Annotated in this window: 89 protein-coding genes and 2 pseudogenes (1 of these 91 cut by a window edge); 45 read left to right on the forward strand and 46 right to left on the reverse strand. The window is 55.9% G+C overall.

The window, feature by feature from the left end; translation table 11 throughout:
* The 10 genes from ABJI08_RS15880 to ABJI08_RS15925 all read right to left on the reverse strand — a co-directional run.
* On the reverse strand, window positions 1-914 hold the 5' portion of the coding sequence (locus tag ABJI08_RS15880; RefSeq protein WP_348402825.1) for a helix-turn-helix transcriptional regulator. Its footprint begins 4 nt before the window's first position; only the first 914 of its 918 coding nucleotides appear in the window; its start codon is at window positions 912-914; the stop codon falls past the left edge of the window.
* A gap of 96 nt (window positions 915-1010) precedes the next feature.
* Window positions 1011-1460 carry an acyl-CoA thioesterase gene (locus ABJI08_RS15885; RefSeq protein ID WP_348402826.1) on the reverse strand — a complete coding sequence of 150 codons (450 nt, stop codon included), beginning with the start codon at window positions 1458-1460 and terminating at the stop codon, window positions 1011-1013.
* A gap of 2 nt (window positions 1461-1462) precedes the next feature.
* Window positions 1463-2653 (reverse strand): benzoyl-CoA 2,3-epoxidase subunit BoxA, encoded by a 1191-nt coding sequence (boxA, locus tag ABJI08_RS15890; protein ID WP_348402827.1) that lies wholly within the window; start codon window positions 2651-2653, stop codon window positions 1463-1465.
* Window positions 2650-2823 (reverse strand): hypothetical protein, encoded by a 174-nt coding sequence (locus ABJI08_RS15895; protein ID WP_348402828.1) that lies wholly within the window; start codon window positions 2821-2823, stop codon window positions 2650-2652. The genes boxA and ABJI08_RS15895 overlap by 4 nt, the downstream gene beginning before the upstream one ends.
* An 85-nt stretch (window positions 2824-2908) precedes the next feature.
* Entirely contained in the window at window positions 2909-4360 is a 1452-nt protein-coding gene (gene boxB / locus ABJI08_RS15900) for a benzoyl-CoA 2,3-epoxidase subunit BoxB (protein ID WP_348402829.1), read from the reverse strand.
* A 60-nt stretch (window positions 4361-4420) separates the two neighbouring features.
* Window positions 4421-6082, reverse strand: a complete 1662-nt coding sequence (gene boxC, locus ABJI08_RS15905) for a 2,3-epoxybenzoyl-CoA dihydrolase (protein ID WP_348402830.1) — start codon at window positions 6080-6082, stop codon at window positions 4421-4423.
* A 176-nt stretch (window positions 6083-6258) separates the two neighbouring features.
* Window positions 6259-6681: a DUF309 domain-containing protein gene (locus ABJI08_RS15910; protein WP_348402831.1), complete on the reverse strand. Its 423-nt coding sequence runs from the start codon at window positions 6679-6681 to the stop codon at window positions 6259-6261.
* Window positions 6678-7484 (reverse strand): alpha/beta hydrolase, encoded by an 807-nt coding sequence (locus tag ABJI08_RS15915; protein WP_348402832.1) that lies wholly within the window; start codon window positions 7482-7484, stop codon window positions 6678-6680. The genes ABJI08_RS15910 and ABJI08_RS15915 overlap by 4 nt, the downstream gene beginning before the upstream one ends.
* Entirely contained in the window at window positions 7481-9034 is a 1554-nt protein-coding gene (locus ABJI08_RS15920; RefSeq protein ID WP_348402833.1) for a benzoate-CoA ligase family protein, read from the reverse strand. Before ABJI08_RS15920 ends, ABJI08_RS15915 begins: the two co-directional genes overlap by 4 nt.
* A 270-nt stretch (window positions 9035-9304) precedes the next feature.
* Window positions 9305-10348: a TRAP transporter substrate-binding protein gene (locus tag ABJI08_RS15925; protein WP_348402834.1), complete on the reverse strand. Its 1044-nt coding sequence runs from the start codon at window positions 10346-10348 to the stop codon at window positions 9305-9307.
* 426 nt (window positions 10349-10774) lie between these two features.
* Between ABJI08_RS15925 and ABJI08_RS15930 the strand changes: the two genes are divergently transcribed.
* The 3 genes from ABJI08_RS15930 to ABJI08_RS15940 are packed head-to-tail and all read left to right on the forward strand — an operon-like array spanning window position 10775 to window position 12998.
* Window positions 10775-11479: an ABC transporter permease gene (locus ABJI08_RS15930; protein WP_348402835.1), complete on the forward strand. Its 705-nt coding sequence runs from the start codon at window positions 10775-10777 to the stop codon at window positions 11477-11479.
* Window positions 11473-12192 (forward strand): ATP-binding cassette domain-containing protein, encoded by a 720-nt coding sequence (locus ABJI08_RS15935; RefSeq protein WP_348402836.1) that lies wholly within the window; start codon window positions 11473-11475, stop codon window positions 12190-12192. The genes ABJI08_RS15930 and ABJI08_RS15935 overlap by 7 nt, the downstream gene beginning before the upstream one ends.
* A complete protein-coding gene (locus ABJI08_RS15940; RefSeq protein WP_348402837.1) occupies window positions 12189-12998 on the forward strand; it encodes a substrate-binding domain-containing protein in 810 nt (269 codons plus the stop codon). The genes ABJI08_RS15935 and ABJI08_RS15940 overlap by 4 nt, the downstream gene beginning before the upstream one ends.
* Before the next feature lie 31 nt (window positions 12999-13029).
* On the opposite strand, the gene ABJI08_RS15945 is transcribed toward ABJI08_RS15940, so the two are convergent.
* From ABJI08_RS15945 to ABJI08_RS15965, 5 genes are all read right to left on the reverse strand, one after another.
* Complete coding sequence (locus tag ABJI08_RS15945; RefSeq protein WP_348402838.1) at window positions 13030-13770, reverse strand: sulfite exporter TauE/SafE family protein; 741 nt, start codon at window positions 13768-13770, stop codon at window positions 13030-13032.
* A 228-nt stretch (window positions 13771-13998) separates the two neighbouring features.
* The gene (locus ABJI08_RS15950; protein WP_348402839.1) at window positions 13999-14478 is read right to left on the reverse strand and encodes a DUF6505 family protein; all 480 of its coding nucleotides are present in this window, start codon (window positions 14476-14478) and stop codon (window positions 13999-14001) included.
* A 2-nt stretch (window positions 14479-14480) separates the two neighbouring features.
* Window positions 14481-15206 (reverse strand): DUF4444 domain-containing protein, encoded by a 726-nt coding sequence (locus ABJI08_RS15955; protein ID WP_348402840.1) that lies wholly within the window; start codon window positions 15204-15206, stop codon window positions 14481-14483.
* The gene (locus tag ABJI08_RS15960; RefSeq protein WP_348402841.1) at window positions 15203-16267 is read right to left on the reverse strand and encodes an Mrp/NBP35 family ATP-binding protein; all 1065 of its coding nucleotides are present in this window, start codon (window positions 16265-16267) and stop codon (window positions 15203-15205) included. Before ABJI08_RS15960 ends, ABJI08_RS15955 begins: the two co-directional genes overlap by 4 nt.
* The gene (locus ABJI08_RS15965) at window positions 16268-16468 is read right to left on the reverse strand and encodes a DUF6494 family protein (RefSeq protein WP_348402842.1); all 201 of its coding nucleotides are present in this window, start codon (window positions 16466-16468) and stop codon (window positions 16268-16270) included.
* 191 nt (window positions 16469-16659) lie between these two features.
* Between ABJI08_RS15965 and ABJI08_RS15970 the strand changes: the two genes are divergently transcribed.
* Complete coding sequence (locus ABJI08_RS15970) at window positions 16660-17331, forward strand: hypothetical protein (RefSeq protein WP_348402843.1); 672 nt, start codon at window positions 16660-16662, stop codon at window positions 17329-17331.
* On the opposite strand, the gene ABJI08_RS15975 is transcribed toward ABJI08_RS15970, so the two are convergent.
* Complete coding sequence (locus ABJI08_RS15975) at window positions 17325-19286, reverse strand: 4Fe-4S binding protein (protein WP_348402844.1); 1962 nt, start codon at window positions 19284-19286, stop codon at window positions 17325-17327. The two genes, ABJI08_RS15970 and ABJI08_RS15975, sit on opposite strands and share 7 nt — an antisense overlap.
* Before the next feature lie 330 nt (window positions 19287-19616).
* Here ABJI08_RS15975 and ABJI08_RS15980 point away from each other — a divergent pair, with 330 nt between their 5' ends.
* From ABJI08_RS15980 to ABJI08_RS16030, 11 genes are all read left to right on the forward strand, one after another.
* Window positions 19617-20174 (forward strand): DUF3305 domain-containing protein, encoded by a 558-nt coding sequence (locus tag ABJI08_RS15980; RefSeq protein WP_348402845.1) that lies wholly within the window; start codon window positions 19617-19619, stop codon window positions 20172-20174.
* Window positions 20171-20830: a DUF3306 domain-containing protein gene (locus ABJI08_RS15985; protein ID WP_348402846.1), complete on the forward strand. Its 660-nt coding sequence runs from the start codon at window positions 20171-20173 to the stop codon at window positions 20828-20830. The genes ABJI08_RS15980 and ABJI08_RS15985 overlap by 4 nt, the downstream gene beginning before the upstream one ends.
* A complete protein-coding gene (locus ABJI08_RS15990) occupies window positions 20827-21435 on the forward strand; it encodes a molecular chaperone TorD family protein (protein WP_348402847.1) in 609 nt (202 codons plus the stop codon). Before ABJI08_RS15985 ends, ABJI08_RS15990 begins: the two co-directional genes overlap by 4 nt.
* 49 nt (window positions 21436-21484) lie before the next feature.
* Window positions 21485-21679, forward strand: a complete 195-nt coding sequence (locus tag ABJI08_RS15995) for a twin-arginine translocation signal domain-containing protein (RefSeq protein WP_348402848.1) — start codon at window positions 21485-21487, stop codon at window positions 21677-21679.
* A gap of 108 nt (window positions 21680-21787) precedes the next feature.
* On the forward strand, window positions 21788-24682 hold the full coding sequence (locus ABJI08_RS16000) for a formate dehydrogenase subunit alpha (RefSeq protein ID WP_348402849.1): 2895 nt from the start codon (window positions 21788-21790) through the stop codon (window positions 24680-24682).
* 12 nt (window positions 24683-24694) lie between these two features.
* Complete coding sequence (gene fdh3B, locus ABJI08_RS16005; protein WP_348402850.1) at window positions 24695-25288, forward strand: formate dehydrogenase FDH3 subunit beta; 594 nt, start codon at window positions 24695-24697, stop codon at window positions 25286-25288.
* A 142-nt stretch (window positions 25289-25430) separates the two neighbouring features.
* Window positions 25431-26618, forward strand: coding sequence for a formate dehydrogenase subunit gamma (locus ABJI08_RS16010; RefSeq protein ID WP_348402851.1), 1188 nt, complete (start codon window positions 25431-25433; stop codon window positions 26616-26618).
* Complete coding sequence (locus tag ABJI08_RS16015) at window positions 26619-27917, forward strand: c-type cytochrome (protein ID WP_348402852.1); 1299 nt, start codon at window positions 26619-26621, stop codon at window positions 27915-27917.
* A gap of 1 nt (window position 27918) precedes the next feature.
* Window positions 27919-28044 (forward strand): hypothetical protein, encoded by a 126-nt coding sequence (locus ABJI08_RS16020; protein ID WP_348402853.1) that lies wholly within the window; start codon window positions 27919-27921, stop codon window positions 28042-28044.
* 4 nt (window positions 28045-28048) lie between these two features.
* On the forward strand, window positions 28049-29431 hold the full coding sequence (locus ABJI08_RS16025) for a sigma-54 dependent transcriptional regulator (RefSeq protein WP_348402854.1): 1383 nt from the start codon (window positions 28049-28051) through the stop codon (window positions 29429-29431).
* Complete coding sequence (locus ABJI08_RS16030) at window positions 29424-31430, forward strand: cache domain-containing protein (RefSeq protein ID WP_348402855.1); 2007 nt, start codon at window positions 29424-29426, stop codon at window positions 31428-31430. The genes ABJI08_RS16025 and ABJI08_RS16030 overlap by 8 nt, the downstream gene beginning before the upstream one ends.
* A gap of 92 nt (window positions 31431-31522) precedes the next feature.
* Here the strand turns inward: ABJI08_RS16030 and ABJI08_RS16035 are convergent, their stop codons facing one another.
* Window positions 31523-33172, reverse strand: coding sequence for a DUF1647 domain-containing protein (locus ABJI08_RS16035; RefSeq protein ID WP_348402856.1), 1650 nt, complete (start codon window positions 33170-33172; stop codon window positions 31523-31525).
* A gap of 109 nt (window positions 33173-33281) precedes the next feature.
* Here ABJI08_RS16035 and ABJI08_RS16040 point away from each other — a divergent pair, with 109 nt between their 5' ends.
* From ABJI08_RS16040 to ABJI08_RS16050, 3 genes are read left to right on the forward strand one after another with little or no spacing between them, the layout of a single operon-like run.
* Window positions 33282-34235: a hypothetical protein gene (locus ABJI08_RS16040; RefSeq protein WP_348402857.1), complete on the forward strand. Its 954-nt coding sequence runs from the start codon at window positions 33282-33284 to the stop codon at window positions 34233-34235.
* Between the two features lie 42 nt (window positions 34236-34277).
* The gene (locus ABJI08_RS16045; protein ID WP_348402858.1) at window positions 34278-36002 is read left to right on the forward strand and encodes a cyclic peptide export ABC transporter; all 1725 of its coding nucleotides are present in this window, start codon (window positions 34278-34280) and stop codon (window positions 36000-36002) included.
* A gap of 53 nt (window positions 36003-36055) precedes the next feature.
* Window positions 36056-36754 (forward strand): hypothetical protein, encoded by a 699-nt coding sequence (locus ABJI08_RS16050; RefSeq protein WP_348402859.1) that lies wholly within the window; start codon window positions 36056-36058, stop codon window positions 36752-36754.
* Here ABJI08_RS16050 and ABJI08_RS16055 read toward each other — a convergent pair.
* Window positions 36739-37347 carry a CDP-alcohol phosphatidyltransferase family protein gene (locus tag ABJI08_RS16055; protein WP_348402860.1) on the reverse strand — a complete coding sequence of 203 codons (609 nt, stop codon included), beginning with the start codon at window positions 37345-37347 and terminating at the stop codon, window positions 36739-36741. The two genes, ABJI08_RS16050 and ABJI08_RS16055, sit on opposite strands and share 16 nt — an antisense overlap.
* A gap of 15 nt (window positions 37348-37362) precedes the next feature.
* Window positions 37363-38910 carry an FGGY family carbohydrate kinase gene (locus tag ABJI08_RS16060; RefSeq protein WP_348402861.1) on the reverse strand — a complete coding sequence of 516 codons (1548 nt, stop codon included), beginning with the start codon at window positions 38908-38910 and terminating at the stop codon, window positions 37363-37365.
* 104 nt (window positions 38911-39014) lie between these two features.
* Here ABJI08_RS16060 and ABJI08_RS16065 point away from each other — a divergent pair, with 104 nt between their 5' ends.
* A complete protein-coding gene (locus tag ABJI08_RS16065) occupies window positions 39015-40001 on the forward strand; it encodes a hypothetical protein (RefSeq protein ID WP_348402862.1) in 987 nt (328 codons plus the stop codon).
* Here the strand turns inward: ABJI08_RS16065 and ABJI08_RS16070 are convergent.
* Both ABJI08_RS16070 and ABJI08_RS16075 read right to left on the reverse strand, forming a co-directional pair.
* Window positions 39998-41107 (reverse strand): glycosyltransferase family 4 protein, encoded by a 1110-nt coding sequence (locus ABJI08_RS16070; protein ID WP_348402863.1) that lies wholly within the window; start codon window positions 41105-41107, stop codon window positions 39998-40000. The two genes, ABJI08_RS16065 and ABJI08_RS16070, sit on opposite strands and share 4 nt — an antisense overlap.
* Complete coding sequence (locus ABJI08_RS16075; RefSeq protein ID WP_348402864.1) at window positions 41104-41763, reverse strand: CDP-alcohol phosphatidyltransferase family protein; 660 nt, start codon at window positions 41761-41763, stop codon at window positions 41104-41106. Before ABJI08_RS16075 ends, ABJI08_RS16070 begins: the two co-directional genes overlap by 4 nt.
* An 87-nt stretch (window positions 41764-41850) precedes the next feature.
* On the opposite strand from ABJI08_RS16075, the gene ABJI08_RS16080 reads away from it, so the two are divergent.
* Complete coding sequence (locus ABJI08_RS16080; RefSeq protein WP_348402865.1) at window positions 41851-42624, forward strand: phosphocholine cytidylyltransferase family protein; 774 nt, start codon at window positions 41851-41853, stop codon at window positions 42622-42624.
* Here ABJI08_RS16080 and ABJI08_RS16085 read toward each other — a convergent pair.
* The 8 genes from ABJI08_RS16085 to ABJI08_RS16120 all read right to left on the reverse strand — a co-directional run bounded on the left by ABJI08_RS16085 (window position 42607) and on the right by ABJI08_RS16120 (window position 50204).
* Entirely contained in the window at window positions 42607-43728 is a 1122-nt protein-coding gene (locus ABJI08_RS16085; protein WP_348402866.1) for an LptF/LptG family permease, read from the reverse strand. The genes ABJI08_RS16080 and ABJI08_RS16085 overlap by 18 nt on opposite strands.
* The gene (locus ABJI08_RS16090; RefSeq protein ID WP_348402867.1) at window positions 43725-44843 is read right to left on the reverse strand and encodes an LptF/LptG family permease; all 1119 of its coding nucleotides are present in this window, start codon (window positions 44841-44843) and stop codon (window positions 43725-43727) included. Before ABJI08_RS16090 ends, ABJI08_RS16085 begins: the two co-directional genes overlap by 4 nt.
* A 40-nt stretch (window positions 44844-44883) precedes the next feature.
* Window positions 44884-45765: a phosphatidate cytidylyltransferase gene (locus ABJI08_RS16095; RefSeq protein WP_348402868.1), complete on the reverse strand. Its 882-nt coding sequence runs from the start codon at window positions 45763-45765 to the stop codon at window positions 44884-44886.
* Window positions 45762-46556 carry an SDR family oxidoreductase gene (locus tag ABJI08_RS16100; protein ID WP_348402869.1) on the reverse strand — a complete coding sequence of 265 codons (795 nt, stop codon included), beginning with the start codon at window positions 46554-46556 and terminating at the stop codon, window positions 45762-45764. Before ABJI08_RS16100 ends, ABJI08_RS16095 begins: the two co-directional genes overlap by 4 nt.
* Window positions 46556-47674, reverse strand: a complete 1119-nt coding sequence (locus ABJI08_RS16105; RefSeq protein WP_348402870.1) for an inositol-3-phosphate synthase — start codon at window positions 47672-47674, stop codon at window positions 46556-46558. Before ABJI08_RS16105 ends, ABJI08_RS16100 begins: the two co-directional genes overlap by 1 nt.
* 2 nt (window positions 47675-47676) lie before the next feature.
* Entirely contained in the window at window positions 47677-48303 is a 627-nt protein-coding gene (locus ABJI08_RS16110; protein WP_348402871.1) for a DUF4833 domain-containing protein, read from the reverse strand.
* A 5-nt stretch (window positions 48304-48308) separates the two neighbouring features.
* Window positions 48309-49535 carry an aminotransferase class I/II-fold pyridoxal phosphate-dependent enzyme gene (locus tag ABJI08_RS16115; RefSeq protein WP_348402872.1) on the reverse strand — a complete coding sequence of 409 codons (1227 nt, stop codon included), beginning with the start codon at window positions 49533-49535 and terminating at the stop codon, window positions 48309-48311.
* 177 nt (window positions 49536-49712) lie between these two features.
* Window positions 49713-50204 (reverse strand): class I SAM-dependent methyltransferase, encoded by a 492-nt coding sequence (locus ABJI08_RS16120; protein WP_348402873.1) that lies wholly within the window; start codon window positions 50202-50204, stop codon window positions 49713-49715.
* A gap of 238 nt (window positions 50205-50442) precedes the next feature.
* On the opposite strand from ABJI08_RS16120, the gene ABJI08_RS16125 reads away from it, so the two are divergent.
* From ABJI08_RS16125 to ABJI08_RS16140, 4 genes are read left to right on the forward strand one after another with little or no spacing between them, the layout of a single operon-like run.
* Window positions 50443-52221, forward strand: a complete 1779-nt coding sequence (locus tag ABJI08_RS16125; protein ID WP_348402874.1) for an ABC transporter ATP-binding protein — start codon at window positions 50443-50445, stop codon at window positions 52219-52221.
* Window positions 52214-54106, forward strand: coding sequence for an ABC transporter substrate-binding protein (locus ABJI08_RS16130; protein ID WP_348402875.1), 1893 nt, complete (start codon window positions 52214-52216; stop codon window positions 54104-54106). Before ABJI08_RS16125 ends, ABJI08_RS16130 begins: the two co-directional genes overlap by 8 nt.
* A gap of 9 nt (window positions 54107-54115) precedes the next feature.
* Complete coding sequence (locus ABJI08_RS16135; protein ID WP_348402876.1) at window positions 54116-55144, forward strand: ABC transporter permease; 1029 nt, start codon at window positions 54116-54118, stop codon at window positions 55142-55144.
* Window positions 55141-56292 (forward strand): ABC transporter permease, encoded by a 1152-nt coding sequence (locus ABJI08_RS16140; RefSeq protein WP_348402877.1) that lies wholly within the window; start codon window positions 55141-55143, stop codon window positions 56290-56292. Before ABJI08_RS16135 ends, ABJI08_RS16140 begins: the two co-directional genes overlap by 4 nt.
* 238 nt (window positions 56293-56530) lie before the next feature.
* On the opposite strand, the gene ABJI08_RS16145 is transcribed toward ABJI08_RS16140, so the two are convergent.
* Complete coding sequence (locus tag ABJI08_RS16145; protein ID WP_348402878.1) at window positions 56531-56785, reverse strand: DDE-type integrase/transposase/recombinase; 255 nt, start codon at window positions 56783-56785, stop codon at window positions 56531-56533.
* 384 nt (window positions 56786-57169) lie between these two features.
* Here ABJI08_RS16145 and ABJI08_RS16150 point away from each other — a divergent pair, with 384 nt between their 5' ends.
* Window positions 57170-58006, forward strand: a complete 837-nt coding sequence (locus ABJI08_RS16150; protein ID WP_348402879.1) for a cyclase family protein — start codon at window positions 57170-57172, stop codon at window positions 58004-58006.
* Between the two features lie 224 nt (window positions 58007-58230).
* On the opposite strand, the pseudogene ABJI08_RS16155 reads toward ABJI08_RS16150, so the two are convergent.
* The 3 genes and pseudogenes from ABJI08_RS16155 to ABJI08_RS16165 form a co-directional block, all read right to left on the reverse strand.
* A pseudogene (locus ABJI08_RS16155) lies at window positions 58231-59651 on the reverse strand (IS3 family transposase).
* Between the two features lie 500 nt (window positions 59652-60151).
* A pseudogene (locus tag ABJI08_RS16160) lies at window positions 60152-60409 on the reverse strand (transposase); the annotation flags it as partial.
* Between the two features lie 179 nt (window positions 60410-60588).
* On the reverse strand, window positions 60589-62943 hold the full coding sequence (locus ABJI08_RS16165; protein WP_348402880.1) for a mechanosensitive ion channel family protein: 2355 nt from the start codon (window positions 62941-62943) through the stop codon (window positions 60589-60591).
* Window positions 62944-63172: 229 nt separating this feature from the next.
* On the opposite strand from ABJI08_RS16165, the gene ABJI08_RS16170 reads away from it, so the two are divergent.
* Genes ABJI08_RS16170 through ABJI08_RS16205 form a run of 8 tightly spaced genes read left to right on the forward strand, consistent with a single transcriptional unit; the run spans window position 63173 to window position 70960 of the window.
* Window positions 63173-64450 (forward strand): nucleotide sugar dehydrogenase, encoded by a 1278-nt coding sequence (locus ABJI08_RS16170; RefSeq protein WP_348402881.1) that lies wholly within the window; start codon window positions 63173-63175, stop codon window positions 64448-64450.
* Between the two features lie 42 nt (window positions 64451-64492).
* Window positions 64493-65698, forward strand: a complete 1206-nt coding sequence (locus ABJI08_RS16175; protein ID WP_348402913.1) for a glycosyltransferase — start codon at window positions 64493-64495, stop codon at window positions 65696-65698.
* Window positions 65695-66930, forward strand: coding sequence for a glycosyltransferase family 4 protein (locus ABJI08_RS16180; RefSeq protein ID WP_348402882.1), 1236 nt, complete (start codon window positions 65695-65697; stop codon window positions 66928-66930). Before ABJI08_RS16175 ends, ABJI08_RS16180 begins: the two co-directional genes overlap by 4 nt.
* A 5-nt stretch (window positions 66931-66935) precedes the next feature.
* Window positions 66936-68012: a glycosyltransferase family 4 protein gene (locus ABJI08_RS16185; protein WP_348402883.1), complete on the forward strand. Its 1077-nt coding sequence runs from the start codon at window positions 66936-66938 to the stop codon at window positions 68010-68012.
* A complete protein-coding gene (locus tag ABJI08_RS16190; protein ID WP_348402884.1) occupies window positions 68009-68596 on the forward strand; it encodes a histidine phosphatase family protein in 588 nt (195 codons plus the stop codon). The genes ABJI08_RS16185 and ABJI08_RS16190 overlap by 4 nt, the downstream gene beginning before the upstream one ends.
* On the forward strand, window positions 68593-69735 hold the full coding sequence (locus ABJI08_RS16195; protein WP_348402885.1) for a glycosyltransferase: 1143 nt from the start codon (window positions 68593-68595) through the stop codon (window positions 69733-69735). The genes ABJI08_RS16190 and ABJI08_RS16195 overlap by 4 nt, the downstream gene beginning before the upstream one ends.
* Window positions 69732-70487, forward strand: a complete 756-nt coding sequence (locus ABJI08_RS16200; RefSeq protein ID WP_348402886.1) for a polysaccharide deacetylase family protein — start codon at window positions 69732-69734, stop codon at window positions 70485-70487. Before ABJI08_RS16195 ends, ABJI08_RS16200 begins: the two co-directional genes overlap by 4 nt.
* A complete protein-coding gene (locus ABJI08_RS16205) occupies window positions 70484-70960 on the forward strand; it encodes a class I SAM-dependent methyltransferase (RefSeq protein ID WP_348402887.1) in 477 nt (158 codons plus the stop codon). The genes ABJI08_RS16200 and ABJI08_RS16205 overlap by 4 nt, the downstream gene beginning before the upstream one ends.
* Here ABJI08_RS16205 and ABJI08_RS16210 read toward each other — a convergent pair whose 3' ends face one another.
* Window positions 70961-72616, reverse strand: a complete 1656-nt coding sequence (locus ABJI08_RS16210) for a U32 family peptidase (protein WP_348402888.1) — start codon at window positions 72614-72616, stop codon at window positions 70961-70963.
* Between the two features lie 321 nt (window positions 72617-72937).
* Here ABJI08_RS16210 and ABJI08_RS16215 point away from each other — a divergent pair, with 321 nt between their 5' ends.
* Together ABJI08_RS16215 and ABJI08_RS16220 are read left to right on the forward strand one after the other, a co-directional pair.
* A complete protein-coding gene (locus ABJI08_RS16215; RefSeq protein WP_348402889.1) occupies window positions 72938-73777 on the forward strand; it encodes a peptidylprolyl isomerase in 840 nt (279 codons plus the stop codon).
* A 29-nt stretch (window positions 73778-73806) separates the two neighbouring features.
* Entirely contained in the window at window positions 73807-74790 is a 984-nt protein-coding gene (locus ABJI08_RS16220) for a HupE/UreJ family protein (protein WP_348402890.1), read from the forward strand.
* A gap of 20 nt (window positions 74791-74810) precedes the next feature.
* Here ABJI08_RS16220 and ABJI08_RS16225 read toward each other — a convergent pair whose 3' ends face one another.
* A complete protein-coding gene (locus tag ABJI08_RS16225; RefSeq protein WP_348402891.1) occupies window positions 74811-75614 on the reverse strand; it encodes a FadR/GntR family transcriptional regulator in 804 nt (267 codons plus the stop codon).
* Window positions 75615-76008: 394 nt separating this feature from the next.
* Between ABJI08_RS16225 and ABJI08_RS16230 the strand changes: the two genes are divergently transcribed.
* From ABJI08_RS16230 to dld, 3 genes are all read left to right on the forward strand, one after another.
* Complete coding sequence (locus ABJI08_RS16230; protein ID WP_348402892.1) at window positions 76009-77061, forward strand: TRAP transporter substrate-binding protein; 1053 nt, start codon at window positions 76009-76011, stop codon at window positions 77059-77061.
* A gap of 116 nt (window positions 77062-77177) precedes the next feature.
* Window positions 77178-79244, forward strand: a complete 2067-nt coding sequence (locus tag ABJI08_RS16235) for a TRAP transporter large permease subunit (RefSeq protein ID WP_348402893.1) — start codon at window positions 77178-77180, stop codon at window positions 79242-79244.
* An 11-nt stretch (window positions 79245-79255) separates the two neighbouring features.
* A complete protein-coding gene (dld, locus tag ABJI08_RS16240; RefSeq protein ID WP_348402894.1) occupies window positions 79256-80938 on the forward strand; it encodes a D-lactate dehydrogenase in 1683 nt (560 codons plus the stop codon).
* On the opposite strand, the gene ABJI08_RS16245 is transcribed toward dld, so the two are convergent.
* The 6 genes from ABJI08_RS16245 to ABJI08_RS16270 form a co-directional block, all read right to left on the reverse strand.
* Complete coding sequence (locus ABJI08_RS16245; RefSeq protein ID WP_348402895.1) at window positions 80916-81764, reverse strand: CPBP family intramembrane glutamic endopeptidase; 849 nt, start codon at window positions 81762-81764, stop codon at window positions 80916-80918. The genes dld and ABJI08_RS16245 overlap by 23 nt on opposite strands.
* 108 nt (window positions 81765-81872) lie before the next feature.
* Entirely contained in the window at window positions 81873-82502 is a 630-nt protein-coding gene (locus tag ABJI08_RS16250; RefSeq protein WP_348402896.1) for a TetR/AcrR family transcriptional regulator, read from the reverse strand.
* A gap of 132 nt (window positions 82503-82634) precedes the next feature.
* Window positions 82635-83786, reverse strand: coding sequence for a mannonate dehydratase (gene uxuA, locus ABJI08_RS16255; RefSeq protein ID WP_348402897.1), 1152 nt, complete (start codon window positions 83784-83786; stop codon window positions 82635-82637).
* A 29-nt stretch (window positions 83787-83815) separates the two neighbouring features.
* Window positions 83816-85126: a TRAP transporter large permease gene (locus tag ABJI08_RS16260; protein ID WP_348402898.1), complete on the reverse strand. Its 1311-nt coding sequence runs from the start codon at window positions 85124-85126 to the stop codon at window positions 83816-83818.
* On the reverse strand, window positions 85123-85557 hold the full coding sequence (locus ABJI08_RS16265; protein ID WP_348402899.1) for a TRAP transporter small permease subunit: 435 nt from the start codon (window positions 85555-85557) through the stop codon (window positions 85123-85125). Before ABJI08_RS16265 ends, ABJI08_RS16260 begins: the two co-directional genes overlap by 4 nt.
* A gap of 143 nt (window positions 85558-85700) precedes the next feature.
* On the reverse strand, window positions 85701-86705 hold the full coding sequence (locus ABJI08_RS16270) for a TRAP transporter substrate-binding protein (RefSeq protein ID WP_348402900.1): 1005 nt from the start codon (window positions 86703-86705) through the stop codon (window positions 85701-85703).
* Window positions 86706-87026: 321 nt separating this feature from the next.
* Here ABJI08_RS16270 and ABJI08_RS16275 point away from each other — a divergent pair, with 321 nt between their 5' ends.
* Complete coding sequence (locus ABJI08_RS16275; protein WP_348402901.1) at window positions 87027-87731, forward strand: GntR family transcriptional regulator; 705 nt, start codon at window positions 87027-87029, stop codon at window positions 87729-87731.
* Window positions 87732-87814: 83 nt separating this feature from the next.
* Here ABJI08_RS16275 and ABJI08_RS16280 read toward each other — a convergent pair whose 3' ends face one another.
* From ABJI08_RS16280 to ABJI08_RS16295, 4 genes are all read right to left on the reverse strand, one after another.
* Window positions 87815-88546, reverse strand: a complete 732-nt coding sequence (locus ABJI08_RS16280) for a metallophosphoesterase (protein ID WP_348402902.1) — start codon at window positions 88544-88546, stop codon at window positions 87815-87817.
* Window positions 88547-88637: 91 nt separating this feature from the next.
* On the reverse strand, window positions 88638-89165 hold the full coding sequence (locus ABJI08_RS16285; protein WP_348402903.1) for a hypothetical protein: 528 nt from the start codon (window positions 89163-89165) through the stop codon (window positions 88638-88640).
* Between the two features lie 439 nt (window positions 89166-89604).
* Window positions 89605-91200 carry a phosphoglycerate dehydrogenase gene (serA, locus tag ABJI08_RS16290; protein ID WP_348402904.1) on the reverse strand — a complete coding sequence of 532 codons (1596 nt, stop codon included), beginning with the start codon at window positions 91198-91200 and terminating at the stop codon, window positions 89605-89607.
* A 101-nt stretch (window positions 91201-91301) separates the two neighbouring features.
* A complete protein-coding gene (locus tag ABJI08_RS16295; RefSeq protein ID WP_348402905.1) occupies window positions 91302-92447 on the reverse strand; it encodes a phosphoserine transaminase in 1146 nt (381 codons plus the stop codon).
* Window positions 92448-92605: 158 nt separating this feature from the next.
* Here ABJI08_RS16295 and serB point away from each other — a divergent pair, with 158 nt between their 5' ends.
* The 4 genes from serB to ABJI08_RS16315 all read left to right on the forward strand — a co-directional run bounded on the left by serB (window position 92606) and on the right by ABJI08_RS16315 (window position 94633).
* A complete protein-coding gene (serB, locus tag ABJI08_RS16300) occupies window positions 92606-93481 on the forward strand; it encodes a phosphoserine phosphatase SerB (RefSeq protein WP_348402906.1) in 876 nt (291 codons plus the stop codon).
* Between the two features lie 69 nt (window positions 93482-93550).
* A complete protein-coding gene (locus ABJI08_RS16305; RefSeq protein ID WP_348402907.1) occupies window positions 93551-93871 on the forward strand; it encodes a metalloregulator ArsR/SmtB family transcription factor in 321 nt (106 codons plus the stop codon).
* On the forward strand, window positions 93868-94296 hold the full coding sequence (locus ABJI08_RS16310) for an SRPBCC domain-containing protein (RefSeq protein ID WP_348402908.1): 429 nt from the start codon (window positions 93868-93870) through the stop codon (window positions 94294-94296). The genes ABJI08_RS16305 and ABJI08_RS16310 overlap by 4 nt, the downstream gene beginning before the upstream one ends.
* A 22-nt stretch (window positions 94297-94318) precedes the next feature.
* Window positions 94319-94633 carry a hypothetical protein gene (locus ABJI08_RS16315; protein ID WP_348402909.1) on the forward strand — a complete coding sequence of 105 codons (315 nt, stop codon included), beginning with the start codon at window positions 94319-94321 and terminating at the stop codon, window positions 94631-94633.
* Window positions 94634-94772: 139 nt separating this feature from the next.
* Here ABJI08_RS16315 and ABJI08_RS16320 read toward each other — a convergent pair whose 3' ends face one another.
* Window positions 94773-95693: a LysR family transcriptional regulator gene (locus tag ABJI08_RS16320; protein ID WP_348402910.1), complete on the reverse strand. Its 921-nt coding sequence runs from the start codon at window positions 95691-95693 to the stop codon at window positions 94773-94775.
* A 152-nt stretch (window positions 95694-95845) separates the two neighbouring features.
* Between ABJI08_RS16320 and ABJI08_RS16325 the strand changes: the two genes are divergently transcribed.
* Both ABJI08_RS16325 and ABJI08_RS16330 read left to right on the forward strand, forming a co-directional pair.
* Window positions 95846-96904 carry a DUF4432 family protein gene (locus ABJI08_RS16325; protein WP_348402911.1) on the forward strand — a complete coding sequence of 353 codons (1059 nt, stop codon included), beginning with the start codon at window positions 95846-95848 and terminating at the stop codon, window positions 96902-96904.
* Between the two features lie 208 nt (window positions 96905-97112).
* On the forward strand, window positions 97113-97277 hold a 165-nt coding region (locus ABJI08_RS16330), incomplete at its 3' end, for a transposase (protein ID WP_348401938.1).

Raw genomic sequence — 97277 nt, forward strand, 5'->3', positions numbered from 1 at the left:
CTCAGAAACCCTTCGGCGTCAATCAGGCCGGTCAGATCGTGCAGCGATTGATCCTGCGTGCGTCCGGTTGTGTCCAGCGTGGTTTCGGCGCGGTCATAGATTGGCTCGCGGCTTGTCAGCAAGTCGCGCAGCTGCTGCATCGCTTCGGGATTGCCGGCCATGGGACGGTCATCGCCCTGTGCCTGCACCCGCGTCATGTGCTCTTCGGGGCTGGCCTTGACCCAGACGGTGTGAAAATTGCTGAGCAGAGCATTATATGTCATCGGTTCAGCCACAATGCCGCCCGCGACCGCCAGAATAACCGAGTCATGGGTGGCCACCACACGCTGCAAAGCCTGACTTTCCAGTTTGCGATACCCGTCCTGCCCATAAAGCGCCATGACCTCGGAGACCGGCATACCGCTGTGGTCTTCGATCTCGCGATTCAGCTCCAGAAATGGCATGTCCAACCGCGTGCCCGCCAGCTTACCCAACGTCGATTTCCCGGCGCCGCGCAGCCCCAAAAGACAAATGCGGTGCGCCTTTTGCAGCCCCGGCCCGGTTGGGTTGAGCAGGCTCATCACCGCTTGTTGCGTCTCGCGGTCTGATGTCTGAAACAAATTCGCCATCTTGACTGAGTCCGAGGTCCACGGGTCTTCTTCTCCCACGAACCATTCGATCCGGTGATCCAGCGCAATTGCCACGCGTTCCAGCAAGCCGATCGAGATATTGCCCGCACCGGATTCCAACTGCGCCAGATACCGGGGCGACACACCGGAACGTTCCGACAAAACACGGCGCGGAATGCCCTTGCGTTCGCGTGCCTTGCGGACCCGGTCGCCAACACGCACAATCAGCTGCTGAACAGCCCGATCAATCGAAGACGTTTGTTCGACCGGTTGGGTGTCGCCCCTGAAGTTGGTGATTTCCGCCATGGCGCCGCACTCATTGTGTATAATAGTGCAAAAATTAGCGCGATTTTACGGTCTGATCAATTGTTTAAGCGCAAACATTGACAAAATGCTGCAATATCATGCGCCAGACGGCGGGATCAGCGGTGTGACCATCGCCCGGATGTCGTCGGGCACGGCCTGTTTGCGGAATTCTGCAGCCACGATGAACACACATACAAACTCGCCAGAGAAACACAAGCCACCATCCTGGCGGCCCAGCACCCGAAACCGGATCGAGCTTTGGCCAAGCCGGATCGGGTCGACCTGACACATTAGCCTGTGGCGCGGCGTGATCGGGGCGTGGAAATCCAGTGACATATGCACAAAGGGTGTGCCAACATTGCGATCCAGTTCCATCTGAAACCAGCCATCCCCGCCCAAATGTTCCTCCCACCAGGCATTGATCGCATCCAATGCAAACCACGGAATGCGCGCGGTATAGGCGATTTTGGCCGGGTCACAATCGCCCCACGTCACGCGGACTTCATGTTCGAAATGCGGGACACCGCCGTCCTCAGCAGGGCTCATGTTCAATACGTCTCCACGTGATAACGCCCTTCGTCGCGCATGGAATCTCGCAAGGCCGCCCACGGCGTGCCGATGCTTTCCGCAATGTTGGTCAGGGTTTTTTCCACCCCTTCCTCCATACCGCGCAGCCCGCAAATATAGATGTGGGTTTTTGGATCGGACAGCAGGTCTGCAATCGCCTCTTGTTCGACCATCATCCGGTCCTGAACGTATTCTTTTGGCGCGCCGGGGATGCGGGAAAACACCATATGGGTGCGCAGCAAAGAGGCAGGCAATTTGTTCAGGGGGCCAAAATACGGCAGGGAATCCGGGGAACGCGCACCAAAGAACATCGTCATACCGCCGGATTTGTTCCCAACGGTCCGCTCGCGCCGCATGGTAAACGCGCGCATCGGGGCCGAGCCTGTTCCGGTACAGACCATCAAAAGCCGCGCCTGCGGGTCTTCGGGCAAGAGGAAGGTCGAGCCAAACGGGCCGGTCACCATCACCTCGTCACCGGGTTTCAGGTCGCAAATATAGTTAGAGGCAATCCCGCGGTCTTCGCGTTTCACGGTCAGCGACACATTGCCAAAGTTCTCACGCTCGCCGTCGCGTGGGCTGGACACTGAATAAAGCCGGGGCAGGTGGGCGTTCCCATCCGCGTCAGTGCCCGGTGGGATGATCCCGATAGTTTGCCCTTCGAGCACAGGAAAGGTCTGCCCCTGAAAGGTCAGGATGATGTGACGAATATCGGTTTCGCTGTCGGCGGCGGTCAGTCGGAAATTGCCCTGTACATTGGCCCTGGCCGGTTTGCCCAGCGTATACATGTTGATCGTCGGCCTGGCGGCACTTGCCGGTGCCCGCGCTTTGCCGCCTGCGCCCTTGTGCGCGTCTTCCAGCAATGCGGCAATGGCCGGGTCCAGCGCCTCGGCGTCGCCGTCTGTGGATGCCGCACCAATTTCCTGCTGCTCAGGCAGTTCTTCCCAACCATATTGATCGTCCAGCGCATAAGGCGTTTCAACAACACGCCATTCGTCAATCGACCCGGTCGGGCACACCGGAATGCAATCCATGCAAGAGTCGCAGGTGTCGGGGTCAACGACGACATTGTTGTCGTCATGCTGGATCGCGCCAATCGGACACGTCATTTCGCACGTGTAACACCGAATGCAAATTTCCGGGTCAATCAGGTGCTGCTTAAAGGGCTGGTTCATGTATCGCGCGTTTTGGACAAGATGGTGTCAGGCAAGGTGATCGCCTCGATCAACGCGTTGCACAAACCCCGACAATCCGTGCAGCCTATGCAAGGGCCTGTCAGACAGGCAATTTCGCGCGAAATCGAGCTGGTCTGGTGGGTTGGGGTTGTTGAACGAGTAATAGGCATCCGTCCTCTCCTGAGATTGGGGGGCTGGTGAAGGGTGCGATCCGGACAGCATAACGTACCCGGATCATACCGTGTTTGATCCTGATCACGCCATATGAAGTTTCACATACTCGAAATCGCCGGGTTTGTTGTCGATCCCTACCTTGGGCGGATTGATCCAGCTGGCGTATTTTCCAGGCTCGGTCACCGGTTTCATCAATGACTGAATGAAATCACCATCCGCATGTGTGGTGAGCCAATCCGGCAATCCCGCATCATATTCAGCACCGCTGACAATCTTGCCATCCGGGTTGAAATTGTGCCCGGAAAACACCCCGATTTTGCGGTTAAAGCTTTCGTGCGGCAGCTTCAGCTCAAACTCGATCCCTATCTTGGCGATGATCTTGTTCCAGCGCCCAACGCCGCCAGCCGCATCGCGGGTGTAATCGTCGCGCAGCCGCATATTGATTGCAGTCAGAGCAGGCACTTCTTTTTGCACCGCTTTGCCGTCTTCCATATCCCAGACCACATAGGTGTCCTGTGTCAGAAGGTGGTCGTCGTCGATCCGATTTTCCTGATACCGGCCTTTGATACCCGCGTTGAACGCGTTGGCAGCATTGGTCGACACTTCCTGCCCAAACAGGTCCAGACTGAGCGTGTAGTGCAGGTTCAGCTTTTTCTGGATTGTGGGCAGATCAATGACGCCCAGGTCGCGGATTTTGTTGGTGTCATACGGGTCAGTGATGCCGTTTTCTTTCATCACCTGACAGGTGCGCTCAATTGTGCGACCAACCCCGGTTTCGCCAACGAACATATGATGCGCTTCTTCGGTCAGCATAAAGCGGCAGGTGCGGCTGAGCGGGTCAAAGCCCGACTGCGCCAGCGATTCCAACTGCATCTTGCCGTCCCGGTCGGTGAAATAGGTGAACATAAAAAACGACAGCCAATCGGGCGTTTCTTCGTTGAACGCGCCCAACATGCGCGGTGCCTCCTCGGAGCCCGAAGACCGGCGCAGCATGTCGTCGGCCTCTTCCCGACCGTCACGGCCAAAATATTTCTGCAAAAGGTAAACCATCGCCCAAAGGTGGCGGCCCTCTTCAACGTTCACCTGAAACAAGTTGCGCATGTCGTAAAGTGATGGGGCGGTCAGACCGAGAAAGCGCTGTTGCTCGACAGAGCCTGGTTCCGTGTCGCCCTGGATCACGATCAGACGTTTCATCAGGTTGCGGTATTCGCCGGGAACCTCTTGCCATGCGGCTTGCCCTTTGTGCTCGCCACATGGGATGGTGCGCCCTTCCACTTCGGGTGCAAGCAAGACACCCCAGCGGTATTCGGGCATTTTCACATAATCAAATTTGGCCCAGCCTTTTGGGTCGACGCTGACAGCGGTGCGCAGATAGACCATCGATTGCTGAAACTGCTGTGGGATCAGGTCGTTCCACCAATTGATGTAACCCGGGTGCCATTTTTCAAGCGCTTTCAACACTTTTTTATCCGAAGACAAACCTACGTTGTTGGGGATTTGCGTATCGTAACTCACATTAATCAGATCAAGCATTCTATTCCTCCTGCGACCCCTCGTAGGTCGGACAATATTGTCCGACCTACCTTCAGGTCTTCACACACGTTCCATGTTGTATTTGCCGCGCACGCCCGTCCCATAGCGCTTCAGCGCACCTTCGGATCCCACCGCGTTGGGGCGGTTGAAAATCCAGTTTTGCCACGCGGTCAGGCGGCCAAAAATCCGGGTTTCCATCGTCTCTGGTCCGGCAAAGCGCAGGTTCGCCTCCATACCGGTCATGGCATCCGGGCTGAACGACGCCCGCTCCTCCATAAAGATGCGAATTTCGTCGTCCCAATCGATGTCATCGAGAATTTCTGTTACCAGCCCCAGCGCGTCGGCGTCTTCGGCTTCCAGCGCAGATCCAGTTTTTACCTTCGCGGCAGTCACGCTTTCAGGTTCGCCAAGAAACCGCGTTTCCAGCCGCGTCAGATCATTACCCATTGGCATGGGCCCAAAGTTCGCCGGGCTTAGCGTGATGGTGGCCAGTGGTCGATTGTCGCCCTCAAACTCATCTTCCATCATGTACGAACGATCCACGGAAAACAGCAGCTCGGCCAGGATGCCTGCGAAACAGGATCCGTGTTCGACCAGCGCAACCATAGAGCGCGAAGTGACATCTACCCGCTTCAAAATTCGCTTCCAATACTGCAGCACTTCGTTGGCCAGCCAGTGCCCCGCATTGTCCAGCAACAACGTTTCATGGGCCAGAAATGTCTCGGGGGCGCCTTGGGTTCGAAACACCAGCAGCCCCAGATCCATCTCGTTCAGGCGCAAATGCAGAATAGCGTCGTCCAGTTCGCGGGCCAATCGCAGCATATAGGCTTCGGCCCCTTGCGCGGTGAATGCATCCATATCCGCAGGCGCGTCCATATCTGGTCCGTGCAACGTAATCGTCGCACTGCGCGCCGCGCGATCCATGACCACTTCGACCAGTGAATAGGTTACAGACCCATTGTCACCAAAGTCCCGGTTCAGTGGGGGCAAGGCAATCCCCTGGGCGACATCAGCCTTGGGCGAAGCCGTCGCAAATTCCACCGCGCGCTCCGCGACAGTGGCGTCAAATGTCGCGTTCGAAATCACCTCGTCGACCAGCCGCCACTCTTTGGCGCGTTTGCCGCGTACGCCTTCTTCGATGGTACAGAATATGTCAGCCCTATCCCGGCGCACTTTGCGTTTGTCAGTCACTCGGGTCAGCCCGCCTGTGCCCGGCAGCACAGCCAAAAGCGGCACTTCGGGCAAGGCCACTGAGGACGCGCTGTCATCGGTCAGCATGATGTGGTTGCACGCCAGCGCCAGCTCGTATCCGCCGCCAGCACAGGCGCCTTTTACGGCTGCCATATATTTCTGACCTGAATCCGCTTCGGCAGCCTCAAACGTGTTGCGGGTTTCGTTGGTGAATTTGCAGAAATTGACCTTATGCCCATGCGCGGCCCCACCCAGCATGCGAATATTCGCCCCGGCGCAAAACACGCGGTCCTTGGCGGATTTCATCACCACAACCTTGACCTCGGGATGCTCAAACCGCATGCGCTGCACAACATCGGCCAGCTCGATATCCACACCAAGATCGTATGAGTTCAGCTTAAGCTGATAGCCGTCAAACAAGCCGCCATTTTCATCGACATCCATAATCAGGTTGGCCACGGGCCCATCATATTCCACCCGCCAGTGTCGATACTGTGAGGGGTCGGTCTGAAAGTCGATCAGCTTGGTCATCGCGCGTTTCCTTCATGCCATGCGTCACAGTGCACGATAATGCCAAGTGTTGAGTCGGTAAAGCTATTTAGTGCACAATAATGCGAGTGTTGGGGGTGTTTTGTAGTGAATTCGGGTGGAGAGGCGCAAATTATGAGTAAAAACTGCATTATAAAGCATAAAAATTATGCTCATCGCTACTGACTTCCAAAAACGCTGTTCCACAGCCTGCTGACGTCGGAACGCGATATTCCGAGAATCACGGCCTCCTCTTCAGTTCCCTCCACAAACAGCAATTCCCGCGCCATTTCTGCAAGTCGCGCCACAGCGTTTTCGCGTCCCATGCGACGCTTTAATCCGGCATTGGCCAGTTGGATCAATCCCTGCACCAATGCCCTCTCCCGTGATCCCGGCGGCAATCCCATCCAGATCGGCTCCAGCAACTCATGCGCTTCCCAGAAATATCCCTCTTGTATAAAGGCATGCGCCAGCCGCCACCGCTCAGATGCTTCGATATCGTCTAACGAAAAGCCAAACCGGTCAAACAGACCCGCGTCATGGCGGGCGGTTTCGCCCGGTACATAGACATGCGGCGGGCGCCAGTCGGGTGCGACCGTCATGCGGTTTCAATCCGGATCAACCGCGCGCAATAGTCTGTTATTGCCGCCAGTACGGCATCCGGATGATCCTGATGTGGCGCGTGCCGGCAATTGACCAGAACAACCACATCCACAGGGGCATAAGAACGTTCTTCAACTTCGCGGACCTGCGCCAGCGTGCCATACTGATCGTCGCGTCCCTGGATGACAAGTGTCGGAATGCGCAGGTAGTCGATCACCTCACCCACATGCCAATCGCGAAATTCCGGGTTCAACCAGGCCGCGTTCCAGCCGCAAAAGGCGACCTCGGGATTGGCGTGATATTTGCCCATCCGATCCCGTAAATTGGTGGTTTCCCAAGCCTGTCTGGCGCGCTCAATCTCTTGCAATCCCATAGGTTCGGTAAAGAAATGCGGTGCCATCAGAATCAGTCCGCGCACCCGGTAATCGGCGACCCGACCGGCATATTCCGCCGCAATCGTCGCGCCGTCGGAATGCCCCATCAGGATGACCGGACCGGGTCCAATGGCATCAAGAACGTCCGGCAGCACATCAACCGCCTCGGCCGTCATGTAATCCACAGGGCGGGGCAGGGTCGCGGCATCTGATTGCCCATATCCGGCCCGGGAATAGGCCAGCACAGGCAGCCCGGTTGCTGCGGCGATCCGGGTCGGAAAATCCCGCCACAACGCCACGCATCCCAGACCTTCGTGCAGCATGACAATCACCGGACCCTCACCCGGTTCTGGTCCCCAACAGGCCCATTCCAACGCAGCCCCGCCTGCCACCAAACGCCCGTTTCCGGCCGCCCAGTTCAGCGTCACTCTGCAGCACTCCGCAGCTTAAATCGTTGAATCTTGCCTGTTGCGGTCTTGGGCAAATCATCGACAACCGACACCCAGCGCGGATATTTCCACATGCCGATCTTGTCTTTGACGAAATCCTTCAGGCTTTGCGCGTCGGGCGTATCAACACCGTCTTTCAGCACCACAAACGCCGCCGGTTTGATCAGGTCCTCACTGTCGGCGCGCGCAACCACCGCTGCTTCGAGAATACCGGGGTATTCGATCAGTGTCTGTTCCACTTCAAACGGGCTGACCCAAATGCCCGAGACCTTGAACATGTCATCCGTGCGCCCGCAATAGACATACCGCCCGGACTCGTCCCGTTCATATTTGTCGCCTGTGCGGGTCCAATGGCCTTCGAATGTCGACATGCTTTTGTCGCGCCGGTTCCAATACCCCTCGGCGCTGGACGGGCCGCGCACCAACAGCTCGCCCACTTCACCTTCGCCGACATCTTCGTCATGCTCGTCCACCAGCCGCACTTCGTAGCCCGGCACCGCCAACCCGGACGTGCCATAGGCAATGTCGCCCGGACGATTGGACAAAAAGATGTGCAACATTTCGGTCGAGCCAACGCCGTCTACAATCTCGCATTGCCACAATTTTTCCCAGCGCTCTCCGATGTCACGCGGCAAGGCTTCTCCGGCGCTGGTGCAGACCCGAACCGAATGATCCGGGGGCGTGCCGCGCGATTCCTGCTCGGCGACAACAGCAGCGAACAAGGTTGGTACGCCGCAGAAAATTGTCGGCTTTTCCTGCGCCAGAATGTTCAGCACACCATCCGGCGTCGGACGCCCGCCCAGTATGACGGTGGTCGCGCCAACTGCCATCGGAAAAGACACGGCGTTGCCCAGCCCATAGGCAAAGAACATCTTGGCCACTGAAAACATCGTATCATCTTCGGTGACACCCAGCACCTGTGCGCCAAACGTGTCTGACGTGGCTTTGAGGCTGGAATGCACGTGCCGCACGCCCTTGGGCGCGCCTGTTGACCCTGAACTATACAGCCAGAACGCCAGTTCATCCGCATTGGCATGCACGGTTTCGATGGGGTCTGCCCCCTTGGTGAAGGCGTTATAGCTTTCCGTGCCGTCCGGCGCAGTTCCAATCACCAACACAGCGCGCAGAGTTGTGTTGTCCGCAATGGCGGGTTTCACCGTGTCCCAAAGTTGTTCAGACACCACCAAAACCGATGCGCGGCTGTCGTTGAGAATGGTTTCATACACAGGCGCGGCCAGCAACGTGTTCAAAGGCACCGGCACCGCACCCGCCTTCATCGCTCCCCAGAAAATCACCGGAAATTCGATCTGGTCGCGCACAATCATCGCGATGCGTTCTTCACGGCGCACCCCGTGTTTCAGCAACGCGCCACCAAACCGCGCCGCCTCTTCCGCCAGACGGCCATAGGTCAGACTGCGCTTTGCGCCATCTGCCTCGCGAAAGGCAACTTTGTCGGAGCGCCCTTCACTCAGATGACGGTCGACAAAATACAGAACCGCATTTTGATTGTCTGGTTGACTGTCTGGCATCGATGATCCTCCCGCGCGCATCGCCACCGCTTTGGGTGGCCTCTCACCGTGACAATGTCCTCCCAGACCCGGTGAGTCGTTCATGCTTAATAATGCATATTGTTTGGCGTCATGGCAGAAAAATTTTTGGAAAAGATGCAAAAAAGTGCAATATTCGACCTTTTGCAGGTCCTTCTCACCAAGGCAAGCCCGGATGCGATACCCAGCGCCACAACGCAAAAGGGCCGCAGCGTTGGCTGCGGCCCCTCGGGTCATGCAAGACGTGTGGTCTTACATGTTGTTCTTTTTATACTCTTCCATGAGCATTTTGGCTTCGTCGATCATCGCCTGACCATCAAGGCCACGCTTCTCCATGTCAGCGATCCAGGTGTCGTAGATGGGTTGCACAACAGTGCCCCATTCTGCGGCATCTACCTCGGAAACGGTGACGATGTTGTTGCCACGCTTCACAGCCAGCTCACGTGCCGGGCCGTCTGAATCTGACTGAGTGCCACCAGCAAAGACCGAAAACTCCAGACCGGAGTTCTTATCAACTGCGGCTTTCTGGTCGTCCGACAGGGCGTCGTAACGGGCTTTGTTCATCGCCAGCACAAAGGTCAGCGTATAAAGCGCGTTGCCTTCGAACTCGGTGTGATTGTCTACCAGCTCAGGCACTTTCAGCGCTGCGGTCACTTCCCATGGAATGGTGGTGCCGTCGATCACACCTTTGGACAGGCCTTCGGGAACTGCCGGAACCGGCATGCCAACAGGTGTCGCGCCGGTGAGTTTCAACAGTTCGTTCACCAAGCGCGAACCGCCGCGAATTTTCATGCCTTCCAGATCGGATGGCTTGGTCACGGCTTTGTTGGTGTGGAACATGCCCGGTCCGTGCACCCATGTGCCCAGAATGTGCACGTTCTTGAACTCGGTGTCCTTCATGTGGGCGTCGAACATTTTCCAATAGGCATAAGACGCCGCGCGGGCATCTTCGACCATAAAGGGCAGTTCGAACACTTCGGTCGATGGATAGCGACCGGGTGTATACCCGACAACCGTCCAGACAATGTCGGCAACGCCGTCAATCGCCTGATCCATCAGCTCTGGTGGTTTCCCGCCCAGCTGCATCGACGGATAACGCTCAACTTTGATTGAGCCGCCCGAGTCCTTCTCGACCGCGTCGGCCCAGACATCAAGGATCAGCTTAGGTACGTTGGCTTGTGGTGGCAGGAACTGATGCATACGCAGCGTCACGTCCTCCGCCATGGCCGCGCCTGCGGTCAGCGCTGCTGCAGCAACCCCACCGATAAGATTCAGAATAGTTCTGCGACTGGTCATGACTACCTCCCAAATGACCTTTGGCAATATAATGCCAATTTATTGCACAATGTGCATAATAATGCCAAGCTCAATTTCATTCTTTCTTGTCCTGGCACTACATTTCCCGTCCGCTCAGTCACCAAATCGCGGAACCTTGGTTCGCGCAAGTGGCAATACGCCTTTCTGATTGACTGACCCAAAAATCAATACTGCGCGCCCAAACGGACAAATTGACGATTGCCACATTGGGCGCAGAGACATTTTGGCCAGTTTCATCCGCCCCCGACAAAGGGGCACGCATTTTTCTGACATCCCCTTGTCAAACCAAAAAAATGTAACGATCAAGACTAAACGACCAAATAATTCGGCGCGCCGGATGGTCGAAAATCACGCGTTGGGCTGCAGGAATCGCAGTCCCTAATTTAGGACGGTCAGTCAAAGAGTATGAACGAAATTCTGGAAGGTCTGCGGCAAGCGGCCCACCTCATCGTCACTCTGGATCGGGATCTCATCGAGATTTCGTTGCGCTCGCTTCGCGTAACTCTAACGGCTGTCGCGGTTGCATCAGCCATCGGTCTGCCGCTGGGATGCTGGCTGGCTGTACGCCGGTTTCGCTATCGTCGCATTGTGATTGCCACAATGAACGCGCTGATGGGACTGCCGCCTGTGGTGGTGGGGCTGATTGTATATCTGCTGTTGTCGCGGTCCGGTCCGTTTGGGGTCTTTGGCCTTCTGTTCACACCCACGGCCATGATTATTGCACAGGTTATCATCCTGACGCCGCTGATTGCTTCGATCTCGCATCAGGCGATTCGAGAGCTTTGGGCGGAATATCATGATCTACTGATCTCTCTGAACACCACACGTCGTCAGCGCATCACCACTTTGCTCTGGGATGGGCGCCGCGCGCTGTTGACCGCTGCGCTGGCCGGATTTGGACGCGGCATTGGCGAGGTCGGCGCAATCATGATCGTCGGGGGCAATATCGACAACGCCACCCGCGTGCTGACCACAGCCATCGCTTTGGAAACCGGCAAGGGCAACTTTTCGCTCGCACTGGCGCTGGGCTTTGTGCTGATCGGTCTCGCCATTCTGGTCAATCTGATCATCCACAGCCTGTCCCGAACCGAGGTCAGCGACAGATGGTGAGCCCATGCATTCTTCCCCTTGAAGTGACCGACGCCATTGTCAGACGGCGTAGCAAAGTGTTGGTGGGGCCGGTCTCACTCAGCGTCGGGCCATCCGGTCTGACCGTGGTCATGGGCCCTAACGGGGCTGGCAAAAGCACACTGTTGCGCCTGTTGCACGGTATGGAACGCGTGTCGCGCGGGACCATGCATTGGCAGGTGCCCGAGGAAGAGGCCCGAAAGCGTCAGTCTTTTGTTTTTCAGACCCCGATTATGATGCGCCGGTCCGCGCTCGATAATGTGGCTTATCCGCTGATCATCCATGGCACGCCGCGCAAACAGGCGCGCGACACCGCCGCACAATGGCTTGACCGGGTGGGGCTGTCGGACTCTGCCGGTAAACTGGCCACGGTTCTGTCTGGTGGCGAACGCCAGAAACTGGCGCTGGCCCGGGCGCTGATCCGCGACCCGGAAATCCTGTTTCTGGACGAACCCTGTGCCAATCTTGATGGCCGGGCCACACGTGAATTCGAAGAACTGGTGCAGGCGGCCCATGAAAATGGGACCCGCATCGTGATGGCCACGCATGACATCGGTCAGGCCCGGCGCCTGGCCCGGGACGTGTGGTTCATCTATCGCGGTCAACTGCATGAGGCCGCCCCGGCGGATCAGTTCTTTTCCACCCCAACCACCCCCGAAGCGCGCGCCTTTATTCAGGGAGATATCGTAGAATGAACTGGAAGACCCTGCTTGCCGCTGCAGCGATGACGCTGACAGGACTGGCGGCCCAGGCCGACGACATGAAAGTGGCGGTGACCACATCGTTTCACAATTCCGGGCTGGCCGAGGTGCTGTTGCCCGAAATTCAAAAAGACCTTGGGCTTGAGGTCCAGCTCTTGGTTGTTGGCACCGGTCAGGCGATCCGCCTTGGCGAAGCGGGCGATGTCGACGCCATTCTGGTGCACTCCCAAAAGGCCGAGGACAAATTCATCGCCGGTGGCAATGGCACGCATCGGACCGAGATCATGTATAATGACTTTGTCTTGATCGGCCCGTCCGCCGATCCTGCGGGGATCACAGACGCAGATTCTGCGGCTGCGGCCCTGACCATGATTGCGTCCGCCAAGTCCCCCTTTGTCAGCCGCGGCGACGACAGTGGCACGCATAAGAAAGAGGCGTCTCTATGGGCAGCGGCGGGGATCGATGATGCTGCGCGTGATGTCGCTTGGTACAAGGCCGCTGGCGCCGGGATGGGCGCATCGTTAAACACGGCGTCAGGCATGAACGCCTATATCATGTCCGACCGGGCGAGCTGGCTGAAGTTCGGCAACAAGGGCGATCTGGCGCTGCTCTTTTCCGGTGATCCGGTGCTGTTCAACCAATATGCCTATTTGCCGGTGAACTCTGCCAAACACGGACATGTCAAAAATGACCTCGCCGCGCAGCTCGAAGCATGGCTAATCAGCGACCGCGCAAAAGACCTGATCAACGGCTACACGCTAAACGGCGAAGTGTTATTTACATTCAACGCCGCGCGCTAACTCAACAGGGCTTGCGTCAGCGCAAGCCCTGTCAGGAAAAGACCGCCTCATAAACCAGCTTGCATGACACCAACGCCAACGCGATCTCGATCAACGCAAAGAATATCTTCTCAGGCAGAACGCGTGACAACGTAGCACCGCTCCACGCGCCAAAAAGCGCCATCGGTGCCAGCCACAATGCCTGCCCGGTCGATTCCCAGGTAATCTGGCCAGCCAGAATATAGGGCGGCACTTTTAGCAGGTTCACGATGGTAAAGAATATCGTGGTTGTGCCCAGATACACCATCTTGTCGAGCTTTTGAGGCAGTACATAGTTCTGATACGGGGGGCCGCCCGCGTGCGAGATATAGCTCGTGATCCCGGTCAACGTTCCCCAGAAGATGCCGCGCGGTACATCCGCAGGACGGGCCGCAATTTCCTTTTTGGAGAACCGTTTCCGCATCGCATTGGCAAGATAGTAAAATCCAATGGCCGCAACCAAAAGTTTAACCGCTTCGACAGGCACATGTGAAACCGCCAGAAAGCCAATCAGAACCCCCGCGATTGCTCCTGGAATAAGTATCTTCAGGTTCCGCACGGATATCGCTTTGCGGAACAGGTAAATCGCATAGCAATCCGCGACAACATAGATGGGTAGTAGCAAACCCGCCGCCTTGGCCGGGTCCATGTACAGCGACATCAGCGGTACGGACAAAACCGCGATCATCGGAATGCCACCTTTGGACAATCCCATAAGATAGGCGGCCAACCCCGCAATAAACCAATACGTCATTTGATGTCTCCGCACTGCGCGTATTGGGGTGCTCTATACGGCGCACCGCAGGGCCGCAATACGCGAACGAGCAACGCCCGCGGTATTCATACCCGGAAACAGACAAACGGGACCGATGCAATACCGACGTATTGCCGACGGGCTGCCGAAGCCAAAAATCCCTTAAAATAGGGCCATTAATCAACGATTCGCCAAAACAGGCGCAACATCAGCGCCCGTTGCTCATCTCTAGCTATCTGGTGTGGCGTGTATGGCGAACTGTTCCAATTCGGCTTCTGCCGGCTTTATGGCTCGAAACTGTTCCCTGACACCGGCCTCGGACAACTCACGCGCGACGGTCAGCAAAGTATTGGGATCATGCTCAGCGCAAAGCTCGGCCATATGGCGCAGCTCTTCACGTGCCACGGGCAGGGCAGCCTCCACCGAAGGTGCGCCGTATATATTGACAAAATGCTGCGCCACAGCCTGTTCCAGTGCAGCCATCTCGCTGTCTTCTATGGCCGTGACCGCCACAAACGTGACCCGGCCAAACGTCTCCACCCCCAGCCAGCCATTGGCAAAGGCCTGACGTGCTTTTCCGGTCAGATCGGCATCGGACCAGTTTGAAAACTCAAACCCGCCGCTTATGGCCCATTCACCGGTCCGGGCCGGGTTGAAAAATACCCGCTGATCGCTCTCGTCAAAATGAATGGCGCGTGCCAGCAACATGACTACTCTCCCTTGTCCAACAGCCTGCTTAATGAAAGCAGGCGTGTCTCATTTTCGGTCCTCAGCAAGGCGCCGAACACTTCGTCCACACCAACGAAAAGGCCTGTTTCTTCAGTGCCTTGAATGGTCCACGACACGTCTTCTCCCATGTCTCTTCCCAAACCGCGCCATTCTTCGCTCAGCGGCTTCATCCCGTCTTCTTCCATCCGGTTCACCCAGACCAAAGTGTGTCGCACCCACGCGCTCAAAAGGTCCTCTGGCGCGACGTCAACACAGCCTTCTTCATACAGACATGTCTGCCCCGGCGCGCTGCCCGGTGCTTCGGGATCCGGTGGGATCAGGGGGATGTTCAGCCCGACGACAATCCAGTCAGGAACCGCCGCTTCATCAGTATCAGAGGCGGCGATTCTAAGCTGGCCGCAGGCCGCGCCGTTGACAAAAATACCGCCAGTCCAACCCAGATGCACAGCCACCTCAGGCGGTGCCAATGCCCCCAGTGCATTCTGAAATCCGATGCCGCAGGCGATCAACACCGGCATCGCCTCGCGCAGGGCAACTTCGGGGGCAAACACAATCGCCGCGCGCAACTGGTCGGCCGCCAGATTGTAAACCACCAACCCCGCATCACACCCCATGATCGCCTGCGTTTGCGCCTTTGCGAAAGGGTCGGCCATACCGCTTAGGGCAAGCCCTTCAAACAATGGTGGGAATTGCGGGGGGTTGGTCATGCAACCCCCTCTGTGACAAGCGTTTTCGCCAGCGCTCTGAACGCCTGCGCTTGTGCAGATGTCGGGTCTGACACCACAATCGGCGCACCACCGTCAGCGGCCACACGAATGTTCATCGACAAAGGGATTTCAGCCATCAACGGCACGCCAAGTTTCTCTGCCTCTGCTGCGACGCCGCCATGGCCAAACATATGCTCTTCGTGACCGCAGTTTGAACAGATATGGGTGCTCATGTTTTCGATCATGCCGATGATGGGCGTGCCCAATTTCTCAAACATATTGATACCCTTACGCGCATCCAGCAACGCAATGTCCTGAGGGGTCGAGACCACGATTGCCCCGTTCAGTTCGGCCTTTTGCGCCAGTGTCATCTGAACGTCGCCAGTGCCCGGCGGCAAATCAACGATCAGCACATCCAACGCGCCCCACTGCACCTGATTGAGCATTTGCTGCAAGGCGCCCATCAGCATTGGACCCCGCCAGACAACGGCCTCTTCCTCGCGCGTCATCAGGCCGATGGACATCATCGTAACACCGTGATTCCGCATCGGCAAAATCGTCTTACCATCCGGGCTTGACGGGCGACCGCTCACGCCAAGCATGCGTGGCTGAGACGGGCCATAAACATCTGCATCCAGCAAGCCCACGCGCCGACCTTCGGCGGCCAGCGCGGCGGCAAGGTTGGCCGAGATGGTTGATTTTCCAACACCACCTTTGCCCGACGCCACTGCAATTATCCGGTCAATACCCGGGATTTTTTGCGGCCCCTGAGGTTCGGCAGGACGCGACGCTTTAAGGTCCGGTGGGGCTTTGGGAGACGAATGCGCGGTCATCACAACGGACACGGATCTGACCCCGTCCAGCGCATTCAGACGATCCTCTGCATCGTCTTTGACGGGTTGCAGAACCTGCGCATGTGCCGGGTCGATTTCCATCACGAACCGGACTTCGCCATCGTCAATATTCAGCGCCCGCACCATACCGCTGGCCACCAGATCAGACCCCGAGACCGGATCGGTCAACCCTTTGAGAACCTCCAGAACCTGTTCACGCGTTGCCATTCAGGACCGCCCCGCGATCTTGCCGGTCACGACATGTTCAAAGTCCAGGCCATTAATGGTCAGAACCACCTTTGCGTCGAACTCCTTGCCCGCAGTTTCATCCGACCCGGCGCTGCGCATCGCGTCCTCGATTGCTTGCTGGGAAGTCACGCCAACCTGCTTCAGGAACTTACGCATTGTCATGTTAAAGTCTTCGCTCATTTGATTGCCCTTATGCGAATATTCGTCTCTGTTTCAGCCCAAAAAGGCCCCGGTTGACGCTGATCCAGAACCGGGCCTAGGTTTGTAGCATGCAAACCATTCGCCCATTTCATCGCCTCTGCGCGCCAGTTTTTTGTATCTTTGCCGTTGTTTTCCTGACAGTCGCGGAAAGCCGCGCGCAGGGCAAGACCATGACTTTGTCTGCTCCGGATGCCATGCAGGAAAACGGATTTCTCAAATTCGTCCTGCCGCGTTTTATGTTGAAACATGGCATACGCATTACCCCGGTTTCTGCGACAGAGACCGCTGACGCCGCCCTTGTTTCGCCCGGTGACAGACCGGCATTTTCTGATGGGCAAACCATCTATGGGCTGTCGGTGAAACCGGGCAATCCACATGCCGAAAAATTTGCGGACTGGCTGACGTCGGGCATCGGCTTGCGCACGATTCTGAGCTTCAAAGTTGACGGACAGGCCGTGTATTCGGAACCTGTCGCGGTCGAACAGATTGTCGTTGCGCCTGATCTGTCGGGGGATGCGATGCGTGGTATGGATGCATCTTTGCGGGCCTGTGGGCGATGCCACGTCGTGGGCGACATCAACCGCATGGCCGGGATCGGGTCGACGCCGTCTTTTGCCGTGCTGCGGTCGCTGGGCAACTGGCAGGAACGGTTTGAAAGCTTCTACGTGCTGAACCCGCATCCTGCCTTTACCGTCATTCCCGACGTTACCTTGCCATTTGATCAGGCCCGACCGCCCCCAATCAGCCCGGTCACAGTGACGCTGGACGAGTTGGAAGACATCGTGGCCTATGTCGCTGACATGGCGCCAGCCGATCTGGGAGCTCCGATCCTGCATCAGTGATCACGACGTTTGGACAGGTAGTCTTCGGTGGTGCGCACGGCGGGCTTGTCGGCCCCTGCAAACGGATTGTTTGTCTGGTGAAACTGCGCGTTTACGCGGCAATCGTCACACATGCGGATCATGCGTGCGGCGTCGGATGTGGCAAACATCGCGTGTTTGCCTTCCAACTTTTCAACGATGCGTTCGATGGTTGATTTGACCCCAAATGGCGTGCCGCATTCGACACAATCAAACGGCTCCTCCTCGTGCACAATCTGCTGGGTGAAAACGGTGTCAGATGTGTCGAACTGCGGACGCAACGAAATCGCATTCTCCGGGCAGACCTGCACACACAATCCGCATTGCAGACAGGCATCTTCCTGAAACCGCAACTGCGGCATGTCCGGGTTGTCGCCCAACGCACCGGACGGGCACAGCGATGCACAGGACAGGCACAGCGTACACGCATCCTTGTCGACCTGAACCGCGCCGTAAGGGGAGGATTCGGGCAATGGGACTGGCGCTTCAAGTTCAGGTTGCAGGGCCTTCACGGCCAACCGCGTCACCTGACGACGTGTGCCCAATGGCAGAATTGGCGTGATCTCAGCGACCGGAGCAATGGCGGCATACAGCTGGTCGCACAATGCCGCGGGCTCCCACGGTTCGATGATGCGCAAATTGGCGTCTTGTCCGCCCAGAGCCTGCGCCAGGGCCAGTTCGCTGCGCAGGGCGTCCGCCTCGGTGTTGGGAGAGATCAGAATGTCGACGGCGACAAACCCACACGCCAACGCCGCGAGCATTTCGGCATGGCCAAATCCAGACACACGCTCCAGATCCATTGGGATCACATCTGCTGGCAACCCTCGTTCAAATCGCGCGGCCAGGGAAATGATCTCGGCGCCATAATCCCGGTCGTGCACCAACAGCCGTGGCGCGGTGCCTGCCGCGTTGCGATATGCTTCGGCCAGTCCCGCGATGCGCTGGTACACAAACGCAACCGGCGGATCGTCATATGTAATTGCACCAGACGGGCACAATGCCGCGCAGGATCCACAGCCCGCACAGATCGATGGGTCGATATCCACGTGGTCGCCATCCGGTCGGATTGCAGAGGTTGGACAAATATCAAGACACTTGCTGCATCCGGTTTGTACGGCTCGGGAATGGGCGCAGATTGTTGGGTTCAGGTTCAGGTAAAGCGGTTTTTCGAATGTGCCGATCAGATGGGATGCATCCAGCACGGCCTTTTGCACCGCCTCTGGACGGTTTGGGTCGGCCCGCAGATAGCCTTCTCTTTTTTCCGGGGCTGGGAACAAAGGCGCGTCGCGGCGCAGGTCCAGAATAATGTCGCAAGACGTTTGCCCGCCGTCACGCGGTGCGCCAAAATTCAACGCACCCCGGCCACCGGGTTCAACCTGCTGCAACGCGTCGATGCGCACAACAAAATGGCCCAGCGCGCCCTGCGCTGATTTTAGCTGGCCAGCGATCACGTCAAACCCGCGTTCAAGTGGCATTTCAGCGCCTTGCTCCAACAGCACTGTGACCCCCAGATGTTCTTTGAGCTGTTGTGCAGCGGCCAATGCGACCTCGGCGGGACCAAGGATCAGACACAGCCCTTCTGAGGCAATTTCAAACGTTTTGGCGGGCGGTGCATCACGCAGTGCATCGGCCACCAGAGCGGCCATTTTGGCCCCTGCGTTGGCGGCGTCATCAGACCATCCCGCCCGGTCGCGCAGATCGACAAATTGCGGCTCCGGAATCTCCAGATCAGCCGCCAGCTCGGTGAAGAACTCACGCTCTTGCTGGCAGGCGATTATGGCGTCACCCTTGGCAATTGCCGCCGCCGCCTGAGAGTTGTCGTGGGTGCAAAGACCAGAATGGATTTTTGAGCAGGTCACGCCTTCCAGCGTTGCAATTGTGTCTGGATCAAGCGTCGCACTTTCCATACAATTGCATAAAATCAACGATTTAGACATGTAATTTCCCCACTCCTCGGGCGGCTGCCCATTTGGATGCACGGCCCAGAAATGCAGAATTTTCGCGCCGCGTAAACCCCTGCGGCCTACAGTGATTCGCTGATTCGGCGGGAGAAGATTCCAAGGGTTTCACTAAGGAAACCGGGATAGTGGACATTCTGTCCGGGACTGGATGAATGCCTGATTGTGATCTCCCAAATTGTCCAGTTTTTGCCTGAAATTTCCGCAAGGGTGCAAATTCCTTTGGCATTCCGTCGCATCGGACAGATCATCAATCCACGCGTCGTTAACTGAACTGCAACTGCGCCGTCGGGAGGAGAATTCGCTAATATGCGGCAAGCGCCGGTCTCATTGCCATTGGGCATCGTGATCCGACGAACCCCATCGGTCAGCCGTTGGGCGCGTTGGACGTGGAAGGCCGTCGGGGTTCTGCCCGGTGCTGCTCAGGCGGATTGGCAGGTGCTGCGACAGGAAGGTGACGCCGTCGAATATCATGCTGCGACGGTTCCGCTTGAGCTTTGGCATACCGACACCGAAGCGTATCTGAACGGGTTGTCAGCGCGGGCACCGTCAATCGGCGTTGTGATGCGCGAAACAGCCGATGCTGACACCGAACAGCCGTATGAAATTCTGCTCGCCACCGCGTCCCCTTACGAATTTCAGGATTACGCCGACAGCGGCGAAGAAATCGTTGAACTTGTTCCGATGCCCGAAGGTCTGATTGCGCTGATCCGCGATTTTGTCGAAAAGCATCACGAAGACGAGGTTTTTGTGAAGCGTCGTCGCGACAAAAAGCATGTTGATCTGGTCGAAGACGGCAAAGGCGATCCAAGGGTTTCGCAATTGTCCGACGTGTATCGTGCGCCGCGCACCGGGAGGGTCAATTGAGCCGTTCCCCGGATCACAAGGCGCCTGATTTCTGGGCGCGCCGAAAAGCAGGTGTCGCTGCCGAGGCCGTGGCCGAAGCGCGCGCCGTTGAACAGGCCGAGCAGGCGTCCGCACAGGCTGTGTTGGAAGAAAAGTCCGACGCGGAGATTTTGGCGGAACTGGATTTGCCGGACCCGGACACGCTGCAGGAAGGCGATGATTTCTCGGTCTTTCTGGCCAAAGCAGTGCCCGAACGCATCCGGCGGCGGGCGCTGCGCAAACTGTGGCTGTCCAATCCGATATTGGCGAATGTCGACGAGCTAGTCGATTATGGCGAAGACTTCACCGACAGCGCCATGGTGATCGAAGGCATGCAAACCACCTATCAAGTTGGAAAAGGCATGCTGAAACACGTCGAAGAGATGGCGCGGCAGGCCGAGCTGGAAGCTCAGGATGAGCTGGTTGCCAATGTGGATGACGACCCGGTTGAAGACCCTGAAACAGTTGTCGCGGACGCGACGCCTGACGATCTGTTGCCAGCGCCAACCGCCGCGCTTGCTCCGGAAGAACCATCCTTTGAACCTGAACCAGAGCCCGAGCAGGTGCCAGCCCCACGCCGGCGCATGCGGTTCGATTTTGCCGGTGATCCCGGCCAGACTGCAACGGAGACGTCATGACCGACGCTGCCCCTGAACTTCAGATCGCCGAAGAAGACGCGCTGCGCGCCGATCTCTATGACTTTTTGTCCGCGCTTTTGTCAGGCCCGCCCGACAAATCAATGCTGTCCCGTGCCGCTGGCCTGAGCGGTGATGACAGTGCGCTTGGCCAGGCTGTGGCGACCATGGCGCGCATCGCCCGGGCGACCAACGAAAAGGCTGTTGAACGTGAATTCAACGCGTTGTTCATCGGATTGTCGCGGGGTGAATTGATGCCCTATGCCAGCTACTATCTGACCGGGTTTCTGAACGAAAAACCACTGGCAGCGTTGCGCGGTGACATGGCAGCCCTGCGGATCACGCGCGCGCCCAACGTATATGAACCCGAAGACAATATCGCCAGCCTGTTAGAAATGATGGCGGGTATGATCCGGGGTCGCTTTGGCGACCCGGTGCCAGTGGCCCGGCAAAAAGACTTTTTCTTCAAACATATCGCACCGTGGGCCGAGCATTTCTTTTCGGACCTCGAAGTTGCGCAAAACTCGGTGCTTTACGCACCTGTCGGCACCGTCGGCAAAGCGTTTCTCGACATTGAAACACAAGCGTTCCGCATGGGGGCGGAGTGACGTTCCATCAAACTGCCGGACCCCGACCGGCCACAAAAAGGAGGAAGCAATGAGCAAAACAGCCGAAGACACCGGATCATCCCGGCGCGACTTTCTAAAGCTCGCCGCGACCGCAGCCCCGGCTGCAGCCGCCGTTGCCGTCATGGCACCGCAAAGCAGCGAGGCCCAACCGGCTGATCTGTCCAGCGACAAGATGCAGGACACCGCGCATACCCGCGCCTACTACGAAACCGCCCGGTTCTGACCGGTCGGTGATACCCGCCCCCGACCACCGGTTGCGTGACGCCCACCGGTCGGGTTTTCAAAATCTAACCCAGCCACCCCGTCAAAAAGGGGAGCAAGGGAGGGAACAATGCTTAGGAAAAAGACCAACGGGGTTGCGCGACGCCCCCAGCGGACAAGTATCCTGTCTGCGGCAGCTGAAAAAGCTGTCGACCGTCGGACATTCCTGCGTGGATCAGGGCTCGCTATTGGCGGCCTGGCTGCGATCGGGGCCACCGGCGGCACGGTGACACAAGCGCAGGCGCAAGATGCTGCCGGCGCTGCTGTGGACACCGTAAAATCTGTTTGTACACACTGCTCTGTCGGCTGCACGGTTGTGGCCGAAGTCAAGAATGGTGTCTGGGTCGGGCAAGAGCCCGGTTGGGACAGCCCGTTCAACCTTGGTGCCCATTGCGCCAAAGGTGCCTCGGTGCGCGAACATGCGCATGGTGAGCGCCGTCTCAAATACCCGATGAAAAAAGAGGGTGGAGAGTGGAAGCGTATCAGCTGGGAACAGGCGATCAACGAGATCGGCGACGGCATGATGAAGATCCGCGACGAGAGCGGACCTGACAGCGTTTATTGGCTGGGTTCAGCCAAACACAACAATGAACAAGCCTACTTGTTCCGCAAATTCGCCGCCTATTGGGGCACGAATAACGTGGACCATCAGGCCCGGATTTGTCACTCGACCACGGTTGCCGGTGTTGCCAATACATGGGGCTACGGCGCCATGACCAACAGCTACAACGACATCCACAATTCCAAGGCGATCTTTATCATTGGCGGCAACCCGGCCGAAGCGCACCCTGTGTCGCTTTTGCATGTCCTGCGCGCCAAAGAGATGAACAACGCGCCGTTGATCGTGTGTGACCCGCGCTTTACGCGCACCGCAGCACATGCCGACGAATATGTGCGGTTCCGTCCGGGCACGGACGTCGCGCTGGTCTGGGGTCTTTTGTACCACATCTTTGAAAACGGCTGGGAGGACAAAGAGTTCATCCGTACCCGTGTGTGGGGCATGGATCAGATCCGCGAAGAAGTGCGCAAATGGACCCCTGAAGAAGTGGAGCGCGTCACTGGCACGCCCGGTTCTCAACTGCGCCGCGTTGCGCGTACCCTGGTGAACAACCGTCCCGGTACCGTGATCTGGTGTATGGGTGGGACACAACATACCAATGGTAACAACAACACCCGCGCGTATTGCATCCTGCAACTGGCTCTGGGCAACATGGGTACCAGCGGTGGCGGCACCAACATCTTCCGTGGCCACGACAACGTACAAGGTGCAACCGACCTTGGCGTTCTCAGCCATACTTTGCCGGGCTATTACGGCCTGTCCAAAGGGGCGTGGGCTCACTGGGCACGTGTCTGGGAAGAGGACGGCGAATGGCTGAATGGTCAGTTTGCCAAAACCACAGGGGCTGACGGCAAAGAGAAGTCGCTTCAGAACCTCACCGGTATCCCGGTGTCGCGCTGGATCGATGGCGTGCTGGAAGACCCCGAGAACATGGACAACCCCGACACAGTGCGGGCCATGGTGCTTTGGGGGCATGCGCCCAACTCGCAGACTCGCGGCAAGGAAATGAAGACTGCGATGGAGAAGCTGGACATGCTGGTCGTGGTTGACCCGTATCCCACCGTCTCGGCTGTCATGCAGGACCGCACCGACGGGGTTTACCTGTTGCCCGCCTGTACGCAGTTCGAAACACGTGGCTCTGTCACGGCGTCGAACCGGTCGTTCCAGTGGCGTGACAAGATTGTGGCTCCGTTGTTTGAATCCAAGCCTGACCATGAAATCATGGGCATGTTCGCCAACAAATTCGGCTGGGCAGATCGTTTCTTCCGCAATATCGAGATGGAAGACGAGAACACACCGAATGTTGAAAGCGTAACCCGCGAGTTCAACAAGGGGCTTTGGACCATTGGCTATACCGGGCAGTCGCCCGAGCGTCTCAAGATGCACATGGCCAACCAGCACACCTTTGACCGCACAACGTTGCAGGCCATCGGGGGGCCCGCTGATGGAGACTATTACGGTCTTCCATGGCCATGTTGGGGCACCGCCGAGATGAACCATCCCGGCACACCCAACCTTTATGACATGTCCAAACGTGTCTCAGAAGGTGGCCTGACATTCCGCGCCCGTTTCGGCGTAGAGCGTGATGGCGATAACCTTCTGGCCGAAGGTGTTGCCAGCCTCGATTCTGAAATTCAGGACGGGTATCCCGAGTTCACCATGCAGATGCTGATGGACCTTGGGTGGGATGGCGACCTGACGGACGAGGAACGCGCGTCAATCGACGCGGTTGCGGGTCCCAAGACCAACTGGAAAACCGACCTGTCCGGCGGTATCCAGCGGGTGGCGATCAAGCACGAATGTGCGCCCTTTGGGAATGCCAAGGCGCGGGCCGTCGTGTGGACCTTCCCTGATCCGGTGCCTGTGCACCGCGAGCCGCTTTATACCCCGCGGCGCGATCTGGTCGCGGATTATCCCACCTACGAAGACCGCAAGTTCTATCGCTTGCCCACCATGTATGCTTCGATCCAAAAGCAGGATTTCAGCAAAGACTACCCGATGATTCTGACATCAGGCCGTCTGGTTGAATACGAAGGTGGCGGTGAAGAAACCCGGTCCAATCCCTGGCTGGCCGAGCTGCAACAGGACATGTTCGTCGAGATTAATCCGCGTGACGCGAATAATCTCGGGGTGCGTGACCGGGCGCAGGTCTGGGTCGAAGGGGCCGAAGGGGCCAAGGTCAAAGTGATGGCCATGGTGACAAACCGGGTCGGCGAAGGCGTTGCCTTTATGCCGTTCCACTTTGGCGGCCATTTCGAGGGCAAGGACCTGAGGGACAAATACCCTTCTGGTGCTGATCCCTATGTGCTGGGTGAAGCCAGTAACACGGCACAAACCTATGGCTATGACAGCGTGACCCAGATGCAGGAGACCAAGTGTACTCTCTGCAAAATCTGGGCAGCATAAGGAGAAAGAGAAATGGCACGAAGTAAGTTTCTCTGCGATGCCGAGCGCTGCATTGAGTGCAATGCCTGTGTCACGGCCTGTAAGAACGAGCACGAGGTGCCCTGGGGCATCAACCGGCGCCGCGTTGTAACAATCAACGACGGCAACCCGGGTGAGCGTTCGATCTCGGTGGCCTGTATGCATTGCTCAGATGCGCCTTGTATGGCCGTCTGTCCTGTGGACTGTTTTTACCAGACCGAAGAAGGTGTGGTTTTGCATTCCAAGGATCTGTGCATTGGCTGTGGCTATTGCTTCTATGCGTGCCCGTTTGGCGCGCCGCAATATCCGCAAGCTGGCAACTTTGGCTCACGTGGCAAAATGGACAAATGTACATTCTGCGCGGGCGGTCCCGAGGAAAACCACTCCACTGCTGAATTCGCCAAATACGGGCGCAACCGGATCGCAGAAGGCAAACTGCCGCTCTGCGCCGAGATGTGTTCTACCAAGGCGCTTTTGGCGGGTGACGGCGACGTGGTTTCGGCCATCTACCGCGAACGTGTGGTGGCCCGTGGCTTTGGCTCTGGTGCTTGGGGCTGGGGTACAGCCTACGAGCAAAAGGGCGGCTAAACCTGTCTGATGGACACCCCGGCGGCGGTCCAGATCGCCGCCGGACCCATTTTGCTTTTGCCGGACTCAGTGAATGGGTCCAGCCCGATGTCGCAACGCGGCGTCGGTTTAAATGAAATTCAATTGACAGATCGAGGACCCGATGCGCGCTCTTCTCTGGCTTGTTCTCTGTATGGCGCTGGCATTGCCGGTTGCCGCTCAGGAAGCACCCGACCGTGCCGCCACTGGCGGCGCTCAAACTCTCGAAGACATCATGGCCCGGCAACGCGGCGAGAAAGTGGAAGACACTTTTCGACGCGACGCCACAGGTCAGGGCAATGTCGAAGCCCTGATGGGCCAGCTCGGTACACGTGGTGTGGCATCGGATTCCGAAGTGTTCCGCGCCCTGCGTTATGGCAGTGCCGACACAACAACTTCGTCTCAGGGGCCAACTGCCGGACTGTTGATACAGGACAGCGGCATGACATGGATGGCATTTCGGGACGGCCCGCTGACCCAATACGGGTTTTACCTTTTGGGTGGCATGATTGTTGTCATTGCTCTGTTCTGGGGTTTGCGTGGCAAAATCCGCATTGACGGTGAAAAGACCGGGCGCAAAATCCTGCGATTTGACGGGATAGAACGCTTTGGACACTGGACACTTGGTATCTCGTTCATCCTGTTGGCGCTGACCGGTCTGTTCCTGATCGCGGGGCGCGCCTTCATTATTCCCTGGCTGGGGAAAGAGGCTTATGCCCCCATCGCGCTTGCCGGGAAATGGGTGCACAACAACGTGTCATGGGCCTTTATGATCGCGCTTGTGCTGATCTTTGTGCGCTGGGTCGCACATAACATTCCAAACATGACCGACCTGCGCTGGATGGCCAAAGCGGGCGGGTTGTTTTCCAAGGATGTGCACCCCCCGGCCCGAAAATTCAACGCGGGGCAAAAGATCATCTTCTGGTCGGTTATTGTGTTGGGTGTTTCAATTTCTTTGTCTGGGGTTTCATTGCTGTTCCCGTTCGAAGTTCCGGTATTTGCCAAGACCTTTGTTCTCGCCAATGCAACCGGTCTTCCCGAATTGATCATGGGCGCCCCGCTGCCCGAGATCCTGACCCCGTATCAGGAGATGCAGCTGGCACAGCTGTGGCATGGCATTGTCGCTTTCCTGTTTATCGGCATCGTGATTGCCCACATCTATCTGGGCAGTGTCGGCATGGAAGGTGCGTTCGACGCAATGGGATCGGGCGAAGTCGAAGAACAATGGGCCAAAGAGCACCATTCCATTTGGTATGAAGAAGAAATGGCCCGTGCCAAGGCTGCGCCTGATCAGGCCACACCTGCGGAATAAATGAAATTGGCCGGCGTCATCCTGAGCCTATGCCTGATGCCGCTTGCGGCGCTGGGCGGAGAGTTCTTTACGTTGTCCGGCCATGGCGGCCCGATCAAAGGTATCGCCGTGTCCCCGGATGGTGACCGCATTCTGACGGCCAGTTTTGACTATTCTCTGGGGTTATGGGACGGCCCTGCGCCCCGCTGGCTGGAAGGGCACGAAGCGGCCGCAAATTCAGTGGTTTTCGTCGATGACACCACGGCTGTATCGGCAGGGGATGATTTTGCCGTTCTGCGCTGGGATTTGGCGAACGGCACTGCAACGCGTCTGGGTCAACACAAGGGCAAGGTGATTTCGGTACGCCTGTCCCCAGACAAAGAAACAATTGCCACGGCAAGCTGGGATGGCAGCTTTGGGATCTGGCCGTTGAACGGTCAGGCACCGCGCATTGTGTCGGTTGGCGCCAACGTCAATGACATCGCCTTTACCGCAGATGGCCGATCCATTTTGACAGCATCGTCTGACGGAAAAATCCGCATTTGGAATGCTGCCACGGGTGCGCTTGAACAGCTGTTTCTGTCCAACGGATTTGGCATCAACACAATGGTGCTGGATCATGCGCAGGGCTGGTTGGCATTTGGGGCGGTGGATGGCGTGACCCGAATTGTCGACGCAGCCTCTGGTGACACGATCAAGGATGTCACACTGGACCGGCGTCCCATTCTGGCAATGACCCTGAGCCGCGATGGTCAATACCTCGCGATTGGCGACGGAGAGGGCTATATCATGCTGCTCGACACGTCTGACTGGTCGATCCATGCGGATTTCCGCGCCACCCATCGCGGCCCGATCTGGGCACTGGCGTTTTCGGCGGACGGGCAGAACATTCACGCAGGCGGGCTGGATGACGCGATGTTCTCATGGCCGCTGGCCGATCCGCGCGACGCGCCGAAAATGGTGCATACGGATCGTGCATTTCTGAATGGCAATGACAGCGCCAGCAATGGCGAGCGTCAGTTTCAGCGCAAATGTTCGATCTGCCATACCTTAACTTCGGACAGCGCGCGCCGTGCCGGTCCCACGCTCAAAGACCTGTTTGGGCGGCGCGCAGGCACCGTGTCGCACTACACCTACTCTCAAACTCTTCAGACAACTGACATTGTCTGGACCGCGAAAACCATTGATGCCCTTTTTGATCTTGGACCGGACGTGTATATTAAGGGGACAAAGATGCCAGTTCAGCGCATCGCCAGCCCCCAGGACCGTGCCGATTTGATCGAATATCTGCGTCATTTCAGCAAAACCAAGGAAAACTGACATGAAAGCCTTTATTCTGTCCTGCGTCGCTGTCGTTGCGATTGCCATTATTGCCTATTACGGGCTGAACGCTGCGGGGTTCTCGGCGCAGGACGTTGCCAGCGGCAATTCTGTACGGCTGGACTGACCACATGAACCAGGTGGAACGCAAGCTGGCGCAGACCAAGGGGCAATCTGAATTCGGGATCAGCCTGACCACGGCGTCGGTACTTGTTGTTGATGACGAACCGGGCATCCGCAATTTTATCGTCAAGATATTGCAACCTCTGGTCGGGCGGATTGAACAGGCCGCCAATACCGAGGTGGCTTCGAGGCTATTGGATGCCAACCATTTTGACATCGTCATTCTGGACAATGTCATGCCCGGCACGTCCGGGCTGGAATGGCTGACTGAACAACGCAAGCTGGGCTTTTTTGCCGATACAATTCTGATCACGGCTTTTGCAGACATGGACACCGCAATCGAAGCGATGCGTGCCGGGGCGGTGGACTTTGTATTGAAACCCTTCCGGTCGAACCAGATCATGAATGCCGTGGCCCGGTGCATGGATCGGGTTAATCTGCGCCGCGAAAACTATCTGCTGAAATACGAGCTGGCGTCTGGAAATGCTCAGGTCCGCGCCCGTCTGCTGGGGACATCTCCGATCATCGAAAACATCCGCGCCACGTTAGAGCGGGCGGCGCCTTTACCCACCCCGATCCTTTTGACCGGAGACACCGGCACAGGCAAAGAAGTCGCCGCGCGCGCGCTGCATGTGATGTCGGACAGGTCCGAGAAATCCTTTGTGCCAATTAACTGCGCTACGATCTCGGGGGATATGGTCGAACACGAGCTGTTTGGCCAGATCACTCAGGACCAGACCGGGCGCACCGTGCGCAAGGACGGCGTGTTTATGAATGCCAATGGCGGCACGCTTTACATGGATGAAATCGTCGAGCTGTCATTGCCTGTTCAGGCCGCATTTTTGCGGGTGATTGAACATTGCCGCGTACGTCCGGTGGGGTCATCTCGCGAAGTGCCGCTGGATTTGCGATTTATTTTTGCAACCAACGGAAACCTGAAAGAGGCGGTGAAACAGGGTCGTTTCCGTGAAGACCTTTATCATCGCATCAATGTGCTCAGCATCCAGATGCCGGTTCTAAAAGAGCGGATAGGCGACATCCGCGAACTGGCGCTGATGTTCATCCAGCAGATTTCCAAATCGTTGGGCGTGCCGCCTTTGACCCTTTCCGAAGGCGTTTTGATGAACATGTCGCGCTATGACTGGCCGGGGAACGTGCGCGAATTGCGCAACCTGATTGAACGGTCATTGATCATCGGGGAATGGCCATCGGAGTTTGCATCGGGCGAGGACAGCGAAGAAGTGGAAGCGACAGACAGCCTTGCCGCCGTTGAACAGCGCCATATCCTGAGCGTGCTGGATGCATGCGACGGCAATCGCGCCGAAGCGGCCCGCCGTCTGGGGGTATCGCGCAAGACGATCGACCGCAAATGCGCGATGTGGAATGGCTGAGGCCAGTATAAAACCCAAACCCCGGCGGACAGCGTCTGTCCGAATTCGGCTGCTGTCTATTGCGTTGTTGCCGACGCTGGTGGTGATGCCGTTGTTCTTTATGCTGACGGCCGTGAACTGGTCATCGCGGTTTGACAATCTCTTGATTGCCAAGGTGAACGGCGAACTGACCATCGCGCAACAATTCCTGTCGCGCCTTTTGGAAAACAGCGATCTTCAGGTGCGCGCCGTGGCTGACTCGGCGACTTTTGTGACCCGTGTTGCTGAAAATGATCCGGTTGCCATTCAGGCTATGCTGGACACCCGCAGGCAAGAGCTGGGGTTTGATTTCTTATACTACATGCGACACGGGCAGAGCTCTGTTTCCTCTCCGGCGTCTTACGCACCAAATGAAGCCACCAAGTGGCCGGTTGTGCAGCAGGCTATGGCGGGGGCCGGCTCGACCCAGATTGATATCTTTGAACGCGCCGACCTGATCGCCATTTCCGACGCGCTGGCAGATCAGGCGCGCATCCGCCTTGTCCCCACCCAGGCCGCCGTGCCGACGGATCGCACCGAAGAAACGCGCGGCATGATGGTGCACACCGCCACTCCGGTCTCGACGAACGGCGAAATGGGGGTACTGGTGGGCGGCGTTCTGCTGAACCGCAACCTTGAATTCATCGATACGATCAACGATCTGGTCTATCCCACGGCCAGCCTGACCGAAGGCAGTCAGGGCACGGCGACTCTGTTCCTCGAAGACGTGCGGATTTCGACCAATGTGCGCTTGTTTCAAAACGAACGCGCGCTGGGTACCCGCGTGTCTGCCGCGGTGCATCAGACGGTTCTGGAACAGGGCGAGGTTTGGCTGGATCGCGCATTTGTGGTCAATGACTGGTACATTTCGGCCTACGAACCCATTGTCGACAGCTTTGGAGACCGGGTGGGCATGCTGTATGTGGGTTTTCTGGATCAGCCGTTTCGCGATGCCAAAAGCTCGACAATTCTGACTTTTGCGATTGCCTTTGCGGTGATTGTTCTGATCTCGGTACCGATTTTCCTGCGCTGGGCCCGCCAGATTTTCAACCCGCTGGAACGTATGTTGCGCACCATCGTCAAGGTTGAAGAGGGCGATCTTGGCGCTCGTACAGGTGTCTATTATTCAGGTGATGAAATCGGGCGCGTCGCCGCGCAGATGGATGAGCTTCTGGATCAAATTCAAGAGCGTGACCGTGAACTGAACCGGCGCGTTGCCGAACGCACGCGCGACCTGAAAGAGGTGAACCAGCGGCTTGAGGCGACGTCCAAGCAACTGGTAGTCTCAGAAAAACTGGCCGCCGTGGGCGAAATCGCCGCCGGGATTGCCCACGAGGTTAACAATCCCATTCAGGTCATTCAGGGAAATCTGGACGTCATTCGGGCGGAACTGGGTGTAGAAGCTGATCGCGTGCGCACAGAACTACGCCTGATCGACGAACAGGTGCATTCGATATTCCTGATCGTGAATAAGCTTTTGCAATTCACACGCCCGGACGAATATGCCGACAGCATGGAACATCACCGCCCCGCCGACGTGATGACCGACACAATTCCGCTGGTGCAACACCTGCTGAACACCGCTCAGATAGACCTGACACTTGACCTGACCAGCGATGAGGCCATTGCGATCAACCGCACAGAGTTGCAACAAATCCTGATCAACCTCATCGTGAACGCCATCCATGCGATGCCGGATGGTGGTGCTCTCGATCTGTCTGTGCGCGCGCAGTTTCAGGACAATATCCCCGGCGTCGTGATCTGCGTTAAGGACTCTGGTACAGGCATGTCCCCTGACATTCTGGCGCGCATTTTTGACCCGTTTTATACAACAAAACAGGGCGAAGGCACTGGTTTGGGGTTGTCGATCACGCGCAAACTAGTTGAGCTATATTCCGGTACCATCCTTGCAGACAGCACACCGGGACAAGGCACGCGCTTTGTGATCTGGTTTCCTCAGGATCAAGGCGCCGACGTTTGATTGACTTCAGATGACCTAAAGCTGGCAGCACACACGCTTGACATCAATACGCTTACGTATGGGGGCTCGGCAGGCTTATCACCCAACGTGACTCAGTGCCGTGTGCGACGGTCCCAAACGATCCAGTCGTCAAGTCGGGACATGTGATGCACGCCCTCTGCATCCGTCATTATCAGATGCGGCGGCGTTTCAATGACCTCTTCGTCAAACTGATCCGGCGTCAGAGTCATACGCCGATATTCCATGCCCTGACCGTAGTAATCCCGGCTGGATTGCACACAACGGATCAATTGACCCTGCCATTCAAACACCCGTCCAGCATTGCGCCCGGTGCCATGTTCCGACGTGATCTCGCGCCCTTCGGCATTCACCGGATGCGCCTGCCAGTTACCATCAATCGGATCATCCGTATGGAAGACAGCCAGATAGCGGTGCGACCCTCCTGATTGCGGCGATTGCAGCGATGTGATCAGCCACCACCGCCCGGCATGTTCGAATATCACGCTGTCGGCGGCGTTCACGTCTTCCATTATGCTGCGATGCTTGCGCCAGCCGGACGGAAAGCTGGTGCATTCATATAAATCTACACACCCATTCACGCAGGTTTCCGGCAACATCCACAGCCGCCCGTCATGTCGGAACAAAAAGGGGAACGATGCGTGCACGCCGGGGTCCAGTACGGGCACCGCCTTGCGATCACCATCCAACGGCATCGCCACAATGGTGCCGCGCATGCTCAGATAGTGAAAATCTTCCAGAAACAGCCATCGCGCGCCGTTTTCTTCCCATAAAAACGGGTCGGCATAATAATGGCCAAGCGGGCAGGGGATCACCTCTTGCTCAGATTGCCCCACGCGTGACAGACGAACCTCAAAATATTCACCCAGCCACCGGCTTGGAAACCAGCGTTTGCCAAGCCATTTATCGGCGCGGATCAGAAATTGATCCACTTCTTTCCAGATCGCATAATAAGCCCGCGCAAACGGATCGGCCCATTCGGGGAAATCCGCGCGTAGCTTGTTACGGGTTGAAATGAACTTCGTCGGCCGACCGGCCGAGATGTCAATATCAAGCTCGGGTAGCTTGATTTGCCCTGTACTGCTCAATGGTTGCACCAACGCGTTCAGCACGGATTGGTCATTGCGATGACCTTCAAACGTATCGCCGGGGGGACGAATGATGTCTTCGTCTTCTGAAAGCCGGGCCCATTCCTCTATGATGTCGCGCAGCTCTGGCCGGGATGTGTCCACACCCACCAGCCCCGATGCCAGCTCTCTCGATCCCCAGATCCAGCGCGGCATGTTCAGCTTTTCCAACATACGGATGTCACAGCGCCCCAACAGGCTGGTTTGACCGCGCAACATGTAAAACCCATGTGTCCGCACCCAGTCAACCATCGGCGTCATATTGTCTTTGGGCAGGTTCGCGCTGTCCATCCAGAACACTAGCCCATCGTTATTTTGTACTACGTCCCACACTACCTGGGCCTTCCAGGCATAGGCGCCAAAGGACGGGACATAATGGGCGGGCAATTCGCTCAGGTCTAACGTTCTGAACTCGACCCAGTCGAAACGTTTCTCCAGCCGCGCGCGCTGTTGGCTGGTCATGCCAAGGTCATAAGCGATCCACCGCGCGCCCTGGTTCCAGCCATGGCGCTTAACCGCCTGAAACAGCTGATGCAGATTGCGTGCAAACACGGCATCTGCCCCTGTGACAAAAATCACGTCATTCGGCCTTTGCATCGCGCGGCACCCGGGTTAATTGCTCGTCAGCGCTTTTATACGGCGTGGGCCGAGATTGACCAGTTGCCAATCCGGCACTTGGCGACATTTGAACAGTCTTGGGGGCAAAGTGTTGATCTTTCTTGCGGCATTGCTGATCGCGCTGGTGGTGGCGCTTTGGCTGCATCACCTGTTTGAGGGCGAACGCCTGTTGTCGGATCTGCTGCGAGAACGCCGTCTGTCTCGTCTGTCGCTGGCCGAACTGGATCAGCGCTGGCAAGACGCGGACAAGTCCGACATCGTTGTGTCGCTGACCACAATCCCCAGCCGCATTGCGTTGATTGACACAGTACTCAAAGGGTATCTGGATCAGTCCCGCCCCCCGAAAAAAATCTTGCTGAACGTGCCTGACTTTTCGCTGCGCGAAGAGGTGGCTTATGACGTGCCTGCCCATCTGGAACAGCTTGACGCGGTTGAGATTGTTCGAGGTAAGGATTGGGGACCTGCGACCAAACTGATCCCTGCGCTTTTGGCGTCGGAGCCGGATCAGCTGATTGTTGTGGGCGATGACGACCGAATTTATCCGCATGATTTCTTGGCAACCTTTGAAACGACGGCGTCAGAGCATCCCGACGACGCTTTGACCATGGCTGGCTGGGTGGTTCCATCTGATCTGATGGACCGCCCGACAACGCTGCGCTCGAACCTGTTGCAGGAACCCCCGGCACCTTTACGCGGACACCGGCTCAAGAGCACACGCGAAGTTGATGTGTTGCTGGGCGTGTTTGGCTATGCTGTCCGCCCGCGGTTTTATGACCTGCAGGAACTGACCGATATTGACGACACACCACGCGCGGCGTTTCTGGCAGATGATGTGCGCAGCAGCGCCCTGTGTCAGGTCGCGCGCTTCGTGATCCCGTGCCGGGGGCTCAGCTTTTTGCCCAAGGCCGACACCGCCCATTACAAGCTGACGGCGCTGGCCAACCTCAACCGCGGCGATGGCTCTTTGGAAGATCGCAACAACACCAAGGCCATTCGCCATTATGCAAACCGCTGGCGCGTTGGCGGTTCGGCAAACAGGTGACTGGCGCATGGATTCCAAAACAGATAGTTTCGCCGCAACAGGATGTCTGAGGCCGACGTGAGCATAGAATTCAGGGAAATTCCCCCGCCAGAAGAAGCGGGCCTTAAGGCGCTGACACGTCGCAGATTAACTGTTTTGCGGTTCCTCACGGTGACTTCAGGCGTGGTGCGCGATCCAATTGTGATCGTTACGCTGGTGGCCAGCCTGTCGCGCACAGGTATGATTTTTGGGATCAATGAAACTGCCAAGGCGGCAGGGCAGGGGTTTGGCTGGTCGATCTGGCTATTGATCGTGTCCGCAATAGCGTTGGTAATTTCAAGCTATTACAAACGGTTGCGGGCTTTTTATCTGATCACCTCGAACATGGCCAAGCTGCGCGAACGCATGGCGCGCCGCCTTTTGCGGGCCAACGTGGATTTCTTGCTTTCCAGCAAACATGGGCAGGTTTATGCGTCCATGACGCATGAAGTGGCGGCCCTGTCCGGCGCGGTCCTCAATGTGATTGAAGCACTGGAAGCCTTTGTCGTTCTGGCTATCGCTGTGCCCTATCTGTTTTATGTCAGCTGGACGGCGGGGGTCGCTGCCGTAGTGACTGTGATCATCGGCATGCTGGGCTATATTCTCCTCGATCTTCCCGCACGCCGCCACAATCTGATCGCCTCCGAGCTTTTTGCGACCTATTGCGACCGGGTTGGTGACATGCTGTCGGGCTGGCGCGAATTGCGCCAACGCGGCACACGGCGTCAGGCGTTAGAACGCGAAACGCTTGATGTGATCGAGCAGAACATGGACCACCGGCTCAAGTCGGAAAAGCTTTACACCGGCAGCGCGGTTGTTGGGCAAACCGCTGTGATCCTGTTGTTGTGTTTCGTGGTGATCGCGATCCCGGTGCTGCAGGGCGGCGACACTACGACGATGTTTCAGGTTCTGACGATCGTGTTCCTGACCAACGGGCCGATCGAGTTGATGTTCAACATGATGCCGCGCCTGTCGCGGGCTGAAAACGCCTATTACAAGCTGCAACAGACCGAACAATCCTTGAGCACCGCACAATCGCGGTCGTTGATGGCCGACCATCCCGCGAATGAGAGCTTTGAAAGCATCGAATTAAAGGGCGTTGAAGCCCAAGTGCGCGAGCTGGAAAAACCAGACGCAGAAGTGTTTCATCTGGGTCCAATTGATCTGTCATTCCGGCCCGGCGAAACCGTGTTCATATGTGGTGGGAATGGATCTGGCAAAACCACGTTGCTGTCCTTGATCACGGGTTTACGTCACCCTGAAAAAGGTGAAATTCTGCTTGATGGCGATCCGCTGAACGAAGAAAGCACGTCCGGGTATCGAGAACTGTTTACCGGGGTATTCAGTGGTTTCCACCTGTTCGAGCGCGCCTATGGCATGAATGATGAAGAGCTTGCCGAATTGGAACGCCGTATCGCACAATTGGGCCTGTCTGAACGTGTGCAAATGCGCGAGGATCGGTTTTCATCTACGTCGTTGTCTGCAGGCCAAAGCCGCCGTCTTGCGTTGGCTGTTGCGCTGGCCGAGCAACGCCGGATAATTGTTCTGGATGAATTCGCCGCTGATCAGGACCCTGCGAACAGGGCGTTTTTCTATGATGTCCTTGTGCCAGAACTCTCTGCCTCGGGCGGTCTGGTGCTGGCTGTAACCCATGATGACCACCAGTTCCATAAATGCGATCGCCTGATCAAAATGGACTCTGGTCGCGTGATTTCGGATACGCGTCAAAATGGGCGGTCAGACGCGTGAATTCCGCGCCTGTCCCCTCTCGTTCGGCATCTGTCGCATTGTCGGTGTCCGTCGTGTGCACGCTCATTGTCGTGTCAGTTGTGAACTACCTGATCTACACCGCGCGCTGGGACTTTGCCTTGCTGCATCCGGCTTATGTGGCAAGCCAACCTCCCACAATCAGTCGCGCGATTTCGGACCCGATTGTCGGCGACCCATTTGCTGTATGGATGTTGATTTGTGCGCCAATTCTGTGGATCGGCGTCTTGTTAATGATAATGACGATGTGGCGCGGCCTGCGGCAAAATCACGGTTCAGGCGATGGCTTGAAAATGGTCAAAAACCTGTCGATACTGGTCATTTTTCTTCAGGCTTTGGCCTCTTCAGGCATGATTATCCTCAGCCAATATCGCTTTCCTGACCATGACGAAATGCACATGTTTGGCAGCTACCTGTTCTTCTTTTCACAGGCGTTTGTTGTTTTCTCAGGGGAATTGTTGTCGCGGGCATATGATCGTTTGCCCCCGAACTCACGTCTTATGCTTCCTGCTTTTTGCAAGCTACGCCGGATTGCCATACTCGGCCCCATCATTCTGTCCGCCGTGTATCTGGGGTTGTTTATCGGCAAGGATTTTGTCAGCGGTCCAATACGCTACGTGGTATTGCAAGCCTATGTTTCCATAGAGCTTTTGCTAATTTCGTCTTTTCTTTTTTATATTCTGGGATGGACGCCAGATTGCGTGCTGGCCGTCCGGCGCTATTTGCGCGCCTGATCCGTTTCGCGCAACAGCATTGTCGCCCGGCGCGCACGTTGCAGCGCGGTCACATGAGACAAGATCGCGAAACCAGCCAGCCCAGCGGTGATGACCCAGTGGCCCAACACACTTGCGATGATCAGCATGGCGCACAGATAGATGACACGCTCCAGTCGTTCAAAGAAATCGGGCCAGTCTTCGTTGCTGATCGGGATTTCAATGGCGGTTCGGGCCTTGGCATAGGACGTGATCACGCTGCCTGAAAAACAAGCCAGCGCAAGCGGCCACTGATCATGCACATGCGCGACGGTCGCCAGAACGGCCAGCTCCTGATACCGGTCAACCATGGCGTCAAAATACCCGCCTGCCATCGACCTCATGTCGCGTCGCCGTGCAACCGCACCGTCCAGCGCGTCAAAGGCAAATGCCACCGCCAGAGAGATCCCATAGATCAGCGGCGAACCGTGCAGCAGATACGCCCCTGAGGCCAGAAGGATCAGGACCAGGCCTGCAAATGTCACCTGATTGGGCGTCAATCCTGCTCGCACAAGCGGCGTCGACATCGCCTCCCAGATTGGATCGATTTTCGATTTCAGCAGCCCATCAATCATGCCGCTTCCTCCCTCTTAACGTTGGTAGCTTCGGATGATGTCCCGACGAATGCGGTCCAATCGTGCGGCCCTTGCTTGCATCACCTCTACCCGCCTTTGGTCCGGGGTGTACCGGGCCGTGTCGCGGCCTTTAAGCCGGGCGGCAGCTTCGGTGGCTGTTGCGGCCCAGCCCATCGCTGGCGCGGCCAGCGTGGCGGCGCCCAAAACGCCTGCATGCCGCGCCGCACAGACACGAATATCGCGGCTCAGCGTGTCGGCCAAAAGCTGTGCAAAACCCGGATTGGCCGCGGCACCACCCACCAGGGCCACCGGTCCGTCCGGTTGCACGCCCCTCTCCGACGATACCTTGTCAAACGCCCATTTCAGGTTCAGGGCGACGCCTTCCACCACCGCACGGCGCAACGTGCTCGTGTCGTGGTCAAGCGCCAGCCCATGAAATGTTCCCCTAAGGTCATGATCGTCGACCGGCACGCGTTCGCCAGTCAGCCAGGGCAGAAAGAACGGATCTTCCAGCCGCACACGGCCGATGTCGTCAAATCCTTGTCCGTCACCAATCACCTGCATGGCCCATTGCATGGCTGAACCGGCATTTTCCTGTGACGCGATCAGCAACGGGCGGTAATCCAGACAAGACGTGATCGTCGCATAGGCATGCGGAATGCTGACCCGGCGTCCCTTAAAGAACCCGGCGATCCACGCGCTGGTGGCAACGCTGATATGAAGCGCCCCGTCCTCGACCTCGCCTGTGCCCAGTGTCGCGGCAGTCACATCTGCCCCGCCGCCCAGAACCTGTACATCTGTCGACAGGCCCAATGCGTTTGCGGCGTCTTCAGTCAGGCCGCCAACCTTCTGATCGCCAGCCACTATCGGCGGCATACGATCAATCGGAATTCCCGCCAGCCTGGACAGCGTTTCAGACCATCCTTCACGACCACGCCGTGTGTTCATCACCCAGGAAAGGTTCGCGGATTCCGGGCAGGTGGTGAACTTGCCGGTCGCGCGATGCACCAGCCAATCCCGCACATCCAGAAACCATCGGGTCCGGTCAAACACATCCGGTTCGTTTTCCTTGACCCACAGAATTTTTGCAGTTGGGTCCATGCCATTTTGTGCCGGCGCTCCATTGGCCAGAGCCAGCCACAAAAGCCCTTTGTCGACCCTATATCCGCGCACGCTTGGAAACCCGCCCACCAACCGGTTGCCCACTTCGGCGGCGCGTTTGTCCATCCAGGTCAGACAGGGGCGCAGCGGCTTTCCGTCTTTGTCAGCACAGACAACGCCGCACACTTGTCCACAGAATACAATGGCACCTGCGCGCGTGCGCAAATCCGGCATGTCTTTGTGCAATGCCGCCAGCGCGCGTTCTAACGCGGCCCACCAATCGTTCGGGTCCTGTTCGGCACGGCCACCGGGCGACAAAGACAATGGGTAGGTTTCCGTCACCCGTGCCAAAAGCGTCAGCTGATCGTCAACCACACCGACTTTTACGCCAGAGGTGCCGAAATCCGCCGCTATGACCAGATCGCCTTTTGCCAATGCCCGTTCTCCAGTGTTTTTATGCATCGGCCCGTCCTGAACCGTCGAAATCGGTCTGGCATGGTTGAACCTGTCTTGGCAACCGCGCATATCCGCTTGCGTTGAACCTTCTCGCTGTCAAGGATATCCGCATGACCCAAACCCCAGCCAAACACGCCCCATCGCAGGAACTGCCCGCCAAAAGCATCGATGTGGTGATCATGTGGGTAGATGATCAGTTCGACGGATATCAGGACCTATTGGGCCAGTACGCCGAAGACGCGCATGACACCAATCCCAACCGAACCCGCGATAATCTGGAACTGCTGCGCTATTGCCTGCGTTCGCTGGATCAGAACATGCCCGAAATGCGGCATCTCTATCTGTTCACGCAACGTCCTCAATGCCCGGACTGGCTGAATGCGCAACATCCCGATCTACGGATTGTGCATCACGATCAGGTTGCCGATCCGGCGATTTTGCCCACGTTCAATTCGTTTTCGATCTTATCACATGTGCATATGCTGCCAGACCTTAGCGACCAGTATGTCTTTTTCGAAGACGACATGATGCTGGCCAAACCGGGTCTGATGCAGGCGCTGACGCGGGACGGTCGCCCATTATCGTTGTTCAAATCCAAGACCACCAAAAACGCCGACGCGCTTGACCCGGTCCAGGACGGACCGTGGAACCATGCCCTGGCCAATTCGAACCGCATTCTGAACGAAACTTACGGTGATGCGCCGCGCCAATATGCGATCCACGGCCCGCGTCTGTTTGATAGAAATCGCATGTCAGGTTTGGAAGATCGATTTGCCGACGCATTTACCAGCACCAGACGCACCCGGTTTCGCGATGGCTCAAATATTCCACTCGAATATTTCTATCCGCACGCCATGGTCGAGGAAGGCAATTCGCTCAAATGCACACAAGCCGAGGCGGATCAGGTCGAGGGGTATGTCTCTTTGGAAAACCTGTTGCCCTGGACGTGGTTTCAGCTGTGGCGCATGAAACGCCGCGGCCCGTACTGTTATACTCTGAATGACAGCTTCAATGACCAGCCCAACCCGCGCGTCGAACGTTTCGTTAAAAACTGGCTGAACCGTGAATTTCCAACCCCATCGCGGTTTGAGCGCTAGGTCAACGCCGAATGGTAAATTGCTTCGTACGCCGGGCCAACAGTGCGAATGTCAAATCTTTGAGCCTGACTTAGCGCCCAGGTCCGCATGCGGTCCAGTTTGGCCGGGTGTTCTGCCAACTCAATAATCTTGTCGGCCAGCGCCTCGGGCTGTCCCGGAGGCACCAACAGATCTTGACCCGCGCCGCTCAGAACTGTTGCATATCCCGAATTGGCTGCAGCCACCGGCACCGTACCAGCGGCCATGGCCTCGGCCAGAACAAGTCCAAAACTCTCTCCATGTAGCGCAGGCGCGATAAACAAATCGGCGGATGCCACCAGCGTGCGGGCCTCTTCATTGTCTGGGGACGAGCGAAACGTTATGCCGCCAGTGCCAGACTTGGCTGCTTGGTCGCGCAACGCACCTTCTTCTGATCCGTCGCCCGCGATGATCAACTGAGCCTCGGGGATTGCCTTGTGCGCTTTTGCCCACGCGTCCAACAACACGGACACGCCCTTGCGTTGTTCCAGACGCCCCATATAGACAACTTTCAGCACGTCCGAAGACTGCGAGGTCAATCCGGCTTTGCGCCACAGCGACAAATCCACGGCAGGTGGCAAAATCCGGGGCAATGGGCTTGCGCGCTGCGCTGCCCATTGATCGCGCACCCCCTGAGACGGGACCACGACCGAAGTTAGCCGCTTATTAAAATAGGTGGCGCTGCGTCTCAGCAGCATCGCAACCGGGTCAAAGCCCGAATTCTCTGGCAATGTGGCGTGAAACGTAGCCACCGAGGGGAGTTGCAACGCCCGCCACATTTGCCAGACCATCATGGGCGTCCACGGGGTGTGCAGATGCACAACCTCGGCACCCCAGTCACGCAGTTCTTCGACACAGGCCTTAACTTCGGGTCGTCGCGCACGGGTGAGCTCAAATTGTGTTCCGTGCACCGTAAGCGGGCGGCATCCGCCCAACGTCATCAATCCAGGTATGTCGGTATTGCCCGGCGGCGCCACAATCCGTACCTCATGTCCTTGTGCACACAGCCAAGCGCTCAGATCACGAATATTGCTTTGCACGCCGCCGGGGCGGCCCATTGAATACGGGGTGATATGAACAATCTTCATTCAATAACTCGGGTCAATGCATCAAAAACGTCGCCGATGCTGTAAATCAGAACCGCAATGACCGCCAGATGCATATAAGGCCCCGACAGGAACAGAAACGGGATCAATCCGCTTAGACCGTTCAGAAACCACATGGCCCATCCGGGCGTGCTTTGCGACGTTGGTACATTTTTCGGCGCGCGATCATTGCACACCCGCGCAAAAAGCCGCAGCCATCCCGCCATGAATCCCAGCATGGTCCAGAATACACCGCTGTCCGCGGCACGATCAGCGAGAAGGCCCATCGCCGCGTACAGTACGCCCCACTGAAACATATCGACCAGAAAATCATACCGCCCGCCGGCCTCTGAACCCATGCCCGAAACCCGCGCCATTGATCCGTCCGCGCAATCCAGCGCCTGAAACAAAAGCGCCAGCACACATGTCGCAACACCTGCTATCGCCAGCGGAAGCAACCCGGCGGAAAAGGGTATAAGTAACACCACCAGCAATGCCAAAAACGTCACATTTGTCGGCGTCGCCGGGGTTTTCAGAAACGCCCAGGCCAGCACATTCCCCGGCAAGCGATACAACAGGAAAACCGACCAATTGCTGGTCTTTTCTTCCTCTGCTGTCGCGCGATTGGCGTCAATCAGCTGATGTAGCGAATAACTCATAAATTCAGTGTCCTGTTGCTTCTTGCAGATGGTCCCGACCTCACATAGGGTCCGGCCCGTTCTTAGTCGGTTTTGAAAGCGGAAAACATGGTTGATTTGAGCGCGCTTATCCTTGCTGCCGGGCGTGGAGTTCGTATGGGGCCGCGCGGGCGTCTCACACCTAAGGGGTTGTTGGAAATCAACGGTATACCGCTGGTGGCACGGTCTGTCGACTTGTTGCGGTCTCGTGGCATTGAACGCATTCGGATTGTGACCGGTCATTTAAGCGATCAATACGAGACATTGTTTGCGGGACGGGATGACATCGAACTGATCCATAATCCGGCTTACGATCAGACGGGCAGCCTACAATCTTTGATGACCGGGCTTAATGGTCTGAGCGGGCATATTGTCCTGCTGGAATCTGACGTCATCTATGAGGCCCGCGCGCTTTCTCCTGTGGCGTCGAACCAGACGCGCATGATTGTATCCGGTCAAACCAATGCCACCGACGAGGTCTATGTCTGGTCGCGTACCGGCGCCACCGGAACACCGTCATTTGATACCATGTCCAAAGACATCAATGCCCAGCCACACGCGCATTATGGTGAACTGATGGGCATCACGTGTTTCTCTGCGCCTCAGGTCGAACGCCTGCGTGCCGCAGCGACATCGGTTTTGGCTGAAAATCCCAAGTCAGATTATGAAGCGGCCGTTATCGAGCTTGCACGCGACACGGATATCGAAGCGGTTTTGCTAGAGGATCTGGCGTGGACCGAAATTGATGACGAAGCGATGTTTGCACGGGCTGTTGATACCGTCTGGCCGCAAATTCAGGAACGTGATGCGCGCATACAGACCCGTTCAGCGGTTGCGTCTTAAGTATCCGGCCTGCTGTAACTGCAAAACAACCGACAACAAAACTGCCAGACTGATCGGGATGAGGGCTGCCCAATAAGGCGGCAGGCGTCCGTGAATCCCGAGCGCCCAGAACACTTTGAACGAGACGAGTGTCACGTAACCAATTGTGACCAAGGGCAAAAGGCGGAACGGCGCCAACCGGCGGCCACGTCGCCCCGCCAGCGCCAGGCTGGCGCCCAAAAGCGCAAATACGCCCGGTAGAAAAAAGGCCAGCTTGCGAAACGCCAACGCCGTGCGCGCATCGCTGGCCGCCTGCGTCCCGGTTAACCGAGCCACCTGTTTCAGGGCAGAGTTTGGCATGAAATACCCGTGAACACCAAAATACTGAACACGGTCAATGTTCAATGGGTACCAGATATCCAATGTTTCCATGCGCTGTGTCGCGGTCCCGTTTTCTCCTTGCCATAGCGTCACGCCCTGTAACCGCCATTGTTCATCTTCTGACAGCGGAGCGGCGCTTTCAGCAAAAATGATCCGGCTCAGCACGGGCTGGTCGATACCTTCAAAAATGGTCACATCCGTCAAAGATGCATCCGCACCACGTCGCACTTCGGCCCGCATTGCCAGATTTTCATTCACAAACCAGCGATGTGTCAGCTGTGTATTGCCAAACCAGCGCCCGTATTGCCCCAGCCCCATTTCCACCTGGCGTTCCACAGTTGGCGGGCGCAACCAATTCTGAAACGAGCCTTGAATAGCCCCTGTGACGGCCCCAACCATCAACAGGGCACTCAGCATCACAGCCGGAGAGGCTCCGGCAGCCGCAAGAACAACGTCTTCCATACGTTGATGACGCAGCGCCGTGGTCACTCCTGCACCAATCAACGCCGCCATGCCCAAAAGACGGGTCACAATATCCACTGAGCGAAACGACAGATAAGGCAGCAACACCCGCCAAACCGGCTGTTCCGTTTCCGCGGCCCTTGCGCGGATATTGTCCAGACTGTCGGTCAGATCGATGGTCAGCGCAATCACCAGCAAGGTGAACATCACAAACGCAATTGCCTGCAAATAGGCCCAGACCATGCTGCGCACGGCCACACCGGTATAAGCGCGCCAATTCATGACCGCCGCCCCGCCGGGATCATCAAAACCTCGCGTTTGCGGGCCAGATAGGCCAGCGGTGGACCCAGATAGATGGCCAGTGCCAGAAGGATCAGAGCCAGCGGCGAAAACGATTCGACACTGCCCGCCACAACCGAGCGGGCCAGAATATCCCCCGCCATCAACACCAGCGCGGCCAATGGCAACGCTATATAGCGCCCGATCCCGGATCCCGCCGCCACGATCGCCGCCAACGCCAGCAGGGCCGCCATAGGTACCATCAAAGCCCGGGTCGCGATCTTGGCAATGCGCGGTGTCGCATCCGGCGCGTTAATATCCAGCATGCGTTCGGCCTTGCTGCGGTCACGGCGCGGTGGAGTTGTGACATCCGACATGCCAAACGCAAAATCTCCATCGGCCACGCTGAACCGGCTGACATGCCTCAGCGCTTTTTCGGTCTTAGGATAGACACCTTCATAAGCCGAAAGTGCCTCCAGTATGATCTTGCGCTGGCCGCCATCATCCGCGTCTGTCACATGCCAGTTGCGCGACTGTATCGTGCGCCACATAGGTCCGTAATTGGGTTGAAACACAAATAACTGCCCACGCCTTTGCGCTCCGTCCTTTGGTGGGGTGGCAATAAATGTAACGCCCCGAATGGTCTGCTGAGTGTTCAATGGTCCGGCATGTTCGATCCGGCTGACGATGTGCTGGGTCTGCAATTCCGCCATCTTGATCCGACTGGCATAGCGCGCCAGTGGCGAAATGAAACCGGCAGTGGCAAGGCTCACGGCACCGCCGATCAATCCGATGACAAGAACGACGCTGACAATCCGGCTCCACCGGATACCGGACGAGGCGAGAATGACCAATTCACCCCGATTGCGCGCATCCGTGACCACAAAATAGACCGCAATCAGCATACCAACCGCAAGCGCCAGATCAAAAATCTCGGGCACTTTGAACAACAGCAAAATCGCAACATCCGCCGCCACTGCATCCTGTCGCAAGGCTTCTTCCAGAAGGGTGGTAAAGCTTTCAGCCAGAAAAATTGCTTCGACCACGGCCAAAATCAACATCAGCCGCGCGACAATCGGGATACCTAGAATGCGTGTGATCGGGCCCAGAACTCTCATCGGCCACCAGAGACATGTGCGAAGTCTTCGGACGGCTGCGTCATAGCAAAACCAACACGAAATACAAGGCGACCAACCCGGCGCTGGCGGCGATCCAGCTGTCCAGAGAATCCAACAGCCCGCCCTGACGCTTCATCACCACCGGGTAATCCTTGACCCCGGCATTGCGTTTAAGGCGCGATGCCGCCAGATCACCGGCCACGGCCAACATTGCGACCATCAATGCGACCCCAACCATCGCCCCCACGTTCAACCCCAACAGACCAGCCGAAATTGCAGTCAGAACGCACAGACTTATGGCCCCGCCCATCAGCCCCTCAACGGTTTTGCGTGGCGACAAGATCGGAAAGGCAGGGCGCTTGCCGAACAGCTTGCCGAACAAAAGTGCAAAGCTGTCAAAAATCTCGACCAGCACATACGTGCCCGCCACCGCGACGCGCATTTCGGGTGCGACGCCACCATGCGCCATCAACGCCATTGGAATGACCGGAAACACCAGCAGTTCCAACAAGGCATGGGCGGTCCGGCCCTTTTGCATCTTCACTACGCGGACCAGCAACAGGGGCCACACCCCAGCCAGCGCCACTGCAATCAGCGTTTCGCTCATCACGGCCAAACTCAGACCAAGACAAAGAATGGCCATGCCCCATGCCGCCTGCGCTGTGCCAAACCGCACGTGTCCGGCTTCAAATCCGACGCGCAAGGCCACGACAACCATCAAGGCCACAATCCCAACGGTGCCCGACAAAGTCGCGCAAATCAGAACGGCTGCGATCAGCGTTGCGCTGAAGAAAGTTTTCACAAGATCGCGCGCCGTGTCGCGGGTAGTCGGGATGACAACCAACAAACCCAACACGCCATATCCGATCGCCAAAAGCACGGCGCCGGTCAGGGCCAGTTGATGAATGTTCAGCCCGATCATGGGCCATATTTGCGGACAATCCGCCGTTGGTGCCACCGCAACAGCGGTGCAATCAGGCTGGTAAACCGGTTCAGCCCCGCCATCTGAAACCCGGGGGCCACGACCAGCTTGCCGCGCTGCATGCCATCAACCAGCTTGCGGGCGACATCTTCCGCCTGCCACAGTCCACCGCCTTGGGAAATCTTAGCGGTGGCGCGCGGTTTGCTTGCCATTTCTGCCTCAAGCTGGGGCGTGTCCGTATCTGGGGGGTAACAGACCGTCACGCTGATCCCGTCCGTTTCCAATTCGATGTGCAGTACCTCTGCCAGCCCGCGCAACGCGAATTTCGACGGCGCATAGGCGCCATAGCCGTAAATGCCAAAAAACGCCGTGCCCGAAGAAATCAATCCGATCTGTCCACCGCCTGCTTCGGCCATCGCGCGGTGCAGCGCGCTGACAAAATAAAGCGCTCCGAAATAATTCACCTGCATGTGGCGTTCGTGCAGGTCCAGCGGTTGTTCAGTGAACAAGCCCGGTTGCGCGATCCCGGCGCTGGCGATCGCTACTTTGGGCGCGCCCATGACGGCAATCGCCTCTGTCACTGCGCTGAAAACGGCCTTGCGGTCGCTGACATCGACGGCGAATTCGCGCACTTGCACGGTTGGTGCCTGTTCCAGAATGGCCGTCCGCGCGGCGGACAGCTTGCCGGGGTCCCGTGCGAACATCGCGATATCGTGGCCTTTTTTCGCCAACAGCACAGCAGCGGCAAATCCGATGCCGCTGGAGCCGCCGGTGACAAAGGCCGGGCCCATCAGGCGCTTGCCTCGCCCCCTTTGACGAAATTCAAAATCACGTCATGGGCATCAGTGTCTTCGATTTGCTTGGGCGGGTGTTTGAACAGAAAGGCGCTCGCATCCTGAATCGGGCCGGCCAGTTTGCGATCCAGCGCGATCCGCGCCAAACGAATGGCGACAATGGCTTCGGCTGCGGCGTTGGGGCTGTCCTCGACATCCAGACGCACTTCGATATTGGTACGCGCGCCGCCAAACAGACGCCCCTCAAGACGTACATAAGCGACCTTACGGTCATTCAGCCAAGGCACGTAATCTGACGGACCAATGCGAATATCGGTGTCCTTCAGACGCTCTTCCAGAACCGCCTGTACCGCTTCGGTTTTGCTTTCCCGTTTGTTGGCCAGCCGGTCCTGTTCGGTCATATTCAGAAAGTCGGTATTGCCACCCACGTTCAGCTGATAGGTGCGGTCAATCTCGACACCGCGCATTTCGGCCAGATTGGCCAGGGTCCGGTGCACGATGGTCGCGCCGAACTGTGCCTTGAAATCGTCGCCCAGAATGGGCACGCCAGCGTCTTCGAATTTCTTGGCCCACACAGGGTGCGACGCGATGAATACCGGAATGCCATTCACCACGGCCACGCCAGCCTCAAGCGCACATTCCACATAGAATTCCACGGCTTTTTGCGACCCAACCGGCAAAAAGATGATCATCACTTCGGCTTCAAGCGCGCGCAGCTTTGCCACGATGTCCTGCTTGCTCAGCGCAGGTTCCTGCGAAAGCCGGAAACTGCGGTCTTCGGGGTTCTGCAACATGTGCCATGCAACCCCATCCAGATCAGGGCCGCGATGGATCATTGCGGTCTGTCCATCCAGATCGGTGTAGAACCGTTCGGTGCAGTTGGGTTCAGCAAATGCCGCTTCGCCCAGCGGCTTGCCGACTTTGCGGTAATCCACGTCAAACCCGGCGACCAGCTCAATATCCTCGGGCTTATATCCAGCCAGATCGGGAAAGCTCACCCCAACGGCGTCTTCGCCCTTGTCCCGGCAATAGGCAACGCCTTGAATTAGAGAACTGGCACAGTTGCCAACACCGACAATCACAGTGCGAATACGGTTGGGTGTTTGAGAGGTCATTCTTAGTATTCTCCGCCGGAAACGGCAATTAAGTGGGTTACGTATCGGCCCGAGATCGGGTCAGACGAATAAAGGCGCAAGCGGTCGACCTTGGGAAACAATCCGCTCTCATCTAGGTCAAGAAATCCGTAGATCAGTTCAAAATCACGATTGTTGACCTGTGTCCATAGCGCGGCCTTAAATGGCGCGGTCTGGCGCAGTTCAAACGTGTGGCTGCGCATCGCATTTACTGCAATCAGATAGCCATTGCCGTTCTTGTTGGCACGGGCGCTAACGCCGAATCCAAAGACCCGTTCATACCATCGCAACGCCATCACCTGACCACGTTGGTCATAACGGCGCCAATACGCCGTTAAGGGGCGGCGTTTGTCCAGATCACCGTTATCATCAAACCGTGCGACATAGACAATCGTGTTGGCATTCGCCGTTCTTTGCAAAAAGAACACCTGATGCTTTTCAGTCGGATGTGGAAAATCCTTCCGCGCAACCGGCAACTGTGCCGAGGTCATGCTGGACGTCACGCGCACGCTTGGCTTTGCTTGTGCCTGTTGAGAAAGCCCGGATGACAGGCAAAATGCCATCACCAGCGCACAAAGCATCAATACATTGGGCAGGCGCAACAATGGCATCTGGATTATTCCGCGCTGAGGCGATTCCGTACTGCGTGTGACCCGCCCGAGGCCTGAACAACCGCTTGAATCACCCGATCGATATCCTCTTCGGAATGCGATGCAGACAAGAAAAAGCGAATGCGCGGCAGATCTTTGGGAATGCCGATCTGAATGACGGGCGGGGCATAGATGCCCTGATCCATCAACGCTTTGGCCACTTGCACACATTCCAGAGGTGAGTCGAAAAGAACCGGAACAACGGCCTCTCCAATGGCGGTTCCGGTGTTCAGACCGGCCTCCCGCGCTTTGCGCAGGAACAGCTTGGAATTGCGACGCAACCGGGTCACACGATCCGGCTCAGCCCGCAAGATTTTCAGCGCCTGGTGTGAACTGGCCACAGTGGCGGGCTGAAGTCCCACGGAATAAATGAAGCCGGCGATGCCATAGCGCATCCAATCTATAACTTTTGCGTTCCCGGCGACAAAACCACCGGCAGACGCAAAGCTTTTTGAAAGCGTGCCAATCGACAGCTCGATCCGGTCTGGTTCAATACCAAAATGCTCACAAAGACCGCGCCCGGTTGGTCCAAGCACGCCATAAGAATGCGCCTCGTCCAGCAACAGCCACGCATCGTGACGTTCTTTGATTTCCAGAAGCTTTGGCAGATCGGTGATGTCCCCGTCCATCGAGAACAAGCCCTCGGTACAGATCATCACCCGGTTATACTGTCCGCGTTTTTCGCTCAGCAACCGGTCCAGCTCGTCCAGATCATTGTGCTGATAAGTCGCGACATCTGCTTTGACGCCCTGCACACCCACCATGATCGAGTTGTGAGCCAGCTCATCCACGATCACCAGATCTTTGTTGTGCATCAAAAGGCCGATGACACTGATATTGGTCAGATAACCGGAAATCATCGTCAACACGCCGCCAACGCCCAGAAAGTCGGCCATATCGCGTTCGAATTCACGGTGCACCAAACGCTCTCCACCCACCAGACGGGATGCACCTGCGCCGGTTCCGTGTTGATCGATGGCGTCTTTGGCAGCGGTTTTGCAATCAGGATGATTCAACAAACCCAGATAGTCATAATGGGCCATCGACAAATAACCGCCCGGCCACTCGTCACTGCGTGCTTCAAGAGCATCCGTCGCAACAAAATAGGGGTTGTCTTCCTGAACAAGAAACCCGCCACCAAGTCGGAAAAAGCGTTCGGCGAACGTCACAAAGCTGGATTTCTTGTCTTCCATTTCGTTCTCCGTTTCGGAGCAGCCTGTTGTAGCGGTATGATGAACCACTTGGCTGTCTAAACCATCCGATAACGGATACCACCCTTAACCATGTGTTTCGGCAATATGAAGGCCGAAATCATGGGCGCTCACAATTTTGCGCCCGATTGGCGCACATCCGCACTAGTTTGAAGGCGTTTAGGCGTCCCGACGGTACACAAAACACCGTCCTTCAACCGAACCGGGTGGTGTAGGCAAAGGATTCAACTCATCAAAGTACATCTTGTCTGATGAAACCATCAGACCGCCAATGCCGAGCAAGGGCTCAATCAAAGGAGACACCAAGCGGGCAAACTGGTCATTCTTCTCCAGATTGTGCCCGCCAAGGTCAGCATGGATCAACGTTGCCGTCGATCCAAATCGAGCAAGCGCCGCAGGCAACGTTTCGCGTACATCCCCCAATATGGTCATGGATGGATCCGGAGTAGACGCCGGGTTGGATTCGACTTTGCGTTCGAAAACGAAGACCTCCCGCTCGGGCATTTTTTCCCGCATGTGGTCGAACGTGCGGCCATTTCCCAGCCCAAGTTCAAAAACCGGGCCTTGCATGCCTTTTGTTTCGGCTACTGCAAAATCCAGACATACGCGCTGGGAAACCATACGGTTGATAAATACGTCCAGACGGCTCATCGCGACACTCCTGCAATCGGGTTGGCATTTGTTAGATCAGGTCGCTTGGGAATGTCACCCCCTCATACAATCACGATGCGGTAATCATGTCCGTCAGGTGTGTCTTAACCCCATTCTAAGGCATCCTTGTGAAAATTGACCGCGCTAGACGCTTGCGACAATGCACATAATCATGTTCACTCGCTAACATGCCCTCCTGTTTGTCAGGGTGTTTTGGGGTGCGACAAGGGAAGTTGGCGTGACGGCACTGATATCTGTTGAGAACCTGACCATCGGCTTTAACGATGATCCGCCTGTTGTTGATGACGTTAGCTTTTCAGTTCAGCCTGGGGAAACTCTGGCGCTGGTTGGCGAAAGCGGCTCGGGCAAAACGCTCAGCTGCCGTGCCGCGCTGCGTATTCTGCCCGCCTCTGCGCAAGTGCGCTCGGGTCGAATTCACATGGCAGGCCCCGAAGGTGCCACACCGCTGGACCTTATGGATCTGTCAGAACGACACATGTGCCGTATCCGTGGCGAACGGGTTTCGATGATCTTTCAGGAACCCATGCGGTCATTGTCGCCGCTGCACCGGATCGGCAACCAAGTGACCGAAGTGTTGCGCCTGCACAAACGCATGAGCAAAGCTGAGCAGCTGAAGCTTGTTCTGGCGATGTTTGATCGTGTCGGGTTCAAAGACCCTCAGCGTATCTATGAATCCTACCCGTTTGAGCTGTCTGGCGGTATGCGTCAACGCGCAATGATCGCTATGGCGATGGTGGGGCGTCCTGAAATCCTGATTGCGGACGAACCGACAACAGCGCTGGACGTGACAACACAAGCGCAGGTGCTGGGTCTGATCAAGGATTTGCAGAAAGAATACGGCATGGCCGTTGTTCTGGTCACGCATGACCTTGGGGTTGTGGCAAACATGGCCGACAGCGTTGTGGTCATGAACCGGGGGCGGGTGATGGAATCCGGCCCGGCACCGTTGATCCTCAACGATCCGCAACACGGCTATACACGCGACCTTATGGCGGCTGCCCCGGAAATTCCGGCATCCCCCGTCGACAAGAACAAAGAATCCGACCGGGATTACATTCTGGAAATGCACGACGTTTCCAAGACCTTCACGCTCAAAGGCTCATCCGCATGGAAGCCCAAAACCATCGTGCACGCGGTGCGCAGTATCGAATTTGGTGTCGAGCGGGGTAAAACGCTGGCGGTTGTTGGCGAATCCGGGTCCGGGAAAACCACCTGTGCCCGTATGGCGCTGGGCGCAGAACGCGCCGATGCAGGCGCATCGATCTTATTCCGGGCTGAGACCGACGCCGAGCCGATTGACCTGCAAAAGCTCGACAATGCGGAACGTCTGGCGTTCCAGCGCAAAGCACAGATGGTTTTTCAGGACCCTTATTCTACGCTGAACCCCCGGATGCGCGTGAAAGATGCATTGATGGAACCGATGGAAATCCACGGTATCGGGTCCGCGTCCGAACGTATGGACCGCGCAGAAGAAATGTTGCGCTGGGTTGGGCTCAGCCAGAATATGCTAACCCGCTATCCGCATGCCTTTTCCGGTGGCCAGCGCCAACGCCTGTCGATTGCACGTGCGCTGATGCTGGGGCCGACATTTCTTGTGTGTGACGAACCGACATCCGCTCTGGACGTGTCCGTGCAGGAGCAGGTTCTGCAACTTCTCGAAGAAATCCGCGACCGCCTCAACCTCAGCTATCTGTTCATCAGCCACGATCTGGCTGTTGTCGCACGCATCGCTGACGAGGTGGCCGTCATGCGATCCGGCCTTGTTGTTGAACAAGGCCCGCCGGATCAGCTTTTCTACAATCCTCAACATCCCTACACCAAAGCGTTGATTGCCGCTCAACCAGAGCCGGACATCAACCGCCCGATCGATCTTAAGATCGTGGCTCAAGGCGCTGGTGAACCGTCAACATGGCCTGACTCTTTCCGTTTCGACGGAACGACCGTTCCGCCATTGACCGTCACCGGGCCCGGACACAAGGTACGCTGTTATGTTTAAAAGAGTTCTTCTCACTGCGGCGCTGACGGTGACAGCGACGCTGGCCGCTGCCTTTGACGTTAAGGAAAGCGCATTTTGGCAGGCCGAGGTTGATCTGGGCAATCTGCCTTCTGCGGCAGAGCGTATTCCGGACACGCCCTTGGTGATCGATCTGGAACGGATCGGGCGCGAATTTGGTCAACCGGGCGGTACCATTCGAACGCTTGTCACGCGTGTCAAAGATGTTCGGCAGATGGTGGTCTACGGATATGCGCGGCTGGTCGGATTTGATGCCCGTTACGAACTGGGCGCGGATATCCTGCAATCCATTGACAATGAGGATGATCGCAAATTCACGTTGCACCTGCGCCCCGGGCATCGCTGGTCAGACGGGCATCCCTTCACGTCCGAGGATTTCCGCTATTGGTGGGAAGACGTCGCCAATCACGAACTTTTATCGCCCTCTGGTCCTGTCGATTTCCTGCGCGTCGATGGCGATCTGCCAACCGTCACGTTCCCGGACGAAACCACCGTTATCTATGAATGGGCCAATCCCAATCCCCAGTTTCTTCAAATGCTGGCCGAAGCGCGCCCGCCTTTCATTTATCGCCCTGCGCATTTCCTGAAAAAGCTGCACGCCAAATACGCTGACGAAGAAACCCTCAGCGAATTGTTGTACGAAGCCCGCGTGCGCAGCTGGCCCGCGCTGCACAATCGCAGCGATAATATGTACAAGTTCGACAATCCCGACCTGCCCACGTTGCAGCCATGGATGTTGGCCACCAAAGATGGCAAAAGCCGTTTCCTGTTTGTGCGCAATCCTTATTATCACCGCGTGGACGCCAAGGGTGTGCAATTGCCCTATGCCGACGTGGTCGAAATGCAGGTTGTGGCCCCCGGACTTGTCGCGGCCAAAGCCAACGCAGGCGAGGTTGATCTTCAGGCGCGCGGCCTTGATTTCAAAGATACGGCGATCCTGAAAAAGGGCGAATCCAGTGGCAAATACAACACCTTGCTCTGGGGCAATGGCACCGCGTCACAAATCGCGATTTATCTTAACCTGAATTACAACGACGACGGATGGCGTGAAACCATGCGCGACGCGCGCCTGCGCCGCGCCCTGTCGCTGGCGATCAACCGCAAGATCATCAACAAAGGTCTGTATTTCGGTCTGGCCAAAGAAGGCGGGATGACGGTTTTGCCGATCAGCCCCTTCTACAAAGAAGAAAACCGCACCGCATGGGCCACCTATGACATCGATCAGGCCAACGCTTTGCTTGACGAAATGGGGCTGACAGAACGCGACAAAGACGGGTTCCGCCTGATGCCTGACGGGCGACCGCTGTGGATCGTCATTGAGACCGCGGGCGAGCGCCAGGAAGTTGAGAACGCGATGCAGATCGTGACCGACAACTGGAGAGACATTGGCGTCAAACTGATCATGCGCCCGCTGGAACGCGACATCCTGCGCAACCGGGTTTATGCCGGTGAAACCATGGCCGCCGTGTGGTTCGGTTGGGACAATGGCATCCCTCAGACTTACACATCGCCGGGGTATCTTGCTCCGTGGGATCAATCCTTTTTTGCATGGCCCAAATGGGGACAATACCACCAGAACTCTGGTGCCGCTGGCGAAGCCCCCGACGTGCCCGCCGCCATCCGCCTGAACGAACTGGCCGAGTCATGGACCCACGCATATACCGCCGCCGAACGGGGCGTTATCTGGCAGGAAATGGTTGATATCCACGCGGATCAGGTTTTTGCCATCGGCATTCTCAATCAGGCGCCACAGCCTGTTGTGGTGTCCAACCGCCTTAAGAATGTACCGGAAAAGGCAATCTGGGCGTGGTCGCCCGGCGCGCATTTCGGTATGCACCGTCCTGATGAATTTTTCTTTGCCGACTAGGATCCACTGATGGCTATACTGCGCTTTGCAGTCTTCCGGTTACTGACGATGCTGGCCACCCTTGTGGTGGTCTCGGTGTTGATTTTTGCCATTATCAACCTGCCGCCCGGGGACTATCTTACCAATCAGATCAACGAGCTGCGCGCAACCGGCCAATCCAACGGCATCGCCAAGGCAGAGTTTTTGCGCACGGAATACTCGCTCGATCAACCGCTGTGGAAACAGTACATGATCTGGATGGGTTTCCTGCCCGGTCCACACGGTTTCCTTGGGATCATTCAGGGCGAATTTGGCTGGTCCTTCGAATTTGACAAGCCCGTGGCCGACCTCGTTGGTGGCGCGCTTTGGATGACCGTTCTGGTCAATCTTGCAGCGGTCCTGTTCATCTACGCCATCGCCCTGCCACTGGGCGTCATCGCCGCCGCGCGCTCAAAAACATGGATCGATTACACCTCTGCTCTTGTTGGTTACCTTGGCCTCGCCACGCCCAACTTTCTGCTCGCGCTGATCCTGTTCTATTACGGGAATCGCTACCTGAACCTGCCCATTGGTGGCCTGATGGACCCCAGGTTCGAAGGCGAACCGATGAGCTTTGACAAAATGAAGTCGGTTCTGGTGCATCTGATCATCCCGACCTTTGTGATCGGGACTTCCGGTGCTGCGGGCATGATGCAACGCCTGCGCGCCAATTTGCTGGACGAGCTGGGCAAACCCTACGTCGAAACCGCCCGCGCCAAGGGCATGCGCGAAAGCTCAATGTTGATGAAATATCCCCTGCGCGTGGCCTTCAACCCGTTTGTCGCTGATATCGGAACATTGCTGCCCTCGTTGGTTTCGGGTTCGGTTCTGGTGTCCGTGGTGTTGGGCCTGCAAACCATCGGGCCGGTCCTGCTGACCGCGCTGAAATCGCAGGATCTCTTCTTATCGGCATTTGTCCTGATGTTCGTGGCGCTGCTCACCCTGATTGGTACACTCATATCCGATGTGCTGCTGGCGCTGCTTGATCCCCGCATTCGGTTCGGAGGGCGTGCGAAATGACCATTCTGCCTGACGGACGTTTTGTTGACGACAAACCCTATGAACGCGAAATGGGCGCCGAGGCGCGCAACGCCGATCTGGACGCCTCTAATACGGTCCTCATGTTGCGCCGCTTTGTCAAACACCGGCTGGCGTTGTTTTCGGGTCTCTTCCTGATCCTGTCCTATCTGATGTTGCCCTTTGCCGGGTTCATTTCGCCTTATACGCCGAATGAACGGCTTGAGGATTATCTCTATCACCCGCCGCAGGTCGTGCATTTCTTCCACGAAGGCAGCTTTGTCGGTCCGTTTGTCTACGAAACCGAAGCCCAGATGAACCTGGAAAGCTTTTCGTGGGAATACGTCGCGGACAGGTCCACGCCGGCCAAGCTGGAATTTTTCTGTAAGGGCGGAGAGTACCACCTTGCCGGGTTCATCAAATCTGACACCCACCTGTTCTGCGCCCCCGAAGGCGCCACAGCGTTTTTGTGGGGATCAGACCGGCTGGGACGGGATGTGTTCTCGCGCATTCTCTATGGCGCGCAATTGTCTCTGACAGTTGGTCTCGTGGGCATCACAGTGTCCTTTGTGATTGGTATCGTGCTCGGATCTATCGCGGGCTATTTTGGCGGCTTCCTTGACTGGGTCATCAACCGTGTGATCGAAATTCTGCGCAGCCTGCCGGAACTGCCGCTCTGGCTGGCGCTGTCGGCGGCGGTGCCGTCGCATTGGGGACCGGTCTCGGTGTTCTTCATCATCTCTATCATTCTCGGGATTCTGGATTGGCCCGGTTTGGCGCGTGCAGTGCGCTCTAAATTCTTGTCGCTCAGAGAAGAAGAATTTGTACGCGCCGCCGAAATGATGGGCGCAAAACCGGGTCGTGTGATCCGACGCCACCTGCTGCCCAATTTCCTCAGCCACCTGATCGCTTCGGCAACTTTGTCGATCCCGGCGATGATCCTTGGTGAAACGGCGCTGTCTTTCCTTGGCCTCGGCCTGCGGGCGCCTGCGGTGAGTTGGGGGGTGATGCTGAACGACGCCCAGAACCTCGCCTCGATCGAAATCTACCCATGGACGGCGATTCCAATGTTGCCCATTGTGGTGGTCGTGCTGGCATTCAACTTCTTTGGCGACGGCCTGCGCGATGCGCTTGACCCAAACCGCAGCTGATCTGATCCCAACACGCATCAGATCAGCATGCGCCGATCCCCGGGCTTCATTTTGCCAAAAATACTCCGGGGGACGGCGCCGCAAGGCGACGGGGGGCTTGGCCCCCTTCTGCCCTGTTGTTGCAATAGATCCTTGCCAATGACACTGACGGGGACTGGCATTAATCGCTGATGCCGCGTTGGGAGGGGCTGCTGCGCTGGATCATGCCCCTGCAAATGGCTGATAGATAAACTGGATTTCACCCTGAACACCTCGTTTCTTGTGATAGATGTGGCCGCGTTTGATTGTTTTGATGGTCTCTATCCCGCTCAAAGTCGAACATCTGATCGTTCGTATCCACAGCGCGCCAAAGATAGCGCCACTGTCCGTCGACGCGGATGTAGGTCTCGTCCAAATGCCAATCGAAGCTGGTGCGCCGCAAATGTGTCTCGGTCCGTCTGTTCAGTTCAGGTCCGAACTTCAGAACCCAGCGATAAACCGTGGATCGATCCACACAGACGCAACAGTCTCCCTGAACTCCTTCGGCATGATCAACGCGTGATCGAAAAACCCTGAACCAGACTTTCGCTACTCCGCGCTTGAACTGGTAAAGTACGGACTAAGTGCGCCTTCGTCCAGCTGGTGTGAACTGGCGAGGTCGATCTTTAATACCCGCAGGAAACGCCAGACATATTGCACTTCAACATCACCCGGCACCTTGGAAGCAGAAATCTATTCATATCAGAATGATATGGAGGCGTAACTAATAGGTATTGGACTGATATAATGCTTCAAGTCATAAACTTTTCATTAGTCAGACGGGCAGCCTGAAAACACTGAAATCAAGTGCAGTCGGGGTGCCCGGAATCAAGGCAAGCACAATGGAGGAAGCTCAAAGATGGTCAAAGTACGCGGGATTGAGTTTCAGGGAAACACTGACAATGACATGGGGCTGGAGTTTTACAACCTCAGCCACCGTTTTGGATTTCAGAACCCGAACTGGCCCTATTTTGAAGATACCAAGATCGAGCGTATCCACTATATGGCTAAATCGGGTGTTCTGAGCCAGCGGATCACCACCACCATGCACGCGACCACACACATCGACGCACCGGCCCACGTCGTGCAGGGCACGCCCTTTATCGACGAGGTGCCGCTGCCACATTTCTTTGGCTCTGGCATCGTAGTGTCTTTGCCAAAGAAAAAATGGGAGCCAATTACCGGCGAGGATCTTGAAAAAGCTTGCGGCCACGTGATCCGTAAGGGCGATGTTCTGATCATTAACACCGGTTGGCACCATGACTACGAAGATGGCGACTACTTTGCGTATTGCCCCGGTTTTGTAGCTTCTGCTGGCGAATGGATGGTTGAAAAGGGCGTCAAGGTCGTCGGCCATGATACGCAAGCAAATGATCACCCGCTTGCGACCGCGATCGGCCCGCAAAGGAATGGCCCTCTGCTTCCACATTTGGAAGAGGAATATAAGGAATGGTCCGGCGGCAACGACTGGAAAGACGACTTCCCGGATTGGGAACCGGTACACCAAATCCTGTTCAAGAACGGCATCATGGGTATCGAGAACGTTGGCGGCGATCTGGACGCGGTGACCGGCAAACGCTGCACTTTCGCGTTTTTCCCTTGGAACTGGGACCGCGGCGACGGCTGCATCATCCGCCTCGTAGCGATGATCGATAAGGGTCAGAACTTCCGCATCGACGACGGCGCAGAATTCTAAACCTCCCTGACTGGCCGCCGGGAAACCGGCGACCGTCTTTTTTAGCAAATTCTGGGATGAGACACATGCACATCAAGCGTTTTCAGGATGCCCAACCTTGTCCGTCGTCAAATAAAGTTGGACATCAGATCGGCTTGAGCACAGGAGGCTCTGGTTCTTTCGTGTGATTGATTATGCTGCTTGTTTTTGATGTTGCAAGCGGCGTTGTTCACTGCCCGGCAGGGTTATGCGCAGCATGATCCCGAGAGGGGGATCGTCTGTTTTTTGATCTTCTCCCTTTCCCTTAGAATAGCTTTGTCGCGCCCGAAGTAGACGTCAGCGGGTGTGACGTTGTTCAGGCTCTCGTGGTAGCGCTGGTTGTTGTAATACTCGACAAAAGCCCCGATCTGGCGTTCGAGATCTCCGGGCAAGTAATAGTTTTCCAGCAGAACACGGTTCTTCATGGTCTGATGCCAGCGTTCCACTGCCCGGCAGTGCATTGCGTAGCAATGTCACGAGAGGGATCTTGCCTTGCGTTTGCGGATGGAATGGTGCGCCACGGACATGCTTCAATTTCTGGCCTTCCAGCCATTCAGCCAAATCAACCGAGATATAGCAGGAGCCGTTGTCACTCAGCAGACGAGGTTTGTGACGCACGACAGCCTGGTCGCAACCCGATGCCGTCAGTGCCAGTTCGATTGTATCTGTCACGTCCTCAGCGCGCATGTTTGTGCAGAGCTTCCACGCGATGATGTAGCGGCTGTAATCGTCCAAGATCGTGCTCAGATAATACCAGCCCCAGCCGATGATTTTGAAGTAAGTAAAGTCTGTCTGCCACATCTCGTTGATGGCAGTGGTTTTGTCCGTGAACTCGTCAGCAGCCTTGATCACCACGTAATCAGGCGCAGTGATCAGGTCAGCTGCTTTTAGAATGCGGTAAGCTGATGATTCAGAGACAAAATACCGCTTCTCATCCGTGTATTTGACGGCAAGCTCGCGTGTCGACAACGCCTCGTGCTCCAATGCAAACTCGATCAAATCATCGCGCCTGACGTCTGGGATACGGTTCCAGACAGACTTGGGACGCGGCGAATGATCGGCCAACGCGTCCAGACCACCATCGAGATAAAGATCGTATCCCGTTGACCGGCAGTCGATTGCAAAGCAATCGATGAGAGGGGCCGATAAAACGTGCTGCGCGGAATGCACAGCATATCAAGCGTCTGTTTAACTGGCAGGTGTGAGCCCTCGACGGTGCGGATGATCTCAAGCTTCTCGGATGCTGGATACCTCATTCCTCGTATTCCCCATTTCCTGTCATGCTTTTTTTGAGCAGCCGGTTTTCAAGAGTCAGATCCGCCACACATTCTTTCAATGCCAGCGACTCTGAACGCAGCTCCTTCACTTCTGGCGACGTCGCCTGACGCGCAGTGTCCCCAGACAGACGTCGCTTGCCTGCCTCAAGGAATTCCATAGACCAGCTATAATACAGGCCCTCAGCGATCCCCTCACGACGGCACAACACAGAAATACTTTCCTCGCCACGCAGACCTGCCAATACAATGCGGATCTTCTCCTCCGCTGAATAGCTTTGCCGTGTCTTGCGCCGGATGTTCTTAACCAACTTGTCGGCGGCATCTTTCGATGTGGTAGGCTTCTTCGTCATCTCAATCTCCTAATCGATAAGATGAACCAGAAATCCTCCGTTGTTCAAATGCTCAAATCTGTCCAGCAGGGGCTGACGTCAGACACACAACGTTCCTCAGCAGATATGGCCAGATCTTGTGCTGCGGGTGCTTCTTGCTTGTGTTGGGCTCCTGATAGATCGGTACCAAACGCATAAGACGCATCAACCGGCGGACACGGTGGCGGCCACATGGGTGATTATTGCGCTTCATGTACCGAGCCATCTGACGCGATCCATACCAAGGCGTTTCCAAGAATTTCTTGTCGATTATTTCCATGAACCGCTGGTTCTCGGCACTTTCTCCGACAGGCTGATAGTAAAGCCGCGACCGCGACAGCTGCAACAGTTCGCACTGTTTACGCAAGCTTAACTTATGATCCCGGCTCACCATTTTTTGTCCCGTTGACCGGCAGTGCCTTGCCATAGGCAAGGTCACGAGAGGGGCGCGTCCCGAGCAACTGGTGCGAGGCTTCGGCTAAAAAATCCCGTTCCACAACAAGCTGGCCAATCTTGGAATGTAGCTTGTCAACATCAGCCGCACTCACCGGCTCGGGCGCTGAACCTTTGCGGGTAAAGGTCGTCGCCATGTTTTCTATCGCCGCACGTTTCCACGTCCCGATCTGGGTCGGATGGACGCCATACTTCTTGGAAAGTTCCGCAAGCGTCATCTCCTCGCGGATCGCTTCAAGCGCAACCTTGGCCTTAAACTCAGGTGAATGGTTCTTTCGTTTCTTCATTCTGGATCATCACTTTCATCGTGCGATCCACCTTAACGTCCGGTCCGATTTTCCGCGACCACCTCTGCCGACGCCACCGATTCACGCAACAGTCTCCACTGACGCAATACCGACGTGCTGCCGAGGCCAAACCGATCCCGGTTTTGGATGAAACTCCTGGCGCTCAATCACTCCCGCGGCTAGCGGTCGTCGCCGCCTGCGTCATCCATCAAATCTTCTTCTTCAATGGCCGCCTGTACGGCGCCGGTCAGCGCTTTGCGTTGCGGATCAGACAGGTCTTCGGTCTTGCCTTCCGCCAGACGCACGGTCACTTCGCGGTGCGCAAAATGAATACCTTCCCGCTCAAACAGATCACGGATGTCCTGGAACACTTTCTTGCGCACCAACCACTGATCGCCCGGTTTTGTCATGAACTTGACGCGAATGATCATCGCGGAATCCTGCATCTCAACCACACCCTGTGACTTAAGAGGCTGGATAAAGTTGTGACCGATCACCGGATCATCCAACAGCTCAACGCCCAGCTTCTTGATCAGTTTGCGTACGTGTTCGACATCCGTGTCATAGGTCACACGCAAAGGAAGCTTCATGATCACCCAATCCCTTGAATAGTTTGTCAGAAACTGGATTTCCCCAAACGGAATTGTGTGCAGCGGCCCAAGGTGATGGCGCAGTTGAAACGAGCGTACCGAGATCTTTTCCACAGTGCCCTTCACCGATCCGATATCGATATATTCGCCTTTGCGGAATGCGTCATCAAACAGGAAAAACGCACCGGAAAAGATATCCCTGACTAGCGATTGCGCGCCAAACCCGACGGCCAGGCCAACCACACCGGCACCGGCAAACAACGGGCTGACATTCACGCCCAGTTCCAGCAATACAATCAGCACAATAGTGACGATGATCACCAACAGAATAAAAGACCGGAACAATGGCAACAGCGTCGCCAGACGACTTGCCCCATTGGCGCCGCCTTCGTCGCCAAGCTCAGCCTCTTCCATCTCGTCGCCCTGTTCTTCGCGAATTTTTGTGTCGATCCAGATACGAAAGACATGAAACACGATGTAGCCAATGAAAATGATCCCGGCGACATCCAAAAACCGGTCAGATGCCATGCTTGATTGGCTCATCACGTCCTGCGCGCCAAATATCCGCAAAGCGGCGTAAAGCCCTGCTACAATGGCAATAATTCCGGACACGCGACGTGCCAGATCCTCGAATGTATTGATCCGGCGGTGATCCAGATGGCGCTCGATTTCCTCCAGCTTATCCTCCTGATCTTCGCTCAGGATACCGTCTTCTTCCACAGTTTCGCGCAGTGCCTCTGCGGCTTCATTCATCTCCTGAATGTTGCGAGTCCGGGCAAAATACCGCTCGATGCCATAGTTGATTGTGGCATAGACGACGATCGTCGACATCAATACGAAATACGCTCCGGCGATCAACGGGATCGACGTCGGTTGCCCAAGGACCAGATCAAAGGCCAGTTCGGCTGAACCGTAGATGATATAGGCAATAGAGAGTGGCACCCACAAAGTGCTTACCAGACGGGTGGCAAACGTGACATTCTCAAGCGGGCGCCCATTGCGCATCGCATTGGAAATCGGCCGTTTATTGGCGAGCACCATGGCAATATTTGCCAGCGCGACAAGTGTGGCAAGAAACAGGGACATGATCGCGTAAACGTCGTAGTTCAACCCCAGCTCTTTGAGCCAATCACCAAACACAGTCGTGAAGATGTCCATAATCGCAAGGATAAACACCCAGTTGTGCAGACGCTTGGCGTCCTTGGTCGAAAGTGCCGGGATACGGTACTGGGGCAGGTAGGGCGAAAGGATCAGGCGCCACGCGAGCGATACAACGCGACACAAAGCATAAGCCGCGTTGATCGACACGATTGTGAAGCGAACCGCCGTATCGTCCGCCGGACCATGGATTGCGAGCCCAAGAACAAAAGCAATTGTCATCGTAATCGCGACGCCGATAAGGCCTGCAATGAAGCGCACGACGAGAAAGGGAAGCTTCTGAGAATAGCCCTGTGGGTTTTCCTTGATCAGCGGAATAACAAATCGCGCGGCCAGCTTCGGTCCATAGATAAAACGTTCAAAAAACATGCCGATAGTGAAGTAAATCAACATAAATACCAGTATCTTGGTAAAGGCAAAAATCGTTCCGTCCGGGCTGGAGGCGCGTAGAATAAACAACACTTCGATGACCGATGCCGGCAGCGCGTCCAACCGTTCCGACAGAACCTCTCGGAAATCATCGACTTCCGATTGTGCCCGCATAAGTGCGGATTTTTGTTCGCCCGTGCCTTCATCAGGATCGGTTGACTCATTGGTTCCGGCTGTTGTCGATACAGCGGTACCGTTTGCGTCCAGGATAATGACATTCATCCCGTTTTCGGCCGCTTCCTGAACGATTTTGGCAATCGCCGGATCTTCGGTCGTGGTGGCGTCCTGCGCCGCTGCTGCGTGAAGGGGCAGCAGATATGAAACCGTGATCAAAGCGAGCAGGATTTGGCGGATCATTTGGTAGATATTCCTTGTTGGTTAAGAACCTCTACCGCGACTTTGTAGTCCCGGCAAATCGCAATCCCACATACAAATGTGACCGAAAATGTGTATCGGAAATTAAACAGCATGATTGCCTTGTCGCATGTCGTCGGTTTTTGCTTGGTTTGGGCGTGACAATGCCTACCATCTTCTGTAGCGGAACAGGGGCTGAACGGGCGGACTGACTCTGTGGAGCATTGATATCGTGAGCCAATCGAAACTGGAAAAAATCGCCATTCTTGGTCTGGGATATGTGGGTCTGCCTTTGGCACTGGCCCTTGCGCGCGCAGGGTTTGACGTTGTCGGCTTCGACACCGATACACGGCACGTTCAGGCCTTGCAGGAAGGGCGTGACCGAAATGGCGAAGTGTCGTCTCAATCGCTGAGCGAAAGCGGTGCCACTTTTTCGAGCAACACTGCGGATCTGGAGGCCGCGTCGGCCTATATAATCTCGGTTCCGACACCGATCACGGATGCCAAGGCCCCGGACCTGACCCCAGTCCGGTCTGCCTGTGAAACCATCGCGCCGGTTCTGAGCGCTGGCGATTTGGTCATTTTGGAATCTACGGTTTATCCGGGCGTAACCGAAGAGGTTTGCGGTCCGGTTTTGGAAGCATCCAGCGGATTGAAAGCCTACGGGGATTTCAAACTTGCCTATTCACCCGAGCGGGTGAACCCCGGTGATGCGGAACATTCCCTGGAAAGCGTCATCAAGGTGATTGCGGCGCAAGATGACACAACGCTGGACCGGGTCGAAGCGATCTATGCGCCGGTGGTCAAAGCTGGATTGCATCGCGCCAGTTCGATCAAAACCGCCGAAGCGGCCAAGGTGATTGAAAACACCCAACGCGATCTGAACATCGCTTTGGTGAACGAGTTCGCTTTGATTTTTTCACGGATGAACCTCGATACACTTGAGGTGCTGGAGGCCGCCGGAACCAAATGGAATTTTCTACCGTTCCGTCCGGGTTTGGTTGGGGGGCACTGCATCGGTGTTGATCCCTACTACCTGACCTATCGCGCGGAACAGCTTGGGTATCACCCCGAAGTTATCCTTGCCGGACGTCGGATCAACGATGACATGGGGCGTCATGTGGCGCAGGAACTCATCAAGGCTATGCTGGCCCGCAAAGACAACCCGGCCCGGTCGCGCGTGCTGGTGATGGGGCTGACATTCAAAGAAAACTGTGCGGATACGCGCAATACACGGGTTGCTGATATTGTTGACGAACTGCAAAGCTATTCGGCAGAGGTTCATGTCTGGGACCCGCATGTGCATAAAGCGGATGTCGCCAGAGAATATGGCATTTCGGTAATTTCTGAGCCTGAAACGGGCACATATGACGGCATCGTGATTGCCGTGGCGCATTCCGAATTTACGGACATGGGCAGCGAGGCAATAAGAGCACTCGGAAAGCCGGGCGCTTTGCTTTACGATATCAAAGGGGTTCTCGCCAAATCCGAGTCGGATTTGCGATTGTAGGTGAGCGAAATGCGAGGCGACGGATTGTCTGAAGCTATTTCCATGACGGGTGACAAGGCGCGGCAATTGTCGCCGCGTGTTCTGTTTTACAGTCATGATACATTTGGTTTGGGCCACTTGCGCCGATCGCGAGCTTTGGCCAGCGCGATTACGCAAGCCGACGATCGCATCTCGGCGCTTATCCTGACCGGATCGCCGGTTGCCGGTCGTTTCACGTTTCCCGAGCGGGTTGATCACATTCGCCTGCCGGGTGTGACGAAAACGCAGGACGGCGATTATTTGTCCGAACGTCTTGGGCTTCACATTGATGAAACCACCGAACTGCGGGCCGGACTGGTCAAGGCGACGGTGGAACACTTCGATCCTGATATTCTGATTGTCGACAAGGAACCAACCGGGTTTCGGGGCGAACTGCTTCCTGCGCTGGAATGGCTAAAGTCTAATCGAAAGACGCAGATCATTCTGGGGCTGCGGGATGTTTTGGACGACCCGTCGGTTCTGGCCGCAGAATGGGACCGCAAAGGCGCGCTTGAAGCGGCAGAAACGTATTACGATGAAGCGTGGGTTTATGGGCTGCGCTCGATTTGTGATCCGACGGCCGGCTTGAACCTGTCAGCTTCCTTCAGATCACGCATGAAATTCACTGGCTATCTTCGGCGCGAAGAACTTGCCGAAGGTGAAGTTCCGTTTGAGCCTTACATTCTGATCACACCCGGGGGTGGTGGCGATGGCGCCAGCATGGTTGATCTGGTTTTATCAGCCTATGAGCGCGATCCCGATCTGAACCCGGACGCGGTTTTGGTCTACGGCCCGTTCCTCTCTGGTGTGCAACGTTCCGAATTTGAGACACGGGTTGCCAACCTGAATGGCCGCGTGCGGGCCGTTGGTTTTGACAGCCGTATGGAAAACCTGTTTGCCGGGGCTCAGGGCATCGTTTGCATGGGCGGGTACAACACGTTCTGCGAAGTGCTGTCATTTGACAAACCAGCGGTTATCGTGCCGCGCACCCGTCCGCGTTTGGAACAATACATCAGGGCCAGCCGTGCAGAAAACCTTGGCTTGTTGCGGATGTTGGACAAACAACGCGACGGCGACACGCCCGAGGCGATGATCAAGGCTATTCGGGCGCTTCCAACCCAGCCGCACCCGTCATCTGCCTTTGTTCCGGGGCTATTGGATGGCCTGGACTTTGTGTCGGCCCGGACGCTGGACATGCTGGGTTTGAAAAAGTCTCAAGGCGTCGCATGACTTCTCATAAAAAGCGTTTGGCGGTGGTCGTCAAAGGATGGCCGCGCCTGTCAGAGACTTTTATTGCGCAGGAACTCGTTGCGCTGGAAGACGCCGGGTACGCGCTGGAATTGTGGTCTTTGCGGTTCCCGACCGACAAAAAGCGGCACCCACTGCATGACCGCCTAAAGGCAACCGTTTTCTATTTGCCGGAATACCTGCATCAGGAACCTTGGCGCGTGTTGCGTGGCGTGACGTCCTGCCTCTTCAATCGGAAGTTTGCAGCGGCGTTTTCGACGTGGCGCAAGGATTTTGCGCGAGACAAGACGCGAAACAGGGTGCGCCGTTTTGGGCAGGCTTGTGTTCTGGCGTCAGAGTTGAGTGAAGACACCGCAGCGCTATATGCGCATTTCATGCACACGCCCGCGTCTGTCGCACGCTACGCTGCGATCATGCGTGGAATGTCGTGGGCGGTTTCTGCGCATGCCAAAGACATCTGGACGTCACCCGAATGGGAAAAGCGTGAAAAGCTGCAAGAGTCGAGTTATGGCGCACAGTTTCTGGCCACGTGCACGGGCGTAGGTGCGCGCCACCTTCAGGACCTTGCGGACACGCCTGATCGCGTCGAACTGATTTATCACGGCCTTGATCTGTCACGGTTTCCTGAGCCTCCCGAAGACAAGCCTGTGTCCGAGACCATTCGGTTGCTGTCTGTTGGTCGGCTGGTGGAAAAAAAGGGGTTCGACCGGCTTTTGGACGCGTTTGCGTTATTGCCCGCTGATCTGAATTGGCAATGGCAGCATATTGGCGGCGGTGAGCTGGGCGATGCCTTGAAGTCTCGGGCCGACAAGCTGGGTGTTGGAGATCGTATTATCTGGCGCGGTGCCTGCGACCAGCCGGAAGTTATCGAGGCCATGCGCCTCTCGGATGTGTTCGTGCTGCCTAGCCGAATCGCAGACGACGGGGATCGCGACGGGTTGCCCAATGTGTTGATGGAGGCGGCTTCGCAAAAGCTGTGCCTCTTGTCGACGCCCGTGTCCGCCATCCCCGAATTTATCACAAATGGCGAACACGGTATTTTGTCAGATGATGAGCCGGTGGAACTGGCGCGCGCAATTGAGGCATTGGCGCGTGATCCGGCTCGGCGGGAAACACTGTCGCTCGCCGCATATGACCGGCTGACCGCGCATTTCCTGATGGCCCCGGGCATTCGCCAACTGGACACGCGTTTGCAGACCTTGATGCAAGGCTAAACGTCATGGCCCGAATAGCTTTCTATGCGCCTTTGAAGTCACCCAATCACCCGGTGCCGTCGGGTGAACGTGAAATGGCCAGAAACCTGATGGCCGCATTGCAGTCTGACGGACATCAGATCGATCTTGTATCGGAATTCCGCAGCCTGGAAAAGGCGGGATCGCAGACCCAACAAAATGCTCTCGTGACATCGGCCAGGGCCGAAACAGCTGCATTGGTCGCGCGTGGCGGCTGGGACGCGTGGGTGACCTATCACAGCTATTACAAGGCCCCCGATTTAATCGGGCCGGATGTGTGTGACGCGCTGGATATCCCCTATGCGGTGATCGAGGCCACGCGGGCGTCCAAGCGGTTGTCCGGGCCGTGGGCTGATTTCGAAAGGCGCGCCGCAGGGGTTTGTGACCGGGCGGATGTGTTGTTTTACCTGACAGAACGCGACGCTGTCGCGCTACGCGAACATTTGCGACCACACCAAAACCTTGTGCACCTGCCGCCATTCCTGAACAGACAGGCCGAAGCTAAAGCCCCTCAGACGCAATCCGAACCGATTATCCTGCTTGTTGGTATGATGCGTCCGGGCGACAAGCTGGCCTCTTATAAACGGGCGGCGGAAATTTTGATGCGACTTGGGGACGGTGACTGGCGCGTCGAAATTGCAGGTGACGGCCCTGCACGCTCGGATGTCGAAACGCTCATGTCGCCACTGGGCAAGCGGGTTACTTTTTTGGGTCAATTGGATGCGGCAGGCGTTCAAGCTGCCTATGCGCGTGCACGGGCGTTCCTGTGGCCTGGCGTGAACGAGGCATTTGGCATGGTGTATCTGGAAGCACAGTCCGCCGGTGTTCCGGTCGTGGCCGAAGACAGGTATGGTGTGCGCGACGTCGTACATCCAGAAGGCGTGTTTCCGCCGGACGACGATACCGCGCTTGCTCAAGAGTTGCAGCGCTTGTTGAATGACCCCAATCACCATAAACACCGCGCGCACGAGGCACATGCCATGATAGCCAAAACCCATTTGATTGGGGCCGCGCGCGACATACTGTGGGGCGCGTTGGCCCCCCTGATACCGGAGGCAACATGATCCGATTTGCAATGATGCGCCATGGGCATACTGCGTGGAACCGCGCGGGCCAGATACAAGGGCGCACCGATATCCCATTGGACGATCAGGCGCGCCAAGATTTGCGTGGGTTCGGTCTGCCGCCGGGCTGGCAGGACGTTGACCTTTACAGCAGCCCGCTGGATCGGGCGTTTGAAACCGCATCCATCGTGTCCGGACGATCGCCGGTTATTGTGCCCGAACTGATCGAAATGGATTGGGGCAAGTGGGAAGGTCTTAAGGGCGTCGACCTGAAAAGTGACCCAAATTCTGGTTTTCGGGACATTGAAAACTGGGGCTGGTCCTATTGCCCGCCAGATGGCGAAAGCCCGGCCGATGTCTGGGCGCGTCTGGAGCCATGGCTGCAATCGCTGCGAAATGATTGCATTTCCGTGTGCCACATTGGAACGATGCGGATCGTTCTTGCAAAAGCCTACGGTTGGGATTTCCTTGGACCCGCGCCATTCCGTATCAAACGCAATCGGCTTTTTGTTGTTGAACTCGACAATGGAGAGATGCGTGTCGCGGACCCGGATATTGTCAGGCTGCGGACGCTCGACACATGAAAGTTATGATCGCCGTCACGCATCTGTTGGGGGCAGGGCACCTGTCCCGGGCGGTTACATTGGCGCGAGCGTTTTCCAACGCAGGGCATGACGTGTCTGTTCTCTCGGGCGGACGGGCGGCACCGCATCTGGATATGACCGGGTTTTCGCTGGTTCAGGCCCCTTCGCTGGCGTCAGATGGCACCAATTTTACCCGATTGCTGGATGAGGATGGCGCCCCGGCCGGGATGGGCTATCTTGAGCGCCGCGCCGACCAAATGGTGGCGGCCTTGCGGGAAACTTGTCCCGATGTGTTGATCACGGAACTGTTCCCTTTTGGACGGCGCGCGCTGTCGGCAGAGTTCCTGGCATTGCTGGAAGCGGCCCGTGAGTTACCCAACCGACCGCTCATCCTGTCGTCGATCAGAGACATCCTTGCGCCGCCCTCAAAGCCAGCCAAGGCTACGCGCGCCGACGAGATCCTGATCGATTTCTATGACGGTGTGCTTGTGCATTCGGACCAGAATATCACCCGCCTGCAAGAAAGCTGGCCGGTGTCCAACCGGTTGGAACAATTTTTGAACTACACCGGATATGTCGCGCCTTTTCCGGCCGGTAAACACCCGCGCGGTGATGGAACCGGCGAAGTATTGGTGAGCGCAGGTGGCGGATCGGTCGGGCAGGCCATGTTCGAATGCGCGTTACAGGCTGCTGCGCGCTCGCCTTTGCACTGGCACTTGTTGGTTGGGGGGGCAGATCGCGACGCTCGCATTGCCGCGCTCAAGGAACTGGCAGGTAACTTGGACGTAACCATCGAAGCGGTGCGCCCGGATTTTCGCGAGATGCTGACAGGCGCTGCCGCCTCGGTCAGCATGTGTGGATACAATACCGCGCTGGATCTTTTGCAAACCGGTTTGCCCGCAGTGATGGTGCCGTTTGACGACGGCGGCGAAGTTGAACAAACCCTGCGGTCTCATTCTTTGGCGTCATTGCCATCTGCCGAGGTGCTCGCGTCATCGGATATGAACCCTGTCAGCATGGCCGAGGCTGTTGCGCGGGTGACGAAACAGGGGCGACGTAAAACTGATGGGCTAAAGATGGACGGAGCGGCGCAGACGGTGAACATTGTTGAGCGAATGCTGCAAGGGGCCCTGACTTGAATATCGACTGGAGCGCCCTTCGCTCGGAACTTGCCCAATGGCGCCGCGACCGGCTTGCGCTGCCGTTTTGGTGGCGCGATGACGATGCGATTGAGCCGACAGCAGCGCTCGAAAAGCTTGGCGCGCTGTCCTGCGAAACTGGCGTGACTGTGCATCTTGCCGTCATTCCCAAACTCGCGTCTGACCTGCTCGCGGGGCAAATGGGCACCGCGTTCATTCCTGTGATGCACGGCTGGACACATCGCAACACTGCACCGGACGGCGCGAAAAATGCCGAATTTGGGATTGGGCGTGATCCGGGCGAAGTGAAAAAAGAACTGACCGCAGGAATCGCCCGCATGCAGGACATTTTCGGCGATGCGTTTTCCAGAATGTTTGTACCGCCGTGGAACCGACTGGATACCGACGTGTTGCCGATCCTGAAATCTGCCGGATTTTCCGCTGTTTCAACCTATGCGCCGCGCAAGGACAAGGCGCCGGTTCCGGGGCTGGAAATGATCAATACACATATCGATCCCATTTTCTGGCGGGGCACGCGGGGGCTCGTGCCGCCAGAGACACTGGTGTCACAGATCGTCACTTTGCTGCGAGACCGTCGACTGGGTCTTGCGGACAATGCGGAACCCTTGGGATATCTGACACATCACCTTGTGCATGATGATGATATCTGGGAGTTTTCGCGCCAATTTATGACTGAAATGTGCGAGGGGCCATTGACGCTCTTTCGTCACGACAGAAAGGACACTGCATGAGCCGTTTGGACAGCATGATGCGCCGACTGGCCGCCCAGCGGGACGGTCTTGAATGGGGCTACGAACAGGTAAACGGCGTCAAAGGGGGTATCGTGGACATGGGATTGGGCAATGGGCGCACCTATGATCATCTGCGCGAAATTGCGTCAGATCGCCGGATTTGGGTAATCGATCGCATATTGCAATGTCATCCATCCTGCGTGCCGCCGGAACAGGATTTCCTGCAAGGTGAAGCCGAGGATATGTTGCGCAAACTCGCAGGAAATGGCGCATGCATCGCACTTGCACACTACGATTTTGGCTTTGGAAACAAAGAGAAAGACATCGCTGAAGCGGCGCGTTTGTCTCCGATCATTGCCAAATGCATGTTGCCGGGCGGAGTATTGGTTTCCGGGCAACCGCTGGTTGGATTTGAACAGGTTCGTGGGCCCGAGACTGTTGCCCCGGACCGGTATTGTTTTTACCGGACCTGACTATTCAGCCGCTGGGAGCTTGAATTCAGCGGCTTCCGCGCGGGACAGCATGGCGCCCTGTTTGCGTTGTTTCAGAACCTCGCGGGCATGGGCGTACATGTCGTCTTGCCAGAAAATCAGACATCCGTTGCACCCTTTGCCACAACAGCCTTCGGTGCCTTTTCGGTTCGTCTTGAACCGGCGCGTGTTGGCGTCGGCATCAATGGCTTCAACCAGCGCGTCGCGACGACGTTGATACGCCGTTTCGCTTTGCGTGTCCTTGATCTCCATGGCCAGCGTGGTTTTGTCCAGCTGTAGACGCTTCCATTGTTCTTCTGTCAGCGCGCGTTCTTTGCGCAGCACGGACAAAGGCGGAAAGTTGCGTCGCAGATCGCCGATATCTTCTTGTTCGAAAAGAGAAAATGGCAGGCGGATCACCGATTTGGTCGACCCGTGGATCACGTCTTTGCGTTCGCTTGTGGCGGCGATTTCATAATCATATCCACGCAACAAGACTGTGTTGCGCGCCACGGGTGACACGATTTCGATCACGTCGCCGGGCTCAAGCTTGTTTTTGACTTCGACGTAGAATGCGTCGTCTCTTACTTCGGTGACGACGCCGGCATATTCCCATTGGGCAATGGCCTGGGTCTGTTCATATCCGTGCGACAGATTGGTCAGACGCCCCTTGTGGAAAGCAAGCGTATAGCCGCGATTTCCGACAGTGCCCAACTCTTCCATATAGTCGGCTGCATTCCAGTTTTCGGGATCGGCATAGTAGTCATCGATGGCCGCGCGATAGGCACGTGCTACAATGGCGGCATAGTATTCCGACTTGCCGCGCCCCTCGACTTTCAGGCTGTCTACGCCGATGCGCAGATAGTCATCAAGTTTGGGCATCAGGCACAAGTCTTTGGAATTCAATATATAACTGCCGCGTTCGTCTTCCTGAATGGGCAAGAATTCCCCGGGGCGGACGCCTTCCTCTAATAGGAATTCGAACATGTGCAGGTTGTCTTCGTCGACGATCAATTCCTGAACGGTGCCGTCTTTGAGACGCATGTGGAACTTGTAGTTCCACCGGCAGGAATTTGCACAATTGCCTTGGTTCGCGCCGCGCTCGGCCATGAAATTCGACAGCAGGCAACGGCCTGAATAGGTCATGCACATGGCGCCGTGAACAAAGGCTTCCAGCTTGATATCAGGGCATTTTTCGCGGATTTCTTCCAATTCGGGAAACGACACTTCGCGGGCCAGAACCACAAGGTCAGCACCTTGGGATTGCCAGAACTGCGTGGTCAGCCAGGATGCGATATTGGCCTGTGTGGACACGTGCAGCGGGATTTCCGGGGCGCGTTCGCGGACGAACTGAAAGACGCCCGGGTCCGAAATGATCAACCCGTCTGGCTTTACCTTGCGGACTGTATCAATGTATTCGTCCAGCTTGGGTATGTCTTTGTTATGGCTGAACAAGTTCAGAGTCAAATAGGCGCGCCGACCGTGGGCGTGGCAGAACTCAACGCCTTCGATGACCTCTTCCAATGAGAACTCAGACTTGGTTCTGAGGGACAAATCAGGTGTGCCCAGATAGACGGCATCGGCTCCGTAAAGAACCGCCATCTTGAGTTTTCTGAGGTTGCCCGCAGGCATGAGAAGTTCGGATTTATGTTGTGTCATGACTCGCGCGCCCTTGATCAAGGCGCTGTCATACATGGGATTTGCCAAGGGGGCAAATCATGTATTTTGGGGCTTCGGCATGACGTCGGTGCAACGTCGGTATTGCGTCTGTGTCATTTTACGCCATCTGATACTGCTTCAGATAGGGATGCACGTCCAACCGGCGGGTTGAGCATGTCAAATCAATTGCCGAACTGTCTGGAGAAACAACAGGCGCGCGACAAAGATGACCACGTGCCAGCGATTGAGTAAAATCGGTTTGAAACTCGGACGCAGGCAAGGTTCTATACACCTAAGTAAGCGGCGTGGAGCGATGTCCGGATGCGACAATTTCTGAAAGAGCCTTTGATACATTTTCTGGCCATGGGGCTGTTGATCTTTGCGGTGTATTTTGCGCTGCAAGACAAAGAGCCGACGCCGGAAATGGATGAAATCACTGTTTCAAAACAGAACCTGGACCGCTTTGTGGCGCGATTTACAGGGGTACGCCAGCGACCGCCGACGGCGGAAGAACTGCATAAGTTCGCAGAATCGTTTGTTGATGAGGAAGTTCTGGTGCGTGAAGCGCGGGCTATGTCGCTGGATGCGGGAGACGCCATCATTCGACAGCGGTTGACACAAAAGATGAATTTTCTGGCAGCGTCCGCTGCGGCGTCTGTTCAGCCTACCGAAAAAGACCTGCGCGCATATTATGATCTGAATGCCGAAAAATATACGATTGATGGCACAATTTCCTTTGTGCAGGTTTTTCTGGGGGAGGCCCCGTCTGAGGCCGAGGTGGAACTGGCTCTTGCCACGTTAACTGGCGGCGCGGACCCGGATACGATTGGCCGATCTGCCATGTTGCCCTCATCGCTGGGCCCGGCAACGGCAACGCAAGTCGATACTGCCTTTGGGAACGGATTCTATCAAGGATTGGCGACTGCCAAAGAGGGCGCGTGGGCAGGGCCGGTGCGGTCTGGATTTGGGGTGCACCTTGTCTGGATTACAGAACGAAACGCCGACACGGTGCCAGAATTTGAGACCGTCATGGAAAAGGTTCGTGAAGACTGGCGGCTTGAAACCGAAACCAAGTTCGCCAACCAGCAAGTCAAAGCCATGCGCCAGAATTATTCGATCACGCTTCCGTCTGAAGCCGACATTCAGGCCGCTTTGAAATGAGGTTAATTGCGCTTTGTCTCACCCTGGTCATGGCCTTTTGGGTACAGGCAGGGTCTGCGCATGCGCATGCGCTGGAACCCGGGTATCTTGAGCTGAAGCCAATGTCTGAGAACACATGGCGTGTGTTTTGGAGCCGACCTGATGTTCAGGGGCGCCCGATGGCGATTGACGCGGTACTGCCCGAGGATTGCGAGATGCGGCAGGGGCCGTCGCCGCGCTTTGACGGCAGTGCATGGACAACGCAATGGGTGACACGCTGTTCCAACGGGATGCAAGACAGCGCGCTGGTCATTCAGGGACTTGAGCTGACGCAGACAGATGTGCTGGTGCGCTATGAGTTGGTGGCGGGCGACGTTGCGACCAAGCGGCTGGTGCCGGATGAGACGGGGTTTGTTCTTTCGGTCACAACCGGCTGGGCCGAGGTCCTGTGGGCATATCTGACTTTGGGGTTTGATCACATTCTGGACGGGATTGATCACCTGTTGTTTGTCTTTGCGCTGTTGCTGTTGATTCCGGACCGATGGCGCTTGATTGGCGCTATCACGGCGTTCACCGTGGCGCATAGTATCACGTTGGCTGCGGCAACGTTGGGGTTGGTGGCGCTGCCGTCGGCTCCGGTCGAGGCGATCATTGCTCTGTCGATCATGTTTTTGGCAACTGAGCTGGTCAAGCGGCAGGCGGGCTCCCCGCGTGTGTCCGAACGTTATCCGTGGATCGTGTCGTTTTCATTTGGGCTTTTGCACGGGTTTGGTTTTGCCGGTGCGCTTGGTGAAATTGGTCTGCCACAGGGGGATGTGCCGCTTGCGCTGTTGTCGTTCAATCTGGGTGTAGAGGCTGGGCAGCTTGCCTTTGTGGCGTGCGTGTTTGTTTTGGCGGAATTGTTGCGGCGCGTGGTTCCCAGGCTTGTCAAAAACGCAGTGACGCCGGGTGCACCAGTGGCCATCGTATTGGCCTATGGCATTGGCGCGGTGTCAGCATATTGGTTTTTGGATCGTTTAGCCGGGTTCGTTTGATAGCCCTTACATTGTGCCGACTATAACAGCGCCAGCCGTTGAGATGCGACCTGATCGCGCTGTGCCCGTGATTGTTCTTCGACGTAAGAACGCTGCACAAATTCGATATGGTCGCGCGCGGCGGTTGCGGCGCGTTCCGGGTTGCCAGCTTTGATTGCCTCAAAGATTTCCCGGTGTTGTGCCAGAAGCTGTTGTCCGGTTCCGTCAATCGAACGCAAAAACGAGCGGTTATAAAACAGGTTTTGCCGCGTCAGGGCATAAATCGATGACATGGTGTGCACCAAAAGCGAATTGTGGCTGGCGTCGATGATCGCAGAGTGAAAACGAATATCGGCATCTTGCGAGGCCTGGCTGTCATCTGCCAGATGCGCGGCTTCAAGGTCTTCCATAACGCGTGTCAGAATTTCTTTGTCGGCTTTGGTGGCGCGTGTGGCAGCGAGGTTGGCGGCAAAGCTTTCTTGTTCGATACGAAACTCAAGGTACGAATTAAAGGCGTCCTGATGGCGTGCATAGAGGGCAATCAACGCCGGGGACATGGCAGATCCTACCAGCGGGGCCACAAACGTGCCTTCACCGTGGCGCGCCAGTATGAGATCGTTTTCCTCAAGAAGCTTCAGCGCCTCGCGCACCTTGGGGCGGGACACGCCCATTTGTTCCGCCAGATCGCGTTCAGACGGCAACCGGCCCCCGTCGCGCAGAATGCCGTTCAGGATCAGTGTTTCAATCTGGGAGACAATCGAGTCGACCACGGATGTGTGATCAATCGGTGTAAAAACAGCATTCAACACTTGGTCAGCCTCCTCCTGATTGGTGGGGTCTATCATTTACCATGGATGGAATCATATTCAAAATGATTTTGCAGTGTGGATGATGTGATCGCTATCATGGTAAAATTAGTTATCCTATTTTAGAAATCCTGAAAATTTGAAGATCGTACCTTGATCGGCGCATAGCGCGATTTAACAAAGTATTGTAATTAAACATATAAAAGTAAAAAAATTCACAAAAAGGAAATTTTGTGCTTTTGGTCTAGGCAGGGAGGCAGGCGTCTATTCTCAGTGTATTCTACAGGAGTGGTTACAATAATTGTTGACTTTGAGATATGGTAAACTTTATGAACCACTTCATCGATCAGGGGAGAGTTCGATGTTTGGTTCCATTCAGAACTGGCCCCTTCACCGAAGAACTGGCTCGATTTGCCATAGGAGGAGACCTCGAATGAAATCAATCGTCACAAGCCTTGCCGTCGCCGCGACAATGTTGTCGGCCACCGCGACACTGGCCGCAGACAAGATTCTGCTGAAAACACCCATTGCGTTCTCGACCGCATTGCCCGGTCTGGGAAGCCCAATTCCACGCGTTGCCGAACAGCTGGGCCTGATGTCTGGCGGTACCATCAAGATGAAAGTGTATGAGCCGGGCAAGCTGGTTCCGCCGTTTGAAATTCTTGATGCAGTGTCTTCGGGCAAGATTAACTCGGGCTACACAACCGCCGGATACTGGGCCGGAAAAATCCCTGCAGCACCTTTGTTCTCGGCTGTGCCGTTTGGCCCCGAAGCGGGCGAATACATGGCTTGGCTTTACTATGGTAACGGCATGACGCTGTATCAGGAGATGTACGATCAGGCAGGCTTTAACGTGCACGTGCTGCCTTGTGCCATCATCGCGCCTGAGACATCTGGCTGGTTCGCAAAGGAGATCAACTCGCCTGAAGACCTGCAGGGTCTGAAAATGCGGTTCTTTGGTCTGGGTGGCAAAGTCATGCAGAAGCTGGGCGTTGCAACATCGCTGTTGCCCGGTGGTGAAATCTTCCCCGCGCTGGAAAAAGGCGCAATTGATGCGACCGAATTCTCGATGCCTGCGATCGACGCACGGTTGGGTTTCCACAAGCTGGTCAAATACAACTACTTCCCCGGTTGGCACCAGCAAGCGACCGTGTTTGAGCTGTTGATTAACAAAGATGTTTGGAACGAAGCGTCTGAGCAGCATCAGGCGATTATTACAAACGCTTGCCGCAGCTCAATGACAGACAGCTTTGCAGAAGGCGAGGCCATCCAACACGACGTTCTGAAAGACAACGTTGAAAACAATGGCGTGATCATCAAGCAGTGGTCGCCCGAGATGCTGGCCGTGTTCAAAGAAACATGGGGCGAAGTTGCCGCAGAAGAAGCCGCAGCGGATCCGTTCTTTGACAAGGTTTTGACGGACATGACTGCTTTCCGCGAGGGCTATGAGCTTTGGAAGCAGAACGCCTTCCTGCCGCGCAAGTAAGTCTAAGACGCTTCAGGTGGCGGCGCGGGTTGCCACCTGACTTCGAAGTTTTCTAACTCATTTTTCTGAAAGATTTAGGTCTGTGCCGCTGTCGCGCCAGACACCGGGAGGGGACCATGGTAAATCAAGACACACGCAACGACGACCCAATTCAGGTCTATGAAGATATTCTGGAGCATCCAGAGACCGACACACAGGCATTTGCTGTTGGTCTGGATAAGACGGTAAAAGCCATCGGCCAAGTCGTGATGTGGGCCAATATTTTGCTGATTACAGCAATTGTTGCGCAAGTTTCGTTTCGCTATCTGGCCAACCAGAATTTTCCCAAGCTGGATGAGATCCAGTGGCATTTTTACGGGCTCGTCACGATGGTGGGCATTTCCTATGCGCTGGTGACGGATAGCCATGTGCGCGTTGACGTGTTGCATATGCAGCTGAGCCGTCGGTCGCAGCGCGTTATCGAAGTGATTGGCATTCTGACGCTGTTGGTGCCGTTCATCTACCTGATGATTGATCAGGGATATGACTATTTCTATGAAAGCCTGCGGGTGAATGAACGCTCAAGCAGTCCGACCGGTCTTCCGGCGCGCTGGGCGTTGAAAGCTGTGATTCCAGCGTCGTTTGTGTTGCTGGCGCTTGGTGCATTGGCGCGGTTGATCCATGATGGGCACGCGTTGCTGGCCAACTACGAATTCGAACGGCAGGGTCGCGGACTGCGGATGATCGTGGTGGCGATGATCGGGTTCGCTGTTGTTGCGACCGCGTTGACATTCCTTGTGGAAACCACCGAGGAAAAGCTGGTCGTCGCAATGTTCCTGACCTTTATCGCGTTGTTGTTCACCGGGTTTCCGGTGGCATGGACGCTGGCCGGGGTGGGCGTTGCCTATTGCGGGTTGGCGTATCTGTTTGACAACGGGATGATGAATTGGACCGGGTTAGAGGAAACCTTTACCGGTCTTGATTACCTGACGCTGGGCGCTGTGGTGAACCGGGTTTATGCGACCATGTCCAATGCGGTTTTGGTGGCATTGCCGATGTTCATCTTTATGGGCCTGATGTTGGACGAATCCGGTGTGGCCGAAAAACTGATGACCGCAATGCAGCGTCTGTTTGGCAAGACCCGTGGTGGCCTGGCCATCACGGTTACGATGATCGGCATCATATTGGCCGCATCAACCGGCATCATCGGCGCCTCTGTGGTTTTGTTGGGGGTCCTCTCCCTCCCCTCAATGATGGAGCAGAAATACTCCCCCACATTGGCTGCCGGTGTTGTCTCTGCCTCGGGCACGCTGGGCATTCTGATTCCACCGTCGATCATGTTGGTGATCATGGCCGACCAGATGGCATTGTCTGTCGGAGACCTGTTTATGGCGGCGGTGTTCCCCGGTGTGATTATCGGTGGCTTGTACCTGACTTACATTTTCATCATCGCGCTTATCAAACCGGACGTGGCACCTGTTCCAAGGGATGCCAAATCGCCGGATTGGAAAGCAGTAAAAGCTGTTCTGATCGCGGTTTTGCCGACGCTTGGTCTTATCCTTGCGGTTCTCGGTTCGATCTTTGGAGGTCTTGCCACTCCAACCGAAGCTTCGGGCATTGGCGCATTGGGCGCAACATTGCTGGCGCTGGGCTATCGCAAGTTGACCTTTAAGAAACTGGTAAATGTGTTGGTTTCGACCTTCAACACGACCGCTTACATCTTTGCGATTTTCCTTGGCGCCACCGTTTTCTCCTATGTTCTGCGCGAACTGGGTGGGGATGAGTTGATTGAGCACATGATTGGTTCGACAGGGCTTGGGCCAACGGGTACAATCATGTTCATCCTGTTCATCGTGTTCCTGCTTGGGTTCGTGCTGGACTGGATCGAGATCACGTTGATTGTTCTGCCGCTGATGCGCCCCATCGTAAATGGGCTGGGCATGGACATTCCGGGATTTGGGGTCATTGATGAGCCATCGCTGGTGTGGTTCGTGATCCTTGTGGCCGTCACGTTGCAGACATCGTTCCTGACGCCGCCGGTTGGATTTGCGCTGTTTTATCTTAAGGGTGTCGCCCCCAAGGAGATTAGCCTGATGCACATCTATCGTGGCGTGATACCGTTTGTTCTGTTGCAGTTGACGGGCCTCGCGCTTGTGTTCCTGTGGCCTGCGCTGGCTACGTGGTTGCCTTCGGTTGCCTATTAAGGAGAGGCAGAATGTCTGATCAGGATCTTATCCGTGCGCTGCGTCAAATCGTCGGATCACGACATCTGTTGACGGGTGACAAGAAAACCGAACGGTTCCGTAAAGGGTTCCGTTCGGGGCAGGGGGACGCCTTGTGCGTCGTCCAGCCGGGCAGTCTGGTCGAACAGTGGCGTGTTTTGCAGGCCTGTGTGGCAGCGGACAAGATCGTGATCATGCAGGCGGCCAACACTGGTTTGACGGAGGGCAGTACCCCTAATGGCAACTATGATCGAGGTGTCGTTCTGATCAACACCCGCCGCATGGACGCGCTGCATCTATTGCGGGATGGCAAGCAGGTTCTGGCTCTGCCGGGCTCGACGCTTTTTGCTTTGGAGAAACTGCTTGATCCGTTGGGGCGACAACCGCATTCGGTCATCGGATCGTCTTGTATCGGTGCGTCCGTTGTCGGGGGAGTGTGCAACAATTCGGGTGGTTCGCTGATCGAGCGGGGACCGTCTTATACCGAGCTGTCCTTGTTTGCGCAGATCGACGAGAGTGGAAAGCTTTCTCTGGTAAATCACCTTGGGCTTTCTTTGGGGGATGACCCCGAAGACATTCTGACCCGCGTGCAAAACGGGTCCATCACGGACGCCGATCTGGAGCCGACAAATAAGAAAGCGTCGGATACTGAATACCTGAAAGTAGTGCGCGATGTTGAGGCGGACACGCCCGCGCGGTTCAATGGCGACAAGCGGTGTTTGCACGAAAGCGCGGGGTGTGCTGGTAAGCTGGCGGTGTTTGCCGTGCGGCTGGACACCTATCCCAAGAATGGGCGTGAGCAGGTTATCTATATTGGGACCAATGATCCGAATGATCTGACCGACCTGCGCCGACATATGCTCGCCGAGTTTGAGACACTGCCGGTCAGCGCCGAATACATGCACCGCGAAGTGTTCGATATCACCACCAAATACGGCAAAGACACCATGGTGATGATCGATAAGTTGGGCACCGATCGATTGCCGACGTTTTTTGCGCTGAAAGGCGCGGTTGATGCACGGTTTAACAAAATCCCATTGCTGCGCGGCTTCACCGACAAATTCATGCAAGTGCTCAGCGCGCTGTGGCCGCGTGTTTTGCCGAAACGGATGCTGGAATATCGCGATCGGTTTGAGCATCATCTGATCCTTAAGGCCAAGGACGGCGGTATCGCAGAGGCTGAGCAGTATCTGAGAAAGGCGTTTGCGGGCAAAGAGGCCGATTATTTCATGTGCGCGCCCCGCGAAGGCAAGCTGGCCGGGCTGCACCGTTTTGCGGCGGCAGGCGCGGCGATCCGTTATCAGAATGTACACGCATCCGAGGTGGAAGACATTCTGGCGTTGGATATTGCGCTGAAACGAAACGAGCGCGACTGGATGGAAGAATTGCCTGAAGAGATCAATGATCAGCTCGTGCATCGTCTCTATTACGGTCACTTTATGTGCCACGTTTTGCATCAGGATTACATCGTGCGCAAAGGTGCCGACGTCAAAGCGCTGAAGGCGCAAATGTTGGAATTGTTGGAGGCGCGCGGTGCCGAATACCCGGCTGAGCACAATGTTGGCCACCTCTACGCAGCCAAACCGGATCTTGCCGCATTCTATAAGTCTGTTGATCCAACCAATTCAATGAACCCCGGCATTGGGAAGATGTCTAAGAAGAAATTCTATGGCTGACGGAGACGGGAATGACAGAGGTTACGGCACCGTTTTTCGAAAACATAGTGTCTCGGTTCCACCACACGACAAATAAGGTCACGCCCACAAGAATCCATGTGTCGTAGGGTTGGGCATCCGGCCAGAACGGGTTGATGAGTTGCCAGTGAAAAAGCACTGGCCACAGAAGGCTGCCCCCAGAGCGGTTGAAGATCGGTGTGACCAGAACCGCAAGCGTGATGTTCCCGATCAGGAAGGGCAGGAAGTTCCAATTGCCGAAAACTGTGCCTGACAGGAAAAATGCAGGCACGTGCCAGATGCCCCAGATCGTTCCAATAAAGGCGCCGGCCCAAACAGGCGCGACGTGACGTTGGAGGATGGGTTGCGCAATGCCGCGCCATCCGAATTCCTCAATCGGTCCGAGGAACAGCATCATAAAGAGAACGGCAATCAACCCCGACGTTCCTTCCGGGGGAAGCGGCGCCAATACTGAGCCGCCTTTGAGCAACGAGCCCATCATGTAAACAACCGGGATTCCAATCAGGATGAAGCCAACCCATCCCGGGGCGCACCGCCAAAGGAAGAGGCGGGAGAGAAACGCCCTGAGGCCGGGTAGTCCAGAGAAATACAGCACCAGAGTAAATGCGGAGATCGCTGGCGCCCAGGTTGCAAGGAAGAAAAATGGGTGTGTGCCGCTGATTTCGCCGAATTTGGAGGATGCCCAGACAGGCCAGAGAATATAGATGCCGACCACACCCCAAGTGATTGCAAATGTAAGCCCAAAAAACACCCACATCGCCGTCGAAGGAACTCGGGGCAGGGGGGTGAGGGGTGTCGTGTCGATCATGGCACGTTGCCGTGAGACGTTTTCGGGGCATTGATGTAGCACAAGCGATGGCCAGGCAGTTTGCATGTGTCCCGGTTGGGCCGCAGTGGTGGTCGTCGACGCGCCATTTTATGATTCCAAAGTTGGGTTCATGAAATCAAAGCTCCCCGGAGCCGCCCCGAGCGTTTTTTCGATCAACTCCTGCGCAATTTCCCGTCGCTCTCGAATTTCTTGGTCAGAAAACTGAAAGAGCCCGCCATCAAGCAGGAATTGCGTCGCGACAAACACATACTGAATTCTTGCGAGAGGTCGGTCGGCAGCGAACACCCCTTCTTGGTTCCCCTGCGAGACGATTTTGGCAAATATCGGCGAAAGCTGAAGTACGGATTTGACGTTGGTCAGCTCGTGTAACTCGCGGTTCTCGGGCAGATGCAAAATGTCAGAAATGTCTTGAGTGTCGACGTTGCCAACGTGGCTGTTCGTCAAAAGCGTTTCAAATTTTGCAAGGGCGCTGAGAGACGGGTTATCCGCAATATCCTTGGCGTATTCGACGATTTGGCCGAGGGTTTGGTCGGCGATCGCTTCGAGAATGGCCTCTTTGGATTTGAAGTAATAATAGAACGTCCCTTTGGCGATACCTATGCGCTGGATAATCATTTCAACAGAACATTTGGCGTAACCAACTTCGCGAAACAGCCGCTCGGCGGTCTGAACGATCTCTAACCGTCTTTCTTCGGGTGCTTTGGTAATACGGGCCATTTGTACGTCCTTGGTTTACATCTTTCTACACACTGACTGACAGTCAGTCAATTCAATGTGAAGCGCTCTCTGTATCGACGAAATTGGGAGTAAGCCGCCGTCCGGCGGTGCAGCGGTAGAACTGAGCGGGGCTTATTCAGAACTGAGCGCTTTGATTGCGCCTTGCAGTTCAGCCAACCCTTTGAGGCGACCCAAATAGGAATATCCGGGGTTCACTGTTGCCGTGGTTTCAAAGTCGAGCAGATGGCCGTGATCCGCGCGATATGGCAACCGGGCGTCATTTCGGCTGACATTCAGAAGTTCCCGAATCACAGCAACCATATCGGCGCTGCCTTCGTACACGGCGGCTTCGTGAAAGCTGCCATCGGGTTCGCACAGCACATTGCGCAGATGGGCAAAGTGGACATGATCGCCAAATTCCCGCGCCATCGCTGGCAAATCATTGTCGAGCCGAGCGCCCAGAGAGCCTGTGCAAAATGTCAGGCCGTTGGCGGGGCTGGGGTGCGCCTTTAGCACAGCGTGCAAATCATCTGCGGTCGAGACACAGCGTGGCAATCCAAACAAAGGTCTGGGTGGGTCGTCCGGGTGGATGGCAAGATGAACGCCCAGCTCTTCTGCTTTGGGAGCGACTTCTTTCAGAAAAGATGTCAGGTTCGCACGCAGGTCGTTATGTGACAGCGCGCTAAATTTATTGATCTCTGTAAGCAGTTGCTCTGTCGTGAAAGACATCGCGCTGCCCGGCAGGCCCGCGATGATATTGCGCTGCAGCGCCTCGTCGTCATCTTCTGTCATACTGACGTGACGCTCATGCGCGGCGCTTAGCAGCGTTTCAGAATAATCGGCCTTGGCATTTGGGCGCATCAGGATGTGCACGTCAAAAATGACGAAGTCGATCATATCAAAGCGCAATGCCTGCCCGCGCCCGTCGATAGGATAAGCGAGGTCTGTGCGTGTCCAGTCGAGTAGCGGCATGAAATTGTAGCATATCGTTTTGACACCAGCCTCTGCCAGAGCCTGCATTGTGCTGATCCAAGCCTGCATTTCCGGTTTGGCGGCGCTGCCTTGTAATTTGATCGCGTCTGGCATCCAGATCGATTCACACACGTCCCATGTCAGGCCGTGGTCTTCGATCATTTCGTTGATCCGGGCAATCTCTTGCCGAGGCCAATCCTGACCCGGAGCACAATCGTGCAGTGCGGTCACGATGCCATCGGCACCTGCTTGCCTGATCTGGGTCAGGGTGATCGGGTCGTTTGGCCCGAACCATCGCCAGACAGGTTTCATTGATTGGTGGTGGGCGTTGCTATCTTTTGTCATTTGAACGTCATCGGCATTAGGGTGCGGGGTAGCCACAGGGCGATTTCGGGGAACAAGATGATCAACAGCAGGATCAAGAGCATGGGTGCCAGAATGATGACCACATCGCGCATCACATTCACCACGTTCAGGCCCCCGATTGCGGCGGATATCAGCAAACACAGCCCATAGGGGGGCGTGACCAGTCCGAATGCAAGTGAGATTATCCCGATGATCGCAAAGGCGACAGGATGAATACCAGCGGCTGTCGCCACCGGAAGCAAAACTGTGCCAAGGATGATGATCGTCGGGATCGCGTCAATGAACAGGCCAAAGAACAGAAACAATGCAGCAATAATCAAAGCGGTGCCAACATACCCCATTTGATAGGCCGTCAGGCCGTCCACGACCATGCGGGGCACGTTGTAGAATGCCAGCATCCAGCCAAAGGCCGAAGCGGTTCCGATCGCGAACAGCGAAATCGATGCGAACCGACCGGTGTCGTAGAAGATGCCGCCCAGATCCCTGAACGTGACCGTGCGATAGACGAAGGCACCAAGGAACAACGCATAGGCCGCCGCGATAATGGCGCTTTCGGTGGGGGTTACGATACCGCCGACAATGCCGCCGATTACAAGGACGGGTGTCAGCATCGCCAGAAACGCGCCTTTGAAGGCTTTCCAAAATTGCGCGAAAGTCGGCTTTAGCGCGATTGGATAGTCGTAAACCTTTGCATAGCCATAGACGGTCGCCATCAAGGCGCCGCCGATCAGCAAGCCGGGAATGGCACCCGCGAGGAACAGCGCCCCTACAGACATTTGCATGACGCCGCCCCAGACAACCATCAGGATGCTCGGTGGAATGATCACGCCCATAACGGATGAACAGGCCGTGATCGCGACGGCAAAACGTGTGTCATAGCCCTCTTTGACCATGGCCGGGATCAGGATTTTGCCGCATCCGGCGGCGTCCGCGGTGGATGATCCGGAAATGCCGGCAAACAGCATGGAAACCGCTACATTTACGTGGCCAAGCCCGCCGGGCAACCACCCTGTCAGCACGCGGGCAAAGTCGATCAATCGGGCGGTAATCTTGCCCGAGTTCATCAGGTTGGCGGCCAGCAAAAAGAACGGCACGGCGAGCAGAATGAACGAATTATAGGACTGGAACATGCGGTCCAGAATGATGAAGGGGGTCAGCCGGATGTCCAGCATGACAATGGGGATTGTTGCTATGCCCAACGCGAATGCCACTGGCACACGGATGAAAATCAGAAACAAAAACCCGCCAACCAGAATGGAGCAGGCAACGCCGGTCGTGATAATCATTGGGCTGCTTTCTTGGTGGCTTTGTAGTCAGAAAAGGCTTCGTAAAGGCGGTAGGCGGTAAAGACGGTCCATACGGCGCCCGCAATTGGAACGGTTATGTAGGTCCACAACAGATTGGCCCGCATCATGACCGAACTTTGGATCGTGCCGACCTTGGCATATTCAATGCCGTACCAAGCAAACAGACCGGCAAAGACCCCGACGAACAGGTAAACGACGCCTTTTTGGATGAGAATGCCCAGCGGGCTTGCGGCGTCTGGGGTTACCACGACATCGAAATGCGTCCCCTCCCAAACAGCGACCATTGAACCGATCATGACAACCCAGACAAAGATGAATGTCGCCAGTTCTTCGGTCCAGAGATAAACAGGAATAATGCCCGTATAACGGGCAAGGACTTGCATTCCGACAGGGACGGCAAGGGATGCCATCAGGATGCCCAGGATAATTCGGAGCCCTTGGCAGGTGTTTTCGAGGAGACGCCCAATCATACTGGTATTGCCTTAAAGCTGTGGATGCATGGTCCAGACAGGAAAAGACACCCCCTGCGAAAAGGGGGTGTCTTCAGATTGTATTACATTCCGCGAACAGATGTCAGAAGATCAGTGGCTTCGATCTCTGCTGCGAATGCGTCTTGTACTGGAATAACCATCTCGAGCAGCTTTTCGCGACCTTCGAATTCCTGAACGAACACCTGACCGGCGTCGACCATTTCCTGCAGTTTGATCCCGTCTTCACCGGATTCCAGCGCGCGCCCAAATGCGCCGGCTTCGGCACCAGCTTCCAGAACCGCAGCTTGCAGCGCTTCCGGCAGGGCGCGGAATTTTTTACCGCTCATCACGATGGGGCGCACGGTGATTGTGTGCTTGGTCAGCGTGACGTGTGGCGCAACTTCGTAGAACTTTAGGTTCTGGATCGAGGCGGCCTCGTTTTCAAAGCCAGCGATAACACCGGATTGGATCGCATTGTATACTTCGTTGTAGGCAATCGCAGAAGGTGCGGCTGTCAGAGCGTCAAAGATTTGCGCCTGAATAGGGGCGCCCATAACGCGCATTTTGTGGCCCTTCAGCTCATCAAGGTTGCCGATGGGTTCAGACGATACGAGGTTGCGCACGCCGCCGCCAGTATAGCCGATGACCATGATGTCGGCGTTGTCCAGCAGCTGTTTTTCCAGCGGGCCAAACGCGTCCGACGACAGAACTGTGTTCCAGTGATCAAGGTCACGGAACAGGAACGGCATGTCCATCAGTGGGATCGCAGGTGCGAACTTGGCCATGTTGGACGGTGCCATGATGGTGTAGTCAATGGCGACGCCCTGCTGCAGGAAGTTGACATAGTCTTTTTCCACGCCCAGCTCGCCGTTCAGACGCAGATCGAACGTCGCAGCGCCCGGTGCTTTTTCTTCTACCAGTCGTGCAAATTCGCGCATGGTTTTGGTGAAGGCGTGGTTGTCGTCAAACATGCTTGCGCCGCGCAACGTGACGTCTTGTGCGAAGGCTGGCATTGCCGCTGCAACGCCAACTGCCAGCGCCAATGCGCCCGCAATTGCTTTGCGTTTGCTCGAGTCAAAAATGGTCATGTGGTTTCCTCCCAGAAACTTTCTGTAGGCCAAAAAATGGCATTTGATGATCGGATTCTTAGCAAACCGTCGGGGGAGTTAACCGCGGGAGCATGGGTACGTCAAGAAAAATGCGTACTAGTATGGTACTTTGATTTTTCGGTGGATTTTCAGGTGGGAAAATTTTTGATATCGCGATATTATTAATGAAAAGACAGGAAGTTAGCGCCGGCGCGCGATTTGAAAGCGGATGATTTCGCAAAGTGTCGACCACGACAAAAAATGCAAATACTTGCCCATTTTTAATGGAAATGTGCAGGTCGGATTGGAAAACGGTAGACGATGAAAGCTGTTGAATTTGCGACGGAAAGCGGGGATTTGCCGCGCAGAAGAATGACCGCAACTGAGGAGATATTTCTTCAGCTGAGGTCTGACATCATCGCGATGAAACTGACCCCCGGCACGAAAATATCCGAAGCCGAAGTGGCGAAGATGCGCAGTGTGTCACGTCAGCCCGTTCGGGAAGCGTTTTTGCGTTTAGGGGAGTTAAACCTGTTGCAGATCGTCCCGCAAAAGGCGACGCGCATTAGGAAAATATCACACAGCGATTTGCGCAATACCCGGTTTTTGAGAGCCGCTGTTGAAGTAGAAGTTGTTCGTATTGCGTGTGATGTGGCGACGGACGAATCGTTGCAAGAAATATCTGAGAATCTCGATGAACAGAGGCTTGCAGTGGAGGCCAAGGATGCCAATGCGCTCCGCAGTCTGGACTATGAGTTTCACCGGTTGATATGTGTCGCCGCAGATTGTCTGCCTGCTTTTGAAGCGATTGCTGAAAATAAGGCGCACACGGATCGTGTTTGCAGTCTTGAACTTGCGGATACATCGGGGATGGATGAAGTCTTTGAAGGGCACTCGGCAATGTTTGAGGCCATAAAGTTAGGCGATGTGCATACCGCCGTTGAGGCCACACGGTACCATTTGAGTCACCTTGATGAGACGCTTGCGATGGCCAGCGAAAAATATCCTGACTTTTTCGAAGCTTGAAATTCATCCTGGGCGGGGGATGTTTGGGTCTCAACCTGCATGACGGCTTTTGAAGGCTTTACAAAGCCACGGAGCATGACGCGTCACATCTGCAAAAGTCGCGCACGCCCTGTGTCCTTGAGAACCCAACAATCGCGCCTTTCAAAAACGGCCGTTGTCAGCTCTCGTCCGTACCCCGCCCCTGTGTCCAGATTAACGCGATTCCCACGATGCTCAGCGGTTCGCACATGCGAGTGGCCGTGAACTACAAGCCAAGGATGAGGTTTTTCGTACTCTAGGAACTTACGTCTTATCCAACACAGGTCATCATTGGATTGCTCGGCAAGCGGAATTTCTGGGCGAATACCAGCGTGCACAAACAGCAATTCTCCATCGAGGTCGAAATAGGGCAGTTTCGCCAGAAAGTCTTGGTGCGACTGCGGTACGGCAGACTGTGCCTGCGGATGCACGTGACAATACCGATCTCCTTCCTCGACCGTGACGCCATAAGACGCCAAAGTTTCCAATCCCCCAATGCGATCATGAAGCCAGTGATAGCCGACCAGCAACTGCGGATCAGGTCGTGAAATATCCGACAACCAGTAAGACATCATGCGGTCGTGATTGCCTCTTAGAACGGTCCAATCGCGCCCTTGGGCAATGCCATTTATCAGAAGCTCGATAACACCTCGGCTGTTGGGGCCTCTGTCCACAAGGTCACCAAGAAACACAACCTTAGCATCGGCGCCGCCATCGCGTTCGATTAACTCAAGCGCGCCCTGCAGCTTGTCGAGATGGCCGTGAATGTCACCAATGGCATAGATGGGTTTGGTCATAGGTATCTCACAAGTTAACAATTTTCTGGCGTTGTGCCGAAATACACCACAGGCGTCGAGGGGCAATTGGTAGGACGGTGAGCCAATCGTGTCACATGAGCAGGAAGAGGACCGGAATCGGCGCCACAGCACACAAAACGACCGCCAAGTAGGCCCAGAACCCGAAGAGCCCGGAAGACCCCGCCATAAATGCTAATCCGCCCCCGCCCCCGATTAGGGTATTTCCCGGCAGGTTAAACGCTGTGGCAAGGACAAGATACCGGTTTTTGACAATCAATTTACCGACAGGTTCCGGCAACAAGGCAGCATATTGATCAAGGCGTTCTTCTGGCGCGAGCGCGTCGATTTTTGACACAAAACCCGATGCTTTTTTCAACCCGATCCAGTTCAGGCAATTACTGAGTATTGGTGTGGGTACGAGACGCGCCACCAAAAAGGACAGCATCAGAGCAGAAACCATACCCATGTACACCAACAACGAGGCCTTGCCTCCAAAAAGCATGAGGAGCGCGAAGCCAATTTCCGCGCCGGGGACAAACGGAATGGCCGCAACAACGACAAATATCGCGAAAACACCGCTGACCATGTTGTACATGGTTGGTTTGGAAATCGTGTGCATTTCAGGAAAGACACTGTTTCGCAGATATTCTCCAATCAACCAACCGCACAGAACCAACGCCCCATAGAGAACGACGACCCGGCGGACTGTCCATATATGCCCAAATATGTTTCTCATTGCAGACCACTAGGACGGTTCTGCGCACTCAATGATATTGCTTGCGCCGCCAACTTGGCCAGCGACAAGGAATAGTTTCTTGGGGTTGGAAAATAATGCGCCGAATCTGATCGATTGGGCGGGCGCGTCTTCATAACTGGTCTCCAAGAAAGTGGAGCGAGTTTAGTGGACCAGTGCGCCTTGCGCAATCGTGCGCCGCAAACGTTTAAGTGACCTTAGCCGGCCAATATCACTTAAGTGTACGATTTGGCACAGTAAAACCGTCTCAGGTTAGTCGCAGGTTGGCGGTTCCCGACGAACCGCCAACTCAGTAAATTCAGCTTTATGCCACGTCAAAGGCGAGAGGTTTAACCTGGCGGAACATACCGGTGTCGCACAATTTGTCGACGATCGGTGCGGGCACAACATCATCTACGTAGAGCAAAGCAATGGCCTCGCCACCAACATCTGCACGGCCCAGCGTAAAGTTGGCGATGTTAACGCCATTTTCGCCCATTGTCTGACCAAGCGCGCCAATGATGCCCGGTGTGTCTTCGTTGGTAGTGTAGAGCATGTGCGCGCCAATCTCGGCATCGATATTGATACCCTTGATCTGGATAAAGCGCGGCTTGCCATCCGAAAACACAGTTCCCGCAATTGAGCGCTCGCGTTCATTTGTGACGATGGTGACTTTGATATAGCCATCAAATGTGCCGGTCTTGTCCTGATTGGTGGTCGAAATCTGAATGCCGCGCTCTTTGGCGATTACGGGTGCAGATACCATGTTCACGTCCGGATTCACCCGTTTCATGATTCCAGCCACCACGGCACAGTTCAATGCATCAAGGTTCATGTCAGCAACAACACCATCATAAAGGATGTTGATCGCTTTGATCGGCTCATCCGTCATCTGTCCCGAGAAGGCGCCCAGATGTTCAGCCAGTTTGATCCATGGCCCCATAACCTTGGCTTCTTCAGCAGTCACAGACGGCATGTTCAGCGCATTTTCGACAGCGCCGGTCAACAGATAGTTGGACATCTGGTCTGCAACCTGAAGCGCAACGTTTTCCTGTGCCTCGGTGGTCGCTGCGCCAAGATGAGGCGTGCAAACAACGTTTGGCAGGTTGAACAGGGCGTTTTCTTTGGCTGGTTCCTCTTTGAACACGTCAAATGCCGCACCGGCGACGTGGCCAGATTTCAGCAATTCAGCCAACGCCACTTCGTCCACCAGACCGCCGCGAGCACAGTTGATAATGCGCACGCCCTTTTTAGTCTTGGCGAGATTTTCTGCCGACAGGATGTTGGCCGTTGCGTCCGTAAAGGGCACGTGCAGAGTGATAAAATCGGCGCGCGTCAGCAGCTCTTCCAACTCGACCTTTTCGATCTGCATTTTGTCGGCTTTTTCGGCGCTGAGAAAGGGATCATAAGCGACCACTTTCATTTTCAGACCACGGGCACGGTCACAGACGATGCCACCAATATTGCCAGCCCCGATGACGCCAAGAGTTTTGTTGGTCAACTCAGTGCCCATGAACTTTGACTTTTCCCATTTTCCTGCATGGGTGGAGGCGCTGGCTTCGGGAATTTGACGCGCCACGGCGAACATCATGGCGATTGCGTGTTCGGCCGTTGTGATCATGTTGCCAAACGGCGTGTTCATCACGATCACGCCTTTCTTGGAGGCGGCTTCTTTATCGACATTGTCGGTGCCGATGCCGGCGCGACCGATAACTTTCAGATTGTCGGCGTTTTCCAGAAGTTTGGCGGTGGCTTTGGTTGCCGAGCGGATGGCGAGACCATCATATTGGCCGATCACTTCGGCCAGCTTGTCTTTGTCTTTGCCAAGATCGGGCATGAAAGCGACGTCAATGCCGCGATCGCGGAAGATCTGAACTGCGGTTTCGCTGAGTTTGTCGGAAACGAGAACTTTGGGAGCCATTTTTTGAAGGTCCTTCTGATGTCGGGGGCGGCGGACAATCATGTCCGCCCTACACATGTTGCGAGAGTTGGTAGGGCGGACATGATTGTCCGCCTCTGCCTTTAAGCTTGTGCTTGGATTTCGGCTTCAAACGCCCATGACAACCAGGGCAACATCGCCTCGATGTCAGCCGTTTCGACTGTACCACCGCACCAGATACGAAGACCCGCGGGCGCATCGCGATAAGCGCCGATGTCCAGCGCGATGTTTTCCGTCTCCAGACGCTTGGCCACAGCCTTAGCAAAGGCGGCACCGTCCTGAATGCGATCATCGGTGAACTTCAGACAAACCGAAGTGTTCGAACGCGTCGCGTCATCTTCGGCAAGATTGGCAATCCAATCGTTGGCGTCGCAGAAATCAAACACGGCCTTAGCGTTGGCATCGGCACGTGCGATCAGACCTTTAAGGCCCCCTTCGGAGCGCGCCCAATCCAGCGCGAAGAGATAATCTTCAACCGCCAGCATCGAAGGTGTGTTGATGGTTGCGCCGGTAAAGATGCCTTCGATCAGCTTGCCGCCTTTGGTCAGGCGGAAAATCTTTGGAAGCGGCCAAGCTGGTGTATAGCTTTCAAGACGAGCTACGGCGCGCGGGCTGAGTACAATCACGCCATGTGCGGCTTCGCCGCCCAGCACCTTCTGCCAGGAGAATGTTGTGACATCCAGCTTGTCCCAGGGCAGGTCCATCGCAAACGCCGCAGAAGTCGCGTCGCAGATAGTCAGACCATCGCGGTTTGCATCAATCCAGTCCCCATTTGGCACACGCACGCCAGAGGTGGTACCATTCCATGTGAACACGACGTCATTGTTGAAATCCACGGAAGCAAGGTCAACCAATTGACCGTAATCTGCAACCTTGGCCTCGGCATCGATTTTCAACTGTTTCACAACATCTGTGATCCAGCCTGCTCCAAAGGATTCCCATGCCAGCATTTCAACTTTGCGTTCACCAAGAAGCGACCACAAAGCCATCTCGACCGCACCGGTGTCCGACGCGGGAACAATGCCGATCTTATAATCAGCGGGGATGCCAAGAACTTCGCGCGTGCCTTCAATGGCAGCCTTAAGCTTGTCCTTGCCGATGGCGGCGCGGTGCGACCGGCCCAATGCAGCATCGGCGAGTTTTGTGACATCGAATGTGGGGGGTTTGGCACATGGGCCAGAAGAAAAACGCGGGTTTGCCGGCCGCGTAGCCGGTTGTTGAGTAGCCATTGATACTATCCTTACAGATATCTGCCTCTCGTTGGGGAGAGGTGTCCCGCCGTCGGACATAGAGGGGTGTTTGCGGTTTCACAACAGGGAAAATGAAGCTATAGCGCCGTTTGACACTTCAATTGCGACCTTCCACGACCACTATCGGAAACTTCCTCATGTTTGTTGCCACTTTATTGACCTCCCCTTCCGCCCCTTCGCTCGACCCTGCTCTGCTGGAGTCTCTGCGTAATGCTTGGGGGGGCGGAGATGCCAATTGGCTGGCGGTGGATGAAGTCGCTGAATTCACGCTGGACGTGATGCCGGATAATCGCTGGGACGTCTGGGCGGACCTGCAGAATTTGGGTGTTGATCTGGTGATACTGCCTTCAGACGGGCGTCGCAAAAAAATGTTGCTGGCAGATATGGACAGTACAATGATCCAGCAGGAATGCATCGATGAACTGGCCGATGAGGCCGGAGTGGGCGACCGGGTCAAAGACATCACCGCCCGCGCCATGAACGGTGAATTGGACTTTGAGGGCGCCTTGATCGAGCGGGTTGGGTTGTTAGAAGGGCTCGACGAAGCTGTTATCGCGCAAGTTCTGGCCGAACGTATTACGTTGATGCCCGGCGGCAAAGCGCTGCTGGCGACAATGAAAGCCCATGGTGCTTATGCGGCGCTTGTTTCAGGTGGGTTTACGGCCTTTACTGCCAGGGTGGCTGCAGAATTGGGGTTCGATGAGAATCGAGCCAATACCTTGTTGGTCGCAGATGGTGTTTTGACCGGAGATGTGGGCCGCCCCATTCTGGGCCGTGAGGCTAAGGTACAGGCGCTGAATGAGATATCTCAACGGCTTGGTCTGAACCGCGCGGACGTGATGGCCGTGGGAGATGGCGCAAATGATCTGGGTATGCTGGGGCTGGCAGGGGCCGGAGTTGCGCTGCATGCCAAGCCATCCGTGGCCGCAGAATGTGACATTCGCATCAATCACGGCGACCTTAGCGCACTTCTCTATATTCAGGGATACGCCAAAGCAGAATTCGCGGTCTGAAAACTGGCCTGACAAAATCGTGAACATCTAGTTGTTGTTTAATATTTAACCATAGCGTTAAATATGGACATGACATCACTTGCTGAAACATTCTCCGCATTGGCGGACGAGAACCGTCTGGCCATGGTGGAACGCCTTATGACCGAAGGAGAGTTGCCTGCGGGTGCTTTGGTACAGGATGCCGGGATAAGCGGGCCGGCGATTTCGCGTCACTTGCGGGTCCTTCGCGAAGCCGGGGTCATTTCGCAGCGGGCGGAGGGGACTAAGCGGTTCTATTCGGTCCGGCGAGATGCCTTAAAAGCCATTTCAAACTGGACAATTGATCATCGTTATTTCTGGGAGTCCGGGCTGGACAGGCTCGAAACTATGTTGGCGGAGGAAAGTGAATGAGTGATATTCGGCTCGAACGGAGCTTTGGTGTTTCACCTGAACGTTTGTTTGCGGCAGTGACGTCGCAAGCGGATTTGCTGCAATGGTGGGGTCCCGAGGGCCTGCACGTTCCTGAACATGCCTTGGATCTGTCACAGACTGGGCCATGGTATTCAGTTATGGTGAATGAAGAAGGTCAGCGATTTAAGGTGTCGGGTCAGGTCACAAGTATTGATCCGCCCAAATCGGTTGGCTTCACCTGGGCCTGGCACGATGACGAAGACACGCGCGGACCGGAAAGCCATGTAACTTTTTCGATTGTAGCGATGGAAGAGGGGGCGCGGCTGATAGTGGATCATCGCGCATTGGGCGACGATGAGGTGGCTCAAAACCATGAAATGGGTTGGGGATCATCGCTCAACAAACTGGAAACCCTTATTAAATGATTACCAACAGAGGAGAAAATTGATGCCCAAATTTATGTTCATCTATCATGGCGGCGGTATGCCGGAGACCCCCGAAGAAGGCGAAAAAGTCATGGCCGCGTGGGGAGCTTGGATGCAGGGGCTTGGTGATGCCCTTGTGGATGGCGGTAACCCGGCTGGCATGTCCAAAACTGTGACGGCTTCGGGTATTGACGATGATGGCGGGTCCAATCCTGTATCAGGTTACACTCTGGTAAATGCGGCTGACATGGACGCTGCCTGCGCCCTGGCCAAAGGATGCCCGATCCTGGACGGCGGCAAAGGCACGGTCGAAGTGGCCGAAGCAATGGAGATGTAGCGACTTGCCGTTATTGGCGGGGCCAAGGAGCTTGGCCCCGTTTTATTTGGCTCGTCGCTTAAGGAAACCCGGCGGTGGTCTTCTAGTTACTCAATCGCAACACGTCAGTTTACGATTGTTGCCTATGACAGTTCCCTATTCATTGTTTTTGGATCAATTGCGCTAGGGGAACGCGACGGTGATTTCTGCTGCTAACGGCGCGGTAAATAGTTCCAACAAGGGTGAAGTTGCAGTGTGCGCGCCGCGCAATTCCAATTTTCCGTGCGAACTCAAAACCTTCCATGTGGAACGCAGAAAATTCTGATTGCTCAAATTCCTCGATGCTGCTTTTGGGGGCAGTGCTTAGGCAGCCTTGCTCTTTGACACGGCGACCTATTATCGTTGGCGCGTTTGTGACGAACCTAAATCTTGGAAGGGGTTGTTGTTTAAGGTAAAAGAATGACTCTAGTGCTATGCGCGCAGCTTCTTGTTTCACAGGCTTAATCCAATCATGTCGTTGCAGGTCCTGCATAGCGACAGTATTCCCAGCAAACTCATGATCGACATGACACAATCCGACTATTCGGTCTGATGCGAATAGCTTAACATCAAAAGCTTCTTCGTGAATGAGCCGGTTCACCATCCCAGCATAAAGATCAATGTGGTTTCCAAGAAGGGCGCTGCGTAATTGTTCAGCGTGATCCGTTACCACTGTAAAATCGACCCCGGGCTTTTGAATACTAAGTGCGCTCATCGCCTGTTCCGTGCAGGAAATAAGATCCATGCCAGTTCCAACGCGCAACCGGCCAACGGTGCCATTTGCTATCGCCGCGATTTCACGGCGCGACTGTTCATAGTCAAGCAGGATTCGGCGGGCGTGGTGCTCCATTTCCATCGCCAGCGCAGTTGGTTTCACACCGCCTGGCTCGCGTACAAAGAATTGCGCTCCATATGCCGCTTCTAAAGTTGCGATACTCTTTGAGATGGCAGGCTGGCTTATATTCACCTCGCGCGCCGCAGCGATGAAACTTCCGTGTTCCAAAACCGCCAAAAAATGGCCGAACTGACGGACTGTTGTCATGTGGAGCCCTCATATGAATAACCAAAAGGTTCATAAGACTGATTAAAAGAAGTTTGTCGTTGTTTCAGAGGCAAATACAAGACTGGCATCATTGCGCTGTCACGTTTGACTTCGACTGCTGCAATTCGAGACCTGTTGGGGAAGCTAAAACTTTGATCGACGCGACTAACCAAAACCAAGATCCAGTATTTCTGCGCTCGGTCTACTCGAGCCCAGATGCCTATGCGAGCGCACGGCTGGCTACATTGGGTGACGGTGCGGAGCGTGGCGTGCGTGTTGTTGAGTTTCGAACGGCTCTAGGACTTGAAGCGGAAATCACAATTGATCGTGGGGGCGACGTTGGCCGCCTCGCACTGAACGGAAAAACATTGTCATGGCATGCGCCACATGGCTTGCGTGCACCGTGGTTGCTTAACCTTGAGAACGATAATGGTCAGGGCTTTTTGCGTGGGATTGGTGGGTTCTTAAAAACATGTGGGCTTGCGCATATCCGTCAGCCGGAAACTGATCATCCGGACAATGCCAGTGTGCCCTTGCCTCATGACACATATTACCCTTTGCATGGAAACAGCACTTTTGATCCTGCCTGGCTGGTTGGCTATGGTTTGAATGACGACGCTGACGAACCATATCTATGGTGTGAAATCGAACGCATAGAATCTGTGGCCACACGCAATGCATTGCGACTTCGCCGAAAATTCAGTGCCCCGATTTGGGGGCGTACGATCTCGATCCAAGATGACGTGGTCAACATTGGACACCGCTCAGTGAGCCAAATGACATTGTATCATTTTCATGTTGGATACCCATTGGTGGCCCCCGGAACAACCATTGATGTCACGGGCGGCAGCAAGGTCTGGACCTCTCGTCCGCATGATCCGCTTGCACCGTATTCTGAACCTCACGAAACATCCTTTAACGATATCTCGACCTACAAATTGAGCGGTAATCGCGCGACTGTAACAATTTCCGAACAAGAGAAAAACCACGGTTTGGCTCTGAGTTTTGACACAGTTAACTTGCCATATGTGCAGCTTCTACGGATGACCAGTCCTGGGCTTTATGGGATCGCAATCGAGCCGTGTACAACACGTGCGCGCACGCGAAAATCTGCCCGCGAGATCGGCGAGATGAGCATCCTCGAACCGGGCGAAAGCCGCCATTACGACCTCGGGATTACTGTTTTCAATAATAATTCGAGCGAGAGGTAGCCCTACGATGCGCGCTATTTTCGTCGTCTTTGACTCTCTGAACAGTCAGTTCTTGCAACTCTACGGCGGAAATGGCGTGGAAACACCCAATTTTCGGCGGCTTGTCGAACGGTCCGTTACATTTGACAACCATTATGCCCCTGACCTGCCCCCCGAAACTTCCCTCAGTTTAATGTAGAGTTTGCTCAACGTTTGAAGGAGCCAACAAATGCGACAGAGCCGTTTTACCGAGGCCCAAATAATCGGGATGATCAAAGAACAGGAAGCTGGGATGCCGACGTCGGAGGTGTGTCGTAGACATGGCCTGAGCCCTGCGTCGTTCTATAAGTTCAAAGCAAAATATGGTGGCATGAACGTTTCTGACACCCATCGC

Source organism: Shimia sp. (assembly GCF_039969785.1).
Taxonomy (GTDB): domain Bacteria; phylum Pseudomonadota; class Alphaproteobacteria; order Rhodobacterales; family Rhodobacteraceae; genus Shimia.

Excerpts from the sequence above, each read along its gene's own strand:
- ABJI08_RS15885 (WP_348402826.1), bottom strand. The coding sequence starts at position 1,460 with ATGAGCCCTGCTGAGGACGGCGGTGTCCCGCATTTCGAACATGAAGTC.
- boxA (WP_348402827.1), bottom strand. The coding sequence starts at position 2,653 with ATGAACCAGCCCTTTAAGCAGCACCTGATTGACCCGGAAATTTGCATT.
- ABJI08_RS15895 (WP_348402828.1), bottom strand. The coding sequence starts at position 2,823 with ATGCCTATTACTCGTTCAACAACCCCAACCCACCAGACCAGCTCGATT.
- boxB (WP_348402829.1), bottom strand. The coding sequence starts at position 4,360 with ATGCTTGATCTGATTAATGTGAGTTACGATACGCAAATCCCCAACAAC.
- boxC (WP_348402830.1), bottom strand. The coding sequence starts at position 6,082 with ATGACCAAGCTGATCGACTTTCAGACCGACCCCTCACAGTATCGACAC.
- ABJI08_RS15910 (WP_348402831.1), bottom strand. The coding sequence starts at position 6,681 with ATGACGGTCGCACCCGACTGGCGCCCGCCGCATGTCTATGTACCGGGC.
- ABJI08_RS15920 (WP_348402833.1), bottom strand. The coding sequence starts at position 9,034 with ATGCCAGACAGTCAACCAGACAATCAAAATGCGGTTCTGTATTTTGTC.
- ABJI08_RS15925 (WP_348402834.1), bottom strand. The coding sequence starts at position 10,348 with ATGACCAGTCGCAGAACTATTCTGAATCTTATCGGTGGGGTTGCTGCA.
- ABJI08_RS15930 (WP_348402835.1), top strand. The coding sequence starts at position 10,775 with ATGAACGAAATTCTGGAAGGTCTGCGGCAAGCGGCCCACCTCATCGTC.
- ABJI08_RS15935 (WP_348402836.1), top strand. The coding sequence starts at position 11,473 with ATGGTGAGCCCATGCATTCTTCCCCTTGAAGTGACCGACGCCATTGTC.
- ABJI08_RS15940 (WP_348402837.1), top strand. The coding sequence starts at position 12,189 with ATGAACTGGAAGACCCTGCTTGCCGCTGCAGCGATGACGCTGACAGGA.
- ABJI08_RS15945 (WP_348402838.1), bottom strand. The coding sequence starts at position 13,770 with ATGACGTATTGGTTTATTGCGGGGTTGGCCGCCTATCTTATGGGATTG.
- ABJI08_RS15950 (WP_348402839.1), bottom strand. The coding sequence starts at position 14,478 with ATGTTGCTGGCACGCGCCATTCATTTTGACGAGAGCGATCAGCGGGTA.
- ABJI08_RS15955 (WP_348402840.1), bottom strand. The coding sequence starts at position 15,206 with ATGACCAACCCCCCGCAATTCCCACCATTGTTTGAAGGGCTTGCCCTA.
- ABJI08_RS15960 (WP_348402841.1), bottom strand. The coding sequence starts at position 16,267 with ATGGCAACGCGTGAACAGGTTCTGGAGGTTCTCAAAGGGTTGACCGAT.
- ABJI08_RS15965 (WP_348402842.1), bottom strand. The coding sequence starts at position 16,468 with ATGAGCGAAGACTTTAACATGACAATGCGTAAGTTCCTGAAGCAGGTT.
- ABJI08_RS15970 (WP_348402843.1), top strand. The coding sequence starts at position 16,660 with ATGACTTTGTCTGCTCCGGATGCCATGCAGGAAAACGGATTTCTCAAA.
- ABJI08_RS15975 (WP_348402844.1), bottom strand. The coding sequence starts at position 19,286 with ATGTCTAAATCGTTGATTTTATGCAATTGTATGGAAAGTGCGACGCTT.
- ABJI08_RS15980 (WP_348402845.1), top strand. The coding sequence starts at position 19,617 with ATGCGGCAAGCGCCGGTCTCATTGCCATTGGGCATCGTGATCCGACGA.
- ABJI08_RS15990 (WP_348402847.1), top strand. The coding sequence starts at position 20,827 with ATGACCGACGCTGCCCCTGAACTTCAGATCGCCGAAGAAGACGCGCTG.
- ABJI08_RS15995 (WP_348402848.1), top strand. The coding sequence starts at position 21,485 with ATGAGCAAAACAGCCGAAGACACCGGATCATCCCGGCGCGACTTTCTA.
- ABJI08_RS16000 (WP_348402849.1), top strand. The coding sequence starts at position 21,788 with ATGCTTAGGAAAAAGACCAACGGGGTTGCGCGACGCCCCCAGCGGACA.
- fdh3B (WP_348402850.1), top strand. The coding sequence starts at position 24,695 with ATGGCACGAAGTAAGTTTCTCTGCGATGCCGAGCGCTGCATTGAGTGC.
- ABJI08_RS16010 (WP_348402851.1), top strand. The coding sequence starts at position 25,431 with ATGCGCGCTCTTCTCTGGCTTGTTCTCTGTATGGCGCTGGCATTGCCG.
- ABJI08_RS16015 (WP_348402852.1), top strand. The coding sequence starts at position 26,619 with ATGAAATTGGCCGGCGTCATCCTGAGCCTATGCCTGATGCCGCTTGCG.
- ABJI08_RS16020 (WP_348402853.1), top strand. The coding sequence starts at position 27,919 with ATGAAAGCCTTTATTCTGTCCTGCGTCGCTGTCGTTGCGATTGCCATT.
- ABJI08_RS16025 (WP_348402854.1), top strand. The coding sequence starts at position 28,049 with ATGAACCAGGTGGAACGCAAGCTGGCGCAGACCAAGGGGCAATCTGAA.
- ABJI08_RS16030 (WP_348402855.1), top strand. The coding sequence starts at position 29,424 with ATGGCTGAGGCCAGTATAAAACCCAAACCCCGGCGGACAGCGTCTGTC.
- ABJI08_RS16035 (WP_348402856.1), bottom strand. The coding sequence starts at position 33,172 with ATGCAAAGGCCGAATGACGTGATTTTTGTCACAGGGGCAGATGCCGTG.
- ABJI08_RS16045 (WP_348402858.1), top strand. The coding sequence starts at position 34,278 with ATGTCTGAGGCCGACGTGAGCATAGAATTCAGGGAAATTCCCCCGCCA.
- ABJI08_RS16055 (WP_348402860.1), bottom strand. The coding sequence starts at position 37,347 with ATGATTGATGGGCTGCTGAAATCGAAAATCGATCCAATCTGGGAGGCG.
- ABJI08_RS16060 (WP_348402861.1), bottom strand. The coding sequence starts at position 38,910 with ATGCATAAAAACACTGGAGAACGGGCATTGGCAAAAGGCGATCTGGTC.
- ABJI08_RS16065 (WP_348402862.1), top strand. The coding sequence starts at position 39,015 with ATGACCCAAACCCCAGCCAAACACGCCCCATCGCAGGAACTGCCCGCC.
- ABJI08_RS16070 (WP_348402863.1), bottom strand. The coding sequence starts at position 41,107 with ATGAAGATTGTTCATATCACCCCGTATTCAATGGGCCGCCCCGGCGGC.
- ABJI08_RS16075 (WP_348402864.1), bottom strand. The coding sequence starts at position 41,763 with ATGAGTTATTCGCTACATCAGCTGATTGACGCCAATCGCGCGACAGCA.
- ABJI08_RS16080 (WP_348402865.1), top strand. The coding sequence starts at position 41,851 with ATGGTTGATTTGAGCGCGCTTATCCTTGCTGCCGGGCGTGGAGTTCGT.
- ABJI08_RS16085 (WP_348402866.1), bottom strand. The coding sequence starts at position 43,728 with ATGAATTGGCGCGCTTATACCGGTGTGGCCGTGCGCAGCATGGTCTGG.
- ABJI08_RS16090 (WP_348402867.1), bottom strand. The coding sequence starts at position 44,843 with ATGAGAGTTCTGGGCCCGATCACACGCATTCTAGGTATCCCGATTGTC.
- ABJI08_RS16095 (WP_348402868.1), bottom strand. The coding sequence starts at position 45,765 with ATGATCGGGCTGAACATTCATCAACTGGCCCTGACCGGCGCCGTGCTT.
- ABJI08_RS16100 (WP_348402869.1), bottom strand. The coding sequence starts at position 46,556 with ATGGGCCCGGCCTTTGTCACCGGCGGCTCCAGCGGCATCGGATTTGCC.
- ABJI08_RS16105 (WP_348402870.1), bottom strand. The coding sequence starts at position 47,674 with ATGACCTCTCAAACACCCAACCGTATTCGCACTGTGATTGTCGGTGTT.
- ABJI08_RS16110 (WP_348402871.1), bottom strand. The coding sequence starts at position 48,303 with ATGCCATTGTTGCGCCTGCCCAATGTATTGATGCTTTGTGCGCTGGTG.
- ABJI08_RS16115 (WP_348402872.1), bottom strand. The coding sequence starts at position 49,535 with ATGGAAGACAAGAAATCCAGCTTTGTGACGTTCGCCGAACGCTTTTTC.
- ABJI08_RS16120 (WP_348402873.1), bottom strand. The coding sequence starts at position 50,204 with ATGAGCCGTCTGGACGTATTTATCAACCGTATGGTTTCCCAGCGCGTA.
- ABJI08_RS16130 (WP_348402875.1), top strand. The coding sequence starts at position 52,214 with ATGTTTAAAAGAGTTCTTCTCACTGCGGCGCTGACGGTGACAGCGACG.
- ABJI08_RS16135 (WP_348402876.1), top strand. The coding sequence starts at position 54,116 with ATGGCTATACTGCGCTTTGCAGTCTTCCGGTTACTGACGATGCTGGCC.
- ABJI08_RS16140 (WP_348402877.1), top strand. The coding sequence starts at position 55,141 with ATGACCATTCTGCCTGACGGACGTTTTGTTGACGACAAACCCTATGAA.
- ABJI08_RS16150 (WP_348402879.1), top strand. The coding sequence starts at position 57,170 with ATGGTCAAAGTACGCGGGATTGAGTTTCAGGGAAACACTGACAATGAC.
- ABJI08_RS16165 (WP_348402880.1), bottom strand. The coding sequence starts at position 62,943 with ATGATCCGCCAAATCCTGCTCGCTTTGATCACGGTTTCATATCTGCTG.
- ABJI08_RS16175 (WP_348402913.1), top strand. The coding sequence starts at position 64,493 with ATGACGGGTGACAAGGCGCGGCAATTGTCGCCGCGTGTTCTGTTTTAC.
- ABJI08_RS16180 (WP_348402882.1), top strand. The coding sequence starts at position 65,695 with ATGACTTCTCATAAAAAGCGTTTGGCGGTGGTCGTCAAAGGATGGCCG.
- ABJI08_RS16185 (WP_348402883.1), top strand. The coding sequence starts at position 66,936 with ATGGCCCGAATAGCTTTCTATGCGCCTTTGAAGTCACCCAATCACCCG.
- ABJI08_RS16190 (WP_348402884.1), top strand. The coding sequence starts at position 68,009 with ATGATCCGATTTGCAATGATGCGCCATGGGCATACTGCGTGGAACCGC.
- ABJI08_RS16195 (WP_348402885.1), top strand. The coding sequence starts at position 68,593 with ATGAAAGTTATGATCGCCGTCACGCATCTGTTGGGGGCAGGGCACCTG.
- ABJI08_RS16205 (WP_348402887.1), top strand. The coding sequence starts at position 70,484 with ATGAGCCGTTTGGACAGCATGATGCGCCGACTGGCCGCCCAGCGGGAC.
- ABJI08_RS16210 (WP_348402888.1), bottom strand. The coding sequence starts at position 72,616 with ATGACACAACATAAATCCGAACTTCTCATGCCTGCGGGCAACCTCAGA.
- ABJI08_RS16215 (WP_348402889.1), top strand. The coding sequence starts at position 72,938 with ATGCGACAATTTCTGAAAGAGCCTTTGATACATTTTCTGGCCATGGGG.
- ABJI08_RS16220 (WP_348402890.1), top strand. The coding sequence starts at position 73,807 with ATGGCCTTTTGGGTACAGGCAGGGTCTGCGCATGCGCATGCGCTGGAA.
- ABJI08_RS16225 (WP_348402891.1), bottom strand. The coding sequence starts at position 75,614 with ATGATAGACCCCACCAATCAGGAGGAGGCTGACCAAGTGTTGAATGCT.
- ABJI08_RS16230 (WP_348402892.1), top strand. The coding sequence starts at position 76,009 with ATGAAATCAATCGTCACAAGCCTTGCCGTCGCCGCGACAATGTTGTCG.
- ABJI08_RS16235 (WP_348402893.1), top strand. The coding sequence starts at position 77,178 with ATGGTAAATCAAGACACACGCAACGACGACCCAATTCAGGTCTATGAA.
- dld (WP_348402894.1), top strand. The coding sequence starts at position 79,256 with ATGTCTGATCAGGATCTTATCCGTGCGCTGCGTCAAATCGTCGGATCA.
- ABJI08_RS16245 (WP_348402895.1), bottom strand. The coding sequence starts at position 81,764 with ATGATCGACACGACACCCCTCACCCCCCTGCCCCGAGTTCCTTCGACG.
- ABJI08_RS16250 (WP_348402896.1), bottom strand. The coding sequence starts at position 82,502 with ATGGCCCGTATTACCAAAGCACCCGAAGAAAGACGGTTAGAGATCGTT.
- uxuA (WP_348402897.1), bottom strand. The coding sequence starts at position 83,786 with ATGAAACCTGTCTGGCGATGGTTCGGGCCAAACGACCCGATCACCCTG.
- ABJI08_RS16260 (WP_348402898.1), bottom strand. The coding sequence starts at position 85,126 with ATGATTATCACGACCGGCGTTGCCTGCTCCATTCTGGTTGGCGGGTTT.
- ABJI08_RS16265 (WP_348402899.1), bottom strand. The coding sequence starts at position 85,557 with ATGGCATCCCTTGCCGTCCCTGTCGGAATGCAAGTCCTTGCCCGTTAT.
- ABJI08_RS16270 (WP_348402900.1), bottom strand. The coding sequence starts at position 86,705 with ATGACCATTTTTGACTCGAGCAAACGCAAAGCAATTGCGGGCGCATTG.
- ABJI08_RS16275 (WP_348402901.1), top strand. The coding sequence starts at position 87,027 with ATGAAAGCTGTTGAATTTGCGACGGAAAGCGGGGATTTGCCGCGCAGA.
- ABJI08_RS16280 (WP_348402902.1), bottom strand. The coding sequence starts at position 88,546 with ATGACCAAACCCATCTATGCCATTGGTGACATTCACGGCCATCTCGAC.
- ABJI08_RS16285 (WP_348402903.1), bottom strand. The coding sequence starts at position 89,165 with ATGCACACGATTTCCAAACCAACCATGTACAACATGGTCAGCGGTGTT.
- serA (WP_348402904.1), bottom strand. The coding sequence starts at position 91,200 with ATGGCTCCCAAAGTTCTCGTTTCCGACAAACTCAGCGAAACCGCAGTT.
- ABJI08_RS16295 (WP_348402905.1), bottom strand. The coding sequence starts at position 92,447 with ATGGCTACTCAACAACCGGCTACGCGGCCGGCAAACCCGCGTTTTTCT.
- serB (WP_348402906.1), top strand. The coding sequence starts at position 92,606 with ATGTTTGTTGCCACTTTATTGACCTCCCCTTCCGCCCCTTCGCTCGAC.
- ABJI08_RS16305 (WP_348402907.1), top strand. The coding sequence starts at position 93,551 with ATGACATCACTTGCTGAAACATTCTCCGCATTGGCGGACGAGAACCGT.
- ABJI08_RS16310 (WP_348402908.1), top strand. The coding sequence starts at position 93,868 with ATGAGTGATATTCGGCTCGAACGGAGCTTTGGTGTTTCACCTGAACGT.
- ABJI08_RS16315 (WP_348402909.1), top strand. The coding sequence starts at position 94,319 with ATGCCCAAATTTATGTTCATCTATCATGGCGGCGGTATGCCGGAGACC.
- ABJI08_RS16320 (WP_348402910.1), bottom strand. The coding sequence starts at position 95,693 with ATGACAACAGTCCGTCAGTTCGGCCATTTTTTGGCGGTTTTGGAACAC.